Origin of the sequence: Cohnella sp. GCM10020058, from assembly GCF_042683485.1 — a bacterium.
Classification (GTDB): Bacteria; Bacillota; Bacilli; order Paenibacillales; family Paenibacillaceae; genus Cohnella.
In genome coordinates this window covers 574732-690074 of sequence record NZ_JBHUJV010000008.1, presented here as the reverse complement: position 1 = coordinate 690074, position 115343 = coordinate 574732, and the positions used below count along the sequence as shown (strand labels likewise).

The following is a 115343-nucleotide window of genomic DNA, read 5'->3' as shown; positions in this document are numbered from 1 at the left end:
CCGCTCGGTCTGGGCGTCGTCGTACAGCCGTTTCGTCTCCTGATCCAGCTGCCCTGGATCGAGCTTGCCGTCCAGCGCTTCCGCTAACCGGTCGTGACGCTGGGCGACCGCGTCGGGATAGTCCAGCAGCAGGTCGAACGGATAATAATTGCGAAGCTGCGTATCAAGCTGCTCGGTCACCGCCAGCAGCCCTTTGGCTCCCGGATCCTGATTGCGCTCGATCCGCGTGAACACGTTCAGCAGCTTGAGCGCGGCTTCGGGATGCTCGTAGCCCTTGCGGACGACCAGATAACGGTCGGTGACCGGCGAGTCGCTCACGTTAAAGCGTCCCGTCTCATCCAGCGGCACGGCATAAACCCGCCAATCCGCCTTCGTGTCCTGGGAGATCGACTTGGACAACGGATAATAAGGGGCCCACCACGGTCCGAAGAAAATGCCCGCCTTGTTCTCCGTCACCAAGTCTTGCGAATCCTGCCGCAGCATGAATTGCGAGTCCAGCACGCCATCCTTGTACCACTGCGCGAGCAGCTTGAGCGCGTCCTTGGCCTCGCGCTGGACCGATCCGTACACGGGCCGGCCGTCCGAGCCCGCGATCCACTTGCGCGGATAGGCGCCGAAGGCCGCGAATACGCCGTTCAGTCCGTTGTTGCCGGTCTTCTCCCCGTAGACCATGCCGCGGTCGACAGGAATGCCCACCGTATCGGCTTTGCCGTTGCCATCCGGATCGAGCTGCCGGAACGCCTTCGCGATCCTGGCGATATCGTCCAGCGTCTTGGGCGCCGCGAGGCCCAGCTTGTCCAGCCAGTCCTGCCGTACCCACAGGTACGACGGCGCGTCCGCTTCGATCGCGACGTTCGGCAGCCCGTACAGGCGTCCGTCGATCGACGCCTCCTGAAGCGCCTTGCCGCCGGTCGCATCGTAGATCGACTTGACGAGCGTAGACGCATACTCGCCGTACGTCTGCGTCAGATCGGCCAGCTCGCCTGCCTGCGTCAGCTCGCGGAACTGCTGCCGGTCGACGACGAAGGCGTCCGGCAAGTCTCCGCTGCGGATGGCGTAGTTCATCGTGGCCGCGTACTGCGCGCCGCTCGGCGTCTCCCACGCGTACTTGATCGAGATGCCGGTCTGCTCGCCGAGATACCGGCTTACGAAGTTGTTCTCGCTCGTATCGCCTTCGGGCAGGACGATATCTGAAAATTGATGTGGGATACGCATCGCGATCGGCGTCTCGTACTTGGCAAAAGCCTGACGGTCGGCCGGATCCACACTGGCGCTTGCGTCTTCCTTCGACTTGCCTTCGCCGCCGCCGAAGCAGGCGGTTAACGCGAGCGCGCAGACCGCCAGCGCGCAGGCGATTTTCGATGCGGCCGCCGATGCGCCGGTCGCAGGGGTAGCGCGAATGCGGTTTTGCTTTTCCCGTTGCTTTACCTGTTGTTTTTCCCGTTGCTTTTTCTGTTGCTTTTCGCCGTTGTCGTGCGCATCGCGGAGCTGATTCGAGACGGCGTTCACGGACGGCCTCCCTCGTGCAGCTCCTGGCTCGCGCTCCGGTATTCGGACGGGAGCAATCCCGTCCGGTCGCGAAACAGGCGGCTGAAGTACTTGTCGTCCTCGAAGCCCACCCGGCCCGCGATGTCGCGGATGGGCAGGTCCGTCCCGACCAGCAGCGCCTTCGCCGCCGTCAGCCGAAGCTTGCGGAGCGCGTCGCCGAACGCTTCGCCGGACGCGAACTTCTTGAAGCACTGGCTGAAGTAGCTGCGGCTCATGCCGATGCGGCGCGCCACCTCGTCCTGGTTCAGGTCATGTCCGGCGTTGCCCTTCATATAAAGTACGGCGCGGATGAGGCTGCCGAACACCTCCCGCGACAGCGACAGTTCGGCGAGCCGCTGCTGGGTGAGAAGCGCCGCGGCGGACAGCCAGCTTTTCCACTGCTTCCAGTCGTACAGCGCTTCGGGATCTCCAAGAACGTCCGCCAGCCCGTCCTCTTCTCCCGCTCCCCCGCGCCATCCCAAATACGACGCCCCTTCTGCCGCAAGCGAGCGAAGCCACTCCTGCAGGCGTACCGGGTCGACCTGCCACTTCTCGACCTGCGCGGCGAACTTGCGCCAGTCCTCGCCGTACAGCAGCCAGCGACACTCGGACCACTCCTCGAACGCCGCGTCCAGCTCCGCAGGCGCCGGCCCCGCAGCGGCCTTGAGCTCGCTCAGCGCGATCCCGCGCTCGCCTGCGTCGCCGCTCCCGCGATAGAACAGCCGAACCGGCAGCCGCTCCGCAATCGCGCGTTCCGCCTCTCGCGCCGAGACGCGTTCGTCGTCGCCGGAGGTCACAAGCGCGGCTTGCCATTTGTCCGCGACATGCGCCGGCAGCTCGCGCAGCCAAGCCTCCGCCTGATCTGCCGCTGCGGTCCAGATCCAGAGACCGCCTTCGAGCCTGCGCGCCTTGCACTCGGAAGCCAGACTTGCCGGCGGCGTCTCGTCCCTCGCCGCGCGTCCTTTGGGCGCCAGCACCATCGCCGCTTCGAACGGGCGCTGCGCCGGCGCCGTCGTGTGGCGCCGCTCCCATTCGAAGCGCTTGACGATGCGCTGCAGCGTCTCGTCTACGTTGCTCTTGTTGAGCAGCGTCTTGACGATGTAGTCGATCGCGCCAAGCCGAAGCGCCTCCTGCACGTAATCGAACTCGTGGTAGCAGGTCAGAATGACGGCTTTTGTTTTCGGATAGCGGCTCCGGGCCTGATCGATCAGCTCGAAGCCCGACATGCCTGGCATCCCGATATCGACGAACATCATGTCGACCTCGAGCTCGCCGAGCAGCGTGAGCGCGGACGCCCCGTCCTTCGCCTCGCCGACGATGGAGATGCCGTAGGCGGACCAGTCCGGCAGTGCGATAAATCCTCGCCGCACGCGTTTTTCGTCGTCAACGACCAGCGCTTTGATCATAGAGCTCCACCTCGCTTCGAATCGGTATGTGCACGGACAGCGTCGTTCCCTCGCCCGGCGCGCTGCGGATGCGCAGAAGATCGCCGCTGCCGTAGTAGCTCTCGAGCAGCCGCTTGACGTACTTGAGGCCGATGCCCATCCCTCTGCGGGAGGCGCCCACGTCCTCGAGCAGCGCGGCAAGCGTCTCGTCGTTCATGCCCGGACCGTTGTCCGTCACCCGGAGCGTCAGCATGCCGGGCGCGTCCGGCTGCCGCTCGACGACGATACGGATTTCCCCGCCTTCCTCGCTCTGCCCGTGGTAGATCGCGTTTTCCACGAGCGGCTGCAGCAGAAAGCGCGGCATCGCGATCGACTCCGTGCCGGGCTCCACGTCGATGCTGAAGGTCAGCTCGTCCTCGTAGCGGTAGCTTTGCAGCTCGATATAATGGCGCAGCGCCTCGAGCTCCTGCCCGACGGTGACGATCAGGCTGCTTTTACCCATGTTGTATTGAAGCACCTGGACGAGCAGCGTCACGATCCGGTCGATCTCCTCCTGGCCGCCCGCTCTGGCAACCCACTGCACCGTATTCAGCGTGTTGTGAAGAAAATGCGGGTTGATCTGGCTCAGCAGCTTCTCCGTCTCCAGCTGATACTTGGCCCGTTCGTTGTGGCCGATCTCCAGTATCAGTCCGTTGACCGTCGTCTTCATATCCTGGAAGCTGCCGAGGAGCTGGTCGAACTCCTCCACCTTCATATATTGGACCGGCGCTTCCCGGTCCCGGGTCATGCGGACGATCTCGCGGTTCACCTTCCGGATGGACCCGTATACCTTGCGCCAGACGAGCATCGCGAGCACGATCGCGAATCCGAATGCGAAGGCGAACAACAGCGCCAGCCGCCGGAACCAGTCGTTGATCTCCCGGTTGAATTCGTTTTTGCTGACGGCCGTCATCAGCTTCCAGCCCTGGGGGCTCTCGTAGCCGAACAAATAGTAGCCGCGATAAGGCCCGCCGTCGAAGGCGGCGATCTCTTCGTAACGCAGCTGCTTGGGATCGAGCGGCGGTTCGCCGTCGTCCGCGAACAGCGCGTCGCCCTCCTCATCGAACACGTAATGCGATACCTTCATGCCGTAAAGCGCGCTGTTCAAAATTTTGCGAAACAGATTGTAATTCGACTCCAAATAAATGTAAACCGGCGTCTGCTGCTCCGTGCGCACGACGCGCAAGGACGAGATGACGGTGTTGTCGCTGTTCTTGTATTGCGTGCGGTGAGGTCCGTGGAAAACGGCGCCCTTGTACTGCACGAACGGCGGCAGGTTCTCGATCGAGAAACCGTCTGCCACCGGCAGGTTGTTGAACAGCACCGGCTCCGCGGCCTTCGGCATGTAGTAAACGGTGAGCCCCACGTTCGGACTCGTGAAATTGACCAGATTCAGGCTGTCCTCGATATCCTGCTTGATCTCCGCCTTGTCGTAGGTCTGGCTCGCCTTCAGATAACGGTTGACCAGCTCGGCCAGCCGCCCGTCCAAAGCGAACTGCTTGGAGACGAAGTCCAGGTCGTTCAGCACGTTCTCCATCCCCGTCGCCTCCTGCTTGAGGCTCGCGTCGATGCCGCTGCGGATCTTGCCCGTCAGGATGGAGTGAAGCGACGAATATGTGTAAGCCGAGAACAGGATCGGCGGAAACAGGCAGGCGATCAGCAAATAGATGACGAGCGTGCGCCTCAGCGTGCCGGACTTGAAGGGATGAGGCATCTTCAGATATCGTGACAGGAACAGTTGCGTGCATCCCCTCTCGCTGCGTCGGGCTCGCCGCCCTGTATACGCTTTCTAGTTTAACAAATTGCGCGGCCTCCCGACAGCGGTAAGCCGTTTCCTCGCCGCAATGCCGGAAAAGCTTACCGCCGTCCCCCGACGAGGGCGGCGATAAGCTTTAGTCCGATGTAGCGCGACGCTTACTTGTTGCGATATTCGAATACTTTCTCGTTTTGCGATTTGTTCCAGTTAAAGACGTCGTCGTAGCCGAGGCCCTTGGCCTTCGTAATCATTTCCTTTTTCAGCTTGTCAAACTCGGCCTGATTCTTCGCGAACACCATCTTCCAGGAATATTGCTTGATGACCTGCGCGACCTGGCCTTGCTTCTGGGACAGATCGTCGGAGATGACCTCCGGCGCGGTGCCGGTGAAAATCTGCTTGTTAATCGCGATCTTGTCGTTTTTCAACAGATAATCCTTGGCGCTCGTCGCGCCGCCCATCGCCGCTCTCCAGTTTTCCTCCAGCTTGTTCGGCGCTTGTGCGAGCGTCGAGGTCCACAGCGTGTAGTCGTAAGGGTCGCCCGTCTCCGGGTTGATGCTCGTCATCTTGAGCGTCGTGTTGTTGATCATGTTCTGGCCGTCCTTCCACGTACCGCCGCCGAACTCTTCAGGTACCGCCGTAGCGTTGGACGGAAGCGCCTGCTTGCCGAAGTCCGTCAGGACCGGCTTGCCGTTCTCAAGCTTCCAGTTGAGGCCTTCCGGTCCATAGTTGGCGACCATCGTGCCTTCCGGGCTGTACATCCAGTCGAGGAATTCGAGCACGCGCTCCGGATGCTTCGCCTTGGCGCCGATCGCCCAGACGCGGTTGCCGCCGTACGGATTGTAGCCGTAGGAGAACGTGTGTTCTTCATCGAACGGCACGAGCGCGAAGCCCTTGCCTTCGGCCAGACGTTCAGGCGTATTGTACGTGTTGAGCCACGGGAACCAGGTGAACAGCAGCTGGCCGTCCGTCATCTTGTTGACGACGTCGTCGAACTTCTGCGTCATGGAGTCCGGATCGACCAGTCCCATTTGGTTCGCGTCAAAGTACAGCTTCAGGCCTCGCATGTAGTAGCCGTCCTCGTCGAGCACGCCTTGCACTTCGCTCTTGTCGGCCGAGATCAACGTGAAGCCGCCGTTGTTGAAGCCGTCTCCCTCGTCGAAGCCGTTCAGACCCGCCCAGGCTTTGGTGTTCATCATCATATTGCCGTCCCAGTCCTGCCACATCGAGAAAGCGTACGTCGGCCGGCCCGAGTCGCTCTTCGGCTCCAGCTCCTGCATTTTCTTGAGTACGGGGAGGTAGTCCTCCATCTTCGTGATCTTCGGGCTGCCGGCTTTCTGGTACAGGTCGAAGCGCAGGTTCGGGTTGTAGGTCATGTCCTTGCCCTCGGAAGGACCGTCTCCTTCGCCGACGTCGAAGCCGATGCCGTATACCTTGGAGCCGCCGCCGAAGTTGACCTTGTTCTTCTCGATTGCTTGAGGCGCATACTTCAACAGGTTCGGTCCGTACTTGTCGAGCAAGCCGTCCTGCGTCCAGTCGAGCAGCATGCCCGCCTTGATCGCGTCCTGATACTTCTGCCCGTCGTCGCCGAATACGACCAGGTCGCCCAGGCTGCCCGCGGACATCATCGCGGAGAACTTGACGTCGCCGCCGCCCTCGAGATTCGAGGAGATGATGTTGAGGTCGAGGTTGAACTTGTCCTTGACGACCTTGGCGAACCAGCCCTGCTGCTCGCCCGAGAAGTTGGAGAGCATCGAGAACACGTCGATCTTGTATGCGTCGCGCTGCGGCGCGCTCGAGGCGGAAGCGCTTGCAGAAGCGCCGGACGATGCCGAACCGGAAGGTGCTGCGGATGGCGAAGCGTTGTTGTTATTGTTGCCGCCGGAGCAAGCTGCGAGGCTCGTTGCGAGCAGAACGGCGACGGATGCGGTTAGCGCTTTTTTCTTTTTCATCTGAACCACGGGGTAGTCCTCCCTTAGATAGATAGCTATTGGTAAACGCGGTCTAGAACATGGAGCGGTCTGCCATTCCGGTCACGTCGCGGGCTCCGGATTCACCTCCTTAAGTCGGCCCGCGTGCGACCCTCAGCCTTTAACTGCGCCGATCATGATGCCTTTGACGAAAAACCGCTGGAAGAACGGGTACACGAACAAAATCGGGATGACGACGATCATCGAGACGGTCGTGCGGATCGAGGTGGCCGTCTGCATTTTGGACAGGTCGACGTTCGCCGATCCCCCGCTGCTGCGGATGATGGCCGCAAGCGAGTTGGATTCGTTCAGGTACTTGTAGAGCACGAATTGAAGCGTGTAGTATTTCTGGTCGGTCATGAGGAACACGGTGTCGATAAAGGAGTTCCACTGCGTGACGGCGGCGAAAATGGCGATGGTGGCGGCGATCGGCATGATGAGCGGCATAACGATGCGGAAGAACAGCGTCATCGTCCCTGCGCCGTCGATCTCGGCCGATTCCTGCAGCACGTCGGGCAGCGATTCGACGAACGTTTTGACCAGGATTACGTAGAACGGCGAGACGATCATCGGCAAGATGTAAGCCATGAAGTTGTTGGTCATGTGCAGCTTCAGCATGATGACGTACCACGGGATGATGCCCGCGTTGAAGTACATCGTGATCATGATGAACCGGTACCAGAACGTGCGGCCCCACATCCTGCGCTTGGTGAAAATGTAGCCGAGGAACGCGGATCCCGCGACCGTAGCAAGCGTCCCGATGACCGTGCGTCCGACGGATACGATCGCCGCTTGCGACAGGCCTTTGAGTTTCAGCACCTGAAGGTAGTTATTGAAGTGAATTTCCTTCGGGTACCACATGACCATGCCTCTCGAGCTTAAATCGTTGCTGCTGATCGTATTGATGAACAGATAATAGAACGGGAACAGGCACAGCAGCGTAAAAATGGCGAAGAACAAGTAGTTGAACGTGTGGAATACTTTGTCCCCGGTCGAGCTGCGGATCTTCAAGTTCGGCCCCTCCTTTGCTTAGATGATCGATTCGCCGCGCACCCACTTCGACAGCCGGTTGGCGAAGAACAGCAGCCCGATGCTGATGATCGACTTCAGCATGCTGACGGCCGTCGCGAACGAAAAGTTGGTGCCGAGCATGCCCGTGTTGTAAACGTAGAGGTCGAGCACCTCAATGTGGTCTTTGTTGATCGGGTTCTGAAAAACGAAGTATTGCTCCATCCCGTTGTTGATGAAGTTGGCGATCGAGAGCAGCAGCAGCACGAAATACGTCGGCATGATGCCCGGCACCGTGATGTTCCACATCTGGCGGAAACGGCCCGCGCCGTCGACCTTGGCCGCATCGTACTGCTCCTGGTCGATGCCGGTGATCGCCGCGATGTACATGATTGCGCCCCAGCCGAGACCTTTCCAGGTGGCCCACAAAATCATGGCGAGCCAGGTGTGGCTGTCGTTGGCCAGATAGTTGAAGCCGCGGTCCTGAAGTCCGAGCTCGATTAGAAGCCGGTTGATGAGTCCGTTATCTACGTTAAACATCATGAAGGCGATTGCATAAACGAGCACCCAGCTGATGAAGTTCGGCAGCGTCGTCAGGATCTGCACCGTTTTCTTGAAACGCATCGACCGGATCTCGGACAGCAGAATCGCGAAGGCGACCGGCAGCACCGAGGTCACGATGCCGAGGGTGCTCATGGCGACGGTGTTCTTCATGACCCGCAGCACCTCTTGCGTCTGCGTCGGGTTGGCGAAGATCGAGCGGAACCATTGCAAGCCGACGAACGGCGTGTCGCTCAGCTTGAAGCCGGGGCGGTAATTGTAAAGCGAGTAGATCCAGCCGTACAGCGGCATATAGCTGAATATGAACACGAGCACAAGGAAAGGAAGCGCATACAAAAACAATCGGTAGCGTTCCGCGATGCCGCGTTTCTTGGCGGCTGGCTGGGCGACGGTCTGAGGATGCTGCGAAGTGCCGACAGCCGAACTCATAAGATTCCTCCTTCTGGGGTTGCAGGGTTGCGCCTTCGGCGGGATGAGTGCGGCCGGCAGGCTGGCGACGTTTGAGACGTTTGAAAGTCAGCGCTGCGTCGGTTGGATTAGGGAAATCGTTTTCTATCCATCGACTTCGCCGTCCCTCTCCTCTCTTCTGCGTCTCTTATTGTATCTAGCGGAGGTTATGAAAGGGGATACAAAACGGTTGCTGCGTGCGGGACAGCTGTCGCGAGACATCGAACGGGATTCCGCCGGTTGTAAACGGTTTTCTACCTTCGCTGAGGCGATTGCCTCATAGTTCCTCGTTTTCGCTGAGATGCCGATACCTGTTTTTCCGCCGTTTTAACGGTATCCCCTTTGATCAGGATGGATGACTGCGCATGGTGCCGTCTCTGTATGATTCTTGGGCTGCGTCTGCTTCCGGCGGTGGGGTTATCGCGGGCTAGATGGGGATTGCGGAGTTTAGTCGGGTAGATGACGGTTTGCGGGGCGATAGCGGAGCTTTTTTAAGCTATGGCTGGGTAGATGGCGGCTTGCGGGGCGATAGCGGAACTTTTTTCCGTTATGGCGAGGCAGATGGCGGTTTTGCGGGGGCGATAGCGGAACTTTTTTCCGTTATGGCGAGGCTGATGTTGGTTTGCGGGCGCGATAGCGGAACTTTTTTCCGCTAAGGCGAGACAGATGGCGGCTGGCGGGCGCGATAGCGGAACTTCTTTCCGTTATGACGAGACAAATGGCGGCGGGCGGGCGCGATAGCGGAACTTCTTTCCGTTATGACGGGGCAGATGGCGGTTTGCGGGGCAAACGGGGATGTCAGTGGCGATGCGGACGCAAGAAGGCACCCACTCTCCGCTGATCGGCGAAGACGAGGGTGCCCGCGAATAGAATAACTATATGGCGCGTTTGCGGTCGGATGGAAGCAGCATCGCCAGGAAGCCGACGACGGGCAGAACGCCGATCGTGCGCATGACCTCGGACATGCCGAAGACGTCGGCTGCCTTGCCGAGCACGACGGCGCCGATGGCGCCCATGCCGAAGGCGAGTCCGGTCGTCAAGCCGGAGGCCATGCCGACCTTGGTGGGCAGCAGATGCTGTGCGTAGACGACGGCGACGGAAAAGCCGGACAACAGGATGAAGCCCATGATCGCGATGACCGGATAGACGGCCCACAGCGGCAGGTACGGCAGCGCGAGCGAAAAGGGCAGCGCCCCCACGATCGAGAGCACGATCATTTTTTTGAGCCCGATCCGGTCCGCCATGACGCCGCCGAAGAAGGTGCCTGCCACGCCGGTCGCAAGAAACAGGAACAACGGGATCTGAGCGGACGACTTGGACAAGCCGTAGTGGTCGATCAGGTAAAACTGGTAAAATCCGCTGATCCCCGAGTGGTACCAGGAACGGCCGAATACGATGAAGACGAGCAACGTCATGGCGAACAAGGCCCGCGGATGGTTCGTCAGCTCGGCGACGGCCGCAGCGCCTGCTTTGCGCTTCGCGCTGGCCGCTTCGCTTTTTTCCCGCCAGGCGATCAGCTGTCCCTTGTACCACGGCGTCAGCCACATCAAGGCTGCGATGGCGAACGCCGCGAACAGCGTCCCCCAGATCGCGCCGTGCTGACCGAAGGGGATAAAGATCGCCGCAGCCATGAGCGGTGCCAGCGAGCTGCCGGCGTTGCCGCCGACCTGATAGATCGATTGGGCCAGCCCCCGTTTGCCGCCCGCCGCGAAGTAAACGACGCGCGAGCCTTCGGGATGGAATATCGAAGAGCCGAGGCCGATGAACATGACCGCGAGCAGCACGCTCCAGAACGCCGGCGCGAAGGCGATGCCCACCATTCCGATCAGGCTGAGGCACATGCCGAGCGGCAGCAGGTAAGGCCTTGCGGTCTTATCCGTGTAGGAACCGACAATCGGCTGCATGACCGAAGACGTCATATTGAGCGCGAACGTGATCCAGCCCACTTGGGCGAATGACAGGCTGAGCGACTTTTCGAGAACGGTGAACATCGCAGGGACGACCGCTTGCATGGAGTCGTTCATCATATGAACGAAGCTGATGCAGAGCAGCACGGGCATGACGGCGAGAGAGGCGTCGCGGGCGCTGCCCGGCTCGGCGCGCGTCGATGCGGTGGATGCCATGAATAATTCCTTCTTTCGGATTTTCCGGTTGATAAAATTAAAGTTTAGGAGCGGTTCGCCGCGAAGTCAAGCGAAGAATATCGATCGGGGCCATCGGAATAAAGCATGCTAACAGGACAGCCGCCTATGCCGAGCGATGTCGATGGCCCGCAGAGGGATTGCCGGCGTTGGAAGCGGACATATTGACTACTGAGACACCTTTCCTGTTCGTTCTCGAGGATGTCTCTATGATCAAGCGACATTGGGAGGCTAGGCCGAACGTGCAAAAGAAAGTGCTGCGCGACTGGATGCTGCTCGCCGTCTTCGTGACGGCTGCGATTGTATTAATGCTGTTCCACCGCGGTCCCTCGCTAGCCGCAAATAGTCCCGAAACCTCAGCTCAGAACGAACGGGCCAGCGAAGCCACCGCCCGAAACGTCTCTCTCTCGGCACGTCCCGCGGCGCCCAAGCTTTTGGCCGCGGCACCGGATTTCTCGCTCGAAGGTTTGGACGGCGCCACGCATTCCCTGTCCGATTATCGGGGCAAGCCGGTCGTTCTGAACTTCTGGGCTTCCTGGTGCGGCCCGTGCAGAGAAGAAGCCTCGGCCCTCGTTAAAACTGCAGCGCACTACAAAGACAAAGCGACCGTCGTAGCCGTCAATTTGACCGCTTCCGACGACGAATCGTCCGCACGCTCCTTCGCAGCCGATCAGCATTTCGCGTTTCCCGTGCTGCTCGACCGCCTGGGAACCGTCGGAGAGTTGTACCGCATCCGGCCGATTCCGACGACGCTGTTCATCGACGCCCGGGGCGTCGTTGCGGATGAAGCGCTCGGCGCGATTGACGAGCAAGAATTCGCGCGGCGGATCGACGCGCTGCTCAAGCCGGCGGGCCGCGATTAGTCCCGTCCGGCGCCGGCATTCCATTCCAATGCACTCCAATGCCATTGCAACCTGTCCCAGGGCGGTTAAAATGAAGGAATACGGTCTTGCGCACGCCACGAAGCGCGGGAATTCCCGTGCCATCACCGCCTGGGGAGGCATGCCAGATGAAACGTTATCGAGCCTTGGTAGCTAAATTAAGCGGCGAAGAGATTGTCGCTTCAGTCGAAGAATTAGAAATTCCGTCTCTGCAGGACGGCGAAGTCCGCATTCAGGTCGCTTACTCCAGCGTGAACTATAAGGACGCCCTGGCGGTCAGCCCGCGCGGCAACGTCGTGAAGCGCTACCCGCACGTGCCTGGCATCGATCTCGCGGGCACCGTCGCCGCTTCGAAGGACGCGCGGTTCCGCGAGGGAGATCCGGTGCTCGTCACGGGCTACGGCCTCGGCGTCTCCGCGGACGGCGGCTATGCCGAGCTCGCGCAAGTGCCGGCCGACTGGGTCGTCCCGCTGCCCGCCGGCCTCTCGGCGCGGGAGGCGATGGCCTTCGGCACGGCGGGCTTCACGGCGGCGCTGTCGATATTGCGCCTCGAAGAGGCCGGCCTCGCTCCAGGACAAGGCCCCGTCCTGGTGACGGGCGCCACCGGCGGCGTCGGCAGCGTCGCGGTCGCGATGCTGGCCGGCCTCGGCTACGAGGTGGCGGCCAGCTCGCGCAAGGCCGATCCCAAGGCGCAGGCCTTCCTGCGGGGGCTCGGCGCGAGCGAACTCTTGCCGCCGGAAGCGCTGCGCATGCCGGAAGGCAAGGCAATCGCGCGCGAGCGCTGGGCCGGCGTCGTCGACCCGGTCGGCGGCCCGGCGCTGCGGGACGTGCTCGGCACGATCCGCTACGGCGGCGGGATCGCGCTGAGCGGCTTCACGGGCGGCGCCGACTTCGCCGCGAACGTCTATCCGTTCATTCTGCGCGGCGTGAAGCTTCTCGGCATCGACTCGGTGCTCTGCCCGAAGCCGGAGCGGCTGCGGACATGGGAACGGATGGCCGGCGATCTGAAGCCCGCCAGCCTGACCGACGCGATCGCGCGCGAGGTGGCGCTCGAGGAACTGCCGGACGCGCTCAGCGCTATCCTGCGCGGCGAGATGCGCGGCCGCGTGATCGCGAAGCTATGACGTCCGGCATCCACCTAGAAAGGAGGGGACTCGCTTGATCGCCCCGTCCTCGCACTTATATGAGATATTGACGCTCGTCGGCGGCGCGCGGCTGGACGGAAGCGGCGCCCCGGAAGAGCGCCCCGCTCTTTCCGGTTCGGTCCGGCGCGTGCTGGTCGTGATCCGGTCGCATGACGATCGATGGCAATCCGGACATACGTACCTCCTGCCCGCTCCCTCGGTCGAAGCGTCATCCGGCGCCGATGCGGTTGAACTGGCAGGCATAGAGGGCTTCCTCTTCCAGGCGCAGCCCCCTGACGCTGCGATCGGCGCCGGCGAAGCGCTGAAGGTGCCGTCAGACGCCTCTTTCGTCCGCCTGTGCGACAATGTCATGGCTTGCCTTCAATCCAATTTGGCGCTCGAGCTGTTTCGCGCCAACGTATATTTTCAGGAGCTCGTCTACGAGATCTACCGCGCGAAGGAACGCGCGTCCTCGGATCCGCGCGAAGCCGTGGAGCGGACCAAAGCTTATATGGAGCGGCACTATGCCGAAGAGATGAAGATCGATCGGCTGGCCGCCATGGCCGAGGTCAGCCCCTCCTATTTCATGGAGCTGTTCAAAAAAATCGTCGGCCGAAGCCCTATCGACTATTTGACCTCGGTGCGGATCGACGCGGCCAGAAGCTTGCTGGACCGCACCGACGCACCCGCCCATCAGATCGCGCAAGCGGTCGGCTACAAGGATCCCTTTTACTTTAGCCGCCAGTTTAAGCGGTTGACGGGTCTGTCTCCCTCCCGTTACGCGAGCAGAAACGCGCTGCGAATCGCTTCGTTCCATTACCCGATGACCGGGCAGATGCTCGCGCTGCAAAATATACCTTATGCCGCGCCGCTCGATCGCGAGTTCAGCCGTTTTTACAAGGACAAGTACGAGCTGCAAATTCCCGTTCATCTGCGGGATCCGTCCGAGGCGACGAACAGGAACTATAACCTGGAAGTCCTCCAGCGGGCCCTGCCCGACGCGATCGTCGCCGGCGATTGGCTGCGCGAGGACGACCGGGCCGAGCTGGAGCGGATCGCTCCGACGCTGTACGTGCCCTGGTGGGAAAACAGCTGGCGCGAGCACCTGTCGATCGTCGCCCGCTTCCTCGGAGAGAGCGAGCAGGCCGAGCGCTGGCTCGAAAGGTACGATGTCAGAGCAACCGGCATCCGCGGCATGCTGAGAGAGCGGGTCGGCGAGCGCAGCGTCATGGCCATTCACGTGCGCGAAGGGAAAATCTACAGCTTTGGCAGCCGCAATCTGGGCACCGTACTGTACGACGATCTGGGGCTCCGGCCTGCGGATCCGCTCCAAACCAGCCACGCGTACCAGCCCGTCACAGCCGAACGACTGCTGGAAATGAATCCGGACTTGCTGCTCGCGGCCGTGAACGACGATGCGCAATCCCGCGAACTATGGGCGGACCTCAATGACAATGCCGAGTGGCGGGCGCTTAGCGCCATGCGCAGCAGCAGCGTATACCGCATTCAGCCTGACCCCTGGTTCGAGTATTCTGCAATGGGTCATGAACGGATTTTGAAGGAGATTGTGAAGCTCATTTCCTCGGATCGTACATCATAATTCCTAATATCGGCTATGGCGCAACATAGTTCGGACGGTTATGCTGTGTTGAGTGAGATTGATTCTCAATATCAGGAGGCCAAACGAATCATGTTTAAACGCAAACCGTTTTATATCGCCATCATGCTGGTCACGCTATCCGCAGTGCTGTTCGGCTGCGGAAGCTCGAATACGGACAACGGCGCCTCGGGAGGCTCCGCGACGGCTTCCTCAACCGCAGCCGCTTCGGCTTCCGCCGCCTCTCCCTCTCCGTCCGCCGAGCCGTCCGGGCCGCGCATCGTCACGGACGACATCGGCGACCAGGTCGAGGTGCCGTCCAATCCCGTTCGCGTCGTCGCCCCTTACCTGGAGGATGCGCTGCTGTCGCTTGGCGTCAAGCCGGCCGCGCAGTGGTCCGCGGGAGAGCTGCTGCTGAATTATTTGCAGCCGGAGCTTCAGGACGTGCCGAAGCTCGACTTCGTGGCGTTCTCGCCTGAACAGGTAGCGAGCTTCGAACCGGATCTATTCATCGTTCCGTTTGCCATCCGCGTCCAGAACGGCGCCTACGACCAATTTTCCAAGATTGCCCCGACCTACGTGTTCGAGGACGCGACCAAGGACTGGCGCAAGACGCTGCTCACGCTCGGCGACCTGCTGGGACGCAACGCCGAAGCCGAGCAAGCGCTGGCCGACTACGATGCCAAAATGGCAGGCTTTAAGCAAGAGCTCCAGGCGAAGACGACCGGCAAAAAAGCGGCGATCATGCTCATCTCCGAAAAATCGTTCTCGCTCATGCAGGACGAGACTTACAGCGGCAAAGTCGTGTACGGCGAGCTCGGCTTGCAGCCTACGTCCGAAGGCAAAGGCTCTGATTGGAAGGAGCTGTCGCTCGAGACGCTGCCGGATCTGGACGCCGATTATATTTTCCTGATGCAGGTGGACGGCAAGGATCCGCTGGCGAACAAGGATCTGGACTCGATCTACAACACGCCGATATGGAAAAGCATGAAGGCGGTCAAGGAAGGCCACGTGTACAGCGTCGATCGGGATTATTGGATTAATACCGGCCTGAAGGCGAATGTCAAAGTGGCCGAGGACGTGCAAAAGCTGCTGTCCGGATCGTAAGTCCGGGGCATGCAAAAAAGGACGGTCGAGCGCGCGCTCGGCCGTCCTTTTATATGAACTCCAAAATCCTTATCGTTCGTCCGCGAACTTGAAGCTGCGCGCCAGATAGATGACGGGCGTCGACGCGGCGGAGATAACGAACTTGAGCACGTAGGTGGTGATGGCAATCTCCCAGAAGACGTCCCAGGGATACAAGCCGATGAAGGCGATCGAGCTGAAAATGAGCGTATCGACGAGCTGGCTGATTCCCGTGCTGCCGTTGTTGCGGATCCACAGCTGGGAACGGCTCGGGTAAGCGACCTTGAGGCGGCTGAATATGCGTACGTCCAGGAACTGGCTGACGAAGTAGGCGCATAGGCTGCCGAGTACGATGCGCGGCGTTATGCCGAAAATGGTCTTCAACGCATCTTGGCTGAAGTCTTCGGCGCCAGGCTTGAAATAAAGCACCATTTGCATGATGACAAGCGACATGATCATCGTGAAAAAGCCGAACCAGACCGCCTTCCGCGCTTCCTTTTCCCCGTACTTCTCGTTCAGCAAGTCGGTGGTGAGGTAGATCGTGGCGTAGATGGTGTTGCCGAGCGTCATGACGATGCCGAAAATCTCGATTGTCTTGACGACCTGGATGTTGGCCAGCAGCGTCGCGGCACCGATCCAGGTGTACAGCCCGTTCTTGCCGAACAGACGATAGCAGACGAGGAACAACGCGAAATTGACCGCGACGAATCCCACGCCCCAGAGCAGGTTAAACATATTGGACTTCCTCCTAGTTTTGATGACGCGGGAGTTTTCGAACCGCGGCTCCGTGTCCCGGAGCAATGCCTACCATTATAGCATAGCGTTCCGTGCGCGCCAGTAAAAAAAACGCCAGGGCGGTCGGTGATCGCCCTGACGTTCCTCTTAGCGTTGGCGGATATAAGAGACGCCATTCGCGCTGAACGCCTGGCGATGGCTCAACCGACAGCGTTGCGATGGGTCGGCCAATCGTCGACCGCGTCGTCCTTCCGCCGCAATGCCTGCAAATATACATCTTTTTATGCCGATGTCGACCCTTTTGGTCAAAAAAGATGCAATAGCGCATCTATTTTCCTCCACCAGCCCGATTTTCGGCCTGTGCTTTGCATTTACCTGCACATTTGCATTAATTTGATGACGTGCCGTTGGTCGGCAGAAAAAGCATGTACAAATGCAGGTATTTCGCCTCTCCCAACCTCCAAAATGCTCCAGCACACCGAAGGTACGCCTACCTATCCACGAATTGCCGCCGTTCGCTTAAGGAAGGATAGAACCGGTTCATCTTAAACGAAAAAATCCGGCGCTCAGAGTTGCCCGAGGGCAGCCTGGAGAGCCGGATTGACGCGCGTTTGTAGCAAGCTTATTCGCTAGGCTCAAGTGGCGGGATGTCAGGAGTCGCGTATTCTACGAAGTTGGAGCTTCCCTTGTTATAGCCGTCGATAACTAACAGGCTGAACTTGTAATTCAAGCCCGGCGTCAGGCCTTTCAAAGTGACGTGGTCGGCACTGCGATCTATTTCGCCTACATAAACCGTGAAGTAGTCTTTAAACATGACACCGTCCTGGTACTCAATCAAATAGTAGGTCGCTTCGACAGGCTCGGTAAACTTTAAGGTAACCGTTGTCGAGTCGTTCGGCTGACTGTCGTCTACTGCAAAATCGGAGATCGGACCGAACGAATCGAGCGCCAGAGGAATGAGCACGGGATTAAGCTTGTATAGCGCATCTTCCTCGGATTGGGCCTCGGCGTCGGAGATCCAGGCTTTTAAAATTAAATCCCTATCCTGTGTCGATGGGTCGATGTAGACGGTATAGCTGATGTCGAACTGGATTCCGGCCGGAAGCGAATACGGAGCCTGCGGGTAATGACCGACGAACCGGTCGGTTCCCGCGATCCTCTCCAGATAGAACCAGTCGTATACACCGGGGTACTCGTAAACCACTTCAAGCTCGTCCCCGTCATAATTCGGAAGCGTCAGTTCAATGCCGTTTACGGCATTCCGGAGATCAAGGCCTTGGTTGTCTATATGCACGCTAACCTGTAAAATCCCTTCGAACTTCGTGTAATCGTAGTCGTTAACGCTTAATTTGACGTCGGCCGATAGCTTGAAGCGAATGACAGTCTCTCCACCCGCCGTATTCGTGGCGGTAAGTACGTAGGCGCCGCTCTCGTAAAGCTCGGTGCCAAGTTCGTAGTCGGCAACCGGCTCGCCGTCCTTGGTCAGTTCGAGCGACGCAATATCGGCTCCAGCCCCAAGTTCTGGCGTAACTGCGGCCGTATAGGCGTTTCCGTCCGATACGCCGGTAATGACCGGTCCGGGCGTCGGCGTCGGCTCCGCGCTTGGCGTCGGCGTCGGCTCCGCGCTCGGCGACGGGCTCGGCTCCGCGCTTGGCGACGGGCTCGGCTCAGCGCTCGGCGACGGGCTTGGCTCCGCGCTCGGCGTCGGGCTCGGCTCCGCGCTCGGCGACGGGCTCGGCTCAGCGCTCGGCGACGGGCTCGGCTCCACGCTCGGCGACGGGCTCGGCTCCGCGCTTGGCGACGGGCTTGGCTCCGCGCTTGGCGACGGGCTTGGCTCCGCGCTCGGCGACGGGCTTGGCTCCGCGCCCGGCGACGGGCTTGGCTCCGCGCTTGGCGACGGGCTCGGCTCCGCGCTCGGCGAAGGGCTTGGCTCCGCGCTTGGCGACGGGCTTGGCTCCGCGCTTGGCGACGGGCTCGGCGACGGCAATGGGGTCGGTGCCATTGTCGGCGTCGAGCCGCCTGGCGCAGAAGTGCCGCCGGTCGCACCCGTCTCGCCTTGCAGCAATACGCCGGCTTCGCGCTCCAGACTGCCCGGCGCATGCTCGAACGACGAGCCCGAGACGAACAGCCGGGCGCTGCCGATCTGGCCTGAGCCGGTGACGAAGATGATTGCATATGCATTCAAGCTGCCTACGGTCGAGCCGGACGGCACGATGAGCAGCCCTTCCGTGCGGAAGTCGAGCTGCGCGACAGAAGTAACGCCCTCCAGCACGAGGCGCAGCTTGCTGCCGAGCTTGTTCACGACGACCTGTCCGAGCTTGGCGTCGGACAAGTGCACGCTATGCTCGCCGCCGCCGGCAACGTTCATCGTGCCCTCTACGGTCACGCTTTCAAGCCTCGCATCCCCCTCGCCCACCTCTGCGGCGATCGTCAGATCTCCGCGGACGACCGTATTGCGCAGCGTCACGTCCGGCGCCTTGATCGATACGTTGCCGGCGATCTCCTGCGTACCCTCAGCCGGTCCGTAGACGCCGGCCTTGTCGTATACGGTCGTGCGCGTCCGTTCGCGCAGCGTCCATGCCTTGTCCAGCGCAACGACGGCTTCCGCGCGGGTCATTGCCTTGGCAGGCCGGAACGTACCGTCCGGATAACCGCCGAGCAGCTTCGAGTAGACGGCGGCACCGACGGAGGCTTTACTCCATGACCGGATATGCGCAGCGTCCGAGAATACTACTCCAACCTCCCCCGTATCTGCAAGTCCGTCCAGCTTTGCGAGCACGACAGCCGCTTCTTCCCTCGTGACGCTTCTGGACGGGCGGATCGTACCGTCGGGGTAGCCCGACATGATGCCGGCACCGGCAGCCGCGTAGATCGCCTCCGCATACCAGCTACCTTCGCGGACGTCGCTATATTTCCCGGCGCCCCCACTGCCCGCTTGGAGCTCGAAGGCACGTACGGCCAGCGTCGCGAACTCGGCGCGCGTGACCGGCTGATCCGGCTGCAAGCCGCCGTTCCCGGTGCCCGCCAGCCATCCCTTGTTCACCCAGTCGTTAAGCGTGGCCTCCGCCCAGTGTCCGGAGAGCCCCGTTGCCGATACGGCGCCTCCCCAACCCGCTCCTAACATGGACAGCGCGAGCGCGCACGCAGACAGCCTGACTCCTTTTCCCCATGCCACTTCCGATCATCCTCTCCTTGCATGCTATGTCTGGTGCCCATCCTACCAGGGATGCGGGAGAGAATCGATTTACTTTCGTTAACTTTCGACAGCATCTGTCAAAAGGAAATTGCCGCGCGCGCGCCGAATACCTTTTTATTAGCGTAGTATACGTTTGACACTCAACATGCCGAATCGAGGTAAGAAGCTTGCCTTCCGATACCATCCTGCGAACAAAAATACGCATCCCTCCCGTTCGCCGGGACGGAATCGTCCGTACGAGACTGCTCGACCGGTTGAACCATGCCGTGGGCGGCAGGCTGACAGCGCTCGTTGCCCCCGCCGGCTTCGGCAAAACGACGCTGCTGGCCCAATTTTTGACGGAGCGGGCTGCCCCCGCAGCATGGTTGTCGCTGGACGACACGGACAATGACCCGGCCAAGTTCTGGCGTTATTTCATTCAAGCGATTGGCGCCGTGATTGCCGAGCTCCCCAAGCGCGCCCTTCCTCTCCTGGATGCGCATCCGAACGTCTCACGCGAAACGATGATGGACATGCTCCTGCGGGAAATCGATGATTTTTCCTTGCGGACCGGGCATTCGCTGGAGATCGCGCTGGATGACTATCACGCTATACAAGACGATCGGATCCACCGCAGTCTTGCATATTTTATCGATCATTTGCCCGAAGGCGCGCATCTGATCATCGCGAGCCGTACGCAGCCGCCTGTCCAAGCGGCGAAGTGGCGCGCGCGCGGTCAGAGCACCGAGATTGCCGGCGGCGAATTGACATTTACAGCCGAAGAGACGCGCCGTTTCTGCGAGCATACGGCCAAGCTCAGCTTGACGACCGAGCAGGTCGACCGGATCTTCGCTTGGACGGAAGGCTGGGCGGCGATCGTCCAGCTCGTATCCGTATCGCTCGAGGGCAAAGACGCCCGGTCTTTGGAACGTCTTAACGGACAGACTGCCGGCGGACATGACAGCATCATGACGTATTTGGCCGAGGAGGTGCTGTCGCGTCTGCCGGACGATTTGCGGCGGTTTCTGCTCGACACGTCCGTGCCCGAGCGGTTCGATTCCGGCACGTGCGACGCCCTTACCGGCCGCGACGACGGGGTACGCATGCTGGGCGAGCTCCGCAGGCGCAATCTGTTTCTCGTTTCGCTGGACGACGGCGGCGTCTGGTTCAGGTACCATCATATTTTCCGCGATGCGTTGAAAGGTCAGCTGCTGCGGGAAGACCCTGCGCGCGCAAAGCAGCTCTCCCGCGTCGCCGCGCAGCGCCTGGGCGAGCTCGGACTTCATGATGAAGCGATGGAGCAGAGCATCCAGGGAGGCAACGACGAGCTGGCGGCCGAGCTGCTGCAACGCCAGCTTTACACCGTGCTGGGACGCGGCGAATTCTCGACGCTGCTGCGCTGGATGCAGGCCATCTCGCCCGCGTCGCTGCCGACCGAGCTCCATTTGCTTCGCGCATTCGCGTTCATCGTCACCGGTCAATACCCTGCTGCGGAGGCTGCGTTGATTTCGCTCGAGCGGGACATTCAGGCGTTGCCCGAGGACGGGCGGCGCGAACAATTGCAGAGCGGCCTGTTTTTCGTCAAAGTCAACTTTGCGTTCTCTACCGGGGACTACGATCAATGGTTAAAATACGCGGACCGCATTCCGGATATGCTCCCGGAAAGCCCGTTGTTCTACAACTTGAACTACAACAAGAGCGAGCCGCTCGTCAGACGCACGCTGTTCGGCCTGAACGGCGCCATTCCGCCGAATACGAACGTCATCGCGCTGCGGATGGTCGACATCATGAACGCCCACGGCTGGAAGCAATCGTTGTTTTCGCAATACGTGGTTCAATCGGTGGCTGAAGGCTACTTCGAATGGGACCGGCTGCCCGAGGCGGATTCGCTGCTAAAGGAGGTCGAGGCGATCGCCTACCTCAAGCGGTGCGCCGGCTTGTACGTTCCCTGCCGCATCACGATGGCCAAACTCATGCAGGCCAGTGGACGCGCCGTGGAAGCCAGAGCCCTGCTGCAAGCGACGGCGGAGACGACCCGCGATTGGGGCGAATCGCACTGGGAAATGCCGCTGGCCGCGTATGAAGCTCGCTTTGCGCTTGTCGAGGGCGATCTGGCCGGCGCCGAGCGTCTCCTGAAGCGGACCGGCGTCGGCGCATCCGACGCTCCTGCGCTCTATAGAGAGACCGAATATATGACGCTCGCCCGTTTGTTAGGCGCGCGGCGCAAGGAAAAGGAGGCGCTGAGGCTGCTGGAAGGCCTCGCCGTGCTTGGCGCCCGCGAACGCAGCCTCATTACGACGGTTGATGCGACCGTCCTTCGCGCGCTGCTCGAGTGGCAGCGCGGACGGCGCGAGGCGGCGATGGACCATTTGCACAAGGCGCTCGCCGCTGGCGCCCCAAACGGATATGTGCGCAGCTTCACCGGCGAAGGCAAGCCGATGCTGATGCTGCTGCAGGCGTATCGCGCAAAGCGGCTGCCTGCCGTCCCCGACGGCGAAAAGGCGCTGGCAGGCGAAGGAGCTGACGGCGGCGTGGCGGCGGCATATGTGGGCGGCCTCATCGCCAGGCTGGATGCGGAACTCGAAGCGGCAGGCTCATCGGCCTTGGTGGGCAAGTACGACGGCGAGCAGCTGATCGAACCGCTCACGGACAAGGAGCTGGCGCTGCTGCAGGAGCTCGATCGAGGGGCGACGAACCGCGAGTCGGCCGCGAAGCTTCAATTGACCGAGGGCACGGTCAAAGTTTACCTGAGCCGCGTTTACGCCAAGCTGGGCGTCTCGTCGCGGACCCAGGCGCTCAGCCGCGCGCGGGAGCTGCGGCTGTTGGATTAAGTCCGTTGGCGGTGTCCGAGGCGGCATCGCCTCTCGTAGTGCAGGCGGTCCGCCCCGGACACCGCGTGCAGTCGCCATCGCCTCTCGTAGTGCAGGCGGTCCGCCCCGGACACCGCGTGCAGGCGGCATCGCCTCTCGTAGTGCAGGCGATCCGCCCCGGACACCGCGTCCAGGCGGCATCGCCTCTCGTAGTGCAGGCGGTCCGCCCCGGACACCGCGTGCAGTCGGCATCGCCTCTCGTAGTGCAGGCGGTCCGCCCCGGACACCGCGTGCTGGCCTATTCGCATTAAGCCTACGCCTTTTTAAACGACAACCTCTTCGCCGCGAGCGCTTGCTCCAGCGTATCGATCCCCTTGCGGCCCATGCCGTGCAGCTTGAGGATGTCCTCCGCCCGCCAGTCTGCGAGCTGGTCGAGCCGTTCGATGCCTGCGCCGGCCAACGCGCGCAAGGCAGGCTTGGACAGCCGTTCAGGCAAGTCGCGTTCCTCCTCCATCTCGACACCTCCAATCCTTTCTCCCTGTAACGCTCCCTTTCATTTTACCCGCCGCCCCCTCTTCATTCCATCCTGCATCGTCATTTTTCCGCCCCCGTCATTCGACCGGCAACTTCCTTTCCCTGCGGTTCGTCTAACTTCATGAAGGTTAAACTACTACCATCACGAAGAAACGGAGATGAATCGCCATGCCGAAAATCAAATGGCTAAGCTTCCTGCTGGCCTCAACCTTGCTCGCGGTGCCGCTCGCCGCATGCAACCAGAGCGACGGCGCAGCGTCCTCCGGCGGTGCAACGGCGTCTGTATCTGCAACCGTGCCGGCATCAGACAGTGCAAGCACAACGTCCCCGACGGCTTCGGCCTCCGAAACAGTGGCCGCTTCTCCTTCCGCCATTCCCGCCGAGACGGCTTCGCCCGCTCCTAGCGCGACATCGACCGCCAAGCCGTCCGCGGCAGCATCCGAGTCGGAACAGTCGGTCTTGGGAATGCCGACAGCTTTTCGCATGGCAGGCACCAAGATTGGCTGGACAGGCGGAAAAGGCTGGATCGCAAGAACCGACGACGGCGGAAAAACCTGGCATACGCAGTATAAGCACGATTACGCGGTTTTGCAGATTTTTGCGCTGAATGACCAGCAAGCCTGGGCTACGCTCGACATCGGCGACTCCAAAGCCGTGAAGCTCGTGAAGACGACGGACGGCGGCAAAAGCTGGAGCGACGCGGGTAAAGTGCCTAGCTACGACTTTTTCCATTTTATTAATGAGAAAGAAGGGTTCAGCGGCGCATGGACGACCCGGGACGGCGGAAAATCGTGGCAGGAGCTCTCCGTTCCGAAAGATCAAGTCGGCAGCGTTTATTTCCATGACCGAAGCAATGGCTGGTCCGTCACTCAGACCGCAGGCAAGAAGTTCAGCTTCCTCCGCACGCAAGACGGCGGCAAGACGTGGACATCCGTCTACTCCAAAGATTGGGACGGGGAGCTAAATGGCGCGGTCATCCGTTCCGCCGGCAAAAACGACGCCTGGATCGAACTCATCGGCGATTCGGGCATGACGCAGACCTCGTATTCGCTGTTCCATACCGCGGACGGCGGCAAGAACTGGCAGCCTGTCGTCGCCAACAGCACAGCGGGTGCAGGACCTGCTCCAGGATTTAAAATGGACGACAAAAGCGTGCCGTCCAACGAGGGCAATTCGCCGGGCACGCTCTACGTCGTCGACACGAAGACAGCCTTCCTCGGCGGCCAGTGCCAGGCTTGCGACAACTCCAACACGCTGGGCTACACGACGGATGGCGGCAAAACATGGGTGAACGACAAAACGCAGCTGCCAGGTTACGGCAAGCAGCTGATTGCGGCAGCAGACGCCCAGCACGTATCCTGGATTCTCACCGATGCAGAGAACCCCTCCGTCCTGTACGTGTCGCAAGACAGCGGCGCGCACTGGACCAAGACGCATACGTTCGCTAAACCGGAAGGCGGCATTGCGCAATAACGGAATAAAATAAAGAAGCTTCCCGGCCGCGCACCCGCGGCTCGAGAAGCTTCTTTTCGCTTGATTGTCTTAACATCCTCGCGGTTCGCCGATATCGGGCTCCGGATCTTTCTTGGCTGCCCGCGCATCCAGCAGCATGCCGACGATTCCGAGCAATACGCCGATGTTTATCGCAAGATCCGCCAGGTTCATGATGCCTCGGCCTCCCGTCCACTCCAGAAAATCCGTCACCTGCGCAAACAGCAGCCGATCGATCGCATTGCCGACGGCACCGCCCGCAAAGAACCCCGCGCCAGCCGCAAGCCACGGATTGCTCAGCTTGCCCTTGCGCTGCGCATAGACGACCCAGATAACGACGGCGATGGCGACCGGGATAAAAATTCTGCCCCAGCCTTCGAACGAGCCGCCGGCTGCGCCGGTATTCTCGATGTGCGTGAACTGCAGAACGCCCGGCCAGAATAAATGGCTGTCCCCTACAGGCAACGCGTTACGGACCGCGATCTTGGACAATTGATCGATCCCGATAACGGCGAGGAGCACGACATAGACAAAACCTCGACGGTACCAGGGGCTGTTGCTGCGCGTATCTGCAGACGGCCCGGTCATCGTGCACGCTCCGCTGCGATCGGCCAATCTTTAGTCATGTTAAAAGCCGAGCTCGTCCAACTGGTGCCGAATCCCACCGAAGCGGCGCTTCCCGCCGCTTCTATCGCCCATAGGTCTCTACCTGGTTTGACGCTGCGCATTGCGATTCCTCCTCTATGCCTAGTATACGCGATCGTGGAATAGGCCGTTGCGCGCAATCGTCGGCGCGGACGCCTTGTCCTCGGAAAAGGAAGCCCTTTTCAGCCGTTCAGCCGTTCCATTGTCCGTTTACGGGTTCGCTGCCGGGGAACTCGCTCCGGGCGCGTGTCCGCCGTTGTCGCCGCCTTGACCGGCTTGCCTGCCTTGTCCCATCTGCCCGCCGCCTTGCTGCATGCCGGGTCCGCCAAACCCGCCGCCTGGAAAGTCACCTGGCGCCCGATGCACCATCTCGCCCCCGAGGTGCCCCGTATAACCCACCAGCACGGCCGCAGCCAGCGCGGCGACGAGAAGGATCGGATGGCTGCCGTAATCCTTCTTTTTAGCCCACAACAGCGAAAGACGCACGACGCTGATCGCGATCGCGAGGAACATCGTGAGCTTGCCGTACAACTCATGCTCGCCCACGCTCGGATTAGGCGACTCCGGCCCTGTCAGCACAGATGCGATTGCGCCAAGCGTGCCCGCGATGAGGCACACGAGACCGGCATTGTTCCATTCTCTTTTTTTCCAGATCAGGCCGGCCAGGTCGAACAAGAAGCCGAAAATCAGCAGCACGATCGGAAAATGCGTCAAAATAAAGTGCTTGTTGTTCCATAAATAATCCATTAAATTCTCTCCCTTTATAACACTACATTTCGTAGTGTTAGTGTTTATAAAAAACGGGCCGTCAGGCCCGGGATATCCGTGTCTCAACCTAATGCCACCATTAGCACCAGCACCGCAAACGACAGCAACGTAGAGGAGAGCGGCGGTCTCCATGAAGGCTTGTACTGGGGATCCAGCAAAAGCCGGATACGCACGTTGACGGACGCGTCCGCGAAGGACGCGCTCGCTGCCGGCATCTCGGCGGCTCCGCCCTGCCGCAGCAGCTTCAGCAGCGCGCTGCCCAATTCTCTGGCACCGCCGCTCGACGACGCGATCGCATGGCGGTCCGCCAGCACTTCGATCGCCGTCTTGTATTTGTCCTCCGCCCAGCCGAGCAGCGGAACGTACCACAACGCCGAGCGGCTCAGCGACAGCGCGAACAGCGCGAGCGGATCTCGCCGCCTCAGATGATGCCGCTCATGCGCGACGACCGCCGCGACCTCGGCGGGACTCAGCATTCCGAGCAGACCCGTTGACAGCACGATCCGCGGCCGGACGAAGCCGACGGTCATCGCGACTGGCGCCTCCGCGCGAATGATCGTCAGCTGCCGCCGGCCGAACCCGAACCGGCGCGCATATCGCCTGGACATGCGGGCGTCCGTAGTCCGCCGCAACATGCCGCCGAATCCCCGGGCGAACGCCGCCTCGCGGACGAGCTGCCTGACGCAGACGGCCAGCGACGAGACGAACACCGCGCTCATCAAGGGCATCGATATCGGAAATCCTATGTACCGGAACCAAGCGACGCAATAGTCGAACAGCACGAACGGCAGCCTGATCCGGAATACGACCTTGAGCACGAACATCGCCATCTGCGCCGCCACGAATGCCGATACGGACAATGAAGCGGCGAGGAGCCATCTCGAGCGGGCTTCCCACATGATTATCGTTCCTTTTTAAGTTGTTTGAGCTGCCGCTCCAACTGGTCCAGCAAATCGGGATCGACCTGCTCCAAGGCATCGACCATATGCACGACGGCCCGCGAACCGAACTCTTGCACCAGCTCGAAGGTCAGCTCCTTCGATTGTGCCTCCAGAAATTCGTCCCGGGTGAGGACTGGACGGTAGCGATGAGATTTAGAAACCGCCTTTTTGCTCAATATTCCTTTATCCACAAGCCGGTTCATTACCGTCATCACCGTATTAAAACTCATTTCCTTGTCCTTGTTCAGCGCCTGCTGCACTTCCTTGATCGTCAGCTCGCCCTCCGCGTCCCATAGCGCGGTCATGATCCTGGCTTCGAGCGGACCGAAAAATCGCTCCAGGCCGTTGCCGTGAAATTTAAAATTTTGCAGCTTCATATTCTACACACCCTTCACACTACAGATTATAGTTTTCAGCAGGCCCGCTCGTCAATGCTTGCTTACTTACAGCAGTTTCCGGGTTGCGCAGTTTGCAGACATTTGTTTATAATATAAACATAAGTTTGAAATAAAGAAGGAGCTGCCTATGGATCGCGAGCAACAGATTATGTCGTTCATCCGGCGCAATCCCTTCGTCAGTCAGCAGGAGCTCGCAGACGCGATCGGCATCTCCCGCAGCGCGGTCGCGGGGTATGTCGCGGCACTGACCCGCAAGGGCAGCATTCGCGGCCGGGCGTATGTGCTCGCCGAAGAAGGATCCGTGCTCTGCATCGGCGGCGCGAACCTGGACAGCAAAGCCCGCGGCAAGCAGCCGCTGCGGCTTGGCGCCTCCAATCCCGTCGCGGTCGCGGAGAGCTGCGGCGGCGTCGCGCGCAACATCGCGGTTAACCTCGCCGCGCTCTCCGCGAACGTCTCGCTGCTGACGGCGGTCGGCGACGACAAGGCGGGCCGCTGGCTGCTCGACCGGACGTCGAGCCAGGGCGTCGACATTGGCCCGTCCCTCGTGCTTGGCGGCGAGAAAACGGGCAGCTATACCGCCATACTCGACGAAGACGGCGAGATGTTTATCGCCTTTGCCGATATGGAGATTTACGAGCGAATCACGCCCGAGACGCTCGAGGAGAAGTGGCCGCATATCGCCGCCTCGAAGCTGGTCGTCGCCGACGCGAATCTGCCGGCCTGCAGCCTTGCTTGGCTGGCACGCCGCTGCGGCGACGTCGGGCTCCCGCTGTTCGTGGATCCGATCTCGCCGGAGAAGGCGAAAAAGCTGCCGGACAGGCTGGACGGCATCGCGGCCGTGTTCCCCAACCTGGCCGAAGCGCGCCAGTTGGCCGGCGAGGGCGGCGATGAGTTGCCTACCGCCGAGGGAGAAGCGGAATGGGCGGCGCTTGCCCGCCGCATCCTGGATCGCGGCGCCGGCCATGTCCTGATCACGCTCGGCAAGCATGGCGCCTACTGCGCCGGAGCGGACGGCGGCGTTCATCTTCCGGCGCTGCCGGTCAAAGTCGTCGACGTCACCGGCGCGGGAGACGCGTTTCTCGCCGGCGTCGCCTACGGCGTGCTGCGCGGCGAGTCCTTCGCCGACGCCTGCCGGGCCGGGCTGGCCGCCGCGCGCATCGCGCTCGAGACCGCGAGCTCCTCCTCGGAGCACCTGAACGAAGAACGGCTGGCCCATGCCATCCGCGAAGCGCAGCTTCATTTACCCCAATCCAACTAGCGAGAGGAACGATCCCATGAATCCCTACCTTCAATTGACCAAAGAAGTCCAAGACGCGCTGAACGAAGGCAAGCCGATCGTCGCGCTGGAGACGACAATCATCTCGCACGGCATGCCTTATCCGCAAAATATCGAGATGGCCCGCAAGGTCGAAGACATCATCCGCGAAAACGGCGCCGTCCCGGCGACGATCGGCATCATGAACGGCCGCATCCGGATCGGACTCGACGCGGAGGGGCTCGAAGCGTTCGCCAATTCGCCGCAGGTCGAGAAAGTGAGCCGCCGCGACTTCGCGCACATTCTGTCCTCCGGCAAGATCGGCGCGACGACCGTGTCGGCCACGATGATCGGCGCCGCGATGGCCGGCATCGAAGTGTTCGCCACCGGCGGCATCGGCGGCGTTCACCGCGACGGCGAGAACAGCATGGACGTCTCCGCGGACCTCACCGAGCTGGCGCAGACGAACGTCGCCGTCGTGTGCGCGGGCGCCAAGTCCATTCTCGATATCGGGCGCACGCTCGAATATCTGGAGACCCAAGGCGTCCCCGTCGTCGGCTACAAGACGGACGAGTTCCCTTCGTTTTATGCCCACGAGAGCGGCTTCGGCGTCGACTTCAGGCTCGACACGCCCGAAGAGGTCGCGGCCATGCTGCGGACGAAGTGGAACTTGGGCCTCGCAGGCGGCTCGATTATCGCCAACCCGGTGCCGGCCGCATACGCCCAGCCTGCGGACAAGATGGAAGCCGTCATCCGCCAGGCGCTGGGCGAAGCCGAGGCCCAGCATATTTCCGGCAAGCGCGTGACCCCGTTCCTCCTCGGACGGATCAAGGAGCTGACCGGCGGCAGCAGCCTCGACACGAACATCCAGCTCGTGTACCACAACGCCAAGGTCGCCGCGGAGATCGCCGTCGCGTTGAAGGCGAAGTAAGTCGTGCGCAATCAAATAAAACGGGAAGAAAACGGCCGCGGCCGCTTCTTCCCGTTTTTGTCGTTTGTTCGGTTAATGCCCCATTCCCGATTACGTCCGCCGAATCGTTCAGCCGACGACCGATTGGCCGGCCGCGGTCCGCTCGAGGTCCGCGGGGTGCAGCGGCCTGCGAAGTCCCAGATTGTCGCGCAGCGTCTTTCCTTCGTACTCGGTACGATACAGCCCGCGGCGCTGCAGCTCGGGCACGACGAGGTCGACGAATTCCTCCAGGCCGCCCGGCAGGTACGGCGGCATGATGTTGAAGCCGTCGGCCGCGCCGCCGCGGAACCAGGCTTCGAGCTGATCGGCGATCGACGACGGCGTGCCGCTGATCTCGCGGTGCCCGCGCGCGCCCGCGATTCGCTGGTACAGCTTGCGGATCGTCAGCCCTTCGCGCTCCGCCAGATCCTTGAGCAGCTTGAACCGGCTCTTGCCGCCGTTGATCTTAGCCAGCTCGGGGAGATCCGGCAGCGGTCCGTCCACCGGATATGGCGACAGATCGAAGCTGATCAAGTTGGACAGCAGGCTGATACCCGCCTCCTGCGGGATGAGCGCCTCCAGCAGCGCCTTCTTTTCAGCCGCTTCGGCTTCGGTGCGCCCGATGATCGGAAAAATGCCGGGCATGATCTTGAGATCGTCCGGCGCGCGGCCGTACTTCGCCAGCCTCCCTTTGACGTCGGCATAGAACAGCTGCGCCTCCTCCAGCGTCTGCCAGGCGGTGAAAATGACTTCGGCCGTCCGCGCGGCCAGCTCCTTGCCCGGCTCGGAGGAGCCCGCCTGGATAACGACCGGATGGCCCTGCACCGGACGCGCCACGTTAAGCGGGCCGCGCACGTCGAACCACTTCCCTTTGTGGTTCAGCGTATGGAGCTTGCCGCGGTCTGCGAATACCGCGCCGTCCTTGTCGAAAACGAACGCGTCGTCCTCCCAGCTGTCCCACAGGCCGGTGACGACCCCGACGAATTCCTCCGCCCGGTCGTAGCGGAGCGAATGCAGCAGCAGTTCGTCCTTGCCGAAGTTCAGCGCCTCCGCCGGATTGGCCGAGGTCACGACGTTCCATGCCGCGCGTCCGCCGCTCAGGTGGTCGAGTGAGGCGAATTTGCGGGCGACGTGAAAGGGCTCGTTGAACGTCGTGGAGACGGTCGCCGCCAGTCCGACATGCGACGTGACGGCGGACAGCGCCGACAGCAGCGTCAACGGCTCCGGCCGGACCGTTACCGTCTGGGCGACCGCTTCGGGGAACTTTTCCGAGATCGCATAGCCGTCCGCCAGAAAGACCATATCGAATTTGCCGCGCTCCGCGGTCTGCGCCAGCTTTTTGTAGAAATCGAAGCTCAGCACCTCCGATGCCGATGCATCGGGATAGCGCCAGGCGGCCACATGGTGGCCGGGGATCATGAAAAATGCGCCTAATTTAATCTGACGTTCGCTGCCGCTCATGTTCATTTTCCTCCGTTCATTTGGTAGGTTCGCCTTTCGACTGTAGCGACGTGTCGCCTTATTCCCCGAGCGTTTGCTTCCAGCCGGTGAGACGCCGCTCCAGCGCCAACAGCAAATAATTCACGATAAGGCCGACGACGGAAATGGTGATGATGCCGGCGTACATCTGGGGGATGAGGAAGCTGAATTGCGCATATTGGATCAGATAGCCGAGCCCCGAAGTGGCGCCGACCATCTCGGCGGCCACAAGCACGAGGATCGAGCTTGCGCCGGCCTGGCGGATGCCGACGAAGATCGTAGGCAGCGCGGCCGGGATGATGACTTTGCGGAACAGGCTGACGGACGGCAAGCCCATCGAGCGCGCCGACTTGACGAGCAGCGGGTCGACGTTTTTGACGCCGCTGATCGTGTTGAGCAGGAGCGGGAACAGACTGGCGTAAAGCACGATGGCGATTTTGGACGTCTCGCCCAAGCCCAGCAGCAGGATGAAGACGGGCAGAATGGCCAAAGCGGCCGTGTTGCGCATCAGCTCGAGGAACGGATTGAGATAATCCGCCGCCGTCTTCCACCAGCCGATCGCGAGGCCCAGCGGAATGGCGATCAGGTTCGCGAGCAGAAATCCGCTGATCGAGCGCGTGAGGCTGGCGGTCAGATGATCCTGCAGGTCTCCGGAGCGCAGCAGCTCCCACCAGGCGCTCATCACTGCGGAAAAGGGCGGAAAAAACGTCACGTTGACGATTCCGGTCCGCGGCGCGATCTCCCAAGCCGCCAGGAACAACAGGATGGCGATGCTGTTCCGGAACGCCCTGCGCGCCTGCGCCGCCCCCCGTTCCAGCGTACCGCCGCTTCGTCTCCCTTGCAGAATCAGCGTTTTCGCCACATTGCTCTCAGCCATGGCGCGCGCCCCCTTTCGCCGACGATTTCCCTTCCGCGTACGCGTCCAGCGTCTTGGACTTCTCTTGCTCCTGGGCTCTGGACACCTCGTCCTTGAGCAGTTCCCAGATCTCGTGGCGCAGCTTCACGAAGTCCGGATTCGACCGCAGATCCTCCTCGCTTCGCCTCGATTCGAACGGAATGTCGATCACCCGCTTGATTCTGCCGGGGCGCGAGGTCATGATCGCCACCCGCTGGCCCAGATACACCGCTTCTTCGATACCGTGGGTGATAAAAATAATCGTCTTGCCCGTCGCCTCCCAGATGCGCAGCAGCTCGCTCTGGAGCGTCTCGCGGGTCTGGGCGTCGAGCGCCGCGAACGGTTCGTCCATGAGGAGCACCTCGGGATCGTAAGCGAGACTCCTCGCGATCGCGATCCGCTGCTTCATGCCGCCGGACAGCTCGTGCGGATAGCGGTGCTCGAAGCCGCCGAGGCCGACCAGGTCGATGAACCGCTGCGCGGTCTCTTTTCTTTGCCGGCGTCCGACGCCCTTGGCCTCGAGCCCGAACTCCACGTTGGCGAGCGCCGTCTTCCAAGGGAACAGCGCGTACTGCTGGAATACGATGCCCCGGTCCAGATTTGGCCCCGAGATGGCTTGGCCGTCCAGCAGGATCTGGCCGCCGCCCGGCTTCGTGAGGCCCGCCAGCAGATCGAGCAGCGTCGACTTGCCGCAGCCGCTCGGCCCGACGATAACCATGAATTCGCCTTGCCTGACTTCGAGATTGATATCCTGAAGCGCGTAGACCGGCTGGCGCTCCGCCTTGAGCTCCCTCGCGCCGCGTTGGACGCTGAACGCCTTGTGCACGTGCCGGATGCTGATCTTGGATTCGGTCGTCATGAATCCGCCTCCTTCATGTCTCGCTTTACTTGTCGTTCAAGTACGGATTGAACGCGTTCGTATACAGATCCGCCGCCTTGTAATCTCCCTCCTTGAGCTCTCCCTCGTCGATCAGCCAATTGATCCACGTATCGAACTCCTTGTCCGAGATCAGTCCTCCCTTTCCCGCGACGCCCGTGCTCTTCCACAGCTTCACCGTCGACGTATCTTCCTTGCGGCCGCGCTTCTCGATGATCTGCCCGTAGCGGGCGACGACCTCTTCGCGGGGCGTCGTGCGGGCCCACTCGATCGCCTTGGCGGTCGCCTCGACGAACTTGCGGGCGGCGTTCGGATTGTGCGCGATGAATTTGTCCGTCAGCACGTAGCTGCCCGCGCTGAAGTTGCCGAACAGCTCCTGGTCGGTGAATAACGGATGAATGCCGCCCCGCTCGAGCGCCTTGTCGCGGAGCACGCCGCCGAGCGCCGCGGCGTCGATCTGATTCGCGCGCAGCGTCTGCTCCGACGTGACGGGCGGCACGACGACCAGCGTGACCTTCTTGATCTCCTCCGGCGTCAGCCCGGCGCGGTGCAAATATTCTTTGATGACGAATTCGTGGTGCGCGCCCAGCGTATTGACGGCGATGCGTTTGCCGATCAGATCGCGGGCCGTCTTGATCGGGCTGTCGTCCGGCACGTAATAACCGGTCCAGGTGTTGTCGTCGACGCCGTAATACGCGATGACCGATTTGATCGGCGCCTTGGCGGCGATCAGCTTGACGATCGCGCCGTTGAACGCGCCCCCGAAGTCGGTGTCGCCGGTCACCGTCGCCTGGATGTCCTGCGGGCCGCTGATCGTGTTTCCGACGAATTTGAGCTTGAGCGGCGCCAGGTACCCCAGGTCTTCCGCCAGCTCCGGAAACGTAACCGACCCGACGCTTCCCTGATAGCGAAGCTCCTTGACCTCCAATCCGCCGTCGGCCGATCCTCCCTTTTCCGTAGCCGCCGATGCGCCGCAGCCCGACAGCAGGATCGACGAACCGAGCAGCAGCGTCAGCGACGCGCCGGCCCAGCCTTGCATGGTTTTCCTCATCAACTCCAACCCCTCCTCGACATCATGCAAGCCGACCTCGGCCGACCGAATGACTTAATATCCTATAGACTTACTTAGTTTTTATTTCTATAATCGACTATAAAACCGGCCTTCCGGACCGTCAACGAAGTTGACCGCGACTGACCGCAAGTGACCACGAATGACCACGAACGAGCCGCCAAGCCGCAATTCTGAGCCGAAGGATGTGAAAAGCGATGCCGTCCAAGCGATTCGACTTCATCACCTTGCACGAAGCGTTGGAACTGCTGGATGTCAGCCGTTCTACTTTTGACCGATGGCGCAGGAAGAAGCAGCTTCCGTATACGAAAATCGGAAAAGAAATCATGGTCGACAAAGGCGAGCTGGAACGCTGGTTCAAGCTTCACGCCTCGCAGAGAAGCGAGGCGCCCGGCGCAGAGCGCCAAGAGGGACGCCGGACGCCCGCGGCGCTGCAGCCGCTCGTCGTGACCGTCGGGTATCAGAGCAGATGGGCGCAAATATGGACGGCGCTCGTCATGAAGGAGCTGGGCTGGTTCGAAGAGGAGCTGGCGAAGCTGATCCCGGAACGCGTCGTCCAGGTTCGCTGGCATGACGGCGCGCACGGACCGGCGCTCGTGCAGGGCATGATCGGCGGACACATCCAGATCGCTTCCATGGGCGACTATCCGATCTCGCTCGCCTTCTCGCTAAGCCGCCTGCTGCCCGACTTCCGCCCCGTGCTGCTCGCGTTCGACGGGAAGACGGCCGGCGGCCAAGGCCTCTCGCTCGTATTGGGCAACAACGTGGACATCCGCCGACCCTCGCGGCCGTCCGAGCTTCAGATCGCCACCGTAGCCCAATCCAGCGCCGGCGGACGGCTGTCGGGCTTGCTTCACCGATTCGGTACGGCCGATGCGCGCATCGTGCACCGGGATCTGGACGAATGCATGTCCGACATGGCCCGAGGCGCGATCGGCGGCGGTTTTATGGGAGAGCCCTACGCCAGTCTGGCCCGCCACTACGGGTTGGGAAGGATCGTCGAAGCCGAAGGCCTGGGCGACGACTTCCTGTCCGGCGTCGTCATGGAGGAAAGTTGGCTGGCGCGGCATCCCGCGGTCGGGACCGCTTACCTCAAAGCGCACCTGCGGGTTCACCGCTGGGTTCGCCGCCATCTGCGCGAAGCGGCCGAGCTCATCGCCAGAGTGCGCCGGATTCCCGTCAAAGTGGCGGAGGACATCCTTGCCAAGATCCGCTGGGACGCCGCTCCCTACGCCAAAGACATCGCCGCGCTGGAGCGGCTGAATCCCGGGCCCGAGCGGGCGCCGCCGGCCTTTTTCATGCCGGACGACGAGATCCGGCTCGACGCCTCGTTTCTGATGCAGGCGATCCGCGAGCTGCGTCTTCCCTCGCCGGCCGAAGGGCCGATCGGCGGCGACTGGAGCGCGGAGCAGCTGTATTGATGCGGTGCCGACGGTAGATACACCTATTTACAAAAAGGTGTAAGTAATTGCAGGTGATCTCGCCCCGGGCGGGGCATTTGTGCGGGATAACGATGCACGGCATTCTTATTCGGCCCCGGGCGGAGCATAGGCGCGGGATAACGATGCACGGCATTCTTATTCGGGCCCGGGCGGGGCATTTGTGCGGGATAACGATGTGCGGCATTCTTATTCGGCCCCGGGCGGGGCATTTGTGCGGGATAACGATGCACGGCATTCTTATTCGGCCCCGGGCGGGGCATTTGTGCGGGATAACGATGTACGGCATTCTTATTCGGCCCCGGGCGGAGCATAGGCGCGGGATAACGATGCACGGCATTCTTATTCGGGCCCGTGCGAGGCATTTGTGCGGGATAACGATGCACGGCATTCTTATTATGAGTTTGCCGCAATCGACGAGAAGCCGGCTTCGGTTGAAACTAAAATGACGGGATTGTTAAGAAAGGCTGCTCGGATGGTCTATTCAGACCAGTCCAAGCAGCCTTTGAATTTCCTCTGCAACAGTCCCTAGTGCCCGATCAACAATCGGCGAATGGCGGCAATCGTATCCGCGCGACCGCTGTAAGCCCATACCTGGCTGCGATCGGTCAAACTTCGCTCTCCTCGTTCCTTATCGATTACCGGCGTATGATACTCCAGCTCGCCGAAGCTCCCCAGCGTACCGTCGTCGCTGTACACTTGCACGCAATGACCGCGGTCGTCCGGAGAATGCCGCGGAGCGTCCCTGTAGTCCCTGGAAGGAACGGGGTAAAAGCTTCGAACGAGCAAGTGAGCCGATTCGCCCTCTTCTCTGTAATAGGCGATCCTTCCCGTGACGTCATGCGCTTTGATCGAGCCCTTGAATCTCCGGGAAGCATCGATCCGAAATTGGACCAGCCCCGGATTCGCCACGGCGTCGGAGGCGTCGATCGGGCCGAACATGCCGAAGATCTCCGCTTGACCGTACGTCGGAATCCAGACCGCGCCGCCGGCGGGCACTTGCATAATGCTCCAGCTTGCCGCGGGCGCCGAGCGTTCCGGATCGTTATCGCAAATGCGCACGGTCGTATCGTAGCCGATATAGCGATAGTGGCCGAGGGAGGCGGACAATAGCCGGACGGGATCCGGCTCCAGCGCAATCGTCTTCCCGATGGTCAGCCTGGAATCGGTCTCCGACCGATAGGCCCGTAACGAAACGGACTGCGAGAAATCGGCTCGCCGGTCCTCGTCTTGCATCTCCATCGCGTATCGTCCCGGATCCAATTCGCCCGGAACCGAATAGCTTTCCTCAAAAGAGTCGGCGCTTTTGACGAAATACTCCAGCTCGGGGCTGATCCACGTTCGGTCGCCCCCCGTGTTCCAATCCGCCGCATTTGCCGCGTCCGGGTGGACCCATAACAGATTGCGATCGTCTTTTCCCGGGAATATGCCGATCACCCGGGCGCCCCGAGCCAGCAGCACGATCGCCCCGCCTGCGCCGTCGGCCAGCAGCTCCGAGCGGCGGCCGGCATTGTCCAGCATGCTTTTTAATGCCAGTGCGTCCATCCCATTCACCCCCGCTTATCGAATCGCCGACCGGCCAGTCCGCGTTAATGTCCCGCCAATCGCACGAACAACGTCGTCACGTTCTTGGCTTGAACGTCGACCGTCGTTTCCGCGCCTTGCGCTCCCGCCGTCGCTTCGAGCTTCTCCAATATCGTCCCGTCCGCGAGTCCCCGTTCGATGGATACGACCGGCAGCGCGATCGACAGGGAAGCCGTAACGGCCTCGTTCGTCAAATTGGCCAACCGGACTTCAATGCCGCTGCCGTCAAGACAAGGACGGATGCTGCTGACCTGCACTTCGGACGTCTTCAACAGAACGAAGCCTTGTTCGTTAGGCAGCTTGGGAAGATCGGCCGATTGGGCGCTCAGCGCTTGCCCGTCCGCCCGGTTGCCTGCAAACGGCAACTGCACGTACGGAACGGGCGTACGGCATTCGTCTGCGATCGTCCATGGGGCTTGCGCCCCCGCTTGTTTGCCGCTCGGTTCAATGGTCAACGAATACCGAAATTCGAGCTTGCGCAAACATTGGCAGCCGGGGGTGGGAAGATACGGACCGGTCGGCATTCGAATGACGGATCCTCTCCAAGCCGCGCCCAGATGCGACACGCTTCGCCACAGCGTCAGCGCGAGACTTCCGCGATCGGCCGGGTCGTCCTTCGCGCAATCCGGAGACGGCACCCACTCATACTCATGAAGCCCTTCCGTCGTCCATACAAATCGCGCACGGTCCGTATCGGCAGCCAGAAAATGCTGATACGGGAACATCGTTCGCTCCGTTTCCAGCCAATGGTCTTCCGCAGGTTGAACGACCCGCTCTTCCCTTTCCAGCATATCGAATTGGCCGCCTGCGCGAAAGCGGCCCCTTTTGCCTGCCAGCGGGAAAACAAGCCGTACCCGATGGTCCTCCACCGCATTGACCGTTTCCGTTTCGAATACCGCGGTTCTGGCGCCAGGAGACAGCTTGATGCGAGTCGTCAGTTCGAGCTCCGTCATCGCACGGCTTCTCGACTTGTCGTCTTCGCTTAACGATTCCGGCACGCAAATCCGATAAGTCGCTTCCAGCACGCTCCAGCCGTAGCCTTCGCTCGTCACGGCTACCGAAACGGCGCCGACCGAATAATACTTCCGATCCGAGATGGGCGCGGAATACAGATAACCGTCGCCCGCGTCCCCGCCGTCTTCGAAATAATGCAGTCCGTTCCAGGAGTCGCCGGTTTCCTTGTCGATCCACGTCAGGGAGCCGTCTCCTTCAATGACCAGCTTGACGAATTCGTTCTCGATGTGCCGGGATACGGATTGCAGCGGAAGGCTTGGCAGCGCGGGAGCCCTGCGCAATCTGACCGACATGGCTTTGTAGCCGAGCGCCGGCATGTCGGCGATATACGCCCGTATGCGATGCCGATACACATCCGGGCTTAAAGGATAGCGCTCCGAGAACGATTGAATCGGCGTTTGCTTGTGGACGTACAGAATTTCGCCGAACGATTCCCGGCCCTTCCCGTCCGTCAGGCTGACCGACCGATAATCCGACGAAGCCGGCACGTCAAAATCGAATTCAACGAGAGCGCCCCGCTTCCAGGGCAAAGCATTCACGAAGACGACCGGCTGTCCGGAAGTCCCGTCGATCCAGGCCGTATCCGCGCGAGCGGCGATCCGGCAGGCCGTCTCGTGAACGAGCTGGCGGGCCAACTGCATCGCTTTGGCATAACGCGTTTCCATTTCGTCGTGCACTTCGTCGATGCTGCAGCCGCATATCGAATCGTGCGGATGATTCTGAAGAACGTATTTCCATGCCAGTCTGACGAACGCGGGATGCTGCTCCAGACCCAAGCCCGATCCGATCGCTTCCAGCGGCTCGACCAGCTTCTCCATCCAGGTCTGGACTTCCGCGTTCTGCTGCTTCAGATAGATGCGAGACGACAAAACGCCGGGCATCACTTGATTGATGTGGCTATCGGGCATGTGATTCGTCTTGCGCAATTCGCCCCTGATGACCGGCAGTTCCGCATTCGACGCGGCGATAGCTGCGAATAAATCCCGGAACGAGCTGATCTTTAGCGGCGCTTCGCCGATCTCGTTCCAATGGCTTACGATCGCTTCCAGGTTGGCTTGAGGCTCCATATGATCCATGCCGTTCATCAGCAGCGCATGCCCGGTCAACGAATAGCCGGCCGTTTGACCGAGCAGCGTTCTTATCCGGTCCGCAGCCTTCTCTGGATCGACGGGAAGCGCGTGGGCAGCCGTATAGCCGTACAAATGGGACAGATGCACCGCCAGAACGCGATCGCCGCTCGTCGCTTCCCACTGGAACTCCGAAGGAACCTCTTCCGGCGTGCCGTTTAACCCGCGCCACACGACGGCTTGCGATATGCCCAGCTGCCTGAGAATAAGCGGCATCTGTCCGAGATGGCTGAACGTGTCGGGCAAGTAGCCCAGCTTCTCGTATGCGCCGAACTCGGCGCATATTCTCACGCCTTCTTCGTAATTGCGAATAAAAGACTCGCCGCTGACCAGAAACGCGTCGAACAGCACATACCACGGACCGATCGCCAGCCTGCCGGCCTGAACCAGTTTTTTGATCCGCTCCTTGTTTTGCGGCTTGATCTCCAAATAATCGTCCAATACGATGCCTTGCCCGTCCAGATGGAAGCGGAACGAATCGTCCGCCTCCAGCCGCTCCAAAAGCTTGTCCATGATTCCGACAAGACGGAATCTGAAATTTTCCATCGGCAGGTACCACTCGCGATCCCAATGCACGTGCGAAATCAAATGAATTTGCTGTAATTCGGGCTTCATCTCCAGCTTCCTCCCGCCGTTCTATATCTCTTTGTGATAAGCGACCTCGTAAAAGTCGGCATTGCCCAGATAGCCCCAATTGAATTGCAGGGAGTAGACTTCGAATTTGACGTAGACGGTGTTCTCGTGCAAAGCCAACGAGGTCAAATCTATCTTTCGCGTCGCTTGCCAGTCTCCATCGTTCTCGACCGTCGCAACCAGGCCGAGGGAGGACGGCGAGGTTCCCGCGTATACTTTGACGTATGCGCCCAATATGCCTCTGGCGCCGTAGTCGACAACGAGCTTGTCGAAGCCGTTCTCGGCTCCGCTGCTCACCTCGTAGACGACCGATCCGGCTTGAGACTGGGCTTGACCGACCAGGCCTTTATCCGAATAGTTGTCGTCCAGCGCCGTTGAGGTCAAGTTGTCGTAGCTGTAAGACAATCCTTCCCAAGCCGTATCCGACGACACTTCGTAATCCTGATTCAACAGGGGAACGACATCGTAATCCAGCGGGAAATTCACTTCCGTGAACTTGACGTCGCCGAGATAACCCCAATTGTACAGCGCGGAATACACCTCGAATTTGACGTAAATCTCGTCCTTGCGTTGCGCCAGCGAAGTCAGATCCAGTCTGCGCGCCTTATCCCAGTCGCCGTCGTCCTCGACCGTCGCCGCCAAGCTTAAGGAGCCGGGAGAATCCCCCGCGTACACCTTGACGTATGCGCCCAATATGCCGCGAGCCCGATAGTCCAGCGCCAGCTTCATGAACCCGCTTGCGGCGGCGCTCGTTATCTTGTAGGTCACCGATCCGACCTGCGACTGGTCTTGGCCGACCAGACCCCGGTCCGAGACGTTGGTGTCCAAAGCGGTTGACGTCAAATTCGCATAACCGGCCGCTGCCGCCTGCCATTCGCTGTCGCCGCTTGCTTCGAAATCTTCGTCGATCGGTTCGTAAACGACATAATCGTCGGGGAAGTCGGTCTGCGTCAGCTTGATGTCTCCGAGATATCCCCAATTGTAAAGATTCGAGTAAATCTCGAATTTGATATAGAGCTCGTCCTTGCGTCTTGCCAGCGATGTCAGGTCCAGACTGCGCGTCTTGTCCCAGTCCCCGTCGTCCTCGACGGTGGCGAGCAAGCTTAAGGAGCCGGGAGAATCGCCCGCATACACCTTGACGTATGCGCCCAATATGCCGCGAGCCCGATAGTCCAGCGCCAGCTTCATGAATCCGCCGGCAGCCGCGCTCGTTGCCTTGTAGGTTACCGATCCGACATGAGACTGGTCTTGACCGACCAAGCCTTTGGCTTCCTCGTTGCCGTCCAATGCCGCAGCGGTCACGTTCGTATAGTTGAACGCTTGAGCCTGCCATTCTGCGTCATCGTCCGCCTCGTAGTCATCCTCCAGAATGACGGTCGGCTCCGCTCTGCGAACCTGAATCGCAATCGTATTGGACTTGACCATTTCCGCTCCCTTGGTCACATAAGCGGTCAAATGGGCGGTTCCGACGGCTCCGGGCGTCACGACGCCGTTCTTGTCGATCGTCGCCACCGTCTCGTCGTCGCTGACGTAGACCATATTGGCGTCTCCCTTATACACGGGCGAAGCGTCGTCATAGTCGGCATCGACATGAAGGGCGGTCGTATCCGTTCCGTACAGCGCGTAGCTGTCCGCAGTCAAATCCGCCGATTCGAGCGTTTTGAACGAAGTGCCGTTCAATATTTTCAGGCTGCTGAGCGCCCCCCAAGTAAAGTTGGAGCTGAAAATTCGGAATTTGATATACAGCTCGCTCTGGCCTGCTGCCGCATCGGATAGATCGAGCGTGTAGGTCCCTGTCGGGCTTACCGGCGTGTCCGTATCCATACTGCCGGCGAGCGTCCAATCGGTCCCGTCGTCGCTCGTATAAACCTCTACACCGTTATCCTCGTCGATGATTGCTCTCGCGCTGTATTCCACGATCAATTTGTTGATCTCGTCCGGGCTCTCGACCCGGTAAGTGACGTACCCCGGAGCGGCATGATTGACGGTCGTCAGCACCTTATCCTGCCCGTTCAGATCCATGAGCTCCGCCTGCAAATTGCCGTAGTCCTCCGCCGTCGCTTTCCAAGCGTCGGCATCGTCCGATTGATAATCCTCGTTGACGACGGAATCGAAAGGCTGGAACACGGTCAGCGCGTCGTAAGCCGTCCCCGATACGAGGTATGGCGTATAATAGACGCCGACTTCCTCTCCCGGCTCCAGATCGATTTGCCCGGGTGGCGTCAGGAACGGCGTGGCGTCCGCCTTCAACGGCAGGTTAAGACGGGTGTAGCCCCGGAATACATAATCGTTGCCGCCAAGCAGCGCGATTCCGCCGTTGCTCATCGTTCCTACGACGGAAACCTGGTTCATCTCGTCGAGCTCGCCCGTTTCTTGACCGTAATAAGCTCTCACAGTATCGGCCTTGCCCGCCTCATCCATCGAGAAGTCGACGCGATCCCCGTACACGATCGCTTGAGCGGGGATCTCCATCATCTCGTTCTCCAGGCTTCCGATTTCGCCGCGTTTGATAGAGACGTTATCCGCAAGAGGAATCGCGATTTTATCGATATACTCGCCGACTTCGGGGTCAGGAACCGCCGCTTCTATCGAACGGGTTGCCTGATCGTAACCGCGGTATACGCCCGTGAATTGTTCGGGAAGCTCGAAGTGCTCCGCCTCGGCGGACAAGGCGAACGCGACTTCGCCGTCCGCGGCCTCCGCCGCTTCCGGGTCGGCGGATGTGCTCTCCGAGACGCGGAAACGGTTATCCCCCAGACTTTCCAGCTTGTAATAGTCTCCGTCCGTACGATCCTGCCAGGAAAGCAGCATCGATTGATCGCCGTCCGTCGCCAACGTCAATTCCAGCTCCTCGTCGTCGTAAGCGGTTAACGTTGCCAGCACCCGATCGTTCGAAGAGGACAACTGCAAGGATATCGGATATTTGCCCAACGCGCCGTGGCCTTTAACGGCGTACTTAGCCGGCAGTTGCTGCGACAGTTGTCCGGTCAATAGCCGGTAAGCCGATGCATACAGCCCGTCGTCGAACAGCTCTTTAGCGTGCGTATAGGTGACGTCTTCGGTTCCCCGCTCCAGATACTCGGCCAGCAGACGCTCGGCATCGGCGCGGTAGCCGATCCACTGCCGCTGCGCTCTCGTCTCTTCCAGCGAATAACGGAATCCGTCGCTGTGACCCGTTGCGTATTCCCATGGAATACCGGCCTGCAGCGCGCTTAGCGTCGTCCAGTTGCTATTGTCCCGGTTCGTATACAAGCGCAATTCGACGTATACGTCGTCTTCGTCGGCGGCAATGCCGCTAAGATCCACTTTGGCGGGAAGCGTGCCCAACGTCCGCTCCAGCTGCAAAGCGTCGGGATCGGTGCCTGCCCACACTTCTATTTTGCAGCCTGCGTCCAAAGCGCTCAGTATTCTTCCTTCCAGGTTCAAGAGCAAGCCTTGGTCGAAAGGCAGGCCGCCATGGGTAAAATGGTACTTCAGCGAGCCGTATTCGGAAGAATCGTCGGGCGATACGGTATAACGGTCGCCGAGCGGATCGCGAGAGAGGTTGGCGACGCCGGTTAACGGGCCCGCCGCGTCCAGAGAATCGCTATCGTTAAAGTCGAGAGAATAGATCGCGCGCTCGTAGGAATCCGGAGTCACTTCGGTTGACGGCGCCATGTCCGAACGCTCCAGCAATTCCTCGTCGCCTGCTTGCCGGTTGAACAGAACGACATCCTTCGTGCCGTAGCCGTATATTTTCGACAGATCGTCCAAATCGGAGGCGGAACTGCGCTCGAAGTTAATGTCCGAGAACTTGCCGGCCGCCGCAATATAATCGAAATACCGCGGATCCTCGATACCGATGAATTCTCCGCCGAAGCGAATTTCGTCCAGCCTGTGCGATTCCCATTTTCCTTTGCGCTTATCCAGGATCGGAAATCCGGAATCTATAAAAGAATGCGTATAGCTGTTTTCCGACAGCTGATCGTCCGGCAGCGTCAACGATCCGTTGTCGACCAGCACCGCGTTTTTCCCTTCTCCTTCGGCCATCGCGCCCGCCTCGCCTTTAATATAGGCGGTCAAGTTGCCGAACAGCCATTCGCGCTCTTCCTGAGAAAGACCGTCCGCAGGATCGAGCGCGACGCTGTCCGCGGAAGCGTCGCCGGTCACTGCGGAATTGTAATCTCCGGCCGCCTGCGGCGAAGCCTTGAAGCTGTATTCCGGCCAATAGATCGGCTCGTTTTCAAGAAACAGAGACACCTGCGGGAGGTCCCCGTCTTCGAGCCGCATCATGGCGAGCCGGTAGGATACGTAACGGGACAGCCATTCGATTTTCTGATTGCGAACCTCGTTATAGTGATCGTCGTTCATGGTCATCCACGGCGTATTGCCCCAGATGTTCGGAATGGAAGGCCGATACGTTTCCGTCAAAGGATCGTAGACGATCTGCTGGTATCGGATATCTCCCCAGTAACCGCCCAAGCCGTCCGGCCCCGAAGGCGTACCGCTCCACCAGGAGTTGAAGTCCAGATACAGCGGCATATCCGAATCGCGGGACAGCTGCAGCACATAGTCGATGCGGCTGCGAAGCTCTTCCTCGGAAAATTTCATATAACGAATATCGAAGGCCAGGCCGATCTCGCTGCCGTATAGCCGATAGTCGCCGGCATACGTTTCCTTGAGATCCGTCACTTTGTCCAGATCGCTCGAATAGTCGGAGGTCGTGAAGTCGCCGTATTTCGGATCGTATAGCGGATTCATGAGCACGATGCCCATCGGATCGACCGCATTCTCTTGGTCGATTAAATCTTCAAATTGGCTATAAGCCCATACTTGGCCGAGCGATACGCGAGATTCGCCGACGTTGGTCAACGTGACGGTCACGCTGCTCTTGGATGACGTGATCGTCTCGGGCACATGGACGAAAAAGTGGTTCGGCCCGCTGCCGTACGCTTCGTAGCTGCGAAAATAAACGGCCGTGCCGTCGACGAAAATGCGATAGCCGAACGCGTCTTCCCGTCTGTCGTGAATTTCCTGGAACTCCAGCGTCAGCGGCTCGTCTCCGTCAATGGCAAGCTCGAAGGAGACTTCGCTTCCGGCTCCTTCCATGTATCGCGTAGCGTAGGAGCCGCTTACGTCTCCGATGTCCGACGCTATCGTTGCCGTCGCGGACGTTCCGCTTGTCGTCAAGCTGTGGGAAGTCTCTTCGCCGCCGTCCCCGAAGGTCAAGCGATCGGTCAACGCTCCGGCCACAGGGTCCGCGAACGCCTTGCCGCCGCTTGCGCCGCCCCCGATCCCGTCCGGAACAACCAAACCGCCCAACGAAAGTACCCCTGCAAGCGCTAAAATCAAGCCTTTGCGAAAGATCATGTCGACACCCGCTATTCTTCGGAATGGGTCTGCATTAACGCAAATTCACAATATTCCTGGGCTTCTCCCCGCTGAACAATCGGGCGACTTCCGCCGCTGCGCCGTGCTGAAGACGGCGTATGGAGTCCTCCGAATACCAGGCGCAGTGGCTTGTAATCAGGCACTGGTCGAGGCTTAGCAGCGGATGGTCCGGAGGCAGCGGTTCCCGATCCAGCACGTCGAGAGCCGCGCCGCCGATCTGTCCGCGGGACAACGCGTCGGCTAGAGCCTCGGTGTCGATCACGCCTCCCCTTGACGTGTTCAAGACGTAAGCGGTGCTTTTCATGACGGCGAGCGCGTCCGCATTCAACATATTGGCCGTATGCGCGTTAAGCGGCAGATGGATGCTCAAAATATCGCTCTCTTCCAATAAACGCTCCCATGTCGCCTTCCGAACGTTCCGTTTGGCGAATTCCGCCTCGGATATGTAGGGATCGAAAGCGATCACGCGCATATTAAAAGACTGCGCCCGTTGCGCCACCGCTCTGGCGATATTCCCGAAGCCGGCCAGCCCGAGCGTCTTGTCCTGCAAGCCCATAATCGGGGGCAGCGGACGAATCTCCCAAATTCCCGCTTTGACTCTGGCAGAGACGGCGGGAATCTTGCGCACGGCGGACAGCAGAAGACCCATCGTATGATCGGCCACCTCCTGCACGCCGTAATCCGGGACATTGGCGACCGGCAGTCCCCGCTCCGTTGCGGCTGCAAGGTCTACGTTGTCCGTTCCGATGCCGTAGCGGACGATAATCCGGCACCGTTCCAGTCGGGCAACCGTATTGGCGGTCAACGGCGCCAAATTCGTCAGAATCGCGTCCGCATCCCGGCATAGTTCAATGACGTCCTCCTCCGTCTTGCACTGGCCGACGCGGAATTGAAAACCGAGCGGCTCAAGCAATCCGCGTTCTTGCGCCAGATCGGAGAAAGGATGGTCGGTAACCGCAACAACCGGAGATCTCATCCGTGGTCCCCCCTTACGTTTATAACGACTTTGATCGTGGCCGGATCTCTGCGCTGAAGCAGCTCGATCGCCCGGCCGTATTCCGCCAGCGTCAGCCGGTTGGTGATCAAAGGCCGCAAATCGATTTTGCGAGCTTCCAGCAGCGCGATCACTTCCCGCCACACGCCCGGACTTCCCAACGAACCTCTCAGCTCCAAATCGCGAACGACGATCCGGTCCATATCGACGGAAGCCCGCTTTCCCCCGCAAAGACCTAACATGGTCATCCCGCCCCCGGGGCGAAGCAGGCTTACGCCGAACTCCGCCGCCTGCGGACTGCCCGAAGCTTCGATGACTTTGGCGAACTCTCCGAATGAAGAAGCGGGCTCGACCGCGTCCGTCTCTGCGGCCCCGGCGGCATGAAGCCGACCGGTCAAATTCACCGCCAGATCGGCGCCCAGCGACCGCCCGATATTCAATCGGCGTTCGTTATAGTCGAACAGGACGATCCGGCCGGCACCCAGCGCACGAGCCATCTGCACCGTCAACAAGCCGATGGCTCCCGCCCCCAGCACCGCAACGGTGTCGCCGGGTACGATGCCCGCGCGAAGCGCCCCTCTGTATGCGACCGCCGCCGGCTCGATCAGGCATGCCTCTTCGTAAGCGACGCCGCCGTCGAACCGATGCAGCGCCTGCTCCGGATACGATACGTAGTCCGCCGCCGCGCCCGCTTTGCCCAATATGCCCGTCTCCGCGCGGTTCGGGCACAAGTTATAGGAGCCGCTCTTGCACATGGCGCATGTACGGCAAGGAATCGTCGTCTCCCCGACGACCCGGTCGCCGACCGCGAGTCGCATGACCCCTTCGCCGATCGCAACCACCTCGCCGGACCATTCGTGTCCCGGAATAACCGGATACGAAGCCGAACCGCTGCGGAAATACGCCATGGAACCGTCGTAGATTTCCATGTCCGTCGCGCATATGCCCACGCAGTGCACGCGGACAAGCGCTTCGCCGCGCCCGGCGGCCGGAACGGGAACCGTCTCGATCGCCAACCGGCCGGGTCCCTCGATGACCGCCGCCTTCATCGTATCTGCGATCATAAGCGCGCCTCCTCGCCTTCAGCGAAACGCAACGTCATTGCCATTCTCTCGGACGGCGTGATGACGATATCCGCGAGACCGGCCGCCTCCTTCAGTCGGACATCCGCATCCGCATCGTCCGACTCGGCCGAGACAAGCGGGCCCGGCAAGCGCAGCTCGGCTTGCAGGCCGGCGGGCAGCTCCAGCTCCAGCAGTCCCTCCCGTTCGCGCAGTGCAACGCGAACCGGTCCGTTCGGCGTATGGGTCGTCCCTTCCACAAAAGCCAACCCTCCGCTTTGCGGAGCGATCCGGTAACGACAGAAGCCGGGAGACAGCGGGCGCACGCCCAACAGCTCGCCGTGCGCAATGTAGATCGGAGCGACCGAGCATTGGCACCAGGCGTTCTGATCCGGCTTCATCGACCAGTCTTCGGCCAGCGTTCCGTTCTCGTGAAGCGAGTTCATCGCGCCCCATCTGTCGCGCAGATCCCGCACGATCGCCCCGGATCGACGATACTTGGACAGCGCCCATAAACGCCAGCCCGCATTGACCGGATGCGACAAGCCCAGCTCGGGCGGGCATTCGGTCAGCGCATCCAGATTGCCCGCCAAGCGAGACTCGGGAATCAGATCGAAGAGCAGCGCCATGGACAGCGAGCGGTCATGCTGCCGGATCCGCGCCTTCCCATCTGCGCCAAAATCCAGCCAAGGGAGATTATCCACGAACATGCCCCGCTGCTCGTCCCAGAAGTGCGCGAACAGCGCGTTTTTCAACTGTTGCAGCTTCGATACGCATTTGTCCGCCAGCGCCCGATCGCCGGTCCAGTCGGCGATCGCCGCCAGCTTCAGCCAGTAACCGTAATAATAAATGTTTAACGTTGCCTGCCGGTCGCGCTGCTCGGCGTAGCCGTGATGATCCAGCCATACGACGTGAAGGCCCAGCCCTTCTACCGGAAGCATCCCGTCGGAGGCCTCCATGCTCTCCAGCCAGCCGTAATGGCGGGCGATGACCGGGCGGAGAGCATGCAGCAGCCCCATCTCTCCGGTATGAAGCGTATACTCCGCGATATCGTAAATAAAGCCGATTCCGTGATCGAGCAGCGGCCCCCAGCTCGATAGCCCGAGCACCCTCTGCGGCAGCCGTTCGAGGCGGTCGGAAGCCGGGAAGCAATCCAGGAACCACCCTTCTTCGTACTGTCCTTTGGAAAAGGTGCGGATCATTCTTTCCGGCAAACGATACTCGCCAAAAGCCAAATACAGCGCCAGCTTGGTCAAGCCGATCTCGCCCGAATATTGCTGCCTCTCGCGCGACATGTTGTCGGTTATCGTCTCCAGGCATACGTTGCGCGCGGAATTGACGGCTCCCCGATAGACGAGATTGACGGTCTCGTCGCTGGTGCGGAACCGCTCTTCGCTTGCGAAAGGATAGCGCAGCCGAATCGCGCCCGCGCTCAGCAGTTCGACGGGTTCGCCGGTGCCCCGGAACAGGACGGCGATATATTTGACCGCATCGTAATCGAACGCCGCGAAATTCGTTTCGCCCTCCGCCGCGGTTACGCGCACCCATTCTCCTTTTTGCGGCATCGGCAGCATCAATTCTTCTCCGATCCCCTCTCCGAAGACGATCTCCGCCACCGTACCGGCCGCCGCCCGAAACCGGACAAACGGATAGCCGGTTATGCCTTCGGGTAAAGCAAAGACCAATACGCTGGAGCAGCCCTCTTGCAAACGAACCGTCAGAGGGAACGGCCCGTCCCCGTCGCCCCGGGAAATCAGCGGACTGTCGTCGATTTTCTCCCGGTATGCCCCTTCCGTATAGACCTCGAAAAACTCCTCCGGCGGGCAGTTCCATTCGATAGATCCGGTCTTCAACAAAGCGGAGCATTCTATGGCGGTTTCCTGCATGTAAGGGATCGTACGCGGCTCGAACGAGCTGTCGACCGACGGATAGATATCGTACTGGACAAGGTGGTTGAACGTTCCCCACACGACCGGCTTCCCGTCGTCTTCCTTCAGCACCCTTGCCGGCCGCCAACCGCGATCGTCGTAATCCGGCGAATGCCAGCCGTGCGGATAGAGCCTTGCGTCGAAATCCTCCTGAAGCGCCCGCAAAAAGTGCCGTCTGTAATGCCCGGCCCGCCAGCTTTTGGCTCGAAACGCGCTCCAGCTTTCATCCGTAATCACGTTCGTCTCTACTTCAGAGCCTTCGTACTTGACGTTCAACGCTAGCAGCAAGCCGGGATTGCCCATCACGTAGGTACCGTCCGATTCCCCGAAATAGGCGACCAGCACCCCGATTACGTTGATGCCCGGACGAAGCAACGCCGCCAAGTCGAACGCATCCTTCTCCATGTGCCGCGGATCGAACGGAGCTGGCCCCCTTTGCGCCATGACGCCGTTCACGAATAGCTGATACCGGCTGTCTGCGGCAATGAAACCTCGCGCATGCTGCAAATCCATATCCTCGACTTGGATGGTCCGACGAAAAAAAATAAACGTATTCGGCAAGGTTCGCCCTTCCGGATACCAGATCCAGCTAGCCTTCATATTGCCTCCTCTTGTCGCCTTGCAGCGAAGCGACGCCTGCAGCGTTCGTAATCATGCTTTGACGGCGCCGGAAGTCACGCCTTTGATGAAATAGTTCATATTGACGGCAAGCAGAAGAATCATTGGAACGGAGGCGATGGCGAACCCTGCGAACAGCGGTCCGTATTCGACCTGCTGCACGCCTGTCATCGCATACAAGCCTACGCTTACCGGCTTCATCGACTCGCTGGGGAGCACGAGCATCGGCCAGATGAAGTCGTTCCAATTGTTCAAAACATTAAGCAGCGCCATTGAGGTAATGATCGGCTTGGACAGCGAGATCACGATGCGAAGGAAGATCGTCACATGGGATGCCCCGTCCATCTTGGCGCTGTCGAACAAATCCTGCGGAATTTGTTCAATGAACGTTCTAAGCACGAAAATAACGATAATCTGTCCAAATGCCATATACGGCAATATCGCGGCCCAGTAGGAGTTGATCAGCCCCAGATCCACCACCAGCACGAAGGAGGGGATAAGCGTAAGAACGCTGGGAATCATCAGGAACGAGAGCAGTAGCAGAAACAGCATATTTTTGCCGGGAAATTGCACTTTGGCGAACACATAGGAGGACAGGCTGGAGATGACGATGACGCCGGCGACGCTAACTCCGCATATCACGACGGAATTCAACAAATAATCGATGACCCGGTCGAACGCATGAACATAATTGTTCAGATGGAACGGAAAAACGGGAGCGAAGTAATTGTTCAAAATTTGCGGGTTGGTTTTCACCGACGAGACCAGCATGAAATAGAACGGAGCATAGGTCAAAACGATCAAGATCAGATGCAACGAGATGTTAACGGTCCTTCTGCTCATGCGTCCTACTCCCTGCTCCTGATGAATTTGTTGTTGATAAAGGTAATGACCAGCGTTATTGCGAACAAAAACACCCCGATCGTCGAGCCGTATCCGATGTTGCCGTTCGTAAAGGCGGTCTGATACATAAGCAATCCGGGAACGATCGTCGCCCCGTTCGGCCCGCCGTTCGTCATGATGAGCTGCGTCCCGAACTGCTGGATCCCGGCAATCATGCCGAGTACGATCAAAATTTTAATTTGCGGCAGGACTAGAGGAATATCGATTTTGAGAAAAATTTGGCCGCCCGAAGCGCCGTCGATCTTGGCGGCTTCATGAAGAGCCGGATCGTTGTTCTGAAAGCCCGCCAGCAGAATCAAAAATCCGAAGCCGGTGATCCAGGGAAATCCGACGAACAGAATGGCCGGAAGCGCGGTCGCCTGCTCGCCAAGCCAAACATGCATATAAGCGTCCAATCCGAGGGATTTGAGCGCATTGTTGAGAATTCCGAAATTGTATTCGTAGAAAAACTTCCAGAACAGAATGAGCACGGTGAACGGAATGACCATCGGAATAATATAAAGTCGTTGAATCCATTTCCCCCATCGGCCTTCGCCCAACCGAAAAACCAAATAGGTGACCGGCATCAGCACAAAAAAGGTAGATATGAATCCAAACGCGATAAACAAGCCGAGGTTGTAAAACGATTTCCAGAACGTTGCGTCCCCGAGAAGGGTCTGATAGTTGTCCAACCCGACGAACCTTGTATTGCGCATGTTATTGAAATTCATGTAATAGAACGAATTTATAAATGCTTTAATGGCCGGATATAACGAAAAAACAAACAAAAGCGCGAATGTAGGCGTCAATGCAAGATAGGCGAAGATGACCTTGAAGGAGGTACCTTTGCCGCTCGGCTTGTTCATGTGCAACCTCCTTTGCCGGCAATGAACGAACGGCCGCCCGCTTGGCGGATGATCGCGGAGCGGCCGCTCTCGTTCCTGCTTTATTTCGTAACCTGGCTTACGTAATCCGAGATTTTCAAGTCCGGCTGCTCTTTAATGATTTGGTCGGCGGCGTCGACGATCAACGGCTTGACCCGCTTGGCGAATTCTTCGGGCGTGCTCTTGCCAAGCAAGTAAGCATTGAGCATATCGTTATATTTCGTCCCTGCGTCCGGCGTGAGGCTGAAAATTTGCGACATATTCGCTTTGCGGACGTCCGTTCCGATGTTCGCCACGATATTTTGCAGCTGTGCCGGAACTTCGACGTTCTTGATCGTCGGAATGAACATCGTCTGCGCGATAAATTCCTTGCCTCCGGTTGCGGGATCGGACAGGAATCTCAGGAAATCTACGGCCGCATCGGCCCTTCCTTCCTTTTGAGCCCGGGCGGACACGATCATATCCGGACCGCCGACGCCGAGCGCGTACTTCATGGGTTGATTTCTGGACGTCGACGACACGCCGCTGTCTATGTACGGCACCGGACCCACGCCGTAATCGACTTCGATCTTGTTGCTCAGCACCTGATTCGGGTACCAGCTTCCGTTCAGTTCCATGGCCGCATTGCCCTCGTTGAACAGCTTCTCGTATTCCCAGCTCGCCGCGTTGAAGCCTTTATTGAAGTAAGGGCTCAAGTCTTTCAGCAGCTTGTAATAGTCGACAAACCTTTGATCCTGCGGATCGATGACGCCCGTCTTCACGCCCAACACCACTTCAGGGAAGTCCAGCATGCCGTTCGGCGTCATGATGTCCAGCTTCTCGACGATTCCGCTGTTCGACCAAAGATCCTCCATCGCATCCCCGACCATCCATCCCAAATTCCACGGCATCGAGTTCATGACGCTGAAAGGAACGATGTCTTTGCCGCTGCTCTTGATCTTGTCGGCCGTTGCCAGTACTTCCGACCAGGTGCCCGGAGCTTGATCCGGCAAGCCAAGCTCCTTAAATATCGTCTTGTTGTAGTACAGATCGACCGTCGTCATGGACAGCGGCATGCCGATCATCGCATCGCCTTGCGTCGCATCGACTACGCCTTGCAAGACGCCGTCCAGGAACGAGTCTCTCATAGGCGCGCCTGTGTAAGGGCTAACCTCGTCGAAATAAGACTTCAGATCGATGATCTGACCGTTCTTCAATTTGTCCGACGGACTGTCCACGCCGCCCCAGAAAATATCCGGCGCCGTCCCTGCTACGAGCTGCGCATTGATCCAGGTCGTATAATTCGCCGTGGGGACGTACTGAAATTCGACCGTATTCCCCGTGCGTTCGTGCCATTCCTGACCGAGCTTATCGAGTGCCGGCCACATCCATTCGCCTTGCGTGTGCGCGATGACGATCTTCACCGGATCCGGCTTCTTGGAAGCCTCTGCCGATGCCGTTGCGGTTGTGGAGGCGCTCCCCGCCGCGGAAGAACTTGCGGCGTTATCCGAGCCGGATTTGTCGGCGCATCCGATCAGCAGCGTCGCTAACAATAGCGGCGCGATTCCTGCCTTTACATACTTCGTTGTCATTGTTGACCCTCCCAAGTTGTCTTTGAGCAGCAAATTCAAAATTTCCCCTGTAGCGCGCTCTATTCTCCAATCGCTCCGCCTGCAATTTGTTACCGTTCACATTTTTTAAATTGAAAGCGGAATCATTGCTCATGTGCAATAATAAAATAGCATATAAATAAAGGGATTGCAAAGGTTTTCGTTTACATTCTTGTCGAAAAATCATTATTTTGTTATCGGTATCATAAAATATAGAAAAAGCGAGGTCGCGAGCGGATGTACCTTTCGCTCGACAACCTCGCTTTTATGCTTCATTTACGTTTCGACACGTATCTCCCTCCATCAGCTCGGGCTTTAATTTCTGCTGAATAACGTGCTTTCCGTCAGGCTCGATGATGGATTGCAGCATAAATTGCGCAGATAACGTCCCCAACTCTTCAAACTTTGTATGGATATGCGACAGAGAAGTAGGCAGCAGATCCCCCCACCCGTTCTTCGTTACGGTAATGACGGAAATATCGTCCGGGATCGTCAAGTTCATCTGATCCGTCGCCTTTTTCATCCCCAGCACAAGCAGATCGTCGGCGGTAACGAACGCTGTCGGCCGATCTGCCCGAGCAAGCTGACGGATCGTCGCTTCATAGGCGGAGTTCAACGTCAGATCGGTATGCAGCTCGGTCAGTCCGTCCAGCGAAAGGCCTCTTTCCCGAAAAGCCGTCTCCACCCCCTTTTTGATATCCTCGGCCAATGTCATCGCTTGCGGCGCATTAAGCAGTACGATATTGCGGTGACCCAGCTCCAATAATCTCCTGGTCGCCAGCAAGGCGGCTTCGACATTGTCCGCATCCACATAATTGATCTGCTCCGCTTCGAGCGCAGGGCGGCCGATGATAACAAACGGAATCCGCGCCGCCAACAAATCCAAGACATCGTCGTTGTTAACGGACGGACAAGTCAGGATAAGACCGCCGACGCGCTTCTCGCGGTACAGCTTGATGAAGAGCTCGCTGTAATTTTTCTCTTCCGGAGAAGTAAACAACTGCAATACAAAGTCGTGGCGGGCGTAATAATGGCAAATATTCGCGGAGATCGTGGAGAAAAACAGATTCTGACGAACCTGCTCCACGTCGAAGGGCATAAACAACCCAACCGTCTTCACAACCTTGTTCGCCAAGTTTCTGGCCGTCACGTTAGGATGATAGTCGAGAAGCGCGATCGCTTTTTTCACTTCATGAATGGTCTTAGGCTTCACAAGAGGCGAGTTGTTGACGACTCTGGATACCGTCTGTCTGGATACGCCTGCCAATTTGGCCACGTCATCGATCGTACTTGCCATACCGAAACCCCTTTTCTCAATCGCGATAGGATTCAATGAGCTCACTTTCAAATTCGTATTTCCCGGACTCGACTTCATGAATCGTATAACCGCCGGCATTCGCCGGAACATGTACGCTGGCAATGGAGCCGACCGGTACATGCACGATCAGACGAAACGCGCCGCGGTCGCCAAGCGACCAACCGACATGCACCCTTCCCAGCACCGTATCCAACGTCGCTTCGCCCGAAGTCAAATCCCCTAACAGATAAGGCTTAACCTGCCACCTGCGCCAGCCGGCGGCGGTTTGCCGAATTCCGGCGACATATTCGTAATACCACTGCACGACCGATCCGAACATATAGTGATTTCTGGATCGCGAGGAAGCGTCCCAGTATTCCCACAATGTCGTCGCCCCCTCTTCGAACCAGAGACCCATACTGGGGTAATCGGTCTTTGTGGCCGCCTCGAATGCAAGATCGCCATATCCCAGCCTCGTCAAAGTCGGATAAAAATATTTATGACCGATAATGCCGACGTCGGCATGCCCCCGCTTGTCACGAATATCCGCGATCAGCCCGGCCTCTACCGACTGCCTCGCAGCATCCGGCACAAGGGATGCGGCAAGCGGGAGCAGATTGGAGGTTTGACGATAGCCGGTTTCCTTGCCGGTTCGGTAGCAGCCCGCCTCCCGATCGAGACAGTCGCGGTTCAGCGCCTCCGCCACCTCGTCCGCCAGCCTTTCATATCGCATACACTCGGAGTCGGCGCCTACAAGCTTTTCTATTTCCGCCATGATCTTGAGCGCTTTGTACATATGGAACGAGGCTGTAATTCGCCCGCCCTCCGGCGCTCTGCCTTCCAAATAACCCGGCGCCACCCAATCACCCAGATCGCTGCTCGCCGCCCCGTCCGCAAGGCGGGAAATCTCATACGCCGCATATTTCTTCAGCGATAGATAATGCCGCTTCAGCACGCGGATATCGTCATAATGCCAGTATAATTGCCACGCGACGAACACAAAAGCGCAGCTCCATTCGGGAGCGTTCAAGCTTCCCCAACCGCTGTCCGGTACGATGACGGGAACGAATCCGTCCTCTCTCTGGGCGTCTCCGATATCGATCAGCCACTTTTCCCAGAAAACCGACAGATCGAACTGATAATTCGCCGTCTCGGCAATCAACTGCGCGTCGCCCAGCCAGCCGTTTTTCTCATACGTCGGCGTATCGGTAAGAATGCCGTGAATGTTGTTGCGCAGCGTTCTTCTCGTGGCTTCGTGGATTCGGTTGAACAGATCGTTGGAACAGGAAAATCGGCCGGACGGGCGCAAATCCGTTTGAACCTGTTTGCCGACGACGTCTTCAAGCGCCAACTCGATGCCGCTGCCGCTAATTTCGATATACTGAAACCCTTTGTAGCTGAATCGGGGCTCCCATTTCTCGGTTTGCCCGCCGCGCTTCGTGTAACGATCGCTCTGAATAGGTCCGTCTACGGCAGTCTGCGCAATTGCCGCTCTGCCTGCGGAATCCAGCGTCTCGCTGTAAACGATCGTTACCGCGTATCCCGCTTGACCGCCGCTTATGGCGATTTCCGCCCACCCCGTCATGACGACCCCCATATCGAAAATATAGTGGCCATCCCCGAGCTTAGTCATCTTGGCCGGCTGCACGGCATCGACGATTCGAATCGGGGGGAGCGTCTGCGCTTGCAACGGAGCGTGCGGCCCCGCTGCCTTTATCGCCTGCGAGACGTTATCTCCGCCATATCCGAACCGGTTCCATTCCTCGTCTCGCAGCCTCGCATCGTAACTTTCTCCCGTATAGACGCAGTCGCGCGTTGTCGGCCCCTTCTCGATCAATCCCCAGGAATCGTCGGTGACCAGAACCGAGCGCGTTCCGTCGACATATTCGATGGCCAGCCGCGCGATGAACTTGGGATTGGCGTTCCACTTTGTTTGATGCCAGTTCCATACGTTCGGCGTCCGCAAGCCGTAGAATCCGCGCCCCAGCTCGACCCCGATGCTATTATTCCCTTGCTTAAGGTACGACTCCGCTTCATAAGTAACGTATAGATGCCTTTTATCGTAGGAAGTGAACGCCGGATCCAGCTTGCGATCCCCGACCGGCAGCCCGTTCAGATAGATTTCGCAATAACCGGCGGCGGCGATATACAATCTCGCTCGGGAGATCGGCCCGGTCGCTTCGAAATCTTTTCTGAACAAAGGCGCATGATCGCCCGGGCTTGTCAGCCACGCCGCTTCCCATTCCTCGGGGCGCAAAAGCGCCGTTTCCCACCAGGCCGGCTCGCTCCAGGAAGACGGCCGCCCGTCCTCGTCCCATACGAGGACCTTCCAGTAGTACCTTGTTGCCGACTCGAGGGGGAGCCCTGAATACGCGATCCCCGAATTCCGATCGCCTTCGCGCCGGCCCGAATCCCAAACGTCTCCGATGTCTTTCGTCAGAGATTCGGCGTTTGCGGACACCAGGATTCGGTACGCGCTTTGCCGCGCTTTCCGAGTCTGCGAGGCGTTGATCCATCCCAGACGCGGCTGCGGCTCGTCCAACCCAAGCGGATTGACCCGATATTCAGTCGTCAACGATCCAATCGCTATCACATCCGTTACTTCCCTTCTGCGAATTCAATCATTAATGATATCGTTCACATTCTAGAATAATAACAGATTCGAAGCAATAAATGACATTCAATCGGGATTAATGTGAGCGGTATTCACTGGGTTCTCCTTCTCATGCCTTCGATCCCCAATGGCCAAAAGCGCGTCTACGACCAGGCGCCCCGAGCAAAAAACGCGGGACGAGGCAGATGAGCATTCTGCTTCGTCCCGCGTTTTTCGCTGCATGTCGCCGCATTATCGCCTATCGCCCGCCCCGGCCAACGCCTCCGTCAGCAGGAGCAGCGTCAGCCCTTGCCCGTACAGCGTCGGGAAGACCGGCACCTCGCCGTACGCTTCGACGCTCGGCAGCACCGGCGTCCCACCGGAGACGCCCGCGACTGCGCCGTCGGGCCCGATCGCCGCGAGCACGGCCGGCACCGCCCGGTCGGCGCGGCCCGCCAGCGCCTCCGGCACAAGTCCCATTCGCGCCGCCTTGTACAGGCCGCAGGCGATGCCGGCGGAGCCCGACGTCTCCGCGTAGAAGCCGGGGCGATCGAGCACCGTCGGCCACAGCCCCCCGGCATCCTGGTGCCGCACGAGCGCTTCGGCCAGACGGATATAGCGCCCTTTAATGTCCGCGAGCAGCGCGTCGTCCCCGCACAGCGCCTCCGTCTCCTCCAGGATCATCGGTACGCCGACGGCGATCCACGCATTGGCCCGGTTCCAACGGGCGCCCGACATCCGGTTCCCCGCCTCGCAGTCCCAGCCGTGGAACAGCAGTCCCGTCTCCTCGTCCTGCAGCGCCTCGAGGTGACGCCGGACCTGGCGCAGCGCCTCTAGCGCGATCCGGCCTTCCCCGCTCATCCGGGCGGTCCGGGCGAGGAACAGGACGGCCATGAAGACCGTGTCCGCCCAGATCTGCTCGCTGAACGACGCCTTCTCCGTCACCGTATGCTCGAATGCGCCGTTTTTCGTGCGCGGCGCTTCGTCGATCAGCCACCGGGCCACCTCGCCGGCCTTTTCCGCGTAGAACGACCGCCCCGTCAAGCGATGCAGCAGCGGGAAAACCGCAAACGGCGCGATCGAGTTAATCACCCGACTCGCTTCGAACTGGCCGATATTGCGTTCGACCCACGCCTCGATCTCGCGGAGAACCGCTTCGTCCCCCGTCTTCTCCGCGAATTCGGCGGCGGCGATCGCGCCGACGCCCGCATTCCAATCCCACCGGTCCGCGTTCATCGCCCAATCGGTCCACGCGTGTCCGCCCCACTGCTCCGGCTCGCTGTTCATCATATAGGCGTAGACGCTGCGCGCTGCTTCATTTAATTGATTACCGTCAAACAACCCTTTTCTGTTCATGCCATTCCCGTTCATGCTGAATCCTCCTCTGTTCCCGCCGGCGCTATAGTCGGCTGTTGCGGTATTCGGTCGGCGTCCGTCCGTACTGCTTTTTGAACACCTCTCGGAAATGGTCCTGGTCCGTGTAGCCGATCCGCTCGCAAATCTCGTAAATGCGGTTCGACGGATCCTTGAGCAGGCGCGCCGCCTCGTCCAGACGATGCCGGACGATCCATGCGTTGATCGTCGTCCCGGTCACCTCTTTGACGAGCAGGTTCACGTATTTCTCGCTGAGACCGACGGCGGCCGCAACGTCCGTGAGCGCCAAGTCGCCGCGCGAATAGTTTTGTTTGATATAACCGATCGCCTGCTCGACCAGCCGCTTCTTCTTCAGGCTGCCGGACCACGCGTCCGGCGGCAGCGCCCCGGCCAGATTCGGCAGCTCGTCACGCAGCTTGCCCTCCGCGATCGCCAGCTCCTCGCGCTGACGGCGCTCCCGGCCCAGCTCCCGCACGACCTCGGCGAACACCCGGGCGATCTCGTCGGGATCGATCGGCTTCAATATATATTGCTGCACTTGCAGCGAGATCGCCCGCCTGGCGTGTTCGAATTCGTTCAGTCCGGAAAGAATGATGCAGCGAATATCCGGATTGCGAGCCTTGCACGCTTCGATCAGCTCGAGACCGTTCATCTTGGGCATCCCGATGTCGGTCAGCAGCAGGTCGGGCGTCTCCCGTTCCAGCCGGGCGAGCGCCGCCTCGCCGTTCTCGGCCGTGCCGAGGAGCGAGATGCCGATGCTCTCCCAGGGAATGGAGCGGGCCAGCGTGTCCCTGACCGTTTTCACGTCTTCTGCGATTAGCAGCTTGTACATGGTTCAGTCCTCCCTTGTTATCGTCGCTGCGGTCAGATTCGGTCGAAACGGCAGCACCGCCTCGACGCAGGTGCCTTCCGCCGTCTGCACGTACTTTAGTCCGAACGCTTCCCCGCAGTACAATCGAATGCGCCGATGGACGTTAAGCGTGCCGAAGCCCGAGCTGCTTCCATCCGCCGGACTCACGTTCGCCGCCTGCTCCGGACCGTCGCCTCCCGGCGTCTCGGCCGGCCTTTCCTCCAGCATCCGGTTCATCGCCTCCGCATCGCAGCCTACGCCGTTGTCCAGCACGCGCAGTCGGAGCGAGATGCCGTCGAGCCACGCCTCCACGGCGATCCGGCATCCTTCGGTACGGCCGGCGAAGCCGTGAACGATCGCATTTTCCGCGAGCGGCTGCAGGCAGAAGTGCAGCATGGTGGCGGTCAGCAAATCGTCGGGCACCCGAATGTCGACGGCGAGATCGTCCATGAGCAGGCGCTGGATATGCAGGTACGCCTCGACATGCCTGATCTCTCCCTCCAGCGAGATCCAGGATTGTCCCCGGTTCAGACCATACCGGAACATGTTGGCGAGCGCGCGCACGATTCCGCCCGTCTCTTTGTCGCCGGACAGAATCGCCCGGCAGTTGATCAGATCGAGCGTATTGTACAAAAAGTGCGGGTTGATCTGTGCCTGCAGCAGCTCCAGCTGGAGCTGGCGGCGCTCGATCTCCTCGGCGAAGGACTTCTCGATCAAGCCGTGGAGCGTCACCAGCATCGTCGCGAACTTCTGCCCCAGCTCATCCACTTCGTAGATGCCCGATTTCTGCGCCGGCAGCGGCTCCTTGAACGCCAGTACCTCGGGACGATGCATCGCGCCGACAAGGCGCGTGATCGGCACGGTGACCCGCGCGACGATCCGGTTCAAAATGAAGCCCGCGATCAATAACGCCGCGATCGCTGTCGCCGCGCCGATCGCCGATATCGCGAACGTATATCGGTTGAAGTGGCTCTCCGGCACGACGGTCAGCAGCTTCCATCCGTTGGCGAACGTCTCGTACATGACCCGGTGCGGCTCGCCGTCGATTTTCCGGACGAGCGAGCCCGATGCGCCGGCAGCCGCGCTCACGTAGGGCAGGTCGCCGGCCGGCGTCAGGAACGCATAACGTTCGCTGAAAATGACCCTGTCGCTCTCGTCCAGCAGCAGATGGTAGCCTTTCGCAAGCTTCGCGTTCTCGAAAATGCTGCGGATGCTGCCCGTGTCCGCCCCGACGATGACGGTGCCGATATGCCGTCCGTCTTTGATGCTCGTCTTTTTGCGCGCCGCGTAGATCATGGCCGGGTTAAACGCGCCCGCCCGTTGTCCCCACCACTCGGCCTGCCGTTTTCCTTCGCTTAGATTGCGGTACCAGTCCTGTTTGCGCAGATCGATGGATTTGTAAATGCCCGTGGACGGATCGTAGCGATCCGGCGCCATGGCGTACAGCCCGCTGGAAGGCTCAAGCGCGATGGACACGACATAGGACCGGGTTGGAACGCGATCGGATCCTAGGCCGCTCAGCAGCGACAGCAGCGATAAATTTTGCAAATTCGTCTGGAGAGAGAAAAAGTCGTCCACCGCTTCGTAAGCCGCCGGATATTCGCTCTCCAGCAAGCCTTCGATCGACGGATTGGACAGGATATAAGCCGCGACATTGTTCATCGTGTCGAACTGGTACCAGATGTTGCGGTAGACGAACTTCATCGATTGCTCCGCCGTGTCGCGCGTATGGTCGTTCTGCACGCGGATGAGGATGTAGCTGGCGGCCGTGGCGAAGAAGGCGATGATGACGACGATCAGCGCAAAAATCGGCAGCCGGAGCCGCGACAGCAATCCGGCGCTCTGCCTGGAGCGTCCACGCAAGATCGTTTTCCCTCCTCTCCTGCAGCCGGCCGAAAGCCTCCCGCCGCCAAATAGCGGCAAGGAGGCCCTTCCGTGCGTCCGTTATGATGGATTCGATTAGGAAAAGAGCAGGCTGCCGACGATCTGCGCCGCCTCGGCGCGGGTCGCGGTACCCTTCGGGGCGAACTGGCCCGCGCCTCTCCCCTTCGTCCATCCGAGCGAAGCGGCTTCCTTCACGTAGGGCAGCGCCCAAGCCGCGATGTCGCCTTCGTCCGCGAATCCGGACGGGGCCTGAACCGACGGCTCCCCGTGCAGCAAACGGTAAGCCTTCATGGTCAGGGCGGCCATCTCTTCCCGCGTCAGACGGCCGTTCGGATCGAAGGCGGTCTCGCTCTTGCCCGCGGCGATGCCGGCATCGTACGCGACGGACACCGCCTCCGCGTACCAGCTGTTCGCGGGGACGTCGGCAAAGCGATGTCCGGACGCGGCCGTATCGGTCCGCTCCGTCAGCCGCAGCGCCTCCGCCAGCATCGCCGTGAATTCGGCGCGCGCGATCTGACGGCCGGGCTCGAAGGCGCCTGTGCCGGTGCCTTGGACGATGCCGCGGGCGGCCAGCGCCCGAACCGCGTCGTACGCCCAGTGAACGGCCGGCAGATCGGCGAAATCCCGCTGCACTTCGAGCGCCGCATAGATGCTGAAATGCCGGACTTCCGCCGTCAGGTAGCCGTCGGCTTGCTCGCCGCCGGCCCACTCCTGGCGGCCGTCTTCGGAAATATAATAGACGGCCGTCAGCTTCGAGCTTAGAGACGGATCGACCTGGAACCGGATCGCGACCGGCTCGTCGAAACGCGCCAGCCGGATCGCGCTCCCCGCCGCCGTCTTGATCGACAAGTTCAGCTCATACGCCACGCTGCCTGCGCGCACGGTTGTCCCCGGCGCTTGCGTCTTGGCAAGGAGCGCCTGCGAAGCGTCGGATGCCAGCGGTAGGAAGTTGAAAGAGAGCGTGCTGCCCTGCCGGTCCGCAGCCGGCACCTGCTCCGTCAGCTGCTTCAGCACGCCGGACGGGATCTCCAGGACGAGCTTGCCGGCCTTCACTTCAAGCTTGTTCGCGCCCAGCAGCGCAGCGGCATCCGCCGGCAGCCGGAGCTCGGTCGTGCCGGCCGGCGCTTCGACGGCGCTGACGCCGTTCGCGGCGTTTTGCAGCGCTGCAGCCGATACCGTCAGGATGCCGGAAGGTGCCGCGGGCTGACTCCAGTCGACGCCTGCGGTGGGCTGGCCGGACGGAGAACCTGTGTCTTCGCCGCCATTGTCGACGCCATTTTCACCGTCGGCATCTCCGCCGTTATCTCCGCCATTGTCCCCGCCGTTACCGCCGCCGTTATTGCCGCCGGTGCCTCCGCCCGCGGGCAGCGGAACGTCCACGAACGCAAACGCGTCGTACAACGACGTGTTTTTGGAATCGGCGGTGCCCTGCGTCCATTGGATGAAGTTGTCCCGGCCGTTCTGGTAGTCGGCGTCGTTGACGGCGATGTTGAAGCCGAGCTTGCCGCCGAGCGCGGGCAGCAGATCCTTGACGTAGGCGCTCGGGATCTTGAATTCGTATCTCGTACGCTTCGCTGCGTCGTCGCGAACCGCTTCGAACGGCACTTGGCCGCTCATGTCGCCGTTCGGATTCGGAGCCGTCGAGTTAAAGACGTTGACCAGGTGCGTGCCGTCGTCGGCGAGCGCGAAGCTCCATTCCACGTCGTCCGCCCCGTACGGAGATTCCCGGTTGTTGAGCGGATCCAGACTGACCTGCACGGAATCGTTTTTCCACATGTTCGCGGCATTCTCCGATTGCTTGTGCACGTCGTCTCGCACGTCGACCGCGACGTACAGGCCGTCGCTCGCCCACTTGGCATAAGCCGTCGCTTCGAGGTTGGCCGAATCCTGGTAGCCCGTCGCATTCTGATCCTTCCTGCGCAGATGGACCGGATAGGCATCCTGCCAGTCGGCCAGGCTCCCGTCCACAGTCAACGTGCCCGCGGCTTGAATCAAGTCGAAGTCCAGGGGCAGCTGCGCATCGTGGAAAATGCTTCTGCCGTCCGACGCTTCGTCTACCTCCAGATCGACCCTATATTCATTGAAGGCCGCGGTCTCGCGATACGTCCATCGGAAATCCAGTTGAATGCGGTCGCCCTTCTTCAAACCGCTGAACGCATCGGTCGTCACCGGTTCGAGCAGGCTGCCGTCCGGTCCCTTCAGCGTGACCGTGCCCGACTTGACGGCCGTCGACGTGCCGGTTAGCTGCACCGAGACGATGTCGAGATCCTCGATCGTCTTCGCGACCGGCAGCAGCCTCACGTCAAGGCCGTCTTCGACGGTCAGCTCGACCTTTTTCGTATCGAAAAGCGCATCGTCGTGCTCGATCTCGAACGCGACCTCATAGCGCCCCTTGACCGCGGACTGCGGCACGTTCACGTTATAGGTCCGATCCGCCGCGCCATGCGCGGGAATCGTGATCGCGACCTCGGCCGGCTCGGTCTGGGCGGATGCCCAGCCCGCAGGCACCTTCAATCGAGCCTTTACCTGCTGCGGCGTATCGGTATCGTTGACGAGCGAGAGCGTCAGCGGCGTCGCATAGCCCGCTTCTCCGGTCGCCACGCTCGGCGTTACGTTCGCCATGACGCCGATGAATTGGGCCGGCTCGGAGGCGATCATCGCCGTCGCCGCGCCTGCGAATTCCCGCGCCAGCAGATTGTAGGCGTAGCTCTCGGCGTAGCCGCCCCGCGCCTGCGCGGCCTCGGCCAGCCGGCCATACCGGTTCATGCGGAGCACGGCCGACGCAGATACCGGCATGACGCTGTCATTGCCTTTTTTGGCCTGGAAGGCGGCGTCCGCCGCCTGCGTGGCGGCGGCATAATCCAGCGTGCTCGCGCCGATGCCGTCCTTGGCGTAGGCCAGCGCGACGGACGCGCTCTCGGCGTAGTTGTACAGCGCCTCCAGCGCCACGTAGCCGGGTGCGGCGGTCAGGTCGCCGGATTCGATCTGACCGGCCATCTCCGCCATCAGGGCATAAATATCCATGATGCTCTGCTCAAGTCCGGCGGCCGGCGCCGCAGCCCCGGTCGCCGCCTGCAGCGCAGCCGCGATCCGCGCGATCTCGGCCGCATCCGCGTCGACGAGCGTCCCGTTCGACGCCGTCCGCGTCAGCGCCAGCTTGGCGAGCGCCTCCTGCTTCTTGGCCTGCAGCAGCTGAGCGGCCGATCCGTAGACGAATGCGGACGACGCCCCCGTCACGTAAACCGGCGCGCCGGATACGACGAGTTGCAGTCCGACGCTTCCCGCCGTCGCCGGCAACTGGGCGCCATTGATATCCATCACCTTCGCGCCGGCCGCCGCGAACGGCAGCTCGATCGCGCTCGTCGGCGGCTTGACGGCCGGATCGTCCTTGTGGTCGACCTTCTTCCAGGCGACGACGACGGGCTTGCCGTCGTTCAGGAATACCTGGACCGCGACGTTCGGGTCCCCCGCGTTCCATGTGCCGACGTACCGTGCGCGATCGAGCTCGGTCATCAGCTGGTTAACCGCGGTATAGGCCAGCTTTGGCCGTCCGTCGTTGTCCGTGATGCCCCAGAAAATATCGTAGTATCGATCGTCCGTGCCGTCGTTTTTATAATCGTAATACTCGTACGCCTTCACCTGGTCGGTGACCATGTAGTTCAGGAAAGCGCGGACGATGTAATCCCGCTGGACCTCCTCCGACACCGAAGGATAGCCGCTGCTCGCCGTCGGCCATCCGCCTTCGGTGAGGTAATAATCCTTCCAGCCGCCGTAGGCGTTGACCAGCCCCTTCACGCCGTCCGTCAGCTTCTGCAGATTGCCGTCGGGCATCGCGTTGTAGACGTACGGGTGATAGGAATAGGCGTCCGCAAAATCGTACGAGCCGAGCTCGAGCTCCTTCGGCAGCACGCTCAGCACGCTGGACGTATGGTCGCCGGCCAGCAGCATCGCGTTCGGATCGGCCTTCTTCATGTTCAGGTAGGCGACCTTCTGCAGCTGCACGAACTCTGCCGGAATATACGGCTTGGAGAAGATCTCCGGCTCGTTGGGCATCTCCCACTGCCGGATGCGGTCCTTGTACTTCGCGACCGTATTCGCCACGAAGTCGCCCATCGCTTTGAGCGAGGCGGTCGTGTTCGCGATGCCCGCCTGGTAGTTCGCATTTTTCTCCAGCGACAGCACCGTGATCTGGTTAAATCCGTAAGAGAACAGCTTGTCGAGCGTCGGATCGGTCCGGCTGTAATCGTAAATAGGGGCGCCGCCGCCGTCCTTGACGTTCTTGTCGACATCCTCCCAGACGATGCCGGAGCGGTGGCTGCGCGCGCCCAGCTTGCGCGCGCCGTCGATGATATCGTCCTTCCAGTTGAGCGCATAGTGGGTGTTCAGCCCGAACTTGCTCTCGTTGTCCAGATCGATCCCTTGGACGGGCGCGGCTTCCTTCGCGATCGCGAGCCGCATCCGCTTCGACTTGCCGGGCTGCGCGATGCCGTCCACCTCGAAGTCCGCCGTCAACTCGTAGGTGCCGATCCCGGCGAGCTGCGGATCGAAGGGGATGATCTCCCGGTCGTTCTCGTACTTCGCCAGCTCGTACGTGCGCGTGCCCGTCGCCACAACCGCCTTGTCGCCGTCCGCGCGGCGCACGGCGTAGTCGATCTTGACCGTATGCGCGGCCGCGCCGGCGTCGAGCGCCAGATCCAGCCCCGGCGTATCGCCCGGCGCGTAGATGCCCGCGTAATTGCCCGAAGGCTGGAGGTCGATGACGTACGGGGACTGCTGCGGCTCGATCGAGAAGTCGTCAATCATCAGGTTGATGCCGCCGACGACGTTCCATTGAAAGTAGCCCTTGAGCGGCGCGAGCGGATCGGAGTCTTCGCCGGACACCGTCTCGACGCCGTCGATCAGCAGCTTGTGCGTGATTCCGCTGACTTGCAGCTCGTAGTCATGCCACTCGTCCAGCAGCGACTTCACATAGTTGGCGATATAGTAGTTGCCGCCGAGCGTCGTTTTTCGCATGATGAAATACTTCGAGTTGTGCGTCGCCCACTCCACCGCATTGTTGTTGTTGTCGTCCTTCGCGCGGTAGCGAAAGCGCCACGTATTCTGCAGCGCGGCGCTCGTGCGCTCGTACTTGACCTTGAACTTGACGATGAAGTTGTCCGCGTTCTGATACATCGGCAGATTCAGCCTGGCGCTGCCCGAACCGTTCAGGTTCAGCACCTTGTTGCCGTCCGGCAGTTGGATCACCTTCGTCGCGCCGCCTACGGTCCAGCCCGGAGGCGCCGCATTCGCCATCTCGTTATCGAAGTCGTTGACGTAGGTGACGATCGCTCCGATGGCGACCGTCACCTCGCCGGTGGCTGGATAACGAGCCTCGCCGCCCGTCCCGTTGCGCGCGGCGATGTAATAATGGATCCGGTCGGCCCGCGCGGTCCCCGGGATCGTCGCGGAATATGCCCCGCTGCCGAGCGGCGCGGCGGACACGATCCGATCCGCCGCCTCGTCCCCATAGCCGTAGTGGATCTCCGCCGTCGTCGTCCCGTAGGTTGCATCCGTTACGGAAAAGGAAACGGCCAGATCCGCATTGTACGGCACCTGCGAGAGCGGCGTATGCGAGATCGCGTAGACGGGCGGCACGGAGACGATCGGCAGCACCGCGATGTCCCAGACGCTTAGATTGGCGGCCGGCCCAATGCTCCTCAGCCCGAAGCCGACGCCTCCCGCAGCCAGCGAGGCATCCGTGAATACGGTTACAAGCGAGCCGTCGATCGACAGCTTGAACTCGCTTCCCTTGACCTCCAGGCTGTATTGATGGCGGTCGGCCATGTTGAAGCCCGGCAGCGTCTGGGCGATCGGTACCGCGGCGCCAACTTGCGCAACAGTAGCCGAGTTTGGATATTTCCATAGCTCGACGCTGCTCGCGTTCTTGAACTCGAGAAAGTAGTAGGCCGTGCTGGAAGAATACCTGAACATCACGCGGAAGCGATCCCCCTGCGCCGCGAAGGTCAGGTTGTAATCGGTCGATGCGTAGGACAGCTTGGCAGGCTTCACGATGGTGCGCTGGGGATTGCCGCCCGTAATCGTGCCCGTCAGGCGCGCTTCCGCGCCGCTGCCCTGAACCTGCCAAGCGGTACTGCCGAACAAATCCCAGTTGCCGAGTCCGCCGGCGAAGCTGTCCTCGAACAGCGGCGCAGGCGTCTCGGCTCTTGCTGCTGCCGGCAAGGACGGGAGCAGCAGGGCTGCGACGAGAAGCATAATCAGGCTGCGGTAATTTTTTCTCATTCGTCCAACCACCTTCTTCGGCAAGAGTTAAAGTCCCCCGCGGCATCGGCTGGCGAAGGCGGGGGACTTTTCGGAACAAACGGCTGTTACTTGCCTGCTTTCTTCTGGAAGGACGCTTCAAGCTCACTCAGAATCTGCGTGCCGCCCTGGGACTTCCACTTCTCCACGAAGTCGTCGAACTTGCCGATGTCGCCGCCCATGATGATCTGCGTGAAGACGGAGTCGCGCATCGTGTCGAGCTCTACCAGCTTGGCGACCTTGGTCGGCGAGTCGAGATAGTTGGACGCGTCGGTGATCTGGTATTGATTGTTGATCGCGACGTCGAGCGCCTGGGAGTGGCGGAGCGGGAGCGACTCGAGGTAGCGCGGCCAGCCCTTCAGGCCCGGTGCGAACAGATAGCTCTGGGTGGAACGGTAGTGGCCGTTCTTGTCCTGCTTGGTCGTCGGATCGACCGCGTCAGTCACGATTTCCATCTTGCCGTTCTCGACTTTGTAGTCTTCGCCTTCGATGCCCCAGACGGTCAGCATCTGGTTCTCCGGGGACAGGGATTCCTCGATGATGGACAGCACCTTCTTCGGGTCCTTCGTCTTCGCGCTGATCGCGGTCATCTGGGAGAACGGCGCGCCTGCCGGAGCGACCGCTTTGCCGTCCGCGCCGGTCAGCGAACCGGACAGCGACAAATACTTGAACGGCTCCTTGGATTGGTCGGGGAGTTTCTCGTTCGCGCCCAGCTTCTTGTTCTTGATCAGCTCGCTCGTCTCGACCTGCGTATCGTAATCGCTCGCCGTGGACCACCAGCCCATCCAGGAGAACAGCTTGCCGCTGTACAGCTTGGCGCGGAGCTGCTCTTCCTTGATCGTGGCGAACTCCTTGTCGATCAGGCCTTCCTTGTACATCTTTTGCAGGAACAACAGGGCGTCCTTCATTCTCGGATCGATGTCGTAGTTGCCGAACTTGCCGTCCGTCTCGGTAAAGTAGCCCGGCGTCACGCCGAACGCGCCGAAGATCTGATCGAAGGAGTTGTTGGCGAACTTCACCTGGCCGATCTGCGCCGTGTAGCCGCCCAGCGGGATGACGTCCGGGTGGTCCGCTTTGATCTTCTTCAGCAGGTTGTAGTACTCGTCGAGCGTCTTGGGGACCGAGGCGCCTGCCGCTTCCAGGTAGTCCTTGCGCATGACGAGGTCCCAGCGATAGCCGGCGCCCGGGCCGCCCTGATACGGAATGCCGTAGATTTTACCGTTCACCTTGGCCTGCTCGAACACCTCCGGCGGCACCTCGCGCATGATGTTCGGCGTATCCTGCTCGTTGATCAGGTCGGTCAGGTCGACGAAGGCGCCGAGCGGCGCGTACTTCTGGAAGTCGTCGGCGAAGTCGATCCGCACGACGTCGGGAATGTCCTCGCTCGACATCTTGAGGTTCAGCTTCGTCTTGTATTGCTGGACGTCGACCATCTCGGCGTCGATCTTGACGTTCAGCTTCTGCTCGATCGCCTGCTTGACGGCGTCGTTGTCCGGATCGTAAGGAACGGAGATATCCTGCGCCTTCAGCCACTTGAGCGTGTACGGCTCCGTCGACGCGCTGGCGGAAGGCGATGCGCTGGCGGATGAGGATGCGGCAGCCGTGGACGATGCCGGCGCTGATGCGCTCTCCGATGCGGCGCCGCTATCGCTGTTGCCGTTGCTGCAGCCCGCGACGGCGAGCGTGCCGGCCAGGACGGCGGATGCCAGGCCGATCGACTTTTTCTTTTTCTGATGAGACATGTTCAAGTGACCTCCTAATAATGAGCTGTATATTTACCCTTTGGGGGATAAACCGAAGTTAATGCTGCGTCGCGTCGCGCCTTGGCGGGCTTCCCTACCCTTTGACCGAGCCGACCATCATGCCCTGATCGAAATATCGCTGGATGAGCGGATAGATGATGAGCATCGGCAGCGCGACGATGACGATGGCGGCCATCTGGATGCCGACTGTCGGCGGCGGCGTGCGTCCCGCGGTCTCGAGCAGCTCGGGCGGCAGGCTGGAGCTCGCGATGATCGAGCGAAGCACGAGCTGCACCGGCGCTTTGTTCCAGTCGGAAACGTAGAGCATGGCGCTGAAGAAGTCGTTCCAGTAGACGACCATGTAGAGCAGGCCGACGGACGCGATGGCGGGCATCGACAGCGGGAGGATGATCTGCCGCAGGATGCGGAACTCCGAGGCCCCGTCGAGGGACGCCGACTCCCTCAAGCTCTCGGGAATGCTCTCGAAAAACGACTTCATGATGATCATGTTGAAGGCGCTGAACGCCATCACGAGGATGAGCACGTAGTTCGTGTTCAGCAGGCCGAGCTGCTGGATCGTAATGTAGGTGGGGATCATGCCGCCCTTGAACAGCATCGTGAACACGAAGATCAGGATGATGCCCTTGCGGCCCGGCAGCCTTTTCTCGGCCAGCGCGTAGGCGACGGTCGTCGTCAGGAACAGGGCGAGCAGCACGCCAGCGACCGTATTGCGGATCGTATTGCCGTAGGCGTGATAGATCAGCGAGCCTTTTTTCAGCAGGTAGGCGTAGTACTCGAAGCTGAAGGACGTCGGGAACAGGACCATGCCGTCCTTGGCGCTGAACTCGGAGTAGGGCGTGATCGACACGGTGATGACGTACCAGAACGGCAGCACGATCACCAGCGTGAGCAGCGTAAGAACGATATAGTTGGTCGTCGCAAAGGCGGACTCGCCTCTTGTGAGCTTCATCGGTTGTCTTCTTCCCTTCGTCAGAAAATGCCGGAATCGGGATCGATCCGCTTGGCGATGCGATTGGCGGCCAGCACCAGCGTCAGACCGATGACGCCTTTGATCACGTCGGCGGCGGCGGCCAGGCTCAGGTTGAACTGCTCGATGCCTATGCGGTAAATATAGGTGTCGAGGATGTCCCCCACTTCGAACACCATCGGATTGTACAGGTTGATGACCTGGTCCAATCCGGCGCTCATAACGAATCCGACTCTCAGAATGAAGATAACGATGATCGTGGAGGCGATGCCGGGCAACGTGACGTGCACAATCCGCTTGAAGCGCGTGGCGCCGTCGACGACTGCCGCTTCGTAAACTTCGGGGTTCAGACCGGCGATGGCGGCGATGTAGATGATGGCGGCCCAGCCCATCTCTTTCATGGCGTCGGTGACAACGAGGATCGTGCGGAAGTAAGCGGGCTGAACGAGCAGGTACGCGGGCGTGCCGCCGAAGAGGCTAATGACTTTGTTGATAATACCGGTCTCCGGGGACAGCAGCAGCGTGATGATGCCGCCGTAAACGACCCACGATACGAATCTCGGCAGGTAAACCGCGGTTTGCAGCGTCTTCTTGAACCAGCGCGTCCGGATCTCGTTGAGCGCGAGCGCCAGCAGGATCGGGGCGACGAAGCCGCTGATCATCTTGTACAGGCTGATGAGCAGCGTGTTCTTGAACGCGTGGACGAACATCTCCGATTCGAACAGCGCGCGGAAGTGCTTGAGCCCCGCCCAATGGCTGCCGGAGAAGCCTTGGATGACGTTGTAATCCATAAAGGCGATGCTGACGCCGTACAGCGGCAGGTAGTCGAAAACGAGCACCCACAGCAGCGCGGGAAGCAGCAGAACGTACAGCAGCTTGAACTTCCAGATGCGGCGGAACCTGGGCCCCGCCTGCGGCCTTGTTCGTTCCGTCTTGCCGGCGGTCTTGCCCGACGTCTCTCCGGCGGTCGTGCCGGGGGTTGCGAGCTCCATGCAGTAAGCCTCCTATCCTTTGCCCTGTCTCTCTGTGTGTAGCGCACCTCTGCTTTGAAAGTGCTTACAGTAGCCAGTTTATCGGATCGGGCCGGGCCGGAACACCGGAGCGAAGAACGATATACCCGGTGAAAAGTCGCATTGTCGCAGCTGCCTCTCGCCCACGTCTCGTCGGACGCTGCCAGTTGGACCCAGTATCCGGCCGGATTTCAAACTTCCCGCAAAATCTCTTATTTCCTCGTCAACGTCGCGTTGCCCGCCGGCGGCACGTTCACCAGATGGACTCCTGCACGCGGCGTCCAAGCGGCGTGCTCCACCGTTTTCCCCCGGCAATCCCGGATCTCCACGTCCCATTCGCCCTGCTCCGCGGCCGTCTCGACATACACGCCTTCGGCGCGCGTGCCGTTGACGAGGATGACCGTCTGCGGCAGTTCGCAGTGCAGCGGAACGAGGGTGCGCGGCTGATAGGCGGCGGCGATCAGCTTGGATGCGTGGGACGCGACGACGAGCGGATACAACAGTTCGGGCTGATACGGCTCCAGGTGTCCGTCCAGCAGGACGTCCCGGTGTTCCTTCCAGAAGGCGAGCAGGTAAGCGACCATCTCCGCATGCGCCGCCGGCAGGCGGTCGAGCCGTACGGATATTTGTGGCACCGCGAACAACACATTGATCAGCTGCAGCGCCGCGCTCTCGGCCGGCTCGTCGGGGTGCCACATGAGCATGTCGGCATGGGCGGCCGTCTCGCCGCACAGGAGACGAATATCCAGCGTCCGCAAGCGGTTCTCGACCGCGTCGTTCGGGCAGTCCGCCGCCCTGAACATATTGCCGTACTTACGCATATAAGGGCCTACGTAGGCCTGGCGGAACTCGATCATCACGTCCGGGTCGATCGCGGAGAGCCGGGCCATAATGTCCGACATGAGACGATCGACCGCCTCGGGCACGGAATCGAGGTCGCGTCCGTCCCCGAATGCGAGCTTGCGATCCGCGGGCAGGTTGAAGCTGTCGATGAAGTCGAGCTTGAAGCCGTCAAGCTTCCACTCGCGCATCGCCCGTTCGTAGATGCCGATCAAATATTCGCGCACCTCGGGGAACCGCGGGTCGACGATACCCCAGCCGCGCTCCTCGATCGTGTACAGCATTTTGCCGCCGAACCGCTCCCACGCCCTGCTGTGCACGCCGACGAACGGCACGGAATACCACAGCATGTACTTCATCCCCAGCGCATGAACGCGCTCGACATGGGCCGCCATGTCCGACATCTTCTCGGCGCAGGCCTCCCAGTCGCCGCAATACGCGTAGCCGCGCTCGTTATTCGCCGTCTGCCAGCCGTCGTCCGCGATCACCGTCCCGCAGCCCAGCGCGGCCGCCTCTCGGCACTGCGTCTCGATCGCCTCGGGCGTCAGATGTTGATGCAGGCTGTACCAGGTCGAATACATCGGCTCGCGCGCCGCCGGGGGCACCGGCGAAGGGGCGAGTCCTGGAAGCCCACTCCACCATCGCTGCACTTCGTTCAGGCTGTCATAGTAAGGCAGCTCGCGCAGGTCCACCCGCAGCGTCGCCTCATAGCGGTCCAGCGGGGCGCCCGGCTCCTCGAACAGCGACACCGAGCAGTGGAATTCGGCCGTCTCTTCATGGACGCCAGCCTTGCAGACGACCGGATTGAGCGTATCGGAAAAAGCAAACGTCATGCGGCTCCGTCCATCTCCGCCGAACAGGCAGACGACCGGCGCGGAGCTCGCGGCATTGCTGCGGTAGCCGGCAAACCAATCCGGCGACAGCCCGCGGTTCCGGTAGCCGTTCGGATGCCAGACGCCCTGGACGTCGACGATCGGCAGCGACCAGGACAACCGGATCGCCGGCGGGATTCCCGGGCGGTCCGCCGTTATTTTCAGATGCACGAGCTCAACGCCCGCCTCTTGGACCTCTACGGCAAACGAGGCGCTGAATGAGTCGTCTGCGCCGGATATACGGTATTGAAGGGTGCTTTCATGCTGCGATTGCTGCATAAGACAAAAAACCTCCGCCATGGATGAATGAGTTCATGAATGGAGCCGTCACGGCATTGCAGCATGCCGCCGACGCGCTGCGCATCGGCGGCATGCTGGCTCCGTTGTGAATCCGTTCCGGCACGCTGCGTCCTAGGACGTGCAAGCGGCGGATCGTTGCTGCATTACAACTACACGTTCGGCATGACCGTCACGTCGTCCACGAGCAGCTGCACGGGCGTCGTGCCCGCACCCTTGACCGAGAATCCGATGCCGCCTGCGGTCAGCGAAGCGTCGGTGAACGTTGTCACCGTCACGCCGTCGATCGACAGTTTGAACGCGCTGCCGTCGACCCTGATCTCATACGCATGATGCGCCGTCATATCGAAGCCCGGGAGAGCCGTGCCGATATTGACCGTCGTCCCGACTTGGGCCGGCGTCGAAGAATTCGCATACTTCCACAGCTCCACGGTGTTCGTATTCTTGAACTCCATAAAGTAATAGTTTGTGCTCGAGGAATACCGGAACAGCGCCCGGAACCGGTCGGACTCGGCTCCGAAGGAGATCGTGTAGTTTTGCGCGCTGTACGGAAGCGCGGACGTCTTGGTCACGGCCCGCTGCGGTCCGGTCGACGTCGTCGTGCCCTTCAGCGCCGCCGACGCGCCGCTGCCTTGGATCTCCCAGGCCGTGCTGCCGAACAGATCCCAATTGCCGAGTCCTCCCGCGAAGGTATCCGCGAACAGCGGCTCGGCGGTAACGGTCACCGTGGCGGTCGCCGTAAAGGATCCGTCCTCCGTCGTCGCGGTAATAACGGCCGTGCCAGGCGCGACGCCCGTCACCGTGCCGCTTGCGCCGACCGTGGCGATGGACGGGGAGCTCGAGCTCCACAGCACCTTCTTGTTCGATGCGTTCGCGGGAGTGACGACCGCGGTCAGCGCGGCGGTTTTCCCGGCCCCCACCGACAGAGACGAGGCGCTGAGCGCTACCCCTGCGACCGGTACTTGCACGGTCGGATCGTCGGCAGTGACCGTCCAGCCGGCGAAGTCGTAAGTCAGTCTCTCGTTGCCTTCCGTCGCGATAAACGTCGTGCTGCCGCGCTCCTGCTGCAGCCACGGCGTGTCGAACAGCTTAAACGACGCATAATCGATCGGCTGGCCGTTCACCTTGTGCGTGCCTGCATAAGCACCGGAGGCCAAGTCGAAGGCGATGTCCATCGTGTCGCCGCTCAGATTCGTATAAATGAGGCGCGGATTGGCCTCGTCGATATGCGTGCTGTCGACCGTCGTGCCCGTCAGAATGGCATTTTTGAAGGCGGCGAAGTCCGTGTATTCCGAAAGTCCCGCCGTCTCCAGCACCCAGCCGTTTTTGTCGGCCTGACTGCGCAGGATGTTGTAGCTGTAGAACAGCTGCGCGGTCGGATGAAGCTGCGTCGTCGTCTTGACTTTATTGGACAGATCGGTCGGCGACTGCGTATACCAGGCGTACGGCTTGATCATTTTAAATGCGAAATACATCTGGTCCGTCTTGCTGAACACCCAACCGCTCTGTTCTTCCTTAGCCAGGATCGACCCCGTATCCGGGAACATGGCGTTCAAATAATTGTCGGTCGCGCCCGGTCCGCTCAGCGATTTGTAGACGCCCACCGCCGTCTTGCCGTCCTGCATGATCCGATGGTTCTCCGGCTGATCGTAGTTGCCGATGGGACTGTTGCCTTGGTCGGCGTTCACCCGGAACAGACCGTTCGGCTTGTCGGACTGCCAGCGCAGCACCGCCTGCATGTTTTCGATCCAGTTGTCGACCCGGTTATACGTCACTTCGGTCGCGAGGCCCCAGGTCGGCTTCACGTAAGCCTGACGGAACACCTTCATATTGCGCCCGCTGGAGTTTTGCAGATTCGTCTTGCGGGACTCGTAATCCTTGTCGGTCTTCTGCCCGATCCGGACCGCCATCGCGGGCGGCGTATAGCTCATCGAAGGCGCGAGCACCATGCCCACGTATTCCAGGAACGGCCGATAGGCTGCCGGCACGCCCGCGTCCGTATCGCCGAAGCCCTGCTGGGCGCGATGCGCGCCGAAGTACATCCAGGACAGCAGCGTATGGTCCGCGCCTCTCCAGGTCGGATCGTTGGCGGAGCTGCCGTCCCCTTTGGACCGGCTCGTGCTGGAGACGAAGATGCCGTCGATCCAGTCGTTCGCCCACTCGAACCACATGACGTCCATCGCCATCTTGACCTTTTGCTTAAAGTCGGGTTCGTCCGTATATTGATAGAGCGCATTCAGGCAAAAATAAGTCATGAACGTGTACTCCGGACTCTCGTACTCCGCCCAGCCTCCGCGGACCGCCGCATCGAGCATTTCCTCGATGTTGGCCCGGTTCGCGCTCTTCAGGGCCGCGCCGGACGCGCCGTTCAAGTCGACGACGTCGGGCAGGAGCTGGCCGACCAGATAGCCCGCCGTATAGTTGCTCATCCGCAGATTCTCGGTCTGCGGCAGCTTCGCGTACGCATATCCCGCGAAGTAGCTTTTCACGTGGCTAATCATCGTGCTGTCCATCTTATCTCCGGCGAGCAGGTACGCGTACATTTTGCTCACCGTCTTGTATTGCTCCCAGTCGTACGTCTGGAACATCGTGTCCAGCTTCTGCAGGTTGACCGCGACGTTCTGATTGTCGACGAGCTGCGCCGCAATCTGCGCGATGTTGGTCACGCCGCCCATTTCCGACATCGACTTGGTCTTGTTCCACAGCCATTGCTTGCGCGTCTCGACCGTGCCCGGGAACGGCGCGTAATTGCTGTCCGCCGGCGGAACCTCGCCCACCGCGACATGGTCGAACTTCGTCGTGCTGAGCCTGTTGACGTCGTGGCTCGTCAACGCCAGGCCGAAGTACACCGTCTGCGGCAAATTGACGGATTCCCGCTTGACGAGATTCCAAGTGATCCCGTCGGACGATTCGTAGCCGCTGATGATGTTGCCGACGCGCGTCAGCTTCACCCAATAAGGCGCCGGAGACTTGGTGCCGGACGTCAGCACGGTGGCTCCTCCCTGCGTCAGGCGATCCTCGAAAATGACCCCGTTCGTCGGCGACACCGCCATCAACGCATGCGGGGATTGACTCGTTATATTGGCCCTGATCATGACGCCCGCCTTGGTCCAGGCGACGGTGTTGGTCATCTCGCCCACGCGCGCCACGATCTGGCCGTCGCCCGTCCACGGCCGGTATACGTAGTGGAACGCGTCGTCCGTACCCCAGATGTCTGCCCCCGAGGCTTTTACCGTAAACGTGCCGTCGGCCGCCGCATAGCTCGCGCTGCCCGCTACGTTGACGGTGCCGACATCGCGGTCGCCGAACGGCTCCGGCAATCCCGACGCGGACGGGTTGGTCGTTACCGCCAGCGCAGCGCTCTGGGTTGATGCGTTGCCGGCCGCGTCACGCGCCTTGACCGTGTATTGATAGGTCTTGTTCGGCGTCAGGCCGACGGCGCTGTAGCTCGTTACGGTTCCGGGCGCGGAGCCTGCGAGCTGGCCGTCCTGATAAACGTCGTAGCGGTTCACGCCGACGTTGTCCGTCGAAGCCGTCCACGAGAGATTCACGCTCGTGTCCGTCTTGGCGGCGGTCAGCCCGGTCGGCGCCGTCGGCGCCTCGGTGTCCAGGCCGGCCTCGTGCGTCGCCTCGTACAAGGCCAGATCGTCGACGACGATGGCTTCGTCCGTACCGCCCGTGTTGACCCGGACGCCGAAGGCGATCTTGAGCGAGCTGACGAGCCGCTGACCGCCGTTCGGCACGATCTGGAACCGGTAGGATGCGATATCGTGATCGTTGATCGTCTTCAATTCGTTCGGCGTCGTATTGAGATAAGCCGCCGTTCCCGTGATCGTTTGCTTGTCGGGCACCGGGAACCGGGGGACCAGGACGTTGTCGTAGTTGCCGAATTGCAGCTGGCTGTAAATGTCCGCATTGACCGGCTTGTCGCTCGCCGCGCTGCGCCGGAGCCGGTATTCGTATACGAACTCGACCGGCTCGGTCCCGGTCGGCAGCGAGTAGATCGCGTTGATCCGCGATAGAAGCGCTCCGCTCGACAGTTGATAATAAAAGTAGCTGCCGGCGTTCGAGCCCAGCGAAGCATCGCGAAACTCGACCGCATAATTGCCGGCCGTCTGGACCACGGTCTGCGAGCTGCCCGGAATGTTTGTATCATAGGTAAACGGGCTGATGCCGCTGTCGAATCCTGTGTCCATATCTTGGCTCAGCCAATTGACCAGCACTTCTTCGCCGCTTGCCGCTGCCTTCCCGGCCGGCCAATATCCGAATGCCAGCGTGCAGAGCAGCAGCCAGCAGACGGCTTTTTGAGTCATGGTCATTCCGTTCGTTCTCGCGTTCATTCTCACGTTCATTTTCGGTTAACCTCCTCGTTATAGGTGCTACCGATCGCCGTAGAAAGCGCTTACTATTTGTTGCCCTCGAGGAGCTCTCCTTGCACGCCCTTGGCTGTGCTTATGCTGCCGTCACAGCGGAACGCTAAGGCTGCTCCACGCGCACGTTTAACCAGAACCGCCGCTCCTCCAGCGGCTCCAGCGAAATGCAGTTGCCGTGGCGGATGCAATCCGCGATATCCGAGTACCACGATGTCGACGGTTCGAGTGCCACTGCGTAGATATCGTCGTCGTTGCTCGACCAGTAACGAAGACAGGGGAACGCACGATGGTCCCATTCGAGCAGCAGCTTCACGTTCAGCGTCGGCTGATAGATGCCTGCGATTCCCTCTTCGAGATCCTTAAGCGGCATGTAGCAAGCTTCGCCGTCCGGCGCAGGCGGATCCACCGCCCGCAAATCCTTCTTGTTCCCGCTGGGCAAGCTTGCCGACTCGACCGGTTCCTCGAAGCTTGAAGGCGGCGCTTCCCGCTCCAGCTCGTAGTTAAGGACGTTAAAGGCTCTGCTCCCCTTCGGCAAAATCACCTGTGCGGTCTCTCCGACCAGCGGGGCGCCGAACGCCGGATGATGCGTCCAAATGAAATGAACCGCGTCAAGCCCGACGTTGACGACCCGTTCCGCGATACGCAGAACGCGTTCGCCGGCGGCCAGCGAGATCGTCTTCTCCACAGCCACCGGCGTGTACGGCAGCGTCAGCCGGCAGCGCAGCGTCACGCGCGAACCGCCTTCGTTCTCCAAGACATAGTCCCAAGGTACGCCTGCCGACTCTCCCTCCCGGTCGGAACCGACCGCCTGCCGACCGCCGTCGAAGGAAGCCCGGTTCGGCAGGATCTCCTGCCATCCGCCGGGATAGCCTTCGGCGTAATGCATCAGCCTGTTTCCCCTCAAATCCCTCCCTTCAAAGCTCGACAAGCCCGCCCGCGTCTTCATCAACAGCTGTAAATTCATCGGCTTGTAAGTCAGCTCCCAAATATCGGTGCCCTTGCCTACCAGGACTATGGCGCTCAGCCATTCGTTCTCGAGCCTCACCCCCTCGATGCCGTTTACCGAGACGACTGACGCCGCGCAGGAACCTCCCATGCGGCTAAGCCTCCTCCGCGCCGATCGCGCCCATCAAGTCATTCGAGCCGCCCAAGTCATTCGCGAAGGCACGCTCCAGCACGCGCACGCCGCAGCCCTCCAGCAAGATGCGTCCGCCTGCCGTCGTTCCGTCGACTGCATCCGCCCACAACCGTTCCCCCGGTTCCGTCGGCAAGTCGACCTCTACCGTCTCGGCGCGATGGTTCAACAGAAAAAGGAAACGCCGATCCCCTTGGTCCCGATAGACCGCCTCGACGCCCGCGGGCGTCTCCTTCAGCATAGAGACAGCCCCCGCCTGCGAGCAGATGCCGAGCAGCAGCTCGCCGATGAATCCATCTCCTGGTTCCGTGGATACATAATAAGCTTCGCCGCTGCCGTAGCGGTTGCGCGTGACGGCCGGCTGCCCGGCGTAATAATCCTCCAAGTACACGGCGAGCGCTTCCGCTCCGTTCAAGCGCACGACTTCGCCCCATTTGCGCGTCTCGTAATCCCGCGCACTGTCTGTCCCCCATTCTGCCGCCCCCTCCGAAGTCCAAGCGATCCGGTTCGACATATCGGGCTCCAGCGCGTCGTTCTCCTCGATGACGATACCGAACACATCCTCGATCGGCCGCAGGTACCCGCCGTAAGATACGACGTCGTACCCGTCGACCATGCCGCTGAAGTAGCTCGCCACCAGCATGCCGCCCTGCTCGACATATGCCCGAAGCCGCTCCGGCACCCCTTCCTCGAACATGTACAGCATCGGCGCAACGACGACCGCATACCCGCCGAGATCCGACAGCGGATGTACAACATCCACCGGGATATTGGCCTCGTACAGCGGTCTGTAGTAAGCCGTCGCCGCGTCCCGGTACGCGATATCGCGGCTGCCCTTGTTCCAGTCGACCAGCCAGTTCAGCGTCACGTCGTAGAGCACTGCGACCTTAGCGGCTCTTCCCCGACCGGAACCTTGACCAGTCCCCTGCCCCGCTCCTGCAACCCCGCCAAGTCTGCGCAGCTCCTCCCCGAGCCCGCGAACTTCGAAGAAAATCCGATTGTCGGCCTCCGTCCCGTGGCTGACGAGCGCGCTGTGGAACTTCTCCACGCCCCCGCGGCTCTGGCGGAACTGGAAGAACATGATCGCATCCGCGCCCCGCGCCAGCGCTTGATAGCTCTGCAGCCGCATGACGCCAGGACGCTTTGCCGGATTGTACGGCTTCCAGTTCACGCCGCTCGTCGCCTGCTCCATGAGCAGGAACGGCTGACGCTTCAAGCCGCGGAAATAATCGTGCTGGAACGCCGCCCAGACAGCCGCGTCTTTGCGCGGCGGGTACGAATCCCAGGAGACAACGTCCAGATGAGGCGCCCAATCGTGATGGATCTGGCCAAGGAAGTCGAGCGAATAAAAGTTAGTCGTAACCGGAACGTGCGGCGACACGCGGACGATCTCTTCCTTTTCCGCCAAGAAGCACGCCAGATTGCTGTCCGACAGGAAGCGCCGGTAGTCCAGGCTGACGCTCGTATGCGACATGCCCCCGAGCGGCGGCGCGATCTGCGCCCAGTCCGTTCGCCGCAGGCTCCACTGGTTGAGCTGCCAGGCTTCGTTCAGCCGCTCGAGCGTGCCGTACCGATGCCGTAGCCACTCGCGGAACGCCTCCGCGCAATAATCGCAGTAGCACTCGACGATATATTCGTTGTTAATGTGCCACAGCGCCAGATTGCCCCGCCCGACGTAGCGCTCCGCCAGCGCCCGCGCGATCTTGCGAATCTCGCGGCGGTACAGCGGATGATTGGGACAGTAGGCCTGCCGGCTCCAATGCGCGACGCGCCTGCCGTCCTCCCCGACCTTGAGCACCGTCGGATCCTGCTGCGCCATCCAGGCCGGCGGCGCGGCCGTCGGTGTGGCGAGCACGACGCTTATGCCGCCTTGCTCAAGCTTGTCGAACGCCGCGTCCAACCGCGCGAAGTCGTAGCGGTCCGGCTCCGGCTGAATCGAGCTCCAGCCGAACACGTTCAGCGTGACCGTATTGACGCCGGCTTCGCACATCAGCGCAAGATCTCGCTCCAGCATCTCCTCCGGCCACTGCTCGGGATTGTAATCCCCGCCGTACATCAAACGGGGTCTAGCGTCGATCTTTTCCATGCGCCGATCTCCTCTGCTCAAATGCGGAGGGCATCCGGTGCGAGATGCTGCCGAATGCCCTGCTATCGAATGCCCGCGTGCTCAATGCTACTTGTCGACTGCATCCGTTTCAGCTTGCGCCGATGCGAGTCCGAACCTTCCTACTTCTGCGCCAGGAAGGCGTCGATCTGCTTCTGCAGCTCGACCTGGATCTTCTTGGCGTTGGCCGCGCCTTCCTTCTTCAGCGACGCCCACGTGCTGTCCGGATCGGTCACGCCGTCGAACAGCGAGTTGTAGTACTTGGCCTCCGTCGCGTTGTAGAGCGAGATCTCGTTCATGACCGGCGTCGGATCGAACGAGAAGCCGGTGAGGATGCTCGGCGTCAGGTTGGCGGCGTCCTTGTTGAACTGGTAGTGCTTGATCGTCTCTTCGTCGAAGCCGGCGTTCAGGCGGTCGGTCGTCGGATTCCAGACCCAGGCGTACGGGAAATATGAGTAATCGGTGCCGATCTGCTTGTACTGGTCGTCGCCGACCGCTTCATAGTTTTTGCCTTCAATGCCGTAGGCGAGCAGGTCGTAATTTTCCTTCTGCGCGGTCCAGTTGAGGAACATCATGGCGCGCTCTTTGTTTTTGCTGACCTTCGGAATCGCCTGGAAGTTTGCCTGCTTGAAGTTGGTGATATTCGCACCCTTCTCCATCTTGACGAAGGTAACCGGCTCCAGCTCCGCGCCGGGGACGTTTTTGGCGAGCGCCGTGTTCAGGCTGGAAGGCACGCCGAATTCGTTGTATACGGCTGCGCCGACCTTGCCGGAATTGATGACCGAATCGATGTCCTTGAGCGCCAGCACGTCCGGATGGATCAGACCGTCCGTGTACAGCTTCCTGGCGTCCTGGATCCAGGACCAGATCGTGGGCTCCATTTCGTCGAACAGGTTGTAAACCTTGCCGTCGTTGTTCTTGTAGTAGAGCACGAGGCTCTGACCGAGCGCGTCGGAACGGATGAACTGCGGATACTCCATGTATTCCCGAAATGCGCCCCAGGCTTGGTCAGTCGAGGCGCCCTGGCCGTAAGCGAGCAGCGGGATGACGTCCTTTTCGTTTTCCTTGACTTTATAAGCGTATTGAATCAGTTCGTCGTAGGTCTTGATCGGCTGCAGTCCGTACTTCTCGCGCAGGTCCTTGCGGACGAGATACGTCCGGCCGGCCAGGTGCGTGTTGCCGAGCGGCAGGCCGTAGATCTTGCCCTGGAACTTGTTGGCGTCGAACATCTGCTGCGAGCGGACCTTGATCGCGTCCTGCCCGTACTGCTGCAGCAGATCGTCCATCGGCTCGTAGTAACCCGCGCTGATCATCTGCTCCATATGCAGCCACGGGGCGTCGAAAATCAAGTCGACATTTTCGCCGGATGCGAGCATGACCTGCGTCTTCTGCGCGAGATCCGACCAAGGCACGAACACCAGGTCGAGCTTGACGTTGATATTGTCGGCCATGCGCTTCTCGGCTTCCTTGATAACGGTGTCCATATCCGCGGGCCGGTCGCCCGGCATGACGATCTTGAGCGTCACCGGATCCAGCTTGGTCGCCTTGCTCCCTTCGGATGCGGCAGCGGAAGAGGCCGGGGCGGTGGACGAAGCGCTGCCGGCGCCCCCCGCATTCGATTCGTTCGATTTGGAGCTGCAGCCGGCGAGCGTAGCCGCGAAGGCCGAAGCGATCATGAGCGCGGTCAGGCTTTTTCTAGTTTTCATTCTGTGACCTCCTAGAGTGGTGTGATCTATTCTCAACCGGATGGCTCCGAATCAAGACTAACCTTTCAGCGCGCCGATTGTAATGCCCTTGACGAAATATCGCTGAATAAACGGATACAGCAGGAAGATCGGGCCGATCGTGACGCATACGGTCGCCAGCTGGACGCTGTAGGTCGGCAGCGGCTGTCCGTAGTTCGTCTGGCTGCCGCCGACGTAAGCGCCGATGTTGATGTTGGAGATGAGCTGGCGGATCATGATCTGCAGCGGATGCAGCTTGTAATCGTCGATGAACAGAAGCGCGAGGAAAAAGTCGTTCCAGTATTGCAGCGCGTAGAACAGGCCCACGGTCGCGATGACCGGCTTCGAGATCGGCAGGATAATGCCGAAGAAGATGCGCAGATCGTTCGCGCCGTCCACCGTCGCGGCTTCGTTGATCTCATAGGGCAGCGTCCGGAAAAACGACACCATGATGAAGGCGAAGAAAGGGTTGAGCAGGTACGGCAGTATGAGCGCCCAGAGCGTATCTTTCAGATGGAGCCAGTTGGCGATCAGGATGTAGAAGCCGACCAGGCCCGCGCCGAAAATCATCGTAAAGTAAGTCAGGAAGGACAGCACGCTGCGGTACTTTACTTTCGGATGCGCGAGCACGTAAGCGTACATCGCCGTGATCAGTACGGCGAGCACGGTGCCGGCCACCGTGACCGTCGTCGAAACCATGTAGCTGCTGGCCACCTGCTTGCCGCGGAACAGAAATTCGTAGGCCCCGGTGGAGAAAATCTTGGGGATCAGCTGGTAGCCGTGCCGCTTGATCGCGGACTCGTCGGCGAACGAATTGATCGCTACGATCCAGAAGGGCAGCAGGCAGACGAGTGCGAACAGTCCGGTGAAGACGTAGATGAAGCCCACGAACGCCCTTTCCGAGGGTGAGCGGTCCGCCTTGATCTTCGTGAACTTGCCGGCCCGACCGAGTTTGCCGGATTGCGCTTGGGTGATGGAGCTTTCCATGCGTGAATGCCGCCTTTCTATTAGAAAAATCCGGAATCTAAAATAAGCTGGAGTCTTTGTCGATTCGTCTGGCGATAGCGTTAAAAATCACGATCGTCACGAGCCCCATCACGGACTGGTACATGATGATGGCCGAGGACTTGCTGAAGTCGCCCAGCTGTCGCAGCGCCCGGTACGAATACGTATCGATGACATCCGTCGTCGGATAGAGCGGCGCCGTATCGCCGACGATGCCGTAGATCATGCCGAAGTCGCCGTAGAAGATCCGTCCGACGCCGAGCAGCGCCAGCACGATCAGCACGTTGCGGATGAGCGGAATGGTAATATGGATGATCTGCTGGAACCTTGTCGCCCCGTCGATCTTCGCGCTCTCGTAATATTCGCCCGAGATGCCCGTGATCGCCGCGAGGAAAATAATCGAGTAGTAGCCGGCGAATTTCCATACATAGATGAACGTCAGCACGCCCGGCCAGATGCCCGGCTTCAGATACCAGTTCTGCGGATCCATCCCGTTGTCGATCAGCAAGCGGTTCAGGATGCCGTCCGTCGTATTAAGGAAAGCAAACGTCATCATGCTGACGACCAGCCACGAGATGAAGTAAGGCAGGAAAATGAGCGACTGCGCGATCTTTTTGTAAAGCCGGCTATGAATCTCGTTCAGGAAAATGGCCAGAAGCAGCGCGATCCCGAGACCGCAGACGATGAACAATCCATTCAGGAACACCGTGTTGAATGTCACCTTGTACCAGTCGCTGCTCATGAAGAAAAACTTGAAATTGTCGAACCCGACCCACTCGCTCCCCCATAGTCCGTCGGCGAGCCTGTATTTTTTGAACGCGATCAGGTGGCCCGCCATGGGTACGTAGGCGAATACGATCAGGAACAACAGACCGGGCAGCGCCAATACGTATAAATATTTGTTGCGTACGATTTCTCTCACGATCGGCACTTGGTACACCGTCTCCTCTCTTGCTGGCTGCGTTTGATTGGCGATGTCCCAAGCTTAGGTCCAGCCCGAACGGTCTGTATAGTTCTAGTTGAGGAAATGGGGCGGAAGCGGCGTTCTATATGCGGAAAAAGCCCGCGGCGGCGCGGGTTGCGTCAAGGTACTGAATCCGGAAATCGGGTTCGCAAACGGGAAATACCGCGGAAAACAGGGCTAAATTTCTCCCCTCTGCCCCCTTCGGCCTGCCGGTCCCCGCTCGTGTCGCCCATCGTGCTGCTTCCGACCGCAGATCGTCCGATCATTCGAGAGGAACCGTTACACATCCGCTTCAACTCGCCAACCTGCCCAATCATCCCACAGCCATTCGGATGAGCCGGCCTAACGCCTGCCCGCGTCGTTCCTTCGCCATAAAGCCTGCAAATATACATCTAATTTTGGCGATGCCGACCCTTTCGAGAAGAAAAGATGCAAAAGCGCATGTATTTTCTTCCATCAGCCCGATTTCAGGCTTGTGAATTGCATTTACCTGCACATTTGCAGGTATTTCATCACGTGCTGTTGATCGGCAGAAAATACATGTACAAACGCAGTTTTTTTCGACCCGCCCTACGTCCGATAAGCCCAATCCCCTGGACTTCATGTCAAAAACCGCTGTTCAAGTCATTCACATGACTTGAAGAGCGGCTCGCTGCTTACCCGTTCGCTTTAACTTGCTTATGTCACCTATGTCCTTGTGGGAAACGCGACGCTCCCCGGACATTCCACTTTACATCTATGTCTCGCATCTACGCCTTACTCGCTTTGCCTTGCCCAAAATCGCTTCCCCTTGCTCCTATGCCCCCGCCGTGTCCCTGTACTGACTCGGCGTCAATCCCGTCGCCTTCTTGAAAATCGTGAAGAAGTGGCTCTTCGTCTGGAAGCCCGCGCGCTCCCCGATGTCCGTGACCGTCCAGTCCGTCGTCGCCAGCAGCTCCTTGACCTTGGCGATTCGCTCCTGCAGGATGTATTCGGACAACGTCACGTCCAGCGACTCCTTGAACAGCTGCCTTACGTGCCGGGAGGAGAGCGAGACGTGCTCGGCGATCTCCTCGATCGTGAGCATCGGATCGTGCAGGTGGTTGCGCACGTAGTCCACGATATCCCTCACGATCTCGTCCCGCCGGCTCGCTCCCTTCTTGCTGCTCAGCTCCTCGACAATGACGAGCAGCTCGCGCTCGAGCCATGCCCGTACGCCTGCCAGCGTATCGAACGATTCGAGGATACTCTCGATTCCCTCGATCGATGCGACCGACGGCAGCTTGTTGAACGCCTTGAACAGCGTATACAGCATGAGCGACAGCTGGATCTTGCTCTGCGCATAGTGCATCGTCTGCATGTGGGCGAACAAGCGGTCCAGCCCTGCGGCGGCTTCGTCGGGCTTGCCCATCCGCACGTTTTTAATAAGCTCGTCTAGCAGTTGATCGTCCGGCAAGGGCTGCACGCTGCGCATATAATTTTCAAAATCGCGTTCTAAATAGATTTTATCCTCGCCGGAAACGAACTTGAGCATCGTCAGCTCAAGGATATGCTGGTATGCGGCCCGAATATCGTCGCCGAACGCACGCGCCTCGCTGACGGCGACGGTCACGCGGATTTGCGTCCACCGGTCGATCTGCGCCTTGGCCTCCCCGAGCAGTTCCGTCAAGCGCTCCATCGACATTCCGTCTCCGGAGAGCAGCAGGACGACATGGTCGCTCCCCAGATCGACCGACTCGGCGCCTCCGTTCCGCCGCAGGATCTCCTCCGCGATGTTGCCCATCGCGTACTTCATCAGTTTCCGCGAGGCAAATTCGTACTTCTCCTGGAACGCGCTGTAGCCGTCGATGCGGATCACGCCGATATACAGGTTCCCGTACGCGAACAGCCCCGAGTGCTCCCGCAAATACTGCTCGACAGGCGGAATCAGCTTACCCTGAAGAATCCACTGACGCAGGTATTCCGACTTGATGACGTCCCGGTGCTCGCGCATCGAAGAGTCCAGCTCCACCATCCGGCTCTCCAGCATCTCGATGCCGTACCGGATGACGCTGTGCTCGGCCAGCGGACCCTCGTCCTGCCTGCGCTGCAGCGACGGTCCGAGCTTGGTCTCCAACTGGCTCGCCAACTGGGAGAACGGCTTGTAGGTACGCCTCGAATTCCAGAACAGAATGCCAAGAAGCAGCGCCACCAGTCCCGCCAGCACAACCATCAGCTTGGTGCGGAACGCGTAAAAGTCCGCATTGATTCCTTCCAGCTTGGCCATCTGATAAAGGGTCCAGCCCTGCGGCTCGATCCTGGCGTACTGTACGGACCACGATTCCTTTTCGAATCGCTGCTTGAAGCTGCCGGAAGCGCCGGAAGCGCGAATCGCGAGCTCCTTGTACAGCCCCTCGCTCGATCCGGACACCTCCGCCGCTCCCGACGCGTTACCCTTTTCATCCGGGCCGAGCATCAGCCGCCCTTCCTCGTCGAGCATAAAGGAGATAAACCCCGCCCCCTTGTTTTCCTTGAGCAAATACTGCTTCATCAGCGCGTCGTCGAGCAGCAGCACCAAATAACCGTACGAGGGCTGGCCCGACGGCACGGTGGGGATCATCAGCGCCAGCGAACGCGTACCGGACGTACGATGAACGAAAAAGCGCTGGTAAGCCTTGGCCGGCGTCTTCGCAAGCCGCAAAATGTCCTGATCGTCAAAATCGGCGAACGAAGTAATGCCGTATGCGATGTCGATCACGTGCTCGGTACGCATATTGAGCAGGTACGCGTTTTTCAGAAAAGGCTCGGTCGTCCTGTACTTGGCCGCCGCCGCGATCGCCTCGATCTCGTGACCCTGCGTCTCCGCATCGGCCGTCATCCAAGCCTGCACGCTTTTGTCGGCGTACATGGTGAAGCCGTAGGCGATCATTTTATCGAGGATGAACGCTGCATTGTCCCGGGAATGCGTAATCTCGGTCTTGTTCACCTTGTCGATCTGGTTTAATGCAAAAATCGAAAACTGCCGAGTCATAAAAAACACGACGGGCACGGAGACGAGGACGAACAGCAGGCACGAGCCCAGGAAAATGCGGATATGCGTCCTTCTCGGCATAAGCTTCTTCATCGACGTTATTCTCCCCGCGCGCTGGTAAATTCATCTTGCCAATGAACCCATGTTCTTTTAGAACATTATCGCATGAAAAACAAACATTACAATCCCCCTAAAAGTCATCCTTCCACGCAAAAAAAGACTCCACTCCGCGCATGCCGTAGTGCAGTCCGTGTCCAATAAAGCTGTCAGCCTTATTGTCGAATAAAACGAAGATGCCACCGCAGGAATAGCAGGCCGATAACATAAACGACTAACGAGTAATACAACGACCACCCTTTATACACCAGGTACCCCGTCTTTAGCGACAGCCATTCGAAAAAGAGAGCCGCGGCGACGGCCGTTGCGGCGCTGGAATAGGCAAACCAATTTCCGGCATGCATGGCATCACCTCGGATTCGATGTCGATTACTTCGTTTTCGCCAACCCCAGTGCCTTGTGGTCCCACAAGATGTCGGCCACGATCGCGGCCTTGTCCGCTTCGCAACTTACGACCAGAATGACGTCCCCGCTTTTGCCCTTCGACAGCGCAGTCCGTCTTTTCCGGCGCTTCCTCAGATAGAGGAACCCGTTGATCGCCACGCCTAGAACGAACCCGGCAACTGCCCCGATAATCCCCCAAATGACCGGCCCCCAGGCCCAGACGAACCCTTTACTCGCCCCGACCGTAGCGAACATAAAAGCGAGAACCATACCTTTGTCCAAGAAGGACAAGCCGTCCGCGCGGTGCAGGCTGTCCATCAGCCGCGGCTCTTCCTTGCGCAAGTCGAGCGGCACTGCGTAGATTGAAGAGACGCCGTGCGCCTCGAGCTCCGTAATGGCAATCTCTAGCAGGGTCGAGTAATCGAACGTCGCGAATATTTGCATCAGTCCACTTTGCTCCCGATCGTTAATATGACGCCTGGCGGCTGGTAGTTTCGAACGAGGTGGCTTTTTAAGGAAAGGTCGAAAAGCTTATTGTTTTCTACCGTGGTGACATAAGCGTCGTAGATCGTAAAAAAGTAAAAGGAGGGAACGTACAGCAGCCACTGGGCGTCCATTGCCTCCTTGGACGACCGGAGATCGCCCAGAATCAGGTCGTGAATGGCGAGAATAATATGGGACTCGCGTACGAGCACGATCGTACTTATCAGAATAAAGGTAGCGAGCACAATGCGATGAAGGTAAAGCTGTCCGACGCTCGGTATGCCGATCGACCAGATGACTGCGATCCATGGCTTGCGCTTGTCGAGATAATTGACTTCGAGCGCGCCGATGCTGAATTCGCTGAACCTCGCGTTTTCCCTGCGCGCCAACACGTACACTTTGTTCATATCTACCGCCGTACGATAGCTGTCCCAGATCGCAAACAAATAGACCGGGATATACAGGGACATGAACCTGGGGTCCAGCGCGTCTCGCGCCGCTTGGAACTCGCCGTTGAACGAATGGACGATGGCGAGATTCAAGTGAATTTTCTGGTTGATATAAAACTCCCATAAGACGAGCAAGTATCCCCGGATGTACTTATTCAGCAGCAGATGACCGAAGCCGGGGAACGCCATCGACCAAGATGCGATTGTATACGGATTGCGCTTGTGAATCTGCGTCGTCCCGAACATGCTGACAAAGGCGAGATAGCGCCTTGCGCGAAAGGGATCGGAAAAGTTATTCATCGGTTCACCCCGAATTTCATGTCCGACTTTAGGCGAAAGACGCGCGCCGCAACCGCGCGGTTGTAGATTGTCCCTGGGCAGGATAAATTATCCGCAGCAAAAAAGCGCGCCGGCTCCTTGAGGGGAACCGGCGCGCTTTGCTTCGTTCAATTAGAAGTTGAGCAGCTTGTAGATGACGTTCGCCGCCTGGGCGCGCGTCGTCTCGCCTTTGGGCGAGAACGTGCCGTCTTCGAAGCCGTTGATCAGGCCCGCATTCGCGAGTTGACCTACCGCTTCGCGCGCATAGTCCGCGATCGAAGCTTGGTCCTTGAAGCCGTCGCCCGCTTCGGATGCGTCCAGCTCGCCAGTCAGCGCGATCGCTCTGGCCAGCATGGCGGCCATGTCCTCGCGCGTGATCGTGTCGCTTGCGCCGAAGGTGCCGTCCGCGCGGCCCTTGACGATGCCGAGCTTGGCGCCGGTAGCAACCGCGCCGTAATACCAGGCGTCGGACGTCATATCGCTAAACGACGCCGTCGCCTGCGGATCGGACAGCTCGAGCGCTTCGAGCAGCAGCTTCAGGAACTCGGCGCGCGTCACCGGACGCGCAGGCTCGAACTTGCCGTCGCCCGTGCCGTTCGCGATCTGTCGCGCCGCCAGCGTCTCGATCGCTTCCCGCGCCCATGCCGCTTGCGACAGGTCGCCGAAGGTTACGTCCGCATAGCCGACTGCATAGCGGCTAAAGTGCCGCGGCTCAAACGAGATCTTGCCCGCCGGCGCATCGACGGAAGTCTTCTTGATCGGCTGCAGCGCGCCGTCTTCCGCAATATAATACACGACCAGCTTATGCGCCAGCTCGCCCGCCTGCGGCTTGTAATCCAGCGACACGCTTACCGCGCCGCCCGTACCGAAGTCCGCCGGCTTCGCGCCGTCGACGGTCAGACCCAGATCGTAGACCGGACGGTCGCCGATCTTGCTTTTTGCAGCAGCCGATAGCGTCGCGCCGTCAGCCTTGGCGATCGTCAGCGTCAATTGCTTGGCGCTCGTCCCGATCAGACCGGCGTCCGTGCGCACGACGATCGTCGCCCCGTTCGCGGTGACCGCGATCTCGCCGACGCCGCCGGCCGATGCCGAGCCAAGCCACTCCTGCAGCGGCACGTTCACCGTTGCCGTGCCCTTGATAGACGTTCCGCCCGTATCGATCGCGATCTGCAGTCTGCCGTTCCTGGCGCCGGCAGCCGCCTTCTTTACGTCGTTTGAGTTTAAGGTAATCGCGACGTTGCCTTGCGCGTCCGGCGCCGCCTTCACGGCAATGGCGCCATCGGATACGACGGCGGTGCCGCTATTGCCCGCAGTCGGCGTCACCGTGCCGGGATTACCCGTGCCCGGATCGACCGGCGGAACTTCGGTATTGTCCCGCGTCGCGAAGCGCGGCAGGCCGTCGATGCCGATGCTGTTCTGATAGAAGGCCGCCATCGCTTCCTTTGTGTTGTAGTTCCACGTGCGGATGCCCCATGGCATCGCCAGCGTCCAGTCCGGCTGCGCAGCCTGCTCGGCCTGCGTCGGGAAGACGAACGTCTCGCCGACGATCATCGGCTTGCCGTCGGCCTGCGCGATGCGCTTGGCCTGCTCGTAATGGCGCGTCGCATAGCCTTCCGCATCGTAGAAGTCCACGGACAGAATGTCGTAGTAGTCCTTGCCCGGATTAAAGCTGTTCCAGTCGTTGGCATCGTACTCGGCGAGGCCCCCGTCCAGTCCTTCGTACCTGTCGAACTTGGCGTCGCCGTCGGCATAGCCGTAGTCGTCCGGCAGGTCCTGAACGTTCCACACCCAGATGATGTTCGAGAGTCCTTTGTCCTTTTCCATATAATCGTGGAACATCCGGTACAGCGCCGCGCTGCCTTCCGGTCCCGGGCGTCCGCCCCACCAGAAGACGTGCTGGTTCATCTCGTGGAACGGCCGCAGCATGACGGTCACGCCCGCATCCTCGAGCTGCTGCAGGAACTTCGCGTATTCGTCCATGCGAAGCTTCCAGTTTTTGTTGAGCGCGGTGCCGTCCGTCAGCAGTTCCTTCCATTGATCGTTGTAAAGGAAGCTGTAGATACGGTTCGGACTCGGCAGCGTCTCCTGCGCCGTGTCTCCGCCCCAGCCGCCTTCCGCCTCCTGGGCGACCGTGTACTGCGGCGGCGAGACGTGGAACATGATCTGCACGAGGCTGCCGCCGGCCCATTGGCGCTTGATCTCGTCGATCATGTTCTGCCGGTACGGCACCGTGCCGCCCGTCAGGAAGTCCGCGCTGTACAGCGCCGGATACACGCCGAATTCATTGGCCACGCGCTGATGCAGCACATCGTTCGCCGCCGGATTCGAGTATGACTGGTCGTGATGCATCGCGGACAATATGCCGTGTCCGGTGAGCTCCTTTAAATATTCGACCACGTCGACCGCTGCGGGCAGATGGCTGACCGTAACGCTCAACTGCGCGTTGACGTCGATCGTGAACGTCGTGCCGTCCTGGTACAGCTTCACCTGCTTCAGCGTTACATTCGTATGTCCTTCCTTCAGGAAGTCGCCCTTCGGCGCGAAGCGGTCGAAGTTAGGCAGTACGGCCGCATCCGAAGATACGTAAGTCGCCTGGACGATCTTCGCGCCCGCAGGCAGCGTCGCGCTCGCGTTCAGCAGCGAGATCAGGTTGCCGATTCCATCGGCCTGAAGCTCCGTTTTCGCAAACGAGATCTCCGGCAGCACCGGCTTTTCGCCGAACACCAGCTGAATCTCGTCCAAAGTGACCGTGCCTCCCGTTACGGCGCCCACTTTGTTTACGTAGAGCGCGAACGAAGCGACGCCCTTCGTGTTCAACGTGCCCGTGCCCTCCTTGCGCTTGAACTCGCCGATCGGGATGACGAGATGCTGCGGCGCGGTCGACGTCTTGTCGAAGCCGGCTACATTGTTCAGATGCGCCTCGTATGAAGCGCCGTCCGACAGCTGCAGCAGGATGTCCTGTCCCTTGCCGTCCGTCTGCACCCACAGCTCGACCGCCTCGAGTCCCGGCCAGTAGCCGTTCACCGTGCGCGAGCGGCCGGAGTAGCCGTTCGTCAGGTCGTACTCGAACTTCATCGCGTTGCCCAGTCCTTCGCCGAACGGCGACGGGACGAGCGTCAGCGTATTTTGGCCGCCGTTCGTATTGCGTCCGTAGACGCCGGAGAGCTGCGCGCTGTCCGAGTAGGTCGAGAAGTCGTCGAGCGCGACCTTGTACTTGTCGGGATCGACCGTTCCGCCGCCGGCCAGCGACTGCGCGAACAGCCAGTCGAACGGCTTCGCGTCGTACTTGGCGTCGATGCCGTTGTCCAGCACCGGCACCCACGATTGGTGCCCGTCGTACGTGACGCCGTCCTGCACGACGCCGGTGTATTCGGTGTAGCGTACGTTGCCGCCCAGCGCGGTCAGCGCTTCGCTTGCGGCACGGCTGTTGGATACGTTAATCGTCGTGTCGTTCGCGCTGTGGAACAGCCAGATCGGCACGTCTTTCAGCTTTTCATAGTCGGCCGTCGTCAGATTCAGATTGCCCGGCACGGCCGTCGTGCTGGCGATCGCGATTGCGGCCGCGTACAGCTTGGGCTCCTGCAGCAGCAGCTTCCACGTCCGGGTGCCGCCGGCCGAAGCGCCGACGATGTACACCCGAGACGGATCGATCCGGCTGTCGTCCGCCAGCAGCTTTTTCACGAGCGCGGAGACGCCGTCCACGATATCGTCCGGCGCGCCGTGCGCCGCGCTGAACTGCGGCGCCAGCACGTACATGCCGCCGTACGCGGCCTGCGCGGACGGATCCGCGAACGCCGTCGCGCCCTTGCTCGAGAGCATCGGCAGCAGGCCTTCGCCGCCCCGCTCGCCGTTGCCGTGCAGCCAGAGCACGAGCGGATACTTTTGCCCCGCCTGCTTGTTCTTCGGCACGAACAGATTGTACGCATGCTCGCCGTTCGCGTCCGCATACGTGCCATGCTCGAAGTCGTCGACGATCAGGTTCGTCTGCTTGCCCTGCACGTACTTGGCGGCGAGCGGCAGAAGCGCACCGATTGCGCTCTCCTGCTTGACGCTGTAACCCAGGCTCAGCAGCGTCGTCTGACGCGCCGCGCCGTCCCAGGAAGTCGTGGCCGCCTCGGCCAGGTCCTTGCCCGTCTTGAACTCAAGCACGACATATCGCCCGGCGGACGCGCCCGCGCCGTCGATCTTGCCCGTGTCGTTGACATAGGCGTTCGTGATCGTACGCAGTCCCTCGTATGCGACGGCGCCTGTGCCCGTCGTGTTGCGGACGCCGACCTCGAACGCGCTCTTGGAAATGTCCGACGCGTTCACCTTAGGTCCCACGCCCATGTCGATGACGAGGCCCTTCACGTTCTGACCCCAATCGTAAACCTCGGTCACCAGATCGTAGTTGTAGGTTTTCGTTTCCACGCCGCTTCCTCCCTTTAGCGTGGAGGCGAATACCGGCGTATCAAGGATCGACACGGTGTTTTTGTAGAACGTGCGCAGCGCGTCGTCGGTGTTGTACACCCACGCATCGTCCGCCCACGGCATCATCATCGCGTAGTCCTTGTATTTCGCCAATCCCGCCGTATCCAGCAGCTTGAAGCTCTCGCCGATACCCATCGGCTTCGGACCGTCCGCGCCGCCGGCTTCCGCCGCGAATCGCTTCATCTGGGCGTAATAGTCGTCGCCCTTGCTGCCGAGGCCGTTGGTATAGGCGTCCAGCGTCAGGATGTCCCAGTAATCGCTGCCCGGATTGTAATCCTGCCAGTTCATCCGGTTGTCGAAGTCCTGCATGTTCCACATCCAGATCATGTTGTCCAGACCTTTGACGTTCACCAGATAGTCCTTGGTCAGGCGGGAGAGGGCGGCCGTATTTTGCGGCACGCCGGCCCACCAGAAGGCATGCTGGTTCATCTCGTGGAAAGGACGGACCATCGGCACGACGCCAGCGTCCTCCAGCTGCTGCAGATATTTGGCATACTCGTCTAGCCGCAGCTTCCAGTTCTTGTTCAGGTCGCCGCCGTCGGTGAGCAGGCTGGTCCACTGCTCCGGCGTGAGGTCGGTCTGCACCGCGTTCGCGCTGCCGGACCAATCCGCGCCCTGCTTCTCCTCCTCGACCGTCCGGGTCGCGGACGGGACGTGGAACATGATGTTGATCAGCGCGCCGTCGTTCCACTGGCGGATCGCCTCGTCGATCATCTTCTGCCGGTTCGCGACGTCGTCCTTGAGGAACAGGAAGTCCCCGCTCCAGATCGCCGGCGTGACGCCGGTCGTCTCCATAATACGGTCCGTCGTGATGCGCGGCCGTTCGTTCGGCTCCTTGTTATGCATCGCCGACAGCGTGCCGTTGCCTGTCAGCGCCTTGAGATATTCGAGCACGTTCACCGGCTCGGCCAGCGCGCCGACGTCGATCGTCACCTTGCGGTTTACTTCGATGTAGTGCTGCTTGTTGCCCGCGTATACGGTCACCTGCTTGATCGTGACCTCGACCGTTCCCGTCTTGCGGAAGATTCCCTTGGAGGAGAACAGCCCCTCGTTTCTCAGGATCTCGTCGTCGTTGCTGTCGTACAGCACCTGGAAAAGGTATGGCGCGGCGCCCGTCGTTCCCGCGCCCAGCGCGGTGATCGTCGTGTTCGCCTTGAGCAGCTTCATCAGCGTATCGCCGCCCGCCGCCTGCCACGCCGTGCTGCCGAAGTCGATCTTGAAGCCCGGCGCTTCCTTGGCCGGCGCCAGCTTGGAATACGAGACGCCGTCGATCGTCAGCGTGCCGCTGCGGTTTTCGCCGCCGAGCTTCTTGACGTAAAAGCCGAGGCCGAGCAGCCTGGACGGATCAAACGTCGTACCGGCCGCGAGCGGCTTGAAAGCTTCGATCGGAATCTCCAGATACTGCGGCGTCTTGGCGGTGGCGCTGAACCCGCGCAGATCCAGCAGGTCGAACTCGAACCAGCGGTCCGGCGCGCCGGAAGCCAGACGGATCAGCACGGTCTGGCCGCTGTTGCCGTTGCCCTGGAACCACAGCTTGATCGTCTTTGCGCCCGTGATGTCGAGATGGAGCGCGCGTGACGTTCCCGTGTAGCCATCGGGACGGTTCGTGTTGTACGTCATCGCGAGCGCCTGCTTGCCGCTGCCCCCGAGCGGGGAAGCTTGCAGAGCGACCGAGTTCGTGCCGCCTGAGGCGTCCCGCGTATAGGCTGCGGTCAGCGCCGCATTGTCTGCGTAGCCTTCGAAGTCGTCGATGGCGACCGTGCCGACGCGACGCGTCTGGAAAGCCGGCGTATCGGCAAGCGTCAGATTCGACTGGTAGAACGTTTTGATTTTTTCAGCCGAGTTGTAGTCGAACGTATCGCCCGCCCACGGCATCGCGAACACCCAGTTCGGCTGCGCCGCGAGTTCCTGCTGCGTCGGCAGCACCCAGCATTCGCCGATCGCCATCGGCTTGTCGCCTGCGATAGAGACGGCCTGGTCATAGTTGGCCTGCGTGTATCCCTTGGCGTCGTAAACGTCCAGCGCGAACACATCCCAGTAGTTCTCGCCCGGATTGAAGGACGACCAGTCCGCGGCGTTATAGCCGTAGCTGTCGCCGTAGTTAGCGGGCAGGTCCTGCACGTCCCATACCCAGATCAGATTGTCCAGCCCTTTGACGTCGACGAGGTAGTCATGCGTCAGGCGGTACAGCGCCTTCGTATGCTCCGGATTGCCCACCCACCAGAAGACGTGCTGGTTCATCTCGTGGAAAGGACGGAACATCGCGGTGACGCCCGCCTGCTTGAGCTGAATCAGGTACCGGTAATATTCGTCAAGACGCTTTTTCCAGTTTTCGTTCAGCTCGCCGCCGTCGGTCAGCAGGCTGTCCCACTGCGCTTCGCTGAGGTACGCCTGCACGCCGTTCTGATCGGCCGTCGCCGTGCGGTCGTCCCACTTGGCGCCTTCTTTTTCCTGCGCGACCGTACGGTTCGGCGGGGCGACGTGCAGCATGATGTTGACGAGCGAGCCGTCGTTCCACTGGCGGATCGCCTCGTCGATCATCGTCTGCCGCGCGTTTACGTCCCGCGCCTGGTACAGGAAGTCGCCGCTCCAGATCGCGGGCGTCTCGCCCGTCGCGGCGAGCAGCCTGTCGGTCGTCTCGCGCGGGTTCGTGTTCGGCTCCTTGTTGTGCATCGCCGTCAGCACGCCCTGGCCGCGCAGTCCCTTCAGGTAATCGAGCACGTCGACCGACGGCGCGAGACTCGACACTTCGATCGAGAGCTCGCCGGTGACCGCGATCTCCTTGACCGCGCCGTTAATCTCAGCCTGCACGGACTGCAGCTTCACGCGCACCGCGCCCGATTGGCGGAACAGGCCCTTGTAGACGTAGCCGCCGTTGACATTTGCCAGGATCTCCGGCTTGCTGCTCTCGTATTTGACGCCGACGATCCGGCCGCCGTCGGATACGGTCGCAGCGGCGTTCAGCACGGACAGCAGGTTGTCGCTGCCTTGCGCGGCCAGATTGGTCTCATTGAACTTGACCTCGCCGCCGCCCGCCTGCTCGGAGCCGCTCGGCACGAGGCGAACGATGTTGTCCAGCGTCAGGCTCGATGAAGACGCGATGCCGGCGCCCGTCTTGTTCACGTAGAGCGCGATGCCCTTCATCTGATCGGGCGCGAGCGTCATGCCGCCGGACTTCGGCGCGAACATGGCGAGCGGGATAACAAGATGCTGCTTCGCGGTGGAGGCGGGATCGAAGCCAGGCACGTTGGCGAGGTGCGCTTCCATCGAGGCGCTCGCGCCGCTCGTGAGCTGGAGCAGAATGTCTTGGCCGAGCCCGTCGCCCGTGAAGTCGAGCGCCACGGCGCCGGTGCCGGTCCAGTCCTGGCCCGCGAGCGATTTGACCGCGCCGGTGTAGCCCTTGCTGTTGAAGGACGCCGCGTCGTAAGCGAACGTCATCGCCTTGCCCGCGCCTTGGGCCGTCAACGTGCGCGCATTGGTGCCGCCGTTCGTGTTGGGCGCCCACGCTGCGGCGAGCGCGGCATCGTCGGCATAGCCGTCGAAGCTGTCGACGGCAAGCGCCTTGGCGAAGATGAGCTTCGCCTCGTCGAGCGTGACGCTGCCCTGGCCCGAGCCGCCCATGTACATGGCGAAGGAAATGACGTTATCCGTGCTCGGAATCGGCGCGGTGCCGCCCTTCGCCACGAACTCCGCGATCGGGATGACCAGGTGCTGCGGCGCGGTGCTGTTCGCATCGAAGCCGACATGCTTCTTCAGGTCGGCCTCGTACGACGAGCCCGGCCAGGCGTCGCCGATGTTGAGCTGCAGGATCGGGTTCGGAATCGGCGTGTCCGCCTGCACCGTCAGCTCGATCGCGGCCAGCCCCGGCCAGGCGCCGCTCTGCGGCAGCGCGCCGCCGATATCGCGGCGCAGGATGACGCCGTTGTAGCCTTGCGCGAGATCATAGTTGAACTGCAGCGCCTTGCCGTATTCGGCGCCGAGCGGCGAGTCGGGAAATGCGACCGTGCCGGAAGCGCTCGGATTTCGACTGTATTTTGACACGTCCGCGGCGTCAAAATTGTCGAGGACAAGCTTGAATTCGTCGCCGAGCAGTCCCAGGTTGCTCTGCTTGTAGGTCGTCGAGGATACGGAGAGCGAGGCTGCGGCAATACCGCCCGCATCCGTCTCGCCCTCTCCTCCCGTCGCAGCTCCGGCTGCCAGCGGATCGGCGAATAAAGGAATAATCATCATGACTGATAGCAGCATTGCCAATCCTGAGCGAAGCCTCTTTTTTCTTGGCAATTCCATTTGCCTCCTTCTCATGTAAGTTCGGCGGCGCACCGGCGCCGTCGAGCGTCAAGCGCGGGCAGACGCTGCGCTGCGGCTGCCCGTAGTCGGGCGGGTGAAGGGGCGGCGGATGGGTGGAGTTATGTGCTTTCCCTCGAAAGCACTTCGACCCGCGAGCCCTCCTTTCCGCTCAACCTAGCCTTTAACCGCCCCGTTCGTTACGCCGGAGAAAATATAGCGCTGCAGGAACAGGTACAGTACGACGGTCGGGATCATGATCAGCAGGATGATGGCGCAGATGTAGCCCCATTCCGCCTGGTTGTTGCTTGCGAAACGCATGATCGAGGTGGACACGACGGCGAGCGACGTTTTGGGCATATAAAGGAACGGGATGTACAGTTCGTTGTAAATGTTGATCGTCTTCAGGATGACAAGCGTGGCCGTGGCGGGTCCGAGCAAAGGGAAGATGATCGAACGATAGATGCAAAAGAGGCTCGCACCGTCCATCATCGCGCTCTCGTCGAGCTCGTACGGGATGTTGCGGATGAATTGCAGGTAGATGTAGATCTGGATGACGTCGGCCCCGATGAACAGGATGACCGGCGCATACAGCGAATTGTACAGCCCCATCCATTTGATGACCGAGAACACGACGACCTGCGTCGTGATCGTCGGCACGATCGTCGCGAACAGGAACGCGCCGAGCACCAGCTTCTTGCCCTTGAACTCGAGGCGGCCGAGGCAGTAGGCCATCATCGTGCCGAGCAAGACATTTCCGACGAGCGACAGCGCGATGATGTAAGCGGTGTTGCCGAAGGAGTGCCACAGATGCGTGCGTTCGACGACGATACGGAAGTTGTCGAAGTTCAGGAAGCTGTGCGGCAGCGCGAACGGTTCGTTGCCTTCGTCGCTGCGCTTGAAGGCGTTGACGACGACGACGTACGGCGGGAACAGAACGATAAAGGAGGCGAGCAGCAGTACGACGTACTTGAGCCACTGCACCGGATCGCGCCTTGCGGACTTGCTCATGCGTCCCTGCCCCCTCTCCCGATGACCAGGTTCTGCAGGGCCAGCACGACGACGACGATCAGCAGCAGCACGACGCTCATCGCGGAAGCGAGTCCGAAGTTGTTGAACTGGAATGCCGTATTGATCGTTTTGAAAAGGAAGGTCTCGCTCGAGCCCGCCGGTCCGCCCTTCGTCAGCACGAACGGCAGGTCGAAGACGGCAAGGGCGCCGCTCAGCGTGAGGAACATGTTGAGCTGGATGATCTTCGTAAGATTCGGCAGCGTCAGCCGCGTCAGCTTGTGCCAGCGGCCGGCTCCGTCGATCTCGGCCGCCTCGTACATATCCGCCGGAATCGACTGGAGCGCGCCGAGATAGATGACCATGTTGTAGCCGAGGAAGCGCCACATGCTGATCGAAGCGAGCGAGAAGTTGACGATCGACGTATTGCCGAGCCAGCTCGTCTTGGCCAGGCTGTCCAGACCGATCGCGCCGAGCAGGATGTTAAGCGAGCCGTTCGTCGTATCGAACACATATTGGAACATAAAGGCGACGGCGACGGCATTCATAATGAACGGCAGGAACATCAGAACACGGAAGCCGTTTCTGCCGCGGAGTTTCGAATTCAGGATGACGGCGAACACGATCGCGATCGCGTTCTGCACGATGCCGACGACGGCGTAAGGAATCTGGTTCAGGAAGACGCCGAACAAGTCGCGGTTCGTGAATACCTCGACGAAGTTGGCGAAGCCGATCCACGTCGGATTGGCCTCGAGTCCGTCCCAGTCGGTGAAGCTCATCCAGACGAGCTTGACGGCCGGATAGAAGGTGAACAGCGCGAGCAGCGCCAGCGGCACGGACATGAAGCAGAGCAGTATGATTCTCTTTTGGGCCTGATAGCTTAAACCGTTCATTTCTCCCACCCCGGATTCTATCTGTGCATCGAACGAGGCCGCGCACGGCCGGTAACGTCGTTATGCGAAAATTCCGTGCAACTCGTCCACCAAACGCCGCTCGGAACGGAGTTGCGCGGAAAATCCGTGTAACTCGTCCGGCGCTAGGCTCTTTCTTCGGCAAACCCTCGCTCTCCGGCGGTGCGCGGCACGCGATTCGATGCGCGTTGGACTAACTTGGCCGGCGTTTACTTGGCCAGCGCCTTCCTGGCCGAAGCCCATTTCTTGTTGTACTCGTCCAACACCTTCTGCGGATCCTTCGCGAGCACGAACTCCTGCACCATCGCTTCCTTGACGATCTGCGCCTTGTTCACGATCGCGGTGGACTCCTCGGAATCTGCGGCCGCTTCGATCGTCGTCGGGCCATAGCTCTGGAATTCGGTCAGCTGCGCCATGTTGGCCTGCTTATCCTTCAGCACGGGAATGAAGCCCGCGAAGTCGTCGAAGCCGGAATCCTCGAGCATCCACTTGACGAACGCTTTGGCCGTCTCGAGATGCTTGCTGTCCTTGTTGACGCCGTAAGCCCAGTCGGGCGCGAGCAGCGCGTTCGTCTTGCCGGAATTGTCGTACGGAAGCGGGAAAAAGCCGACGTTGTCCGAGGTCGTGCCGGACGAGATAACTTGCGGGATGACCCAGTTGCCGAGCATGTACATGCCGAACTTGCCGCTCGCGATATCCTTCTTGGACTGCTCCCAATTCGTCGAGTTGACGTCCGGCTCCAGGTAGCCTTTTTCGTACATCGTGCGGATGATCGCGAGACCTTGGCCGTAAGGATTGTCCATGGCATACGGGGCGTCGGAGTTGACGCGGTCGTTGTTCAGGTTTTTGTCGCCGGCGATCGAGATCGGCACTTCGGACGCCCACGGGTACAGCGGCCATTGGTCCTTGAAGTTGGAGGCCAGCGGCACGATGCCTTTGGCTTTGAGCTTCTCGGCGGCCGCGTAGAATTCGTCGAGCGTCTTCGGAATCGTCGTGATACCGGCGTCGGCGAACGCTTTTTTGTTGTAAACGATGCCAGTCGTGGTAGCGCCCGCGGAGATGCCATACAGCTTGCCGTCCGAGGACTTGTAATCGCTGAAGTAAATTTTGTCGTTTAAGCCCAGATCGTCGAGCGGCGCAAAGTACTTCGGCAGGTCCGAGTTCGGAATCGTCGGAATGAGCAGCACGTCCGGATATTCGCCGGAGGACAGGCGGACCTTGGTGGTTTTGTCCAGGTCCGTGACCGCTTCGAATTCGACCTTCGCGTTCGGGTACTTCTCGTTGAAGCGCTTGGCGTAGTCCACGTATTCCTTGTCCACCATGTCCGTCCGGTTGGTCAGGAAGGTGATCGTGCCGCTGATATCGGCAGCCGGAGCGGCCGAAGCCGACGCAGACGCAGAAGCGGATGCGGATGCACTCACAGTCGCGCTCGCCGGAGCGGACGGGCTGGCGCTCTCGGAAGGCGAAGCGTTGCCGCCGTTGTCGTTCCCTCCGCACGCGGTAGCGATCATGCTCATCGTCGCGATCGCGGCCGCCAGCGTCATACTTTTTTTCATTGATAAATCCCCCTATGGAAAATGATAATGATACCGCTTTCAGTTCCAGAGTTTAACACACGCATATTTTTTCTTCAACATTTTTATTAAATTTATTTATATTTAATTTATATTTATATAATTAAAAAGTTGAAATTTTCGCTAAGTGGGCGTCTCTTTATTTTCCGGCAACTGACCCAAGATATCCTCTTCCGCCGCCATGCATAGCGGCCCCTGTGTCCGCAAGCGCCGGGTTAAAGCGAGTTTGTTAGAAAATAAGGGCCTGTGCGTCCGTGAGGGAGCCAGAACGAGGGATACAGAGTGGACGGGTAGTGCTCAGGCGAGTTAAGCCGACTGGCGGCGTGTAGACAGATGCATGTAGACGAGCTGCGTTTAGACGGGCTGCGTTTAGACGGGCTCAGTTGGACAGGCCTTTTACGGATGGTTGCTAGTTGTCGGTTGTGTTAGATCGTCTGTGTACGGGTAGGTACGCGGAAATTTAATTGCGGGAACAAAAATCGCCCTCCGCCGAGGCGAAGGACGCAGGGGCTGCGTTGCTATTCAGTTATGCACGAGCTTCCGCCGATTCGGGGACGGCTTGAATGTCTCTGACGGAGTCGCGCTTGATCAACGACGTCGAGAGCAGCACGAGCTCGGGCACGAGCTCGGGATCCTGAATGCGCCGCACGATCAGCTCTGCCGCGCGGGCGCCGATGGCCGACTTGGGAACGCGCACGGTCGTCAGATTAGGCCGCATCAGCTTGGTCAGCGTGAGGTCGTCGAAGCCGACGATCGAGAGATCGTCCGGGCAGCCGACGCCCAGCGCTCCCAGCCGCTTCAGCGTCTCCAACGCGCACAGATCGTTGGCGCAGAACAGACCGGTGACCGGCATCGCGCATTGCACGGCGTCCCGGATCTGCTCGTCGAGCTCGGGGGCCGTGTACATCCCGTTGCCGCTGACGCCGATGCCGCCGATGACGAGCGTATCGACGTTCGCTCCGCGCGCAGCGGCGAAGTCCGCGACCGACTCCCGGAATCCCCGGTACCGCTCCCGGAAGCTCCAGGACGTGTCCGCGTCTCCCACGAATCCCATCCTGCGATGACCCGCTTCAAGCAGATGCGCAGTCGCTTCGTAGGCCCCGAGGTAATTGTTGGCCAGAATATGATCGACCTCTGGATCGAGACGGCTGGCGTCTACCAAAATAAAAGGAAACTGCTTCGCTTTGAGCGCCTCGATATAGCTGTCGGGCAGATGGCCCATGGCGATGGCCCCGCTCACCTGATGGTCGTCGATCGAGGACAGCAGCCCGTCCTTGGGAGGCAGCGAGATGTCGATGCTCGACAGCAGCATGCTGAAGTTGTGCCGGAGCAGCTCCTGCTCGATCCCCTGGATTACGTTGCCCCAATATTCCATGTCGTCCAGATAAGCTCTCGGCATCAGCACCGCCATGATCCCCGGCTGGGCGTCCGGACCGAAGCGCCTCGCGCTGCGGAACCGGTAGCCCATCTCCTCCGCCGTTTTCCAGATCGTCTCTCTGGTGCCCTCGTTGACCGCCGGATCTCCGGCAAGCGCCTTGGATACGAGCGCTTTGGACACGCCTAACCGATCCGCGATCATCTGGAGCGTAATCTTTTTCATTCGGCTTTCCTCCAACCTTCCGCTAACAAGCGCTTCGTTTCAGCATAATCATTTTTTAAACTTTTTTCAACATTTCGACACGCACGAAAAAAACGTCATGGGCGTTGCCCTGACGATCCTTCTTCGTCTTGCGGATATCCGAAGCTTGATGCGCGCCGCACGCCTGTCCATGTCTCATCCGACAGCCGCTCCGATGGGTCCGCGAATCGTCGCCCGCGTCGTTCTTTCTCCCCAGTGCCTGCAAATATACAACTATATTCGCCGAAAGCGCAAAAGCGCAGTTACTTTCCTCCGTCAGCCCGTTTTCAGGCTTATGCTTTGAATTTATTGAATATTTACATTTATTACCGCAAAGTGTCGCAGTCAGTAGAAAATACATGTATATATGCCGTTTTCTCGACCCGCCAAACTTACGAAAAGCACCGGCATGCCGAATGCACGCTTATCTGCCCACGGCCGCCGCCAAACTCTGACACGTAAAAAGGACGACAGACGAGGAGCGCCCTCGCCTATCGTCCTTGCTGAAAACCGCCCGCCGCGAACGATCAAGCTTCGCTCGGATACTTAAGCCCCCACGGTTCGCGGACCCGGTCGAGCGTCTCCATGATGCGCACCGTCTCGTCGACCGTCAGCACCTCGCTCTCCTTGCGGCCTGCGCGCAGGCATTCCATCGCCTCGATCGCCTGGTAGAAGTGGCCGGACGGCTCGAGCTCCTGCTTGAAGTCGACCGGCTCCTCGCCGTTCACCTGCAGCGTGGCGGCTTTGGCGAACAAGAAGTTCGGCACGACGATGCGCCCCTTCGTGCCGTAAATGACGGCCTCGTTGGCCATGGCCAGCCGCACCGCGCCGTGCAGGGAAGCCGCGCGGCCGCCGCCGTACTCGAACAGCAGCGAGAACTGCTCGTCCACGCCCGTCTCGCCGATGACGACCGAGCTCGCGATCTTGGACGGCTGCTCCCCGCCGTATACCATTGATGCGAACGACACCGGGTAGATGCCGGCGTCGAGCAGCGTGCCGCCGCCCTTTTCCTTGTTCAGCAGCCGGCCCTCGGGGTTCCAGCCCGCATCAAAGCCGAACTCGGCCTTCACGATGCGCACGTCGCCGATGACGCCGCTGTCCAGCCATTCCCGTACCTTGACGATCGCGGGCAGGTACCGCGTCCACATCGCTTCCATGAGGAAGAGGCCCTTCTCTTGCGCGAGATCCGCGATCTCCTTGGCCTCGGCCGCGTTGATCGTGAACGGCTTCTCGCAGAGCACGGACTTGCCGCCGCGCAGCAGCGTCAGCGCGTTCTCCTTGTGGATCGGGTGCAGCGTGCCGATGTAGACGATCTCGACGTCCGGATCGGCCGCGAGCTCCTCGCAGCTGCCGTAGGCGCGCGGAATGCCGAACTTCTCGGCAAAGGCCTGCGCCTTGTCCAGCGAGCGTCCTGCGACTGCAACGAGCTCCGCGCCCGGCGCGTGCGGCAGCTCCGTGGCAAAGTTGTCCGAAATGCCCCCCGGCCCCATAATGCCCCACTTTACGATGCGTTGTTCCGCCATGTTGGAGTCTCCTTTTCCTATCAGTTAACTCTACCTTAACCGATTCGGAACAGAAAGCAAAGCGATTACACGAAAAAATTAACGCGCGTTCACAAACGAGCGGAAGCGAAGGGGTTCTCGCCCCTCCGCTTCCTTAAGCACATGCAAGTTTAATGCCGCTGCTTGTAAACGCCGTTAACGCAACCGCTTATCGCAGCGATATCGTCCGCTTCTCCTCGTGCGAGCGGACGATCGCCTCCAGCACCCGCTGGTTCTCGTAACCGACCGCAAAGTCGGGAAGTCCCGGTCCCGGCACGCCGGCGAGCATCGCCGCGAAGTCCTGCCATTGATTGAGCCGCTCGCGCTGCGGCGACCGGCGGATCTCCCGTACCAGCTCGCCCGTCTCCGCGTCCACGCGAATCCACGCGATCTCCTCCGGCCGCTCCGTGCTCGCCATCAGCGTCCCCTCGTCGCCGAAGATCGACACCTCCAGCTGATTGCCCGAGCCGATCGCATTGCGCGTCGTCTGGAACAAGCCTGCCGCCCCGTTCGTCATGAGCGACTGGAAGGATGCGAAGTCGTCCACCTCCACCGTCGCCATCTCGCCGGTCCGCGGATCGACCCGCTCCGGGATGAGCGTCTGCAGCCGTGCGGACAGCTCCTCGAACGTGCCGAACAAGTAGTGCGCCAGATCGATCATATGCGCGCCCAGATCGCCGAGCGTGCCCGTGCCGGTGACGTTGCGGTCGAAGCGCCAGACGTACGGCGTCTTGTACACGGCCGCTCCCCAGCCCTGCAAGTATTGGATCGAAAAGCTGCGCACCGCGCCGATGCGGCCCTCGTCCAGCATCCGCTTGACCAGCCGGAACGCCGGCGTGTAGCGGTAGCTGAAGCCGATCATCGCGGGCACCGGATGCGTTGCGAACAGCGCGTTCAGCTCCTCGGCTTCTTCGAACGTGCGGGTGAACGGCTTTTCGGATAAAAACGGCTTGCCTGCCAGCAGGCACAGCCGCATGACCTCTGCGTGCAGCGCGTTGGGCGTGACCGAGACGACGGCATCCACGGCATCGTCCGCGATCAGCCTGCTGTAATCCGTATGGCGTCTCTCGGACGGAATGCCGAGACGCTCGCCGACTTCGTCCAAAGCGGTTTGCTGCACGTCGCAGATCGCCGAGATCGCGATGCCCTCCAGCTTGAGGAGGCCGTCGATATGGGCCATTGCCATGCCGCCCAGCCCCACGACGCCCAGACGCCGCGTTTGGCCGGCTCCTTGCGCAACCTGTGCGTCCGCAGTCTCTCCCGCCGGCCTGTCGATTGAAAAACCTGCCATCTATCGTCCATCTCCTTTGTCTATCTTCTGCCTATCGTTTGCCTATTGTTTGTCCCTCCCAGTATAGGCCGTGTTAAGATGAAGGAGAATGTCCGATCGAGACTGCATTTGTACAAAAGCGACTTTTATAATTGCGGGAGAGGAGTGTGACGCATGCTGTCCATCCGCGCAGACACGGTCCCGAGCATCAGGGTCGCGGGGTTCGTCTCCTACCGGACGCCGTGGCTTCACTTCAAACGAAAAACGGACGAATACATCCTGTACTTCATCAAAAGCGGAGAGCTGCATTTGGCGGAGAACGGCACTGCCTTCAGGCTTAAGCGCGGCGAAGCGGTCCTGCTGGAGCCGGGCTATGAGCACGAGGGGTTGGAAAAGCATGCTTGCGATTACTACTACATACACTTCAGTCATCCCGATATTCGAAGGCAGGACGACGAAGATGGCGATACGGTCGCGCGAGCCAGACGCACGATGCTGCAGCAAGAACCGGCAACGGGAGAGGACGGCGGGGACCGCGGGGACGCGAGATACTATCTCCCCAAGTTTATGTCTTTCGCGGGCAAGCCCTATGTGCATCAGGCGCTCCATGCGCTCGGCGAGCTCCTGCAGCTAAGCGGACGCAGGCAGTACAACCGCCATCTGACCGCGCTCAAGTTCGCGGAGCTGCTCGTCGGTCTGGGACGCCAGCATCTGCTCGAGGCGCTCGCCGACTCCGGCGGGCACGGCGCCAGGGCGCTGGTCAAGGTCAACGCCCTGCTTGAGTACATTCACCGCAACTACGCGCAACGCATCACGGGCGAAGAGATCGCGCGCGACCTGGGCGGCAACTTCGATTACCTGAACCGGGTCTTCAGGCAGACGACCGGCTTGCCGATCATCCAGTACATCAACCGCGTCCGTATCGGACATGCCAAGGAGCTGATGCAGGCGACGCCGCTCAGCTTCGCCGAGATCGGCTACCTGACCGGGCTGGGCGACCCCTATTACTTCAGCAAAGTGTTCCGCAAGCATGCGGGCATGTCGCCTACCGAATACTGCAGGACGGTGCGTGAGAACGGATGACGCCGGTATCTAACTGGCCACGACGTTAAAAGGGAACTTTTTTCCCTTACAGCCCTCTATCAACCGCATCACGAGCCTGTAGAGTAACTTTTTGACCTTACAGCATACCGTTGATCCTGGAGCGCACCTTCCCAAGGGCCGCAGCCTCGTCTTCCGACTCGCTGCATCGCCTAGCCGCATATCGAAAAGCGCCTGCCTCGGCAGGCGCTTTCCAATCATGCTCATGCCGCAAGCAAGCTTTATCGCTCAGCAGCCTTTACACCAGGTTCCAGAACATAGCCGTATTCGCCACCGCGATCATCGTGAACAGAATCGCGTTCAGGAAGGCGCCCAGCCATACGTTGTTCGTCTTCTCGAACAGCTTGCGGGAATAGACGGCCGCCACCGCGAGGCACGGCGCGAGCGCAAACAGTAAAATGCCGTTGAGCGCCTGGTCGGGATACAGCGCCACGCCCGTAATAAAGTCCTTGCCGTATTGGAAAGCGAGCCACAGCGCCAGCCCGCCCACGTTCAGCACGATCGCCCAGAAGCAGCCGCCGCGCCGCCCTCTCGTATTCGCATTCAGCGCCAGCGTACCGACGAAGTAGTAGATCAGGAAGAACGGCATATAACGCAGCGCCGTAACGAAGTGCTCCGCCTGGAACGTGCGCACCGCCAGCACCCAGAGACGGAAGTCGGTGCCGAACGCGGCCTGCACGGCGAACAGGAGCAGATAGCCGCCCAACGCGGCCAGCACGGCGACGCACAAGCTGGCGACGATCGCCGTCGGGCTCAGGCTGATGCCGTACTGGCTGAATCTCGTGCCCGCATCCCGCTTCACGAAGTAGTGGAACGCAAAGGTGATAAACACCATGATCGCCGCCGACACGAGTGCCCAATACACGATTTGATTCGTCGTCGGCTCGTTGAAGAACGACCCCAGCGGGAAGAGATGCTCCGCATATTGGAAAATGAGCCACATGGCGAACGCGACGACCGCGAGGATGAGCGAACCGATGCGCGTCCGCGCCAGCCATGCGCTTGCGCGCGACTTGCCCGGAGCGAAGCCCGCGGCGAACGCCAGCACGCCGAGGCCCGCCAGCACGAGGCTGACGATCTTCAGCACGTTCAGCCCGTCCGCACTCCTATCCATGAGCGTCGGGAACAGGATCGCCGGGATCAGCGCACTGAACGCGACGATCAGCCAGTAGACCGTCTTCTGCCTGCCGCCCGCAGGCGCCGAGACGGTATCGATCGGTCCCGTGACGGCTCCGCGGAGGAATGGCGCCCTCAGCAGGAGCGTGACCAGCGGGACGAACAGCAGGAAAAATCCGACCAGCGCGACGCCGTTGAACGCTTCCTTCAACCACCAGATCTGATGGCCCGATCCGAGGTCCGCATCGGTCTGGTTCGGCGAAGTCACGCCTTTGAACGCATGCGCGTAGAAGGTGATGAGATCGGCGGTCGCCGCCGGAGAGATATGATTCCACGGATGCGTCTGATTCGGCGTGAAGATCACACGTTCGCCGGACTGCGACGGCCGGACGACCTTATCCTCAAGCTTCAGATCGCCCGACGCGACTTGATAGAACTTGCCCGCATCGCCCGCCTGGCCGGACGGCAGGCCGAGGAACGCTTCGCCGGAAGCGGTCGAGGTGAAGTTTTTGCTCGTCACGGTGCCCTTCACTTTTTTCTCCGAAGCGCTCTTCTCCGCATCCGATTTGTTGAAGAAAAACTCGTCGTACTTGCCGGCGACCACGCCGACCGTCCGGCTGCCGAACGCCGCCTGCATCTGATCCTGCGGCGCGATCGCGGCGGCATACGAGAAGTCGGCGCCGGCCGGGATGCCGGCGTAGATCATGCGGTAGCCGGTCTTCAGGGCGTTCATCTCGTCCATGTACATCGCGACGAGCGAGGAGAAGCCGCCCATGGAGTGGCCGCTGACCGCGATGTAGGCGTTGCCCTTTTCGTCCTTCTTCGTATACGGCTGCTGGTAGACGTACTTCGCCGCGTCGAATTGGGAGTAGATCCAGAAGGTGCCGAACATATCCTTAACCGGAATGTCCGCGCTCCAACGCGAGTCGCCGTGGTCGTACATATCGAGCGCCAGCACGATATAACCTCTTCTGGACATCTCGATCGCGGGCGCGTCCTGCATCTCTTTGGAATTCAAGTAGCCGTGCGTCGTGACGATGACCGGACGCGGGTCGTTCGCGCCCGCGCCCTTCGGCATGTACAGCAGCGCGTTCAGCGTGCCGTGATCCCCTTTGAAGGAGATCTCCTTGACCTTCACGTTGTAAAACGAAGTGTTGAACAGGCTCGCCAAAAAGCTGCCGACAAGAATCAGCGCGAGCGACAGCGCCAGCATCCCGAGCGGTTTTTTCAGGAACGAAGTCGTTTTGGCCATCGAGATCGAAGTCCCCTTTTCGTCAGATAAAATACAATCCGTTGAATGATAGCGCTATCAAAACGAGCGATGCCGCGATTTTGACAGCCACCTCCTTCAAGCTAGCGATGTCTGCAAGCGATCGAGTCCTTACTTATACCTATCGGGTTGTCTTCGCGATCATGTCAAAAGTGAATGCCGGCACGAGAAAAAACGTCAGGAGTAGATCGCCCTGACGGTCCTTTTAAGTTTGGCGGATATCCGAACCTGGGTCGCACGGCAAGCCTATCCATGGCCCGTCGGACAGCCGTGCCCGAGCCTGCTTGTCGCCGTCGTTTTTTCGCCACAATGCCTGCAAATATACATCTTTTTTTGCCGATTTCGACCTTTTGTACAGAATAGATGTCAAAGCGCAGTTAATTTCCTTCATTAGGCAAATTTTCGGCTTGCGCTCTGTATTTACCTGCACATTTGCAGGTATTTCATCAAGTATGGCGCGTCGGCAGGAAATACCTGTACAAATGCAGGTTTTTGGCGTGCCAAACATCCGAAAAGCGTCGATGCACCGATCGCGCATCATCGTACAACGAGATCCGGCGCCATAGCGTTTTTTTCAGCGGCTTGTCCAGCGCGCCGCAGCGGCCAGTTCTTCCCTGCCGGCCGTCTCCCGCTGGCGGTCCACCGGGTCGTGCAGCGTCAGCGTCCTGGCGTTGCGGTAGAAGCGGTCGATCCCGCACTCCCGCGTCGCCGCCCGCGCGCCCATGACCTGGAATACCCCGCCGGTCACCTCGAGCGCCGCATCGGTGGCGGCGATCTTGGCCTGCGAGGCCGCGAGCCGGATGCCGCGCCGCAGCTCGGGGCCGCCGTCGTGCGTGCCCAGCAGGCGCGCCGCCCGCAGGACGAGCTCGCGCGCGCCCGCGATGCGCGTCGACATGTCTCCGACGCGCAGCAGCGTGTACGGGTCCTCCGCCGCGCTCGGGACGCCCGGCCATGGACGCGCGCGCTCGCGGACGTAGGCCAGCGCCTCGCGGAGCGCGCCGGCGGCCATGCCGACGAACTGGGCCGCGAAGTTGATGTGGAACTGCGCGGCAAAATAAGCGGCATGCGCGCCGTACGCGCCAGGTCCGCCCATCACATGGGCGTCCGGCACGAAGACGTCCGCGGCCTCGACCTTGCCGCTGCCCGTGCCCCGCTGGCCGATGCCGTCCCAGTCGTCGATGACCGTGACGCCCGGCCCGAACAGCCCGACGACCGGCATCATGTACCGGTCGTCCTGCGAGCCCGCCGCTTCGGCGGATACCGAGCGCCAGAACGCCCATTTCGCCCCGGGCGAGCCCGTCGCGAAAATTTTGCGGCCGTTCAGCAGGTAGCCGCCTTCCGCGCGGGTCAGCACGCTGGCCAGCGCCGTGCGGTCCGCGCCGGCCTCGCTGCCGAAGCTCGCGAACAGGTGGCCCGACAGCGCCTCCGCGAAGAAGAACCGCCGCTGCTCCGCATCGCCCATAGCATGGACAAGCTGCACGCCCGTGTTGTGCAGGGCGAACACCTGCGATGTCGACGAGCACCAGGAGGCCAGCTCCATCAGCACGAGCGGGAGCAGCTCCACGTCGCCCCGGTAGCCCGCGCCCCCTCCGCCTTCGGCCAGCGGCACGCATAGGCCGGGCAGTCCCGCGGCCTTCAGGGCGTCGATCGCCTCGTGCGGGTACCGCGCCTCGCGGTCGATGCGGATCGCAGCCGGCCCGATCGCCTCGATGCCGAGTCGACGCACGCGCACGAGCAGGTCACGCTGCGACGGCGAGCGCTCGAGCAGCTCCTCGTCCGCGCTCAGCGGACCTGCGTCTTCCAACGTTTCATTCTTCCGGGTCATCGTGCGCGCCACCGGTTCAGGACAGCCGCGACACGTCGCGGAACGCCGCGCCCGGATGGTGCTCAGGCAGCCGGGCGGCGCCGTTGCCGAACAGCCGCTCGCGGAACGTGCCTTCCCCGTACTCCCGCTTGAACAGTCCGCGCGCCTGCAGCACCGGCACGACCAGCTCGATGAAGTCCTCATAGGAGGCCGGCAGAATGTACGGCTCCAGGTTGAAGCCGTCGACGTCCGTCTCCTCGACCCAATACTGGATCTTGTCCGCCACTTCCTCCGGCGTGCCGACCACGGTCAAGCCGCGGAAGCCCTTCTTCAAGAAGTCGTCCGCCACCTCGCGGACGGTCTTCTTCGTCTTGCTGTGCTTGGTGAAGCGGTCGGTGTGCGTCTGGCCCATCTCGGTATGGATGTTTTCAAAGTACGAATCGGGGTCGAGCTTGGTCAGGTCGATGCCCGTGACGCCGGCATAGCTGGACAGCGTAGCCTCCGCGCTCTGGTAGGAGAGATACTCCGCGTGCTTGCGCTCGGCTTCCTCCTTCGTCGGCGCGACGACGACCGACAATCCCGTGAACACCTTGACGGCGGCCGGATCGCGGCCGTACTCGGCGGCGCGGCGGCGGATATCGGCGACCTGGTCGCGCAGCACCTCGATCGTCGGCGCCTTCAGGAACACGCCTTCGGCGTGCTTCGCCGCGAACGCCCGGCCCCGCTCCGAGCTGCCCGCCTGGAAGATGACCGGCGTCCGCTGCGGAGACGGCTCTGCCGCATGGTAGCCCGTCAGCTTGAAATACTTGCCCTCGTGCACGATCTTGTGCACCTTGTCCGGGTCGGTGAAGACGCGGTTCTCGCGGTCGATGCGCACCGCGTCGTCCTCCCAGCTGCCCTCGAACAGCTTATAGCTGACATCCATGTACTCGTCGGCCATGTCGTACCGCTCGTCATGCGGCAGGAACAGGTCCTCGCGGCCGAACAGGTCGGCGGCGGACTTGTTGCTCGTGGTCACGACGTTCCAGCCGATGCGGCCGTCCGTGACATGATCGAGCGAGGAGAATCGGCGCGCGTTGGCGTAGGGCGCCTCGTAGCTGGTGGAGGTCGTCATCGTAAAAGCCAGGTTTTTCGTGACCATGGCCAGCGCGGGAATGAGCATCATCGGATCGTTGCCCGGCAGGCCCGTCGCCTCGCGGAAGGCGAGCTCGGTCCGCGCCTTCGGATAGCCGTACGTATCGGCGAAAAACATGAAGTCGAACTTGCCCCGCTCGAGCAGCTGCGCGATGTTTTTCCAATACTCGATCTTGCTGTAGTGGACCCGGTTCTGATCGGGATGCGCCCAGATGCCCTGGGTGAGATGGTTGACGCTGTTCACTTCGAATACGCCAAGATGAATCTGTTTCATATCGGTTCCTGCCTCTCTCGATCTAGGTTAGGTGGCACGCGGCCGAATGGCCCGGCGCGACCTCGCGATAAAGCGGCGTCTCGGTCCGGCAGCGGTCCATGGCAAAGGGACATCGGGTGTGAAAAGCGCAGCCGGCCGGCGGATCGATCGGCGAAGGCAGATCTCCCTCGAGGACGATCCGCTCCGGCTTCGCGGTCGGATCCGGTACCGGGACGGCGGAGAGCAGCACCTGCGTGTACGGATGGCGGGGATTCGCAAAAAGACTGTCCGTGTCGGCTTCTTCGACGAGCTTGCCGAGGTACATGATGCCGATCCGGTCGGAGATATGCCGGACGACGGCGATGTCGTGCGCGATAAATAAATAAGTCAGCTTCAGCTCCCGCTGGAGCTTCTGCATCAGGTTGATGACCTGCGATTGGATAATGACGTCGAGGGCGGATACGGGCTCGTCGCAAATGACGATCCGGGGATCCAGGATGAGCGCCCTGGCCAGCCCGATGCGCTGCCGCTGTCCGCCCGACAGCTCGTGGGGCAGCCGGTAATAATGCTCCATCTGCAAGCCGACCGTCCGCAGAATCTCCATCGCCCGGTGCGTCCGCTCCCTGGCCGAACCGATGCCGTGGATCGCCAGCGGCTCCTCGAGCGCGAGGCCGACGATCCGGCGCGGATTCAGCGAGGAAAAGGGATCCTGGAATACCATCTGCAGCTCGCGGCGGCATTTCTGCATGGCTTGGCGCGATTGCTTGAACAGGTCGGCGCCCTTGTAGAACGCCTGACCTGCGGAAGGCTCCGTCAAGCGGAGCAGCGACTTGCCGAGCGTGCTCTTGCCGCAGCCGGACTCGCCGACAAGGCCGTACGTCTCGCCTTCGCGCAGCTCGAAGGAGACGCCGTCGACGGCCTTGACGACCGAGCGGCGGAAGCCCGCTTGACCGGCGACGCTATAATGCTTTTTTAGCCCCTCGACGCGCAGCAAGGGCTCGGCCTTCGCGGTGGCTCGCGGCCGTGCTCGCAACTCGGATTGCAACTCGGCTTGCGACTCCTTAACGTTCACGGTTGGCATCCGCCAGCCTCCCTTCGGCGATCTGTCGCGCATACCAGCACCGCACCTGCGTGTCGGTTCCCGGCAGCGTCTCGAGCTCGGGCATCTCGGAACGGCACCGGTCGTCCGCGAAGGCGCACCGGGAAGCGAAGCGGCAGCCCGGCGGCACCTGGCCAAGCGTCGGGACGCTGCCCGGCACCGCCGGCAGCTCCTGCGTCCGGTCTCCGTCCAGCCGGGGCACGGACCGCATAAGGCCGATCGTGTACGGATGAAGCGGCTTCGCGAACAGTGTGCGCACGTCGGCGGATTCGACCACCTGGCCCAGATACATGACGACGACGCGGGTGCATGCTTCGGCGACGACGCCAAGGTCGTGCGTGATCAGCATGACGCTCATGCCGAGCCGGCGGTTCAGGCCCGCGATCAGCTCGAGGATCTGCGCCTGGATCGTGACGTCGAGCGCGGTCGTCGGCTCGTCCGCGATGAGCAGCTTCGGTTCGCAAGCAAGCGCGATCGCGATCATGACGCGCTGCCGCATGCCGCCGGACAACTGATGCGGATACTCGCGCGCCCGGCGCTCCGGCGCGGGAATGCCGGTCATGCGCAGCAGCTCGATTGCGCGCGCCGCGGCCTCCTTCTTGCCGATCTTCCGGTGCAGCCGGAGCGTCTCGACGATCTGCTGTCCGACCGTATGGACGGGATTCAGCGAGCTGAGCGGATCCTGGAAAATCATCGAGATCTCGTTGCCGCGAATGTCGCGCATCTGCTTAGGCGACAACCGCAGCAGGTCCGTGCCGTCGTAGTCGATCTCGCCTTCATAGCTGGCGAGGCGCTTCTCGTCGAACAGCCGCAGCACCGACTGGGCGGTCGCGCTCTTGCCGCAGCCGGATTCGCCGACGATGCCGACGATCTCGCCCTTGCCTACGTCCAGCGATACGCCGTCCACCGCGGCCAGCCGGCCCCGCTCCGTGTGAAAGTATGTTCTCAGTCCTCTGATGCGTAAAAGGGGTTCGGCCGACATGCGCATCCTCCTCTCTCTGGCTCGCGTGTATCGTCTCTATCGCAACCGGCAGAGCGCTTTGCCCCTGCCCTCAAAATCAACGTTTCTTGCCCGACCTGCGCGAATGGGGATCGAGCAGATCTCGCAGCCCGTCGCCGAACAGGTTCATCCCAAGCACGACGACGACAAGCGCGAGGCCGGGGAACACGACCATCCAGGACGAATTGTAAATGAACATTTTGCCGTCGGAGAGCAGGTTCCCGAGGCTCGGCGTCGGCGCGGGAATGCCCGCTCCGAGGAAGCTCAGCGCCGCTTCGACGATGATCGCCTCGGCGAAGACGAACGTCCCCTGCACGATCAGCGCGGACAAGGCGTTCGGCATGATATGCTTCCAGATGATCCGGGTATGGGAAGCGCCCAGCGCGTGCATCGCCTCGACGTAGGTCTGCTCCTTGGCGACCAGCACGGACGAGCGGACGATGCGCGCGATCGACGGGACGAACACGATGATCAGGCAGACGATCAGATTGCCGACGCTCGGTCCCAGCGCCGCCATCATGGCGATCGCGAGAAGAACCGCCGGGAAGGCGAACAGGCCGTCCATGACGCGCATCAGAATCTGGTCGAGCCATTTGAAGTAACCGGCGTACAGGCCGATGACGAGGCCGATCGCCGAAGCGCCCGCGGCGACGGCGAACCCGACCTCCGCGGACATCCGCGTGCCGTAAACGACCCGCGTCAGCAGGTCCCGGCCGAAGTTGTCCGTGCCCAGCGGGAATGCGGCGCTCGGCGCCTTGAGCCGGTTAATGACATCAAGGGCATAAGGGTCCCCGCCCGCGATCCACGGCGCGAACAGCGACACCAAGGCGACGATCGCGATGAGCGCGCCGCCCGCCACGACCGGCTTGTTCGCCAGGAAGCGCCGCGCGAACAGCCGGCGGTTCTCCCGCTTCAGGCGCAGCCGCCCGGCTGCGATCTCGGCCGCTTCCGTTTTCAGTGCGCGCATAGGGTCTCCTCCTTTCCCTCCGTTATTTGAGCCGGATCCGCGGATCGACGGCCGCGTACAGCAGGTCCACGACAAGATTGACCAGCACGTACGCGAAGGCGACGAACAGCACGACGCCCTGGATGACCGCGT

71 protein-coding genes (2 of these 71 only partly in view) are annotated in these 115343 nt (G+C 60.7%); 10 read left to right on the top strand and 61 right to left on the bottom strand.

Annotation, left to right across the window (positions count from 1 at the left end; genetic code table 11):
• From ACFSR7_RS15205 to ACFSR7_RS15175, 7 genes are all read right to left on the bottom strand, one after another.
• Positions 1-1509, bottom strand: the 5' portion of a protein-coding gene (locus ACFSR7_RS15205; RefSeq protein ID WP_378162891.1) for an extracellular solute-binding protein. It extends 285 nt beyond the left edge of the window; the window shows 1509 of its 1794 coding nt (coding positions 1-1509); it begins with the start codon at positions 1507-1509; the stop codon falls past the left edge of the window.
• Positions 1506-2933, bottom strand: a complete 1428-nt coding sequence (locus ACFSR7_RS15200) for a response regulator transcription factor (RefSeq protein WP_378162889.1) — start codon at positions 2931-2933, stop codon at positions 1506-1508. The genes ACFSR7_RS15205 and ACFSR7_RS15200 overlap by 4 nt, the downstream gene beginning before the upstream one ends.
• Positions 2911-4665 carry a sensor histidine kinase gene (locus ACFSR7_RS15195; protein WP_378162887.1) on the bottom strand — a complete coding sequence of 585 codons (1755 nt, stop codon included), beginning with the start codon at positions 4663-4665 and terminating at the stop codon, positions 2911-2913. Before ACFSR7_RS15195 ends, ACFSR7_RS15200 begins: the two co-directional genes overlap by 23 nt.
• 200 nt (positions 4666-4865) lie before the next feature.
• Entirely contained in the window at positions 4866-6656 is a 1791-nt protein-coding gene (locus tag ACFSR7_RS15190) for a type 2 periplasmic-binding domain-containing protein (RefSeq protein WP_378163062.1), read from the bottom strand.
• Between the two features lie 132 nt (positions 6657-6788).
• Positions 6789-7685, bottom strand: coding sequence for a carbohydrate ABC transporter permease (locus tag ACFSR7_RS15185; RefSeq protein WP_378162885.1), 897 nt, complete (start codon positions 7683-7685; stop codon positions 6789-6791).
• 18 nt (positions 7686-7703) lie between these two features.
• Complete coding sequence (locus ACFSR7_RS15180; protein ID WP_378162883.1) at positions 7704-8672, bottom strand: ABC transporter permease; 969 nt, start codon at positions 8670-8672, stop codon at positions 7704-7706.
• An 893-nt stretch (positions 8673-9565) separates the two neighbouring features.
• Positions 9566-10813, bottom strand: a complete 1248-nt coding sequence (locus ACFSR7_RS15175) for an MFS transporter (RefSeq protein ID WP_378162881.1) — start codon at positions 10811-10813, stop codon at positions 9566-9568.
• 260 nt (positions 10814-11073) lie between these two features.
• Between ACFSR7_RS15175 and ACFSR7_RS15170 the strand changes: the two genes are divergently transcribed.
• The 4 genes from ACFSR7_RS15170 (at position 11074) to ACFSR7_RS15155 (ending at position 15540) form a co-directional block, all read left to right on the top strand.
• On the top strand, positions 11074-11694 hold the full coding sequence (locus ACFSR7_RS15170) for a TlpA family protein disulfide reductase (protein ID WP_378162879.1): 621 nt from the start codon (positions 11074-11076) through the stop codon (positions 11692-11694).
• Between the two features lie 146 nt (positions 11695-11840).
• Positions 11841-12836, top strand: coding sequence for an acrylyl-CoA reductase family protein (locus ACFSR7_RS15165; RefSeq protein WP_378162877.1), 996 nt, complete (start codon positions 11841-11843; stop codon positions 12834-12836).
• 34 nt (positions 12837-12870) lie between these two features.
• Positions 12871-14436 (top strand): helix-turn-helix domain-containing protein, encoded by a 1566-nt coding sequence (locus ACFSR7_RS15160; protein ID WP_378162875.1) that lies wholly within the window; start codon positions 12871-12873, stop codon positions 14434-14436.
• A 90-nt stretch (positions 14437-14526) separates the two neighbouring features.
• Positions 14527-15540 (top strand): ABC transporter substrate-binding protein, encoded by a 1014-nt coding sequence (locus ACFSR7_RS15155; protein ID WP_378162873.1) that lies wholly within the window; start codon positions 14527-14529, stop codon positions 15538-15540.
• A 69-nt stretch (positions 15541-15609) separates the two neighbouring features.
• Here the strand turns inward: ACFSR7_RS15155 and ACFSR7_RS15150 are convergent, their stop codons facing one another.
• Entirely contained in the window at positions 15610-16293 is a 684-nt protein-coding gene (locus ACFSR7_RS15150; RefSeq protein WP_378162871.1) for a queuosine precursor transporter, read from the bottom strand.
• Between the two features lie 622 nt (positions 16294-16915).
• Positions 16916-19468: an S-layer homology domain-containing protein gene (locus ACFSR7_RS15145; RefSeq protein WP_378162869.1), complete on the bottom strand. Its 2553-nt coding sequence runs from the start codon at positions 19466-19468 to the stop codon at positions 16916-16918.
• Positions 19469-19656: 188 nt separating this feature from the next.
• On the opposite strand from ACFSR7_RS15145, the gene ACFSR7_RS15140 reads away from it, so the two are divergent.
• On the top strand, positions 19657-22299 hold the full coding sequence (locus ACFSR7_RS15140) for a winged helix-turn-helix domain-containing protein (protein ID WP_378162867.1): 2643 nt from the start codon (positions 19657-19659) through the stop codon (positions 22297-22299).
• Positions 22300-22591: 292 nt separating this feature from the next.
• On the opposite strand, the gene ACFSR7_RS15135 is transcribed toward ACFSR7_RS15140, so the two are convergent.
• Positions 22592-22792 carry a helix-hairpin-helix domain-containing protein gene (locus ACFSR7_RS15135; RefSeq protein ID WP_378162865.1) on the bottom strand — a complete coding sequence of 67 codons (201 nt, stop codon included), beginning with the start codon at positions 22790-22792 and terminating at the stop codon, positions 22592-22594.
• 188 nt (positions 22793-22980) lie between these two features.
• On the opposite strand from ACFSR7_RS15135, the gene ACFSR7_RS15130 reads away from it, so the two are divergent.
• Positions 22981-24285 carry a YCF48-related protein gene (locus tag ACFSR7_RS15130; RefSeq protein ID WP_378162863.1) on the top strand — a complete coding sequence of 435 codons (1305 nt, stop codon included), beginning with the start codon at positions 22981-22983 and terminating at the stop codon, positions 24283-24285.
• A gap of 69 nt (positions 24286-24354) precedes the next feature.
• Here the strand turns inward: ACFSR7_RS15130 and lspA are convergent, their stop codons facing one another.
• The 5 genes from lspA to ACFSR7_RS15105 all read right to left on the bottom strand — a co-directional run bounded on the left by lspA (position 24355) and on the right by ACFSR7_RS15105 (position 27034).
• Positions 24355-24891 carry a signal peptidase II gene (lspA, locus tag ACFSR7_RS15125; protein ID WP_378162861.1) on the bottom strand — a complete coding sequence of 179 codons (537 nt, stop codon included), beginning with the start codon at positions 24889-24891 and terminating at the stop codon, positions 24355-24357.
• Positions 24888-25031 (bottom strand): hypothetical protein, encoded by a 144-nt coding sequence (locus ACFSR7_RS15120; RefSeq protein WP_378162859.1) that lies wholly within the window; start codon positions 25029-25031, stop codon positions 24888-24890. The genes lspA and ACFSR7_RS15120 overlap by 4 nt, the downstream gene beginning before the upstream one ends.
• Positions 25032-25158: 127 nt before the next feature.
• Positions 25159-25695, bottom strand: a complete 537-nt coding sequence (locus ACFSR7_RS15115) for a DUF2231 domain-containing protein (protein WP_378162857.1) — start codon at positions 25693-25695, stop codon at positions 25159-25161.
• A gap of 83 nt (positions 25696-25778) precedes the next feature.
• The gene (locus ACFSR7_RS15110) at positions 25779-26615 is read right to left on the bottom strand and encodes a M56 family metallopeptidase (RefSeq protein WP_378162855.1); all 837 of its coding nucleotides are present in this window, start codon (positions 26613-26615) and stop codon (positions 25779-25781) included.
• Positions 26616-26617: 2 nt separating this feature from the next.
• On the bottom strand, positions 26618-27034 hold the full coding sequence (locus ACFSR7_RS15105; RefSeq protein ID WP_378162853.1) for a BlaI/MecI/CopY family transcriptional regulator: 417 nt from the start codon (positions 27032-27034) through the stop codon (positions 26618-26620).
• A gap of 148 nt (positions 27035-27182) precedes the next feature.
• On the opposite strand from ACFSR7_RS15105, the gene ACFSR7_RS15100 reads away from it, so the two are divergent.
• Together ACFSR7_RS15100 and ACFSR7_RS15095 are read left to right on the top strand one after the other, a co-directional pair.
• Positions 27183-28313: a carbohydrate kinase gene (locus tag ACFSR7_RS15100; protein ID WP_378162851.1), complete on the top strand. Its 1131-nt coding sequence runs from the start codon at positions 27183-27185 to the stop codon at positions 28311-28313.
• 16 nt (positions 28314-28329) lie between these two features.
• Positions 28330-29241: a pseudouridine-5'-phosphate glycosidase gene (locus ACFSR7_RS15095; RefSeq protein WP_378162849.1), complete on the top strand. Its 912-nt coding sequence runs from the start codon at positions 28330-28332 to the stop codon at positions 29239-29241.
• Positions 29242-29349: 108 nt separating this feature from the next.
• Here ACFSR7_RS15095 and ACFSR7_RS15090 read toward each other — a convergent pair whose 3' ends face one another.
• The 4 genes from ACFSR7_RS15090 to ACFSR7_RS15075 are packed head-to-tail and all read right to left on the bottom strand — an operon-like array spanning position 29350 to position 33561.
• Positions 29350-30720: an LLM class flavin-dependent oxidoreductase gene (locus ACFSR7_RS15090; RefSeq protein ID WP_378162847.1), complete on the bottom strand. Its 1371-nt coding sequence runs from the start codon at positions 30718-30720 to the stop codon at positions 29350-29352.
• 58 nt (positions 30721-30778) lie between these two features.
• Positions 30779-31615: an ABC transporter permease gene (locus tag ACFSR7_RS15085; protein WP_378162845.1), complete on the bottom strand. Its 837-nt coding sequence runs from the start codon at positions 31613-31615 to the stop codon at positions 30779-30781.
• Positions 31608-32492: an ABC transporter ATP-binding protein gene (locus ACFSR7_RS15080; RefSeq protein ID WP_378162843.1), complete on the bottom strand. Its 885-nt coding sequence runs from the start codon at positions 32490-32492 to the stop codon at positions 31608-31610. The genes ACFSR7_RS15085 and ACFSR7_RS15080 overlap by 8 nt, the downstream gene beginning before the upstream one ends.
• A 25-nt stretch (positions 32493-32517) precedes the next feature.
• The gene (locus tag ACFSR7_RS15075) at positions 32518-33561 is read right to left on the bottom strand and encodes an ABC transporter substrate-binding protein (RefSeq protein ID WP_378162841.1); all 1044 of its coding nucleotides are present in this window, start codon (positions 33559-33561) and stop codon (positions 32518-32520) included.
• 215 nt (positions 33562-33776) lie between these two features.
• Between ACFSR7_RS15075 and ACFSR7_RS15070 the strand changes: the two genes are divergently transcribed.
• A complete protein-coding gene (locus ACFSR7_RS15070) occupies positions 33777-35000 on the top strand; it encodes a helix-turn-helix domain-containing protein (protein WP_378162839.1) in 1224 nt (407 codons plus the stop codon).
• 546 nt (positions 35001-35546) lie between these two features.
• Here the strand turns inward: ACFSR7_RS15070 and ACFSR7_RS15065 are convergent.
• The 35 genes from ACFSR7_RS15065 to ACFSR7_RS14895 all read right to left on the bottom strand — a co-directional run bounded on the left by ACFSR7_RS15065 (position 35547) and on the right by ACFSR7_RS14895 (position 105488).
• Positions 35547-36563, bottom strand: coding sequence for a DUF6786 family protein (locus ACFSR7_RS15065; RefSeq protein ID WP_378162837.1), 1017 nt, complete (start codon positions 36561-36563; stop codon positions 35547-35549).
• Between the two features lie 44 nt (positions 36564-36607).
• Positions 36608-39358 (bottom strand): glycoside hydrolase family 38 N-terminal domain-containing protein, encoded by a 2751-nt coding sequence (locus ACFSR7_RS15060; protein WP_378162836.1) that lies wholly within the window; start codon positions 39356-39358, stop codon positions 36608-36610.
• 21 nt (positions 39359-39379) lie between these two features.
• Positions 39380-44677 (bottom strand): Ig-like domain-containing protein, encoded by a 5298-nt coding sequence (locus tag ACFSR7_RS15055; RefSeq protein WP_378162834.1) that lies wholly within the window; start codon positions 44675-44677, stop codon positions 39380-39382.
• An 82-nt stretch (positions 44678-44759) separates the two neighbouring features.
• Entirely contained in the window at positions 44760-45722 is a 963-nt protein-coding gene (locus ACFSR7_RS15050; RefSeq protein ID WP_378162832.1) for a C-terminal binding protein, read from the bottom strand.
• Entirely contained in the window at positions 45719-46804 is a 1086-nt protein-coding gene (locus ACFSR7_RS15045; RefSeq protein ID WP_378162830.1) for a zinc-dependent alcohol dehydrogenase, read from the bottom strand. Before ACFSR7_RS15045 ends, ACFSR7_RS15050 begins: the two co-directional genes overlap by 4 nt.
• Complete coding sequence (locus ACFSR7_RS15040) at positions 46801-49329, bottom strand: alpha-L-rhamnosidase N-terminal domain-containing protein (RefSeq protein ID WP_378162828.1); 2529 nt, start codon at positions 49327-49329, stop codon at positions 46801-46803. Before ACFSR7_RS15040 ends, ACFSR7_RS15045 begins: the two co-directional genes overlap by 4 nt.
• A gap of 51 nt (positions 49330-49380) precedes the next feature.
• On the bottom strand, positions 49381-50190 hold the full coding sequence (locus ACFSR7_RS15035) for a carbohydrate ABC transporter permease (RefSeq protein ID WP_378162826.1): 810 nt from the start codon (positions 50188-50190) through the stop codon (positions 49381-49383).
• Positions 50191-50195: 5 nt separating this feature from the next.
• A complete protein-coding gene (locus tag ACFSR7_RS15030; RefSeq protein ID WP_378162824.1) occupies positions 50196-51095 on the bottom strand; it encodes a carbohydrate ABC transporter permease in 900 nt (299 codons plus the stop codon).
• An 80-nt stretch (positions 51096-51175) separates the two neighbouring features.
• The gene (locus ACFSR7_RS15025; protein ID WP_378162822.1) at positions 51176-52684 is read right to left on the bottom strand and encodes an ABC transporter substrate-binding protein; all 1509 of its coding nucleotides are present in this window, start codon (positions 52682-52684) and stop codon (positions 51176-51178) included.
• Positions 52685-52967: 283 nt separating this feature from the next.
• Positions 52968-53999, bottom strand: coding sequence for a LacI family DNA-binding transcriptional regulator (locus ACFSR7_RS15020; RefSeq protein WP_378162820.1), 1032 nt, complete (start codon positions 53997-53999; stop codon positions 52968-52970).
• Between the two features lie 16 nt (positions 54000-54015).
• Positions 54016-56592: a family 78 glycoside hydrolase catalytic domain gene (locus ACFSR7_RS15015; RefSeq protein ID WP_378162818.1), complete on the bottom strand. Its 2577-nt coding sequence runs from the start codon at positions 56590-56592 to the stop codon at positions 54016-54018.
• Positions 56593-56844: 252 nt separating this feature from the next.
• Positions 56845-57963 carry a glycoside hydrolase family 88/105 protein gene (locus ACFSR7_RS15010; protein WP_378162816.1) on the bottom strand — a complete coding sequence of 373 codons (1119 nt, stop codon included), beginning with the start codon at positions 57961-57963 and terminating at the stop codon, positions 56845-56847.
• A gap of 28 nt (positions 57964-57991) precedes the next feature.
• Positions 57992-58798 (bottom strand): response regulator transcription factor, encoded by an 807-nt coding sequence (locus ACFSR7_RS15005; RefSeq protein ID WP_378162814.1) that lies wholly within the window; start codon positions 58796-58798, stop codon positions 57992-57994.
• A gap of 3 nt (positions 58799-58801) precedes the next feature.
• Entirely contained in the window at positions 58802-60679 is a 1878-nt protein-coding gene (locus tag ACFSR7_RS15000; protein ID WP_378162813.1) for a cache domain-containing sensor histidine kinase, read from the bottom strand.
• Positions 60680-60775: 96 nt separating this feature from the next.
• A complete protein-coding gene (locus ACFSR7_RS14995; RefSeq protein WP_378162811.1) occupies positions 60776-66979 on the bottom strand; it encodes an S-layer homology domain-containing protein in 6204 nt (2067 codons plus the stop codon).
• Between the two features lie 86 nt (positions 66980-67065).
• The gene (locus ACFSR7_RS14990; protein WP_378162810.1) at positions 67066-68739 is read right to left on the bottom strand and encodes an extracellular solute-binding protein; all 1674 of its coding nucleotides are present in this window, start codon (positions 68737-68739) and stop codon (positions 67066-67068) included.
• A gap of 94 nt (positions 68740-68833) precedes the next feature.
• Entirely contained in the window at positions 68834-69709 is an 876-nt protein-coding gene (locus tag ACFSR7_RS14985; protein ID WP_378162808.1) for a carbohydrate ABC transporter permease, read from the bottom strand.
• A gap of 20 nt (positions 69710-69729) precedes the next feature.
• Positions 69730-70719 carry an ABC transporter permease gene (locus ACFSR7_RS14980; RefSeq protein ID WP_378162806.1) on the bottom strand — a complete coding sequence of 330 codons (990 nt, stop codon included), beginning with the start codon at positions 70717-70719 and terminating at the stop codon, positions 69730-69732.
• A 230-nt stretch (positions 70720-70949) separates the two neighbouring features.
• A complete protein-coding gene (locus ACFSR7_RS14975; RefSeq protein WP_378162804.1) occupies positions 70950-72728 on the bottom strand; it encodes a glycoside hydrolase family 36 protein in 1779 nt (592 codons plus the stop codon).
• A 170-nt stretch (positions 72729-72898) separates the two neighbouring features.
• The gene (locus ACFSR7_RS14970; RefSeq protein WP_378162802.1) at positions 72899-77098 is read right to left on the bottom strand and encodes an Ig-like domain-containing protein; all 4200 of its coding nucleotides are present in this window, start codon (positions 77096-77098) and stop codon (positions 72899-72901) included.
• A gap of 124 nt (positions 77099-77222) precedes the next feature.
• Complete coding sequence (locus ACFSR7_RS14965; protein ID WP_378162800.1) at positions 77223-78215, bottom strand: DUF4432 family protein; 993 nt, start codon at positions 78213-78215, stop codon at positions 77223-77225.
• A 4-nt stretch (positions 78216-78219) separates the two neighbouring features.
• Positions 78220-80340, bottom strand: a complete 2121-nt coding sequence (locus tag ACFSR7_RS14960) for a beta-galactosidase (RefSeq protein ID WP_378162799.1) — start codon at positions 80338-80340, stop codon at positions 78220-78222.
• 140 nt (positions 80341-80480) lie between these two features.
• Entirely contained in the window at positions 80481-82064 is a 1584-nt protein-coding gene (locus ACFSR7_RS14955; RefSeq protein ID WP_378162797.1) for an extracellular solute-binding protein, read from the bottom strand.
• Between the two features lie 57 nt (positions 82065-82121).
• Positions 82122-83069, bottom strand: coding sequence for a carbohydrate ABC transporter permease (locus ACFSR7_RS14950; protein ID WP_378162795.1), 948 nt, complete (start codon positions 83067-83069; stop codon positions 82122-82124).
• 37 nt (positions 83070-83106) lie between these two features.
• Positions 83107-84018: an ABC transporter permease gene (locus ACFSR7_RS14945; RefSeq protein ID WP_177244178.1), complete on the bottom strand. Its 912-nt coding sequence runs from the start codon at positions 84016-84018 to the stop codon at positions 83107-83109.
• Between the two features lie 829 nt (positions 84019-84847).
• Positions 84848-87133, bottom strand: a complete 2286-nt coding sequence (locus tag ACFSR7_RS14940) for a helix-turn-helix domain-containing protein (protein WP_378162793.1) — start codon at positions 87131-87133, stop codon at positions 84848-84850.
• A gap of 393 nt (positions 87134-87526) precedes the next feature.
• Positions 87527-87985, bottom strand: a complete 459-nt coding sequence (locus ACFSR7_RS14935; RefSeq protein ID WP_378162791.1) for a hypothetical protein — start codon at positions 87983-87985, stop codon at positions 87527-87529.
• Positions 87985-88773, bottom strand: coding sequence for a hypothetical protein (locus ACFSR7_RS14930; RefSeq protein ID WP_378162789.1), 789 nt, complete (start codon positions 88771-88773; stop codon positions 87985-87987). Before ACFSR7_RS14930 ends, ACFSR7_RS14935 begins: the two co-directional genes overlap by 1 nt.
• A gap of 150 nt (positions 88774-88923) precedes the next feature.
• Positions 88924-97542, bottom strand: coding sequence for a glycosyl hydrolase (locus ACFSR7_RS14925; RefSeq protein ID WP_378162787.1), 8619 nt, complete (start codon positions 97540-97542; stop codon positions 88924-88926).
• Positions 97543-97722: 180 nt separating this feature from the next.
• Positions 97723-98556 (bottom strand): carbohydrate ABC transporter permease, encoded by an 834-nt coding sequence (locus tag ACFSR7_RS14920; RefSeq protein ID WP_378162785.1) that lies wholly within the window; start codon positions 98554-98556, stop codon positions 97723-97725.
• Positions 98553-99446, bottom strand: a complete 894-nt coding sequence (locus ACFSR7_RS14915; protein WP_378162783.1) for a carbohydrate ABC transporter permease — start codon at positions 99444-99446, stop codon at positions 98553-98555. The genes ACFSR7_RS14920 and ACFSR7_RS14915 overlap by 4 nt, the downstream gene beginning before the upstream one ends.
• 227 nt (positions 99447-99673) lie before the next feature.
• Positions 99674-101020 (bottom strand): ABC transporter substrate-binding protein, encoded by a 1347-nt coding sequence (locus tag ACFSR7_RS14910; RefSeq protein ID WP_378162781.1) that lies wholly within the window; start codon positions 101018-101020, stop codon positions 99674-99676.
• A gap of 544 nt (positions 101021-101564) precedes the next feature.
• Positions 101565-102638, bottom strand: coding sequence for a LacI family DNA-binding transcriptional regulator (locus tag ACFSR7_RS14905; protein WP_378162779.1), 1074 nt, complete (start codon positions 102636-102638; stop codon positions 101565-101567).
• Between the two features lie 545 nt (positions 102639-103183).
• Positions 103184-104179 carry a Gfo/Idh/MocA family protein gene (locus tag ACFSR7_RS14900; protein WP_378162777.1) on the bottom strand — a complete coding sequence of 332 codons (996 nt, stop codon included), beginning with the start codon at positions 104177-104179 and terminating at the stop codon, positions 103184-103186.
• A gap of 187 nt (positions 104180-104366) precedes the next feature.
• Positions 104367-105488, bottom strand: coding sequence for a Gfo/Idh/MocA family protein (locus ACFSR7_RS14895; RefSeq protein ID WP_378162775.1), 1122 nt, complete (start codon positions 105486-105488; stop codon positions 104367-104369).
• Between the two features lie 153 nt (positions 105489-105641).
• On the opposite strand from ACFSR7_RS14895, the gene ACFSR7_RS14890 reads away from it, so the two are divergent.
• On the top strand, positions 105642-106550 hold the full coding sequence (locus ACFSR7_RS14890) for an AraC family transcriptional regulator (protein ID WP_378162773.1): 909 nt from the start codon (positions 105642-105644) through the stop codon (positions 106548-106550).
• A 256-nt stretch (positions 106551-106806) separates the two neighbouring features.
• Here the strand turns inward: ACFSR7_RS14890 and ACFSR7_RS14885 are convergent, their stop codons facing one another.
• The 7 genes from ACFSR7_RS14885 to ACFSR7_RS14855 all read right to left on the bottom strand — a co-directional run.
• A complete protein-coding gene (locus ACFSR7_RS14885; RefSeq protein WP_378162771.1) occupies positions 106807-108936 on the bottom strand; it encodes an alpha/beta hydrolase family protein in 2130 nt (709 codons plus the stop codon).
• A gap of 592 nt (positions 108937-109528) precedes the next feature.
• Positions 109529-110779, bottom strand: coding sequence for an acyl-CoA dehydrogenase family protein (locus ACFSR7_RS14880; RefSeq protein WP_378162770.1), 1251 nt, complete (start codon positions 110777-110779; stop codon positions 109529-109531).
• Between the two features lie 16 nt (positions 110780-110795).
• Complete coding sequence (locus tag ACFSR7_RS14875) at positions 110796-112166, bottom strand: LLM class flavin-dependent oxidoreductase (RefSeq protein ID WP_378162768.1); 1371 nt, start codon at positions 112164-112166, stop codon at positions 110796-110798.
• Positions 112167-112188: 22 nt separating this feature from the next.
• Positions 112189-113226 (bottom strand): ABC transporter ATP-binding protein, encoded by a 1038-nt coding sequence (locus tag ACFSR7_RS14870; RefSeq protein WP_378162766.1) that lies wholly within the window; start codon positions 113224-113226, stop codon positions 112189-112191.
• Positions 113207-114226, bottom strand: coding sequence for an ABC transporter ATP-binding protein (locus ACFSR7_RS14865; protein ID WP_378162764.1), 1020 nt, complete (start codon positions 114224-114226; stop codon positions 113207-113209). The genes ACFSR7_RS14870 and ACFSR7_RS14865 overlap by 20 nt, the downstream gene beginning before the upstream one ends.
• A gap of 76 nt (positions 114227-114302) precedes the next feature.
• Positions 114303-115211 (bottom strand): ABC transporter permease, encoded by a 909-nt coding sequence (locus ACFSR7_RS14860; RefSeq protein ID WP_378162762.1) that lies wholly within the window; start codon positions 115209-115211, stop codon positions 114303-114305.
• Positions 115212-115233: 22 nt separating this feature from the next.
• A protein-coding gene (locus ACFSR7_RS14855) for an ABC transporter permease (protein ID WP_378162760.1) crosses the window boundary here: on the bottom strand, positions 115234-115343 show its 3' portion. Its footprint extends 835 nt past the window's final position; 110 of the gene's 945 nt are visible here — the last part of the coding sequence; its start codon lies beyond the right edge, outside the window; the stop codon is at positions 115234-115236.

What these genes read in the sequence shown, in the direction of transcription:
- ACFSR7_RS15025 (WP_378162822.1), bottom strand. Translation starts at nt 52,684, where the DNA reads ATGACAACGAAGTATGTAAAGGCAGGAATCGCGCCGCTATTGTTAGCG.
- ACFSR7_RS14920 (WP_378162785.1), bottom strand. Translation starts at nt 98,556, where the DNA reads ATGAGCAAGTCCGCAAGGCGCGATCCGGTGCAGTGGCTCAAGTACGTC.
- ACFSR7_RS15175 (WP_378162881.1), bottom strand. Translation starts at nt 10,813, where the DNA reads ATGGCATCCACCGCATCGACGCGCGCCGAGCCGGGCAGCGCCCGCGAC.
- ACFSR7_RS15120 (WP_378162859.1), bottom strand. Translation starts at nt 25,031, where the DNA reads ATGCGCAGCGTCAAACCAGGTAGAGACCTATGGGCGATAGAAGCGGCG.
- ACFSR7_RS14915 (WP_378162783.1), bottom strand. Translation starts at nt 99,446, where the DNA reads ATGAACGGTTTAAGCTATCAGGCCCAAAAGAGAATCATACTGCTCTGC.
- ACFSR7_RS15065 (WP_378162837.1), bottom strand. Translation starts at nt 36,563, where the DNA reads ATGGACGCACTGGCATTAAAAAGCATGCTGGACAATGCCGGCCGCCGC.
- ACFSR7_RS14930 (WP_378162789.1), bottom strand. Translation starts at nt 88,773, where the DNA reads ATGAATAACTTTTCCGATCCCTTTCGCGCAAGGCGCTATCTCGCCTTT.
- ACFSR7_RS15150 (WP_378162871.1), bottom strand. Translation starts at nt 16,293, where the DNA reads ATGTTTAACCTGCTCTGGGGCGTGGGATTCGTCGCGGTCAATTTCGCG.
- ACFSR7_RS14975 (WP_378162804.1), bottom strand. Translation starts at nt 72,728, where the DNA reads ATGCAGCAATCGCAGCATGAAAGCACCCTTCAATACCGTATATCCGGC.
- lspA (WP_378162861.1), bottom strand. Translation starts at nt 24,891, where the DNA reads ATGACCGGGCCGTCTGCAGATACGCGCAGCAACAGCCCCTGGTACCGT.
- ACFSR7_RS15135 (WP_378162865.1), bottom strand. Translation starts at nt 22,792, where the DNA reads ATGGAGGAGGAACGCGACTTGCCTGAACGGCTGTCCAAGCCTGCCTTG.
- ACFSR7_RS15075 (WP_378162841.1), bottom strand. Translation starts at nt 33,561, where the DNA reads ATGAGGAAAACCATGCAAGGCTGGGCCGGCGCGTCGCTGACGCTGCTG.
- ACFSR7_RS14970 (WP_378162802.1), bottom strand. Translation starts at nt 77,098, where the DNA reads ATGAACGTGAGAATGAACGCGAGAACGAACGGAATGACCATGACTCAA.
- ACFSR7_RS14965 (WP_378162800.1), bottom strand. Translation starts at nt 78,215, where the DNA reads ATGGGAGGTTCCTGCGCGGCGTCAGTCGTCTCGGTAAACGGCATCGAG.
- ACFSR7_RS14955 (WP_378162797.1), bottom strand. Translation starts at nt 82,064, where the DNA reads ATGAAAACTAGAAAAAGCCTGACCGCGCTCATGATCGCTTCGGCCTTC.
- ACFSR7_RS14880 (WP_378162770.1), bottom strand. Translation starts at nt 110,779, where the DNA reads ATGACCCGGAAGAATGAAACGTTGGAAGACGCAGGTCCGCTGAGCGCG.
- ACFSR7_RS15090 (WP_378162847.1), bottom strand. Translation starts at nt 30,720, where the DNA reads ATGAGCGGCAGCGAACGTCAGATTAAATTAGGCGCATTTTTCATGATC.
- ACFSR7_RS15085 (WP_378162845.1), bottom strand. Translation starts at nt 31,615, where the DNA reads ATGGCTGAGAGCAATGTGGCGAAAACGCTGATTCTGCAAGGGAGACGA.
- ACFSR7_RS15005 (WP_378162814.1), bottom strand. Translation starts at nt 58,798, where the DNA reads ATGTACAAGCTGCTAATCGCAGAAGACGTGAAAACGGTCAGGGACACG.
- ACFSR7_RS15010 (WP_378162816.1), bottom strand. Translation starts at nt 57,963, where the DNA reads ATGAACGGGAATGGCATGAACAGAAAAGGGTTGTTTGACGGTAATCAA.
- ACFSR7_RS15020 (WP_378162820.1), bottom strand. Translation starts at nt 53,999, where the DNA reads ATGGCAAGTACGATCGATGACGTGGCCAAATTGGCAGGCGTATCCAGA.
- ACFSR7_RS15180 (WP_378162883.1), bottom strand. Translation starts at nt 8,672, where the DNA reads ATGAGTTCGGCTGTCGGCACTTCGCAGCATCCTCAGACCGTCGCCCAG.
- ACFSR7_RS14910 (WP_378162781.1), bottom strand. Translation starts at nt 101,020, where the DNA reads ATGAAAAAAAGTATGACGCTGGCGGCCGCGATCGCGACGATGAGCATG.
- ACFSR7_RS14905 (WP_378162779.1), bottom strand. Translation starts at nt 102,638, where the DNA reads ATGAAAAAGATTACGCTCCAGATGATCGCGGATCGGTTAGGCGTGTCC.
- ACFSR7_RS15110 (WP_378162855.1), bottom strand. Translation starts at nt 26,615, where the DNA reads ATGTGGGAAGCCCGCTCGAGATGGCTCCTCGCCGCTTCATTGTCCGTA.
- ACFSR7_RS15165 (WP_378162877.1), top strand. Translation starts at nt 11,841, where the DNA reads ATGAAACGTTATCGAGCCTTGGTAGCTAAATTAAGCGGCGAAGAGATT.
- ACFSR7_RS15115 (WP_378162857.1), bottom strand. Translation starts at nt 25,695, where the DNA reads ATGGATTATTTATGGAACAACAAGCACTTTATTTTGACGCATTTTCCG.
- ACFSR7_RS15190 (WP_378163062.1), bottom strand. Translation starts at nt 6,656, where the DNA reads ATGAAAAAGAAAAAAGCGCTAACCGCATCCGTCGCCGTTCTGCTCGCA.
- ACFSR7_RS14865 (WP_378162764.1), bottom strand. Translation starts at nt 114,226, where the DNA reads ATGTCGGCCGAACCCCTTTTACGCATCAGAGGACTGAGAACATACTTT.
- ACFSR7_RS15080 (WP_378162843.1), bottom strand. Translation starts at nt 32,492, where the DNA reads ATGACGACCGAATCCAAGATCAGCATCCGGCACGTGCACAAGGCGTTC.
- ACFSR7_RS14890 (WP_378162773.1), top strand. Translation starts at nt 105,642, where the DNA reads ATGCTGTCCATCCGCGCAGACACGGTCCCGAGCATCAGGGTCGCGGGG.
- ACFSR7_RS15100 (WP_378162851.1), top strand. Translation starts at nt 27,183, where the DNA reads ATGGATCGCGAGCAACAGATTATGTCGTTCATCCGGCGCAATCCCTTC.
- ACFSR7_RS14995 (WP_378162811.1), bottom strand. Translation starts at nt 66,979, where the DNA reads ATGAGAAAAAATTACCGCAGCCTGATTATGCTTCTCGTCGCAGCCCTG.
- ACFSR7_RS14895 (WP_378162775.1), bottom strand. Translation starts at nt 105,488, where the DNA reads ATGGCAGGTTTTTCAATCGACAGGCCGGCGGGAGAGACTGCGGACGCA.
- ACFSR7_RS15060 (WP_378162836.1), bottom strand. Translation starts at nt 39,358, where the DNA reads ATGAAGCCCGAATTACAGCAAATTCATTTGATTTCGCACGTGCATTGG.
- ACFSR7_RS14900 (WP_378162777.1), bottom strand. Translation starts at nt 104,179, where the DNA reads ATGGCGGAACAACGCATCGTAAAGTGGGGCATTATGGGGCCGGGGGGC.
- ACFSR7_RS14940 (WP_378162793.1), bottom strand. Translation starts at nt 87,133, where the DNA reads ATGAAGAAGCTTATGCCGAGAAGGACGCATATCCGCATTTTCCTGGGC.
- ACFSR7_RS14870 (WP_378162766.1), bottom strand. Translation starts at nt 113,226, where the DNA reads ATGCCAACCGTGAACGTTAAGGAGTCGCAAGCCGAGTTGCAATCCGAG.
- ACFSR7_RS15035 (WP_378162826.1), bottom strand. Translation starts at nt 50,190, where the DNA reads ATGAGCAGAAGGACCGTTAACATCTCGTTGCATCTGATCTTGATCGTT.
- ACFSR7_RS14980 (WP_378162806.1), bottom strand. Translation starts at nt 70,719, where the DNA reads ATGGAGCTCGCAACCCCCGGCACGACCGCCGGAGAGACGTCGGGCAAG.
- ACFSR7_RS15070 (WP_378162839.1), top strand. Translation starts at nt 33,777, where the DNA reads ATGCCGTCCAAGCGATTCGACTTCATCACCTTGCACGAAGCGTTGGAA.
- ACFSR7_RS15040 (WP_378162828.1), bottom strand. Translation starts at nt 49,329, where the DNA reads ATGAAGGCTAGCTGGATCTGGTATCCGGAAGGGCGAACCTTGCCGAAT.
- ACFSR7_RS14875 (WP_378162768.1), bottom strand. Translation starts at nt 112,166, where the DNA reads ATGAAACAGATTCATCTTGGCGTATTCGAAGTGAACAGCGTCAACCAT.
- ACFSR7_RS15155 (WP_378162873.1), top strand. Translation starts at nt 14,527, where the DNA reads ATGTTTAAACGCAAACCGTTTTATATCGCCATCATGCTGGTCACGCTA.
- ACFSR7_RS15050 (WP_378162832.1), bottom strand. Translation starts at nt 45,722, where the DNA reads ATGAGATCTCCGGTTGTTGCGGTTACCGACCATCCTTTCTCCGATCTG.
- ACFSR7_RS14935 (WP_378162791.1), bottom strand. Translation starts at nt 87,985, where the DNA reads ATGCAAATATTCGCGACGTTCGATTACTCGACCCTGCTAGAGATTGCC.
- ACFSR7_RS15030 (WP_378162824.1), bottom strand. Translation starts at nt 51,095, where the DNA reads ATGAACAAGCCGAGCGGCAAAGGTACCTCCTTCAAGGTCATCTTCGCC.
- ACFSR7_RS14990 (WP_378162810.1), bottom strand. Translation starts at nt 68,739, where the DNA reads ATGTCTCATCAGAAAAAGAAAAAGTCGATCGGCCTGGCATCCGCCGTC.
- ACFSR7_RS14985 (WP_378162808.1), bottom strand. Translation starts at nt 69,709, where the DNA reads ATGAAGCTCACAAGAGGCGAGTCCGCCTTTGCGACGACCAACTATATC.
- ACFSR7_RS15130 (WP_378162863.1), top strand. Translation starts at nt 22,981, where the DNA reads ATGCCGAAAATCAAATGGCTAAGCTTCCTGCTGGCCTCAACCTTGCTC.
- ACFSR7_RS15195 (WP_378162887.1), bottom strand. Translation starts at nt 4,665, where the DNA reads ATGCCTCATCCCTTCAAGTCCGGCACGCTGAGGCGCACGCTCGTCATC.
- ACFSR7_RS15095 (WP_378162849.1), top strand. Translation starts at nt 28,330, where the DNA reads ATGAATCCCTACCTTCAATTGACCAAAGAAGTCCAAGACGCGCTGAAC.
- ACFSR7_RS15105 (WP_378162853.1), bottom strand. Translation starts at nt 27,034, where the DNA reads ATGAAGCTGCAAAATTTTAAATTTCACGGCAACGGCCTGGAGCGATTT.
- ACFSR7_RS14960 (WP_378162799.1), bottom strand. Translation starts at nt 80,340, where the DNA reads ATGGAAAAGATCGACGCTAGACCCCGTTTGATGTACGGCGGGGATTAC.
- ACFSR7_RS15045 (WP_378162830.1), bottom strand. Translation starts at nt 46,804, where the DNA reads ATGATCGCAGATACGATGAAGGCGGCGGTCATCGAGGGACCCGGCCGG.
- ACFSR7_RS14885 (WP_378162771.1), bottom strand. Translation starts at nt 108,936, where the DNA reads ATGGCCAAAACGACTTCGTTCCTGAAAAAACCGCTCGGGATGCTGGCG.
- ACFSR7_RS15200 (WP_378162889.1), bottom strand. Translation starts at nt 2,933, where the DNA reads ATGATCAAAGCGCTGGTCGTTGACGACGAAAAACGCGTGCGGCGAGGA.
- ACFSR7_RS14860 (WP_378162762.1), bottom strand. Translation starts at nt 115,211, where the DNA reads ATGCGCGCACTGAAAACGGAAGCGGCCGAGATCGCAGCCGGGCGGCTG.
- ACFSR7_RS14950 (WP_378162795.1), bottom strand. Translation starts at nt 83,069, where the DNA reads ATGGAAAGCTCCATCACCCAAGCGCAATCCGGCAAACTCGGTCGGGCC.